The following is a 112,397-nucleotide window of genomic DNA, read 5'->3' as shown; positions in this document are numbered from 1 at the left end:
CGGCGAGGACGGCAAGGTCGTCGGCCTGCGCACCGAGCGCACGGCCCTGGACGGCACCGGCAACGTCAAGGGCACGGGCGAGTTCAAGGACTGGGACCTCGGTGCGGTCTACCGTGCGGTGGGCTACCTCTCCGACGAACTGCCCAAGCTGCCCTGGGACGTCGCGTCCGGCACGGTGCCCGACCAGGCGGGCCGCGTGATCGAGGACAGCGGCGAGCACCTGCAGTCGACGTACGTCACCGGGTGGATCCGGCGCGGCCCCGTCGGCCTCATCGGCCACACCAAGGGCGACGCCAACGAGACGGTCGCGAGCCTGCTCGACGACCGTGCCAACGGCCGCCTGCACACCCCGGCCTCGCCCGAGCCCGAGGCCGTCGACGCGTTCCTCGGCGAGCGCGACGTCCGCTTCACCACGTGGGACGGCTGGTACCGCCTCGACGCCGCGGAGAAGGCCCTGGGCGAGCCGCAGGGCCGCGAGCGCGTGAAGATCGTCGAGCGCGAGGACATGCTCCGGGCGAGCGAGGCGTAGATCTCCGACCCGGGTGGACGAGCGGCCGAGGCGGCATCAGCCGCCTCGGCCGCTCGTCCACCCGGGTCCTGCTCGTCACTGAGCCGGGTGACGCGACGGCTCGCGGCGCCGCTGGTACGGGGCCGGGGCGCCCGGCGGCCGCACCGCCCCTCACCTTCGCCTCCGCCGCTCCGTGCGCTGTCGCCGCCGACCTCGGCAGACCTCGCCACACGCTCTCGCCCCTGCTTTCGAGGCGCCTCAGACCTTTGCCCCCGGCGCTCGCCCCCCCCGGGAGGGCCCCGCCCCACCGAGCTGGCCTGATTCCCCTCGCCGCGGCGCGAGGTGAGGTCGCCGCGCCGTAGCATGACCAGTCGATCGGGGAGCGGGGGCGGTGCGGGGCAGGACCCATGGAGCTGGGCGTGGACACGGACATGCACTTCCACTTGCTCGGGCCGGTCGAGGCGTGGCGTGCGGGCCGGCGCCTCGCTCTCGGCGGGCCCAAGCCGCGGGCGCTGCTCGCCGCGCTGCTCCTGGAGCCGGGGCGGGTGGTCTCCGCGGAGGCGCTGGTCGACGTGCTCTGGGGGGAGAGCCCGCCGGACACGGCGAGGTCCCTGATCCAGTCGTACGTCTCCGCGCTGCGCCGCGCCCTGCCCCCCGACGTCATCGAGACAAGACCGCCGGGCTATCTGATCCACGCGGACGCCGACCTCGTCGACCGTGCCGCGTTCCTGCGGCTCTCCGCCGCGGGCCGGGACGCGGCGGCCGCCGGGGACCACGCCACGGCGGCCCGGCTGCTGAGCGAGGCCCTCGCGCTGTGGCGCGGCCCCGCCCTCGGCGGGATCGGCGAGACCCTGCGCGCGACGGCCGACCAGCTCGAAGAGGCCCGGCAGGCAGCCCTGGAGGAGCGGATCGCCGCGGACCTCGCGCGGTCGGGCCGCGAGACGGAGCTGGTCGGCGAGCTCACCGCCCTCGTCGCCACGCACCCGACCCGCGAGCGATTACGCGCCCAACTGATGCTCTGCCTGTACCGGTTGGGTCGGCAGGCCGACGCGCTCGCGGTCTACGCCGAGGGCCGCGACGTACTCGCCGAGGAGCTGGGACTCGACCCGGGGCCGGTCCTCAGATCGATGCACGAGGCGATCCTGCGGGCGGACGCGGCGCTGCTGCCCACCGCCCCGGAGGGCGCGTCGAGGGGCACGAACACCCCGGCCCCCACGGGATCCGTCGGCGAAGCGGGCACGACGCACACCCGCAGCACCGCCCCCTCATCCGAAGACCCCGGATCCCACGCCTTCGCGCACGACATCGGCCCGACGGCCGTCGACCGCCCACCCCCCGCCCTCCTGCCGCCCGCCATCGGGGACTTCACCGGCCGCGAGGCGCAGCTGCGCGAGGTGCGGGCCGCCCTCACCGGACCCGGACCCCGGCAGGCCGTTCCCGTCGTCGTCATCTCAGGGCCTGGCGGCATCGGCAAGTCCGTCCTCGGCGTCACGGCCGCACACCGGGTCGCCGACGCCTACCCCGACGGGCAGCTCTACGCCGAACTCCGGGGCGCCACCGACCCCGTGGCACCCGGCGAGGTGCTCGGACGGCTGCTGCGCGCCCTGGGGGCCGAACCCCCGGAGGGGGACGCCGAGCGCAGGGACCTCTTCCGCAGCCTCGTCGCGGGCCGCCGCGTCCTGCTCGTCCTCGACGACGCGGGCAGCGAGGCGCAGGTGCGGCCGGTGCTGCCGGGGAGCGCCACGTGCGGGGTGCTGATCACCGCACGCGCCCGCCTCGGCGCCCTGCCCTGCACGCACCGCACCGATCTCGACGTGTTCGACACGGAGCCGGGCATCGACCTGCTCGCCCGGGTCGCCGGCGAACGGCGCGTGAGCGACGACCCCGGCGCGGCCCGCCGCATCGTCAAGCTGTGCGGCGGCCTGCCCCTGGCGCTGCGCATCGCCGGAGCCCGCCTCGCGACCCGCAGCCACTGGTCGGCGCGCACGCTCGCCGACCGGCTCGCCGACGAGCGCCACCGCCTGGACGAGCTGTCCGTCGGCGACCTGGAGGTCCGGGCGGGCCTCGGCCTCAGCTACCGCGCCCTCGACGCCCCGGCCCGCACCGCCCTGCGCCGCCTCGGCCTGCTCGCCGCGCCCGATGTCGCGTCCTGGGTCGTCGCCGCGCTGCTGGACGCGCCGGAAGCCGAGGCGGAGGGCGTCGTGGAACAGCTCATCGACGCCCAACTGCTGCACTGCACGCTCGTGGACCGCGCGGGCCAGCCCCGCTACCGTCCGCACGACCTCGTGCGGGTGTACGCGGCCGAACGTGCCGAGGCCGAGGACACCCCCGCCGAACGCTCCGCCGCCGTCGGCCGGGCACTTGGTGCCGGGCTCTGGCTCACCGGCCGCGTCGCGTCCGCCATCCCGTCCGGCGCCGTCGAACTGCACCGGGGCTTCCTGGACTCGGGCGGCCCGGCGGGCGCGGGCTCCCCATCGCTGCGCCGTCTCGTGCGGCCGGTCGGTCCCGAGGCCACGCGGCGGGCGCTCGCCGATCCGGCGGCCTGGTTCGAGGCCGAGGCCGACGCGTTCGCCGCCGCTGTGGAACGGGCCGCGTCCTTCGATCTGCACACGCTGGCCTGCGAGGCGGCGGCTGCCCTCTGCTCATCCGCGTACGCGGTCGGCAACCGTTTCGAGGCCTGGTGGCGCAGCCACGATGCCGCCCTGGCCGCCGCCCGGCGGGCCGAGGACCGCTCCGGTGAAGCCCTGCTGCTCATCGGGCTCGGTCAACTCCGTTATGAACAGGACCGGTTCGACGAGTCACAGGAGTACTTCCGGCAGGCGGCGGGCATCTGCGCCGACCTCGGTGACGCCCGGGGCCGGGCCGCCGCCCTCGCCGGACTCGGCAGCGCGCTGCGCGAGGCCGGACGGCTGCGCGCCGCGCTGGACGTACTGACCCGGGCCGTGCACGGCTTCCGCGGGCTGGGCGACGACCCGGGGCTCGGCCTCTCCTGCCGTTTCGCGGGTACGGTCCACCTCGAACTCGGCGACCGCAAGGCGGCGTTCACCCTCCTCGACGAGTCGCTGCGGGCCTACCGCAGGCTCGGCAGCCGGCGCGGCGAGGCCCTCACGCTGCGGTCGCTGAGCCTGGTGCACCGCTCGCTCGGCGCCTATGCCGAGGCCGAGCAGCTCGCCGACCGGGCCGTGGCCCTCCTCGCCGCCATCGGGGACCGGCTGATGTCGGCGTACGCGGTGCAGGCGCGGGCCAAATGCCGGATGCGGCTGGGGCGTTCGGCCGAAGCGGCCGCCGAGCTGCGGGACGTCCTGGAGACCTGCCGCGCCCACCACGACCGCTTCGGTGAGGCGCTCGCCCTGCGCACGCTCGGCGAATGCGAGCTCGCCGACGGCCGCTTCGCCGCCGCCGAGCGGCGGCTCACCGCGGCGGCCGACCTCTGGGCGGCCCTGGACCTGCCCCTGGCCCGCGCCCGCACCCTGCGCGATCTCGCCGCGGCGCGGGAGGCGGCGGGCGAGCGGGCGCACGCGCTGGCGTTGCGGACGGAGGCGCGGGGCGTCTTCGCGGCGTACGAGGCGCGCGAGCTGACCGAGCCCGGCATCTGAACCGGCTGGGAAGACAGCAGAGTTGGCGCGGATTTGCAGAGGAATTACAGCGCGCTGCGGCAGTCTCTTCGTGTCGGCGGTTCAGCGGCCGACGGCAACAGCGGATCTAACGGGGGAGAGGCCACTGTTGCTCTCGCGGCCCATACGACCGATCAGTCGGCCGTATGGGCCGTCTGTCGCGTGGCGCCACCGCACAGGCGGGGACTCCGGGGGCGGGCAGCAGCCCGCCCCCGGTGCCGTGCCCGCCATGTCTGCCAGGACGACTTCCGCCTCGAAGGGGCCGAGCATGCCGCCGATCATCCTCATGAACGACCCCCGGGTCGTCGACATCCCCGTCCACGACTGCGGTGAACCCCTCATCGACCTGCGCCACCTGCCCTTCGTGGACGTCGACGACCGCCTCGCCGACCCGGCGGGCGCCTACGCCCAGCTGCGTGAGGGCGTCGCCTGGCGGCTCGCCCGCGCCGCCCGGCTGCTGCCCGAGGGCCTGCGCCTGCTGATCACCGAGGGCTACCGGCCGATCGACCTGCAGACCAAGTACTTCGAGGAGTACGCGGCCGAACTCAGACGCGCCCACCCCGACTGGACGGGGGCCCATCTCCACCGCCAGGCGAGCCGCTCGCTCTCGCCGCCGGAAGTGGCCCCGCACGTGGCGGGCGCCGCCGTCGACGTCACCCTGCGCACCACGAACGGCACCGAACTCGACCTCGGCACACCGGTGAACGCCAGCCCCGAGGACAGCGCCGGAGCCTGTTACACCGACGCCGACGGGATCTCCTCCACGGCCCGCCGCAATCGCCGCACCCTCACGGCCGCCCTGGCCACCGTGGGCCTCGTCAACTACCCCACGGAGTGGTGGCACTGGTCCTACGGCGACCGGTACTGGGCGCTGGCCACGAGCAGCCCCCGGGCCCACTACGGCGCGGTGACCTTCCACGCCTCGCACTGAGCACCGGTCAGGGCAGCTGCTTGAGCAGCTCCGCGGCGAGCGGGGCGGAGGAGGCCGGGTTCTGGCCGGTGACCAGGTTGCGGTCGACGACCACGTGCGGCGCCCACGGCTCCCCCTCCTGGAAGTCGGCGCCGCCCTGCACCAGGCGGTCCTGGAGCAGCCACTTCGCGCGGTCGGCGAGGCCCGCCTGGCTCTCCTCGGCGTTGGTGAAACCGGTGAGGCGGTAGCCCGCGAAGGAGGGAAGGCCGTCACCCGAGACGGCCGCCAGGAGCGCGGCCGGGGCGTGGCAGACGATCCCGAGCGGCTTGCCCGTCTCCAGAGCGCGGGTGAGCAGGGCGCCGGACTCCGCGTCGACGGCGAGGTCCTCCATGGGGCCGTGGCCGCCGGGGTAGAAGACGGCGGCGTAGTCGTCGAGCCGCACGTCCGCCAGCTTGACCGGGCCCTGGAGCTCGGTGAACGCCGCGAGCGAGGCCTCGACCCTGTCGGCGCCCTCCTGGCCGCCGTTGACCTCCGGGGCGAGGGAGCCGCGGTCGACGGTGGGGACGACACCGCCGGGGGTGGCGACGACGACCTCGTGGCCCGCGGCCTTGAACGCCTCGTACGGGGCGACGGCCTCCTCGGCCCAGAAACCGGTCGGGTGCCGGGTTCCGTCGGCCAGCGTCCAGTGGTCCGAGCCGGTGACTACGAACAGGATCTTCGACATGCGGTGCTCTCCGGGGGACGGGCCCGGTGGGGACCGGGCGGCGATCGGGGTGGACACACGCCGACGTTCTGGCACCCTGGCCTTCGGGCCGTTCGATCTTCCGGCCTTCCGGCGTTCCGAGGCCGGATCGTCCGCGCGGTGCTGCCCTCGAAGGTAGACCTATCGGGCATAACTATCCAATGAGGAAACGGGGGGGGGGAGGCATCGGCCATCGCGTGACGCCCGCGGGCGCCCCACATCAGCCCCCCTCGTCCGTCCCCCTGGTCGTCCGCGTCACCCAGCGGCTGCTCGCCCTCGACGCCGGGCGCGGCGCGCGGGCCGCCGCGCGGGCGATCCCCGGAGCCGTGCGGCGCGTCCCCGAACTCGGTGCCGCGCCCGCGAGCCCGCGTACCCACGACAGCGAACTAATCGCCGCCCTGGCCGAGTTGTGCGAGGTCATGGGGTGGATCTTGTTCGACGCCGGGTTTCCCCGGCGGGCCGGGCGCGCGAACGCGCGGGCGCTGGCCCTGGCGGATTTCTGCGGCGACCGGTGGACGGGGCGCCTCGTCCTGCTGAACCACAGCATGCTGCAGGCCCACGTCGGCCGCCCCCGGGCCGCCCTGGAGACCGCCTCGCGCGCGGCGGGAGTGCGGGCCCTCCCGGCCAGGGTCGGTGCGCTCGTCCTGATCCGGCAGGCCCACGCGACCGCCATGCTGGGCGCGGCCTCCGATTCCGTGCGACGGCTCTCCCGGGCCCGGAGCCTCTTCCTGGACGGCGTGTCCGCGAGCGACCCGTCCTGGGCCTGGTGGATCGACGAGACCGAACTCCTGGGGCACGAGGGGTGGGTCCTGGCGCGGCTGCACCGCTGGGATCGCGCCATCCCCCTGCTGCGGCAGGCCGCCGCCGCGCCCGGCGGGCCGTCCTACCGCGACCTGTTCACCGCGGAGCTGCTCGCTGCGCTCGCGGGCGCCGGGGCCTGGCGGGACGCCGAAGACCTCATCCGGGACGTCGCGCCCCGGGCGGCGCACATGGGGTCCGTCCGGGCGACGGAGTCGCTGGCGGCCACGGCGGCCCTGCTCAGGCTCCGTCCGGACGCGTCGCCCGCGGTGCGCGACGCGGCGGTCCACCTCCTGGAGCTGCTCGGCGCCCCGGCGCGCCGGCCCGCAGTCCGTCCATGACGAGGTCCATGAGGCGCCCGGCCCGGCTCTCCCAGTCGCTGTGCGGATCGATCTGCCAGAGTCCCGCGATGGCGAGCAGGAAGTCGTCGGGGGTCACGCCCGGCCGGATCGTCCCGGCCTCCTCGTTCGCCCTGAGCAGGAGCGCGATGGCCTCGGTCAGGGGTCCGGGGCCCACCCCGGCCAGGCTGGTGAGCGTGCTCGTGGCCTTGCGTATCGCGTCGGCGAGACCTGCCTTGGCCATGCCGAATTGGACGAGGCGGTCCATCCACTCCCGCAGGGCCCGGTCGGGGGCGCGGCTCGCCAGCAACTGGCAGGCCGCGTCGCAGACGTGCTGGACCTCGTAGCGGTACACCTCGAGGACGAGTGACTCGCGGTTGGGGAAGTTGCGGTAGAACGTGCCCTGCCCGACGCCCGCCTTCTTCGCGATCGCGCTGAGCGGTGCGTCGCTCGACCGCGTCAGCTCCGCGAGGGCCACGTCGAGGATCCGTTCCCGGTTGCGCTGCGCGTCCGAGCGCAGGGGCGCGTTCTTGTGCAGGCCCATCCGCTCTCCTTCCGCCGTCGCGCATCGCGGCCTGGTTGTGCCTTGCTGAGCGGACAACTGTCCGCTAAGTTCGACGACTAACGGACATCTGTCCGCTTAGGGTCACCATAGCGGCATCCGCGGCTGCTGGGGACCCCTGCCGCCGGAGCGGCCGCGTGCCCTCCTTCCTGTACAGCGCCACTTCCTCCCGAACTCCCCGCCGGGACCGCCTCGTTCGACGCGATTCGCGAAAGAAGGCTGCTCATGGCTCCATCGACGTCCAGTGCCGTCACCCTGAACATCAACGGTGAGAAGCACACACTGTCCGTCGACCACCGCACCACGCTGCTCGACGCCCTGCGCGAGCGGCTCGATCTGACCGGTACCAAGAAGGGCTGTGACCAAGGCCAGTGCGGGGCCTGCACAGTGCTCATCGACGGCCGCCGTGCCGTCTCCTGTCTGCAGCTCGCCGTCGCGGCCGAGGGGCGTGAGATCACCACGATCGAGGGGGTCGCGGACGGCGACCGGCTGCACCCCGTGCAGCAGGCCTTCCTCGACCTCGACGGCTACCAGTGCGGCTACTGCACGCCGGGGCAGATCTGTTCCGCCCTCGGCGCGCTCCAGGAACACGCCGACGGCTGGCCGAGCGCCGCCACCACCGACGTGCGTCCCGAGGCGGGCGTGCCCGAACTCACCGCCGACGAGATCCGCGAGCGGATGAGCGGCAACCTGTGCCGCTGCGGCGCGTACGTGTCGATCGTGCAGGCCGTCGCGAAGGCGGCGCGCGCCGAGGAGGAAGCGGTATGAGGGACTTCGGCTACCAGCGGGTGTACGACGTGCCGGGCGCGGTCGCCGTCCTCGGCGCCGACCCCGACGCCCGCTACCTCGGCGGCGGCACCAACCTCGTCGACCTGATGAAGACCGGCGTCGAGCGGCCCGCGCTCCTCGTCGACGTACGCGAACTGCCCCTGAACACCATCGAGATCACCGAGGACGACGGGCTGCGCATCGGCGCGACCGTCACCAACAGCGACCTCGCCGCCCACCCCGAAGTGCGCCGCCGCTACCCGGCGTTGGCGCAGGCGGTCCTCGCGGGCGCCTCCGGCCAGCTGCGCAACATGGCGACGGTGGGCGGAAACCTGCTCCAGCGCACCCGCTGCGGCTACTTCACCGATCTGACCAAGCCCTGCAACAAGCGCGAACCCGGCACCGGTTGCTCCGCCGTCGAGGGCGAACACCACAACCACGCGATCCTCGGCGCGACCGAGCACTGCGTGGCCGTCCACCCCTCGGACATGGGCGTGGCCCTCGCCGCCTTCGACGCCGTCGTCCACTACGAATCGGCGGCCGGCGCGGGCGAGTTGCCGCTCTCCGAGTTCTACCTGCCCGTGGGCGACACCCCGCATCTGGAGACCGCGCTGCCGTCCGGCGCGCTGATCACCGGCGTGACCCTGCCGCCCGCCCCGGTCGCCGCCCTCTCCCGCTACCGCAAGGTGCGCGAGCGCGCCTCCTACGCCTTCGCCATCGGCTCGATCGCCGCGGCCCTCGAGGTGCGCGACGGCGTCGTACGGGACGTGCGCATCGGGATCGGCGCGGTCGCGTCCCGGCCGTGGCGGGCCCGGACGGCCGAGGCGGCGCTGACCGGCGGCCCCGCGAGCGCCGACGCCTTCGCCGCCGCGGCCGACGCCGAACTGGCGGCCGCCCGTGCCCTGCCCCGCAACGGCTACAAGGTGACGCTCACCCGCAACCTCGTCGTGGCCCTGCTGACCGAACTCACCGAGGAGGCCGCACGATGACCACGACCACCGCAACCACCGCGGTGACGGGCGCCGTCGGCACCGCGCACACCCGCGTCGAAGGCCTCGACAAGGTCACCGGCGCCGCCCGTTACGCCGGCGAGATCCCCTTCGCCGACCTCGCCCACGGCTGGCTCGTGCCGTCCACGATCGCCCGCGGCCGGATCCGCTCGGTGGAGGCGGAGCCCGTACTGGCCATGCCCGGCGTCCTCGCCGTGCTGCACCACGGGAACGCGCCGCGGGTCGACGCGGACTACGTGGGCATGCTCGGGCTGCCCGACCCCGTCGTCGCGGTCTTCCAGCACGACCGGGTGCCCTTCGTGGGCTGGCCGGTGGCGCTCGTCGTCGCCGAGACGTCCGAACAGGCCAGGGAGGCCGCCGAGGCGCTGGTGGTCCACTACGACCAGGAGCCGCACGACGTCGCCTTCTCCGCCAACCGCCCGGGCACGTACACGCCGGACGGCGACGACAACCGTACGGAGAAGGGCGACCTGGACGCCCAGCTCGGCGCGTCCGCCCATGTCGTGGACGCCGAGTACACCACACCCGAGGAGCACCACAGCGCGATGGAGCCGCACGCGGCGACGGCGCGCTGGGACGGCGGGCGCCTGGAGGTCGTCGACTCCAACCAGGGCAGTACCTGGGTCGCGGACGAGCTGGCGAAACTGTTCTCGCTCGACCTGGCCTCGGTGCGGGTGCTGTCCGAACACGTCGGCGGCGCCTTCGGGTCCAAGGGGCTGCGGGTCCACCAGGTCCTCGCCGTGATGGCGGCCACCGTGCTCGACCGGCCCGTCCGCGTCGTACTGACCCGCCGTCAGCTCTTCTCGCTCGTCGGCTACCGCAGCCCCACCACGCAGCGCGTGCGGCTCGGCGCGGACCCGGACGGCCGGCTGCGCGCCTTCGACCACCAGGCGCAGAGCCTGTCGTCGAGCGTGTACGAGTTCGTCGAGGCGAGCGCCGGATACGGGCGTGCGATGTATCCCGCCGACGCGCACCACACCGTCAACCGTCTCGTACGCCTCGACGTGCCGACCCCGACCTATGTGCGTGCCCCGGGCGAGGCGCCCGGCTCCTTCGCGGTGGAGTCCGCGCTCGACGAGCTCGCGGAGAAGTGCGGCATGGACCCCATCGCGCTGCGGGTCCGCAACGAACCCGACGTGGGCCCCGTATCCGGCCTGCCGTTCAGCAGCCGCAACCTGCTGGCGTGTTACGAGGAGGGCGCCCGCAGGTTCGGCTGGGCGGACCGCGATCCGCGGCCCGGGCTGCGCCGCGAGGGGCGCTGGCTGCTCGGCACCGGCACGGCCGCCTCCACCTTCCCCGTACTCGTCGCCCCGAGCACGGCGGCGGTGACGGCGGAGGCCGACGGCGCCTTCACCGTGCGCATCACCGCGGCGGACGTCGGCACGGGCGCGCGGACCGCGCTCACTCTCATCGCCGCGGACGCTCTCGGCGTGGCGCCGGACCGCGTGCGCGTGCGGATCGCCGACAGCGACTTCGGCCCCGCCATGATCGCGGGCGGTTCCATGGGCACCCGCTCCTGGGGCTGGGCGGTCACCCTCGCGGCGCGCGAGCTGCGGGAGAAGCTGGTCCCCGGCGGGCACGTTCCGCCGGAGGGCATCACCGTGCGGTCGGACACCAGTGAGGCCATCGGCGCGCTCACCCAGAAGGAACGGCACTCCTTCGGCGCGCAGTTCGCCGAGGTCGCCGTGGACGTGACCAGCGGAGAGGTGCGGGTGCGGCGCATGCTCGGCATCTTCGCCGCCGGCCGGATCGTCAACCCGCTGACCGCGCGCAGCCAGCTGATCGGCGGCATGATCTGGGGCCTCTCGATGGCGCTGCACGAGGAGGCCGTCAGGGACGCGGCGTCCGGCGGGATCGTGGCACCCGACCTCGCGGGCTACCACATCGCGACCAACGCCGACGTGCCGCACATCGAGGCGGACTGGGTGGCCGACCCCGACGCGGACGACCCGGTGGGCATCAAGGGCATCGGCGAGATCGGGATCGTGGGCGCCGCGGCGGCGGTCGCCAACGCGGTCTGGCACGCGACGGGCGTCCGCCACCGGGCGCTCCCCATCCGCCCCGACCGCGTCCTGCGGCCGACGGCCGGACCAGGGGAAGCCACCCGTGCTTGACATCGCCGACGACCTGAACCGCTGGCTCGAGGAGGGCCGGGACTTCGCCGTCGCCACGGTCGTGAGTGTCGGGGGCAGCGCGCCGCGCGGCCCCGGCGCCGCGCTGGCCGTCGACGGCGAGGGCACCGTCATCGGCTCGGTCTCCGGCGGCTGCGTGGAGGCGGCGGTCTACGAGCTGTGCGTCCAGGCCCTCCAGGAGGGCCGAGCCGTCGTCGAGCGGTTCGGCTACAGCGACGAGGACGCCTTCGCCGTCGGGCTGACCTGCGGCGGGGTCATCGAGGTCCTGGTCGCCCCGGTGGCCGCGGACGCACCGGACAGGGCGGTGTTCGCCGCCGCCCTGTCCGCCGCCGCCCGCGGCGGGGCGGCGGCCCTGGCCCGGGTGTTCAGGGGCCCGCCCGAACTCCTCGGCAGGCCCCTCCTGGTGACCGGGTCGGACGAGCGGTCGGACAGCATGTACGAAGGAACCCTGGGCGGTCACCCCGAGCTGGACCGCACCGCGGTGGGGGAGAGCCGCGCCCTGCTTGCGGCGGGCCGCACCGGCGAGTTCGTCGTCTCCGAGAGCGGAGCGCACTGCGGGAGCGAGGTGACGGTCCTCGTCGAGTCGAGCACGCCGCCTCCCCGCATGATCGTCTTCGGGGCCGTGGACTTCGCGGCGGCGCTGGTCCGCGCGGGCAAGTTCCTCGGCTACCACGTGACGGTCTGCGACGCCCGGTCCGTCTTCGCCACCCGGGCCCGCTTCCCGGAGGCCGACGACATCGTGACCGAGTGGCCGCACCGCTACCTCAGGGACACCGCCACGGACAGCCGCACCGTCCTGTGCGTCCTCACCCACGACGCGAAGTTCGACGTGCCGCTCCTCTCGGCGGCGCTGCGGCTGCCCGTCGCGTTCGTCGGCGCGATGGGCTCGCGCCGCACGCACGAGGACCGCAACCGCCGCCTGCGCGAGGAGGGCGTCACCGAGGACGAACTGTCCCGGCTCCACTCGCCGATCGGCCTCGACCTCGGGGCCCGCACGCCCGAGGAGACGGCCCTGTCCATCGCGGCGGAGATCGTCGCGACGCGCCAGGGCGGCACGGGACGCCCCCTGACGGGAGCACGGACGCCGATCCACCGCAACACCCCCGATGGCTCGGCGCGGGCACGGGCGGTGGCCTGACCGAGCTGAGAGCCTGTCTTTGCACCCCCGCCTGCGCCCCGACGTCCGGCACGCCCTCCCCCAAGTTCTCAGCTGCGCTCGAGCAGGGGGGACCCCCATGGCGCACGGAGTCCAAGGACAGGTGGCTCCGCCACATGACCTCGGACTCCGCACACCGATCGCACGCACCGGACGCCGCTGCGCCCGCGCTCCGCGCGGACGACGGGGGTGCAAAGACAGGCTCTGAGAGGATCAGCCATGCAGATCAACGCCCTCATCATCGACGCCGCCGATCCCGAACGGCTCGCCGCGTTCTGGTCCGAACTGCTCGACAGGCCGGTCGTCGGCCGTACGGGACCGTACGTGTGGCTCCGGCGGGAGAACGGCCTCGGCATCGGGTTCCAGCGGACCGACGGGACCAAGTCGGGCAAGAACCGCCTGCACTTCGACGTCGAGGCCCCCGACCCGGCCGCCGAACAGCGACGCGTCGAGGCCCTCGGCGGAAGCAGACTGGAAGGGTACGAGGACGGCGGGTTCCTGGTGATGGCCGACCCGGAGGGCAATGAGTTCTGCGTCATTCCCGAGGGCCCCCTCGACCTCGACGACCAAGGACGCACGGACTACCTGGCCTGACAACTGACCTGAGCGCTCAGGCCAGTTCCAGCACCCCCACCGTCTGGTCCCCACTGGTCTCCCCGGTCGGCCGGAACCCGAGCCCCAGATAGAAGGCTTCCGGACCGTCCGGTCCGGGGTGCCAGGAGACCAGCAGGCGTGAGCCGCCCCGGCGCCTGATCTCGGCGGCCACGCACTCCACGGCGAAGCGTCCGTAGCCACGGCCCTGCCGGTCGGCCGCGATGTTGAGACGCCAGAGCCCGGAGCGGAAATCGGTGCCCTTCCCGGTCCAGTCGATCTCGAAGAAGGCCATGAGGAAGCCGACGATCTCGTCGCCGTCGCAGATGAGCCGGGGCCACGCGACGCCGGGGTGCACGTAGGCCTCGGCCAGAGACTTCACCACGGGTGCCACCAGGTGCTCCTGGTCGGGGCGGACCCGCAGGCCGATCGCGGACTCGAAGGTGTCGGGAGTGACTTCCCGCAGCTGCAGTGACGTTGACATGTTTGAACCCTAAAGAGGGCCGCAAGTGGTTTTTGCCGACCTGAACCGCCATGCTCTTCCCCGCCCGGCCCGACGCCGCTCACCGAGGCCGTTCCGGAGGGCATCGCGGGTGCGTAACGTGTAATCGTCCAGCCGCATCGGGTAGCGGTGCGGCGGGCGTCGGCGGAGGGGGTGCGTGAGAATGGACGTGGCTCCTGCCCTGCGGGCGGTGGGGCAGATGCGGCCAGGGGATCACCTCCTCCTCGGCTACGGGACGGACGAGGAACGCGCGGCGGTGCTGGGCGCCTTCCTCATGGACGGACTCGCGGGCGGTCAGCGCGGGCTGCTTCTGACGTCGGCCGACGAGCCGGCGGCCGCCCTGTTCGGATTCCTGCGCCGCGAGGGATGCGACGTGGCGGGCGCGCTCGACGCGGGCAGGCTGCGGGCGAGGCCGCGGCTGAGCGTGTGCGGGGGAGCCCGCGCCATCGGCGAACTCGTCTGCCGCGAGGCCGAGTCCGCGACCGCCGACGGATTCCTCGGGCTGCGGGTCGCCCTCGATGTGGCCTCGACCCGTACCGACCTGCCGTCCGAGGCGCTCTGCGAGGCCGAGCGGCTACTCGACCCCGCCTTCGCGACGCTGCCCGCACTCGGCCTGTGCCTGTACGACCGCCGCCTCTTCGACCCGCGCGAACTGGCCGCGCTCGACGCCCTCCACCACGGCCGAGCCGTCGCCGACAACGTATGGCAGGACGAACTGCTGCGCATCACCCGGACGTTCACGCCACCGGGCCTCGCCCTGTGCGGTGAGATCGACGACAGCAATGTCACCGCGGTGGCCCGCGCGCTGCACGCCGAGACCGTGCGCGCCACCGAGCGGACGGACGGCCCGCACCAGACCCGCCTCGACATGCGCGACCTCACCTTCATCGACGTGTGCGCGCTGCGCCTGTTCGTCTTCACCGGCGTCGGCCTGTACGCGCTGGGCGGCGGCCTGGTCCTCCATGGCGTCGCCCCGCATCTGCGCAGGGTCATGCGCGTCACCGGCTGGGACCGTATGCCCGGCCTGGACATGGGAAAGGGACGCGAAGAGACATGACGCGCACCGGCTTCGTCCATCAGGCGCTGTGCTACGCCTCGGACGAGGAGTTCCTGTCCGGCACGGTGGGCTTCGTCCGCGACGGCCTCACGGCGGGCGACGCGGTGCTCGCCGTAGTAGGCCGCGACAACATCACGCTGCTGCGGGACGCCCTCGGCCAAGCCGCGCGGGACGTCGACTTCGTCGACGCCCTGGACTGGTACCACTTCCCGTCCCGCACCCTCGGCCGCTACAACGCCTACTGCACCGAACGCGACGGGGGCGGCACGCGCCGCGTCCGCGTCATCGGCGAGCCGGTCTGGACGGGGCGTACGGACGTCGAGACCCGGGAATGGAAGCGCTACGAATCGCTGATCAACGTGGCGTTCGCCGACTCCGGCCACTGGATCGTGTGCCCCTACGACGCCCGCACGCTGCCCGGCGACGTGCTCGCGGCCGCCGCGAGCACCCACCCCGAAGTGACCGTCACCTCCGACGGCCCGGCCCCCGTCGGCCGGTACACCGTCCCGCCCGACTTCTACGCCGAGTGCGACGAACTGGCGCGCACCTCACCGGGGGTGGCCGAACCGTCCGCGTCGGTCCGCTCGGTCTCCTTCGCCCGGGGCGAGTCGGTGGCGGTGCGCCTCGCCGTCGCCGAGTACGCCCGACGCTGCCGGGTCTCCGAGGACCGCGCGCGCGACATGGTCGCCGCCGTGCACGAAGCCGTGGTCAACGCCGTCCGGTTCGGCGGCGGCCGGGGCGTGCTGCGCCTGTGGTGCGATACCGACTGGATCGTCTGCGAGGTGGCGGACGCCGGAAGCGGCAGGCCCGCGGGACCGGGACAGCGGGACACGGGCTATCCGGGGCACATCCCGCCCGCGCCGGGAGCCGCGAGCGGGCATGGCCTGTGGGTCGTACGGCAGTTGAGCGACCTGGTCACCGAGCGCTTCGACCCGGAAGGCGCGGTGGTGCGGATCCACTTCCGGCGCTGAGGGGCGGGGTGCGCGTCAGTGGCGCCGATCCGCTCGGTGGCGGAGACTTCGCCGAGCAGAGGTACGCGCCACGGAAGGTGGGCAAGGATGACCGACTCGACGACGCTCCCCACGGAAGTGGTCCGCACCGGGCCGATGCGTTACGCCACGGCGGAACGTTTCGCCCGACCACGCCCGGTGACGGAGGGCGACTCCCGCCCGTCCAGCGGGCAGATCGCCCCGCAGCCCCCCTCCCGGCTCGACGCGGTGATGGGATCGCCGCGCGACGGCCGCCCGCAGGGCGAGGACTGCCTGAACCTGTCGATCACCACCCCCGCGCGGGACTCGGGGGCGAGACCGGTGCTCGTGTGGCTGCACGGCGGCGGATTCAGCAGCGGCGCGGGCCTCCTGGACTGGTACGATGGAGGCGCTCTCGCCGCCGAGGGCGACGTGGTCGTGGTCGGCGTCAACTACCGTCTGGGCGCGCTCGGTTACCTCTGCCTCGACGGGGTGAGCGAGGGCAACCTCGGCCTGTACGACCAGGTGGAGGCGTTGCGCTGGGTGCGGACGCACATCGCCGCGTACGGCGGCGACCCGTCGAACGTCACGGTCATGGGCCAATCCGCCGGCGGCATCTCGGTGCACCTCCTGATGCAACTGCCCGAGGCGCGCGGCCTCTTCCGCCGCGCCATCCTGCAGAGCGCCCCGATCGACCTCACCGCACGCCCCCACGCGGAGTCCCTCGCACTCGGCAGGATCTTCGCCGACGCCCTCGGCCGCGACCCGCACGCGGCCGATGTCCCCGCGATCCTGGCGGCCCAGAACGAGACGGCGCTGACGCACCTGCGGACCTCGGGCCGGACGATGGAGCCCGCCTTCATGCCGGTCGACGGCCTCGCCCCGCTCCCCGGCCCGGGGGACGCGGCCGACGAGAACGTACGGGGCATCGACGTCCTGTACGGCTGGAACGCCGACGACATGATCGTGTTCTGCCGGGACGACGACGATCCGGTGAAGCGGACCCGCGAGGTGTACGAGGTGCCTCTCGCCCGCTTCGGCGCGCGGCTGGCCCGCGCCGGAGCCCGGGCGCACGCGTACCGCCTCGACTGGCGCCCGGCCGGATCCCCCCTCGGCGCCGCCCACTGCCTCGAACTGCCCCTGCTCCTCGGCACCCGCGACGCCTGGCGGTCGTCCCCGATGCTGGGGGACACCCCCTGGGAGGAGACCGACCGGCTCGGCAGGGCCATGCGCGCCGCGTGGGTCGCCTTCGCCCGCACAGGCGAGACCGGCGCCCTGCCCGCGCCGCTGGTCGACGTGCCGGTGCCCGGACCGTCCTGAGGCCTGTGTCATGAGCCGGGTCGCAGCGGCGGCGCGGCGAGCCGGGCCGCCGCGCCGCCGTCCGGGGTGCGGCGGTTCAGAGTCCGTCGCGCGGCAGGGTCTCGTTCCACGTGCGGGAGAAGACCCGGCGCTCGCCCTCGTAGCCGTCGAGTGTCGCGTCGACGAAGAAGCGGTCCTCGTCGCACTTCAGGACCGTGCGGGTCCGCACGCTCACGTCCCAGTCGCCACGCTGGAACCGCATCGTCCAGTCCGTCTCACCGCCCACGGAGGTGAAGTCGTCCCCGGTCGCGGTGTACCGCTCGTAGGCCCGGCAGCCGACGTCGAGGCCGATCTCCTCGTAGCGCACGGTGCCCCGGTCCTTGACGATCTCGAGCGCCCAGTCGTAGCCGATCAGGTCCCGCTTGACCTCCCAGCGCTGGGCCGGCTGCGTGAGCTGGGTGGTGGCGAGCGGCCGGGTGCCTTCCGGTTCGCCGAAGGGACGCTGGGACGCGCCGTCCGGCTCCGCGGCCGGGCGCACCGGCAGGCGCAGGGCGCTGGACCCCTCGTACACGCTGAGCAGCGCGGGCCGCGGCGGGGGCCAGGCCAGCGGCCAGTACGAGGTGGACAGGGAGAGCCGGATGCGGTGGCCGGGCGGGAACGCCTGGGCGACGCCGTTCAGCTGGAGGGTCGCCCGGTAGCGACGGCCCGGTTCGAGGAGCTCGGGTTCGCCGGTGCCGTCCCTGCGGGTCAGGTTGAGCACGCCGTAGGTGACCCGGGTGGCGCTCCCGTCGGGGGCGATGTCGGAGAGGCGTGCGGCGACCGTGGCCACCGGTTCGCTGACCGACAGGTCGAGCTCCACGGCCGGGGAGCCGAGGATCTCCACGGTCTCGGGCAGCTCGGGGGAGTCGAAGACCAGTGACCCGCCGTCCTCCTCGCGCTGGTCGTAGGGCAGGTCCGGTGGTGCGTTGTAGGACGCCCACTTGCCGGCGAACTGGCCGACGGACAACGGGGACTGCACGGTCATGGCCTCGCCCTCCGGCGTCCCGGCCTCCGCCGTGTCCTCCGCGCCCTCCGGGCCCTCCGCGCTCTTCGGCATCACGATGCGGTGCCGCAGCAGCGGGTGGCTGACCTGCTCGATCCGCGGCGAGGGCCACTCCGGCTCGGCGACCCACCGGCCGGGCCGCTCCTCGTACGACGTCGAAGGCGGCACGCTCTCCTGCATCCAGGCCTGCAGCATCGGCCCGTCCATCACGCCGTTGTCCTCGCCCTTGAGCCAGTGGTCCCACCAGCGCACCACCTCTTGCAGGTAGCCGATGGCGGGGCCGGGCTCGCCCAGGTGCGGATACTTGTGCGACCAGGGGCCGATGAGGCCCTTGCGGGGCACGTCGAGATGGCCGAGGAGTCGGGTCACGGCGTTGGAGTAGCCGTCCGCCCAGCCGCTGGAGGCGAGGACGGGGCAGCGTACGTCCTGGTAGTTCTCGCAGACCGAAGCGTGCCGCCAGTACGCGTCGCGGCGCTGGTGGCGCAGCCACTCCAGGACCCAGGGTTTGGCGTGGTCGAGCCGCTCCCGCCACATATCGCGCCAGCGGTCGCCGACGACCGCCGGGTCCGGGGGACAGGTGGCGTAGGCGAACATGGTGCCCGCCTCGGCGAGGTTGTCCGACAGCATGGCGCCGCCCATGTAGTGCATGTCGTCGGCGTACCGGTCGTCGGTGAACGAGGAGATGACCACGGCGCGCAGGCTCGGCGGCCGACGGGCCGCGACCTGCAGTGCGGCGAACGCGCCCCAGGAGATGCCCATCATGCCGGTCGCCCCGTCGCACCAGGGCTGTTCCGCCAGCCAGGCGAGCACCTCCTCGGCGTCGGTCTGTTCCTGCTCCAGATACTCGTCCGTGAGCAGGCCCTCCGACTCACCGGTCCCGCGCAGGTCCACCCGCACGCACGCGTACCCGTGCCCCGCGATGTAGGGGTGGTGCATCGAGTCGCGCTGAGAGCTCAGATCGCGTTTGCGGTACGGGATGTACTCCAGGACCGCCGGCACCGGAGCGTCGTCCGAGGACGTGGGACGCCAGATGCGGGCCGACAGCCGGATGCCGTCGGACATGGGGATGACGACGTGTTCTTCTTCTTTCGTCGCGTACGGGAGATTGTCCACGTAGCGCATGGGGCCGTGCCGTCCTCTCGGTTGCTTCCCCCGCCGGGCAGGCGGGTCCGTGCTGCTGGTTCCGTGGTCAGTCGTTGGTGAGGTGGCGTCCGCCGGGCTCGGTGGCGTCGAAGGCGAGTCCGAGGGCGGCGACGCAGCGGTCGTACTTGCGGCGCAGGTCCTCCTCGCTGTCGCCGCCGGTACTGATGTGGGCCAGCTCGAAGCTGTAGCTGTCCTGGTCGGTCGCGTCGGACAGTTTGCGGCCCTCCTCGACGCCGACCTCGATGCGGGAGCCCGGGATCTCGCGCTCGATCCGGTCGATCTCCGCGCGCTCGGGCACCTGGTGCGCGACGCCGTCGGCGAACCACCGGTAGTACCACTTGGCTGCCGCCTCGTACGGACCCTCCCGGTAGGGGAGCGCGGGGTCCTCGCCGAGGGCGAGGCTGACCATGCAGTGGTGGTTGGCCACGCCGTCGACGTAGGCGAAGAGCTCCGCGTGCGCCTGGGAGTGCCGGGGGTTGATCTCCAGGAGGTTGATGGCGTCGGTGCCCGGGTCGTAGAAGTACTCGATGCTGAAGGTCGCCGCGTCCATGCCGATCTGCCGTATCACCCGCTTCGACACGTCGTGCAGGCGCTGCTGCACGGGCTCCGGCAGGGTGGAGGGGTACTGGTGGCGCAGGAAGCAGGACGAGTCGGGGTAGTTGATCGAGTCGAGGACGCCGTAGACGGTGACCTCGCCCCCGTGGACGTACCCCTCGACGGCGACCTGGATGCCCGAGAGGGCCTCCTCGGCGAGACAGACCTCGCCGCCGACGCCCTCCATCTCGGGCGGCAGGTCCACCTGCTGGAGTATGTGCTCGAAGGGACGCCCGACCCGGCTGATCCCCTCCTTGATGCGGGCGCAGGCCTCGCGGAACTCGTCCTCGTCCTTGACGCCGTAGGCCAGCTCGGAGGAGTACGAGAGCGCGGGCTTGAGCCACATGGGGAACCGCACGCCCTCGGGCGGCTTCGGGTCGTCCGTGTCCAGATCGACCCGGCCGAAGCGCGGATGCTCGTCGATGACCTTCTGCTGCTCCAGCCTGCTCCAGTACTTGTGCTCGCACTTGACGATCGACTCAAGACTGGTGTGGTGCGTGCCGTAGCGGTCGCCCAGGATCGCCACGAGGGTGCTGACGGGGAAGTCCCAGTAGCCGACGATCGCATCGATGGTGCCGTCGAAGGAGTCGAGGATTCCCTGCGCCTTGTCGATGAGCTCCGGTACCGACACCTCGCCGCCCTGCAGCTCCTCGACGGTGAGCAGGGGGTGGAAGCGGTACTCCGCCGCGCGCGGGATGCTGCCCAGGGTGGGCAGGTTGGCCTCGTCCAGACCGATCACGAAGATGTTCTTGCGATGTGCAGCCACGTTTCTCCTTCAGCTCGTCGTCGCGGCCGGGTACCCGCAGGTCGGACAGGCACACGTCGGCTTGGCAAGGGGAGATCCAGTCATGCCGGAACGGCACGCCGACCGGCTCCGACCGGCCGGCGTGTCCCGGCCGGGGCGCCGATGCTGGGGCCATGAGCCAGGGCCCCGGAACGCCGATGACGCGCGCGACACGCCTCGCCACCTGGTGGACGGGGCTGACGCCCGCGGCCGGTTCCGCGGTCATGGCGACCGGCATCCTCTCCGTCGGCCTGCGACTCCTCGGCCACGGGACGCTCTCCCGCGCGGCGCTGGTGCTCGTCTGCGTCGCCTGGCTGGGCCTCGCGCTGTACGCGGCGGCCTTCGCCCGCTTTCGACCTCGCGATCTCGGCGCTCGCGGGCGCCAAGCTCGTCGCCGCTCCGGCGTTCACCGGCACCGGGCACGACGTCCTGCGGACCGTGACGCTGCTCGCCCTTGCCCTGGACCTCGCGTGGTACCTCGTCCTGCGCCGGGGGGGCCTTTCGGCTGGGGCGACCGTCTCGGCCCCACCATCGACGCGATCGTCCGGCTGCCGTCCCTCTCCGCCCGTACGGCTAACGGATGCCGTGCGCTCTTCCGGTGCTCTGGCCGGGGATGCGGCCGCAGACCAGGTTGCCGGGTTCTGCGGCGTCGTCACTGATCCAGAACTGGGTCCACAGGGTCGCGAACTCGGACCGGGTGAGGTAGCCGTCCCGGTCGAGGTCGAGAAGGGGGAAGACGGCCCGCGTGTCGAGTGGCTGTCCGTGCCACGTCTCGACGAGTCGATGGTGCTCATCCGGCGAGATGCGGCCGTCCCGGTCCGTGTCCACGGCGTCGAAGAGGGCGTCGGCCGTGGCCGCGACCTCCTCTCGCATGGTCGGCAACTCGTCGACCACCGAAAGGAGTTCGTCCATGTCCACCTTGCCGTCGCGGTCGGCGTCGGCGGCCGCGCGCAGAGTGCGCCACCAGCCCATGCAGACTTCTTCGACGCGAGCTCGCAACTCGGTGCCCGGCTCTACGCCGGGCAACCGTCCCCAGCGGACCGCGAGCGCCTCGAAATCGCCTTCTTGGAGGTAACCGTCGCCATCCGCGTCGAAGGCCGCGAACATCGCCTCGAGCTTGTCCCGCTGGAACTGGCTGGCCACAGCTGGGCCTCCTTGATGTCGTACCGGGTACCGGCCGGTGCACCATCTCTTTCCGCGTGGAGAGCACGCGGAACAACACGAACGGGTGGCTTCGAACCGGTATTGGGGAGGGAAGGGGCCGGGCTCCCCTCCCCCCCCATGTCGAGCGGTCAGCTCAGCGCCTGCAGGTCGCTCCAGGAGCCGGTGTCGACTGTGCGGGCGTCGCCCAGGCCCTTCGGGGTGAGCAGGGGGTGGAATCTCAGACCTGTGACTGGGCCGACGGTGGAGGACCACAGGTCGGGTCGGCCGTCATTGTCCGCGTCGCTTCCAGAGGTGAGTAGCGGGACGGCGGCCGGGGTCCAGCCGGTGGCCAAGCGGGTCCGCGCCGCGTGGTCACCAAATCCTGCGCCGTCGGGCCCTGTTCCCTGGCCGAGGAAGAGTTCGCCAGTGGACTTCTTACGGGCCAAGAGATCGACACGGCCGTTCCCGGTGACGTCGCCGGGGGCGGCGAGGTCGTAATCCGCCCAGTCGTCTTCGCCGATGAGGACGGGTTCGGCGTACTCGTCCAAGTAGCCGTACGGGTGGCCGTAGTAGAGCCAGAGGTGCTTGCCCTCCTTGACCAGCAGGTCGGGGAAGGAAGGCAGGTCCCACTCGCCGATCTCGCCGTCGCCGTCCAGGTCGGTCGGCCCGTCCACGTCGCCGACGGCGAGGATCTGGTCGGCGTTCTTGAAGTGGTCGTCGGCCTCGTCTGAGACGGTGAGGTCCAGCCGCTGGTCCTCGCAGGCGGCGTCCTGAGCGGCCTCACCGTGGTTGGTGCAGGCGTATCCGAAGCCGTTATTGGGATACATGTGCAACTGACGGGAGCCCTTGGCGCCGGTGGTGGCGATGAGGTCCTCATAACCGTCGCCGCTCCAGTCGCCGCGATGGGTGATGAGGGAGCCGTCGAAGGAACGACTGCTCGCGGGGGAGGCGGTGGCCGGGCGGCCGTCCCCGAGCCCCGGGTAGAGGGCGAGTTGACCGTTCGCGCGCAAGGCGAGGAGGTCCGGATTGCCGTCGCCGTTGAGGTCGCCGGGCTCGTCGGGCTGTCCGGGAGAGTCGGCGTAGAAGGAGTAGACAGCCGCATCCGAGCGGTTGTTCGCCCGGTCGAGGGAGCGGACGATCAGGCGGTGCGGGCCCGCAGAGGGCGGGGTGAGCTTCACCGTGGCGCTGCCGCCCACCTTGGCCGCGGAGGCGCTGCGGAGTGTGGGGTCCCAGTCGCTGCTGTACTCGTACTTCACCACGTCGCCGACGCCGCCCGCGAAGAAGGTGAAAGAGCCCTCCGTACGGGCGTTTGCGGTCTTCTCGGGCTTGCCGTCCTTCCCGTCGGGGAACTGCGCGGAGACCGCCGACGGCGGGCGGGAAGGCCGGTCGGGGTCGAACGCGAAGCGGCAGCCGGGGGCGCCGAGAGCGGGGCGCCAGTCAGAGGCGGCCTTGCCGTCGCGTGCCTGTACCTTCCAGGAGAAGTTGCCCTTCGCCGCGCCGGTGTGCTTGCCCAGCAGGCTCTTGGAGACGGTGGTGCGGGCGACGCCCTTGTTGGAGACCTTGATGTCGCGGTTGACGATGAGGCCGGGTTTCGCGTCGTGCTTGCCGGTGGGCCACAGGTGGAAGCGGGCGGTGAGGGTGCCGCCGTCCGGGTCGGACACCTTCGCGGTCAGCTGGACGTCGGTGTTGCCGAGCGTGACGTGGGTGCCGTTGTCGCCACAGCGGCCACCGACGGCGGTCGAGGGCACGGTGTCGACGGCGGTGGGCAGGTTCGGCTTGCTGTTGTATGTGGTGGAGAGCACCGCGGTCCGTGCGTCGAACTTCTTCCACGCGTTGACGTTCGACTCGTCGGCGCGCAGGCCGAGCGCCAGCTTGTTCCACTTGCCCGCGGCGGCCTTGGCGGTGACCTTGGCGGTGTCGAACTCAAGGTTGCCCGCGGGGCAGGAACTCGACCAGCCCTTGGCTCCGTTGACGGTCGCGTACTTTTCCCGCCATGCGGGCTGCTTGTTCCACGTCGTCGTCGAAGAGATCGCCGCGGTCAGCCACAGCTCGACCGGCTTCTTCGTGCACGACCACGAGTGCGTGTTCTTGATCCGCATCGTGGACTTGGTGATCTGCTTGCCGTGCAGTGAGCGCGGGTTGAACTGGATGAAGGACCGCCAGGTGCCCCCGGTCTCCGACTCGTGACCGACCCGCGCGACGTGCGAGGAGTGGTTCCAGTACGAAGTGCCCGGGTGCTTCTTGGAGACGGAGGTCCAGCCGAGGCGCGGGCTGGAGACAGATGGATCGATGTAGACCGGGTAGACCGTCCCCGGGTGCGTCAGCAGGTCCCGGTCGGGGGTGAGGACCATCTCGTCGCCGTCCACGCGGATCGGCATCCGGGACTCGCCCGCGCCTTCGCGAGGCTCGAAAACGGGCTCGTCGGCGCGCGGCGCCGTCCTCCCGGTGGACCTGGCGAGAGCCTTGCCGACCCGGCCGGCCTCAGGCGCGTCGGCGGTGTCGCCGCCGGAGGAGTCCCACATGGTCGGGGTCGGCGCGGTGAAGACGACCTTCCCCGCGGGGTTGCGTGCGGTGAGGTTCCCTTCCCCGTCGGTCCGCACGTCGACACCGTCGCTCGCCAAGGCGAAGCGCAGCGACTTGAGTGCTGGATCGCGGGCCGCGTCGGCGTTCCTGACGACAAGCACCTGCTGAAAGCCGTTCACCGAAGCCCGCAACATCAGGTCCACGCCAGGGAGTACGTCGGGGTACGTGGCAGTTGCCCCGTCGACCTGTGGCGTGGGCAGCTCGCCCGGCCAGCCCACGCTCATGGAGCGACCGTCCCGCACGATGATGGCCAGCGGGTTCTTCTTTCCGCCCCCGGAGAACCGCACGCCCACCGAGGCGGCCCGCGGAGCAAGCGTGCCGTCGGACCGCTGCACCAGGGTCTCGTCGACGTCGACGAGCTTGCCGTCCACCTTCGTCCGGACAGGCACGGTCGAGGTGTCCTGCGTGAAGGTGCCGTCGGGGTTGGCGTGGACCGTGGCGTATTCGGTGCGCCGGGATACGACTTCGACCCGGTCCCCGCTGCGCGCGGCCTGTCGTGACGCGGTGGCCTCCTCGTTCGGTTCCGTGGCCGATCGCTCACCGCCTTGCGGCTGCGGGTCGGCCACGGCGGTGGGAACGGACGTCACCCCGAGCCCTGCTGACAGAGCGCCAACAACCAGGGCCGCAAGCCCAATTCGCCATCTGGAGTGCGGACGACAAGGCATGCGTCTTCCTCTTCATTCAATCCTCGGGAACCCGGGCAAGTAAAGCATGCGTCAAAAGGGGTTGTGTTTCCGGTATCGGAGAAAGTCATTAACGGGGTCGGCTACTTGAGGAAGGCAGTCCAGGTCAAGAGGCTTCGGTCGGCAACTCTCACGTCGAAGGTCATGGCAATGGAGTGCGTTGATGTCCGTGTCATGAATGGGTAAAGGGCGTGCTAGGTTCTCCGGCGTCCATCGGTCTTTGATGCGGGAGTCTGAACAAAATGCGAGTGCCTTCTCGAATAAACTCCGGGCCCAGGCCCGGGCGTTCGGACCGAAGAAGGCGCCGCACCCGACGTGTGGTCACCACATTGACGGCCACGGCCCTGCTGAGCGGACTGCTGACCGCCGAGACGTTGGCGATGACCAGACTGTCCCTGCGTGAACTGCAGAGTACAAAGCCGGTACCCGTCACGCCGGTTGAGGGGGGCGAGGCCACCTCGAAAGACGAAGCAGGCAAGAAGACCTGGCGGAGCGTGCCCGACGCCGCTTGGCCCGCCCCCGGCTCGGCCAAGGCTGAGATCCCGGCTTCCGGCGCGAAGGACGCGAGGAAGCAGCTGACAGCAGGCTCGCTGCCTGTGGATATCGCTCCGGTCAAGAATTCCGTCCCCGGTGAAGTCTCCGTCGAGGTCCTCGATCGCAAGAGCACCGAAAAGGCGGGAGTCTCCGGAGTTCTGCTGTCCGTCGAGTCCGGCGGCGGTGACGCCGAACTCGGTGTCGACTACTCGTCGTTCCGCAACGCCCTGGGAGCCGACTGGGCATTGCGGCTGACGCTGGCGAAGGTCCCGGAGTGCGCGCTGACCGGCTCCCGCCACGGTGACTGCGCGGCCGTTCCGGTCGAGTCGGCCCGTAACGACGCGGACAAGCAGATGCTCAGAGCGCGGGTCGACCTGGGGGAGGCGGCCGAGGCCCGCGACGTTCGCAAACCCAGCGCGAAGGCGTCGGCAGCAGTGAAGTCCGGCGCTCAAGCGCCCGTCCGCCGGGCCCGTTCCTTGTTCGCCGTGCAGGCCGCCCCGGCCGGCGCGAGCGGGGGTGGCGGGGACTTCCGGGCCACGCCCCTGTCCTCGTCCGGATCGTGGGAGGCCGGTGATTCATCCGGCGGCTTCTCCTGGTCATACGACCTGAACACCCCGGAAGTGCCGGGTGACCTGGGCCCCGAGCTCTCCCTCGGCTACTCCTCCTCCTCGGTCGACGGCCGTACCGCAGCCACCAACAACCAGGCGAACAACGTCGGTGACGGCTGGAGCCTGGAGCCCGGCTTCATCGAGCGCCGCTACAAGTCCTGCAACGCGGACATGAAGGACGGCAACAACAAGGCCAAGAACGGGGACCTTTGCTGGGGCGGCGCCAACGCCGTGCTGTCCCTGGGGGGTTCCACCAACGAGCTCGTCCGCGACGACGCCACCGGTACCTGGAAGCCGCAGCACGACGACGGCAGCAAGGTCGAGCTCGTCAAGGACGCGGCGCGGGGGAACGGCGACAACGACGGGGAGTACTGGAAGGTCACCGACACCGCGGGCGTCCAGTACTTCTTCGGTTACCACAAGCTGCCCGGCTGGAATGCGGGCAAGACCACCACGAATTCCACCTGGACCGTGCCCGTTCACGGCAACCACGAGGGCGAACCGTGCCACAAGGACGCCTTCGCCGACTCGTGGTGTCAGCAGGGCTGGCGCTGGAACCTCGACTACGTCGTCACCCCGCACGGCGATGCGATGGCCTACTACTGGGGCAAGGAACAGAACCGCTACGGGCGCAACGTCAGCCTGGCCGACGGCACGTCGACGGCCACGCCCTACACTCGCGGCGGCTACCTGAAGAAGATCGAGTACGGGCTGCGCAGCGACGACCTGTACACCGGCACCCCCGCCGCGAAAGTCACCTTCACCGCCGCCGAACGCTGCCTCGATACCTCTTCGTTCGACTGCACGGCGGGCAAGTTCACGGCGGCCAACGCCAAGCACTGGCCCGACGTCCCCTTCGACCAGTACTGCAAGGCCAAGGAGGCGTGCAAAGACCGCTACAGCCCCTCCTTCTGGTCCCGCAAACGCATCCGTGGCATCACCACCGAAATCCGGGCCGGTTCCGGTTACCAGAAGGTCGACTCCTGGAAGCTGACGCACTCCTTCCCCTCCACCGGTGACGGCTCATCACCCGCCCTGTGGCTCAAGAGCGTGCAGCGCACCGGCTACACCGGCGGCGTCGACGAGACGCTGCCCGCCGTCACCTTCCGCGGCACCCAGCTGTCCAACCGCGTCGACAAGACCGGCGACGGCATCCCGCCGCTCATCCGCTATCGCGTCCACGCCATCGACACCGAGTCCGGCGGCACCATCGGCGTCACCTACTCCGCCCCCGAATGCTCGGCCAAGAGCCTGCCCGCCGAGCAGACCAACACCAAGCGTTGCTACCCCGTCTACTGGACCTCACCGGACTCGCCGGGAGCCGACTACAAGCCACTCAAGGACTGGTTCCACACCTATGTGGTCACCCAGGTCCGCGAAGAGGACAACGTCGGCGGCGCGCCCGCCAAGCAGACCGACTACACCTACCTCGGCGGCGCCGCCTGGGCGAAGTCGCAGGACGAGTTCACCGAGGCCAAGTACCGCACCCACGCCGACTACCGCGGATACGGACAGGTCAGGACGGAGACGGGAACGGGCGCCGACGGACCGAAGCTGCGTACCGAGACCCGCTATTTCCGGGGCCTCGACGGCGCCGGGGTCAAGGACTCCGAAGGCGTCGAGGCCACCGACCATCCCGTGTTCGCGGGGATGACCCGCGACGAGGCCACCTTCGAGGGCGGCAAGGTCGTCGAGGCGTCCGCCTCGGTCCCCTGGAAGTCGGCGGCCACGGCGACCCGCAAACGCGAGGGCCTTCCGGCGCTCCAGTCGTTCATGGCCGACGACGGTGGGACAGAGACGGACCGCACGGCAGTGGGGGACGGCTGGCGCCGCACCAAGGTCGAGCGCACCTTCGACGCTCACGGCCGGCTCGCCACCGAGTCCGACCACGGCGACACCGCCAAGTCCGGCGACGAAACCTGCACCACCACGACGTACGCCCGCAACACCGACAAGAACATGGTCGAGTTCGCGGCCTCCGTGAAGACGGTTGCCAAGGCCTGCGGCACCGCGCCGAACCTGCCGAAGGACCTGGTCTCCGAGAAGCGCACCTACTTCGACAACTCCACGACCCTGGGAGCCGCCCCCACCAGAGGCGACGTCACCCGGGCTGACGAACAGAACGCGGCCGGCACCGGGTTCCTCACCGTGGAGCGGAACAAGACCGACCGGCACGGCAGGACCACGGTGTCCACCGACGCCGCCGGCGCGAAGACCACCACCGAGTACACCCCCGCCACTGGCCACGCGCCGACCAGGACCGCCGTCACCAATGCCCTCGGCCACACCGAAATCACCGAGTCCGACCCCGGCCGGGGGCTGCCCACCGCAAAGGCGGACGCCAACGGCAAGCGCACCGACTCCACCTACGACGGCATGGGGCGGGTGACGAAGGTGTGGGAGCCGGGCTGGACGAAGGCCGACCACGCGGATACGCCGAGCAAGCAGTTCACGTACACGGTATCCAGGACGAAGCCGACCGTGGTCACCACCAGGACACTGCGACACGGCGGCGACTACCGCACCGAGTACGCCTTCCACGACGGCCTGCTGCGCGAGCGCGAGACCCAGGCGCCCTCCGCCAACGGGGTCGGCCGCGTCATCGGCGAGAAGAAGTACGACTCCCGCGGCCTGGAGTGGAAGACCTACGACGCCTACTACGCCACCGGTGATCCCTCCGGCCAGCTGGTGACCGGCGACGACACCAAGGCTCCCGACGCGACCCGCACGACCTTCGACGGCGCAGGGCGCCCGACCGCGCAGATCAGCGAGAAGTACGGCGACGAGGTCACCCGCACCACCACCCTGTATGGCGGCGACCGCACCACCGTCATTCCGCCGAAGGGCGACACGGCGACCACCACGGTCACCGACGCCCAGGACCGGACCACCGAACTGATCCAGTACACCGACGCCGACCGCACCGCATCCCAGTCGACGACGTACACCTACACGCCCTCGGGCAAGCAGAAGACGGTCACCGATCCGACCGGCGCCAAGTGGACGTACACCTACGACCACCGCGACCGGACCACGAAGACCTACGACCCGGACAAGGGCGTCACCAGCGCGACCTACGACGCCGCGGACCGCCCGCTCACCACGACCGACGCCCGCGGCACCACGCTGTTCACCACCTACGACGCCCTCGGCCGTAAGACCGCCGTGCGGGAGGGGAAGACGGTCCTGTCCTCGTGGACCTGGGACACGGTCGCCAAGGGGCAGCTCGCCAAGTCCACCCGGCACACCGGCGGCCAGGAATACGTGACCGAGACCACCGGCCTCGACGACCGCTACCAGCCCACCGCCACCAAAGTGAGCGTCCCCGCGCGGGAAGGCGCCCTCGCGGCCAGTTACCAGTGGACGTATGGCTACAACGCACGCACCGGACTCCTCGACTGGACCCGCCAGCCCGCGCTGCCCGGGCAGGCCGCCGAACGCGTCACCAACCGCTACGGCAGCAGCCTCCCCTACGACCAGCTCGTCATGACGGGACCCACCGCGCCCGTCCTCGTCAACAACATCACCTACGACCCCTTCGGCCGCCCGCTGCGCACCGAGTACGGCCCCAAGGGGCGTCATGTGTGGGACACGAAAGAATACGACGAGCACACGGGCAACCTGATCCGCACCACCACGGACCGCGAGACCGGACCCGCCCGCATCGACGACGTCCGCTACGGCTTCGACGTGGCGGGCAACATCAACAGGCTCGTCACCGCGTCCGGCCAGGACGAGCAGCGCTCCGTGGACACCCAGTGCTTCACGACCGACGCCCTGCGTCGCGTCACCAACGCCTGGACGGCGACCGACAGTTGCGCGGCCAAGCCCGACGCCGACGGCAACGAAGGCGGCACGTCTCCGAAGGTGGGCGGACCGGAAGCGTACTGGCACACCTTCACGTACGACGCCATCGGCAACCGCAGGACGGAGACCCAGCACAGGATCGACGGTGACCCGCTGGCCACCCACGACGTCAAGCGCACCTACTCCTACGGAGAGAAGGGGGCGGCAAGCCGCGCGCTGACCTCTGTCACCAGTACCGTGGCGGGCAAGAGCTCCACGGACAGCTACGCCTACGACGCGGCGGGAAACACCACGAGCCGGGACGCGGGAGGCCGTGAGCAGGACCTGTCCTGGGACGCCGAGGGCCACCTGGCAAAAGCGGTCGAGGCGGGCAGGACCACGGAGTACCTCTACAGCGCGGACGGCGACCGAATCCTGTCCAAGACGCCCGACGCCACAACCCTCTACCTGCCGGGCGGCAACGAACTCACCCTCAACAAGGACGGCACCAAGAGCAGCGCCCGCTACTACACCGCGGGCGACGAGACGGTCGCGGTCAAGACCGGCGGTCAGGTCAGCGTCCTGCTCTCCGACCACCTGGGCACGGCCACCACGGCCGTTCTCCTCGGCGTGGGCCAGGCCGTCACCCGCCGCAAGACGCACATCTTCGGTGGACAGCGCACCGCGCAGTCGGTCAACTGGCCCGGAAACAGGGGCTTCGTGGGCGGCACCACGGACACCACGGGCCTCACGCACCTCGGCGCCCGCGAGTACGACCCTTCGCTCGGCCGCTTCATCTCGGTCGACCCGGTCATGGACACGGCCGACCCGCAACAGATGCACGGCTACACTTATGGGAACAACAACCCGGTCATCCATGCCGACCCCGACGGCAAGTTCTTCGGCAGCTTCGTCAAGAGGCTCAAGAAGGCGATCAAGACGATGGTCAAGACGGTGGTCAGGGCGGTCAAGCGTTACACGAGGTGGTACGGCCGCCTCAAGCCGTACCAGAAGCAGCAGGTGCGCATCGCCAACGCGTCGCGGGGCGTCAGCAACAAGTTCTACGACGGAATCGACAAGGCCAGAGCCAAGGCCAAGGCGGATGCCGCCGCGCGGGAGGCACAAAAACGGCAGGACGCTGAACGGCGTCGCAAGGACAGCCTCTGGGGCAACATCAAGAAGGGGCAGTTCGGCGAGGCGTGGAACAAGAGCGGTGGCAAGGTGGTCAGCCATGTGCGTGACCATTGGCGAGGGTACGCCGAAGGCGCAGGCTTCCTGGTGTGCGTCGCGGGCACCCTCGGAGCCTGTGCGGTGGCCGGAGGGGTCGTCGTTGCGGCCAAGTTCGGAGCGGACTATTACACGCACGACCTCAGCTATGCCTGGGATCGGGGCAAGGGAAATACCCGCGGATATCTGATCGGCATGGGGCTCGGTGCAGCGGGCGGCAAGGCACTGACGCACTTCGGTAAAATGAACGGCGTCGGCCGCTTTCTCCCCGCCGGACGTCATGCAGCCGGCGTCCCACAGCACGCCCTGCGCGTGGACCGCTGGTACCAGGGGGCCACATACGGTGTGAACACCGGCCTTGGGCAGGCCGGATGCGGAACGACGATAAACGCACCGGGATGGTGTTGATCATGTCTGCCGAAGTCGGGCTGTGCAGGAAATGGCGCGTGGCCATGCCGGTCAGAGTCGTCGCCTCCTGCTTGTCCTTGGGGTTTCTCTTCCTCAGCGGAAGCGCCATCTGGCCGTGGTTCACAGGGGCGCCCGCGGCCGAATACATGCTCGCCTGCCCGATCTTCCTCGGTGGTGCGATCGCCGGTTTCCTGTATTCCTTCGGGACGTCCGTCGTGGTGACCGAGGACCGGCTGATCGTTCGCAATTTGGGTCTCGTCGATTCGATTCCGCTCCAGGAGATCCGGTCCGTCGAGGCCGGCTACAGCGGGCTGACGATCACAGCGAGCAGCGGGAGGGTGCTGCGCGGGCGCGCCGTGGAGAAGCCGAACTACGCGCGATGGCTGGGACGGCGTACGCGCGCGGACCGGGTCGTGCAGGACATCCGGTTCGCGTCCGGCCTGACGGCGGGCAGACCCCGTCGCGGGCGCGCCCCGGGGTGACGAGCACGGAGAAGACGAGCCCCAGGGAAGGCGAGCACAGGGAAGGCGATTCCGTGCCGCCCGGAAAGCGACGGGTCCCGCTGCCACCACCTCTTCCTGCTGGGTCTCATCGTGAGACTCGCGCACGCGGGCACGGCGAGTTCGTATGCTGACATCATGAGGCGTACTTCCTTCGCGAACTGGCCGTGCTCCATCGCCCGCACGATGGACCTGCTCGGCGACTGGTGGACGCCGCTCGTGCTGCGCGAGGCGTTCTACGGCATCAAGCGGTTCGACGCCTTCCAGCGCGAGCTCGGCATCGCCAGGAACACCCTCACCGACCGGCTTCGCCGCCTCGTCGACGAGGGGCTCCTGGAGAAGCGGGCCTACCAGCAGGACCCGGTGCGCCACGACTACGTCCTCACCGAGAAGGGCCGTGACTTCTTCGGCGTGCTCGCCGCCATGAACAGCTGGGGCGATCGCTGGCTCAGCGGCGAGGAGGGCGCGCCGGTCGTCTTCCACCACGACCGCTGCGGCCACGACAGCCAGGCCGAGGTCGTGTGCGCCGACTGCAAGGAGCCGATGACGGCCGCGAACACGACCCCGCGCATGGGCCCCGGCTACCCGCCCCGCCTCGCCGAACGCCCGGACGTCCAGGCGCGGTTCAACCGCTGACGACACCGCGACCCCGGTGCGCACTCCGCCCGGGGCCGACTCTTGACGAGTGAGTCTATCTACGCAACTCTCAAGGCCAGGGAGCCGGTAGCCGGTAGCCCCGAGCTCAGGCGAGCACGACATGGAGGGTGATCGACAGTGGAGTGGACAGGCGCGCGTTACGCGGACGGACCGACGGTCGAGGTGGGCGAGCGGATCGCCGCTTCGCCGGAACGGGTGTGGGAACTGGTCTCGGACATCGGCCTGATGCCCGCGCTGAGCGGCGAGTTGCAGTCGGTCGCCTGGCTGGACGGCGCGACGGGCCCCGCGCCCGGCGCGCGGTTCACCGGGCGCAGCCGGCACGCGTCACTGGGGGAGTGGGAGACCACGTCGCGCATCGTGGCGTGTCGGGCGCCGCGCGAGTTCTCCTGGGCGGTGGGCGATCCGGAACGGCCCAGCGCCCTCTGGCGGTTCGGGCTCGCGGCGCGGCAGGACGGCGGCACGCTCCTGACGCAGTGGGTGCGGCTGGGCCCGGGGCGCTCGGGGCTCTCCCTCGCGATCGAGCGGATGCCGGACAAGGAGCAGAAGATCGTGTTCGTGCGGCTGAGGGAGTTCGAGCAGGGCATGACCGCCACGGTCGGCGCGATCAAGGCGCTGGCCGAGGGTACGGAGTCCGTGGAAGGGGTGCGTGCGTGATGCGTACGTCGACGACGGTCGAGGCGTCCGGGGCGAACTGGCGGGAGACGGTCGACTTCGTCACCGAGGCCGAGAAGCTCGGTATGGACATCTGCTGGGTGGCGGAGGCGTGGGGCTCCGAGGCGCCGTCCCCGCTCGGCTACCTGGCGGCCCGCACCGAGCGGATGCTGCTCGGCTCCGGCATCATCCAGCTCGCCACCCGCAGCCCCGTCGCCATCGCCCGGGCCGCCCTCACGCTCTCGCAGATCTCGGAGGGGCGCTTCCTGCTGGGTCTCGGCCCATCGGGGCCGCAGGTGATCGAGGGGCTGCACGGTGTGCCGTTCGCGCGCCCGCTCTCCCGGATGGGGGAGACCGTGGAGATCGTCCGGCAGGCGGTGTCGGGCGAGAAGATCGCTTACGAAGGGCGGGAGTTCACCGTTCCGCTGCCGGGCGGTGAGGCCCGGCCGATGCGCCTGTCGCTGCGCGCCGAGCACGACCTGCCGGTCTATCTCGCCACCCTCTCCCCGAAGATGCTCCGGCTGACGGGGGAGGTCGCGGACGGCTGGCTCGGCACCAGTTTCGTGCCGGAGGGTGCCAAGGAGGCGTACTTCGATCACCTGGACGAGGGGCTCACCGCGTCCGGGCGCACCCGCGCCGACCTGGATATCTGTCAGGGCGCCGAAGTGGCGTTCGCGGACGACGAGGAGGCCCTCGGCGCGATGGTCGCCGGACGCAAGAAAGAACTCGCCTTCAGCCTCGGCGGGATGGGCTCCGCGACGACCAACTTCTACAACAGCGCCTACAGCAGGCAGGGCTGGGCCGAGGTGGCCGCCGAGGTCCGCGAGCGCTGGCAGGCGGGCGACCGCGACGGCGCGGCCGGTCTCGTCACCGACGAGATGGTCCTCGCGACCACGCTGATCGGCACCGAGGAGATGGTGCGCGAGCGGCTGAGGGTCTGGCGCGCGGCCGGCGTGGACACGGTGCGGTTCTACCCGGCGGGCGACACGCTCGGCGCGCGCCTCGACATCCTGGGCCGGGCCATCGATCTCGTGCGCGAGCTGGATGCCGGGTGATCCAGCTCACCGAAGCCGACAGAGGTAAAAGGGTTACGCTTCTTTCATAGTCCTCGTGCTCGAGAAGCAGAGGAACCTGTGATGGAGGCTGTGGAGATGACTGTGGAGACGGCGCTACCCGCCACGGCGGGCACCCGGAGCGACACCCGGCGGGACCAGGCGTCGCGCGCCGCACACCTGTTGGGGCGGCCCTTCGCCCTCGGCGACCTGACGCTGCGCAACCGCATCGCGATGGCGGCGGTGACCCGGCGCTTCTCGCCGGACGGCGTGCCCGGTGAGGACGTCGCCGCGTACTACGCGCGGCGCGCGGCCGGGGGCGCGGGCCTGATCGTCACGGAGGGCACCTACGTACGACGGGACGCGGCCGCCGCGTACGACAGGGTGCCGCACTTCCACGGCGAGCGGGCGCTGGCCGGCTGGGCGCGGGTGGCGGAGCGGGTGCACGAGGCGGGCGGGCGGATCATGCCCCAGCTCTGGCACACGGGCGTGCTGCGGACCGACGCCGGACCGTGGCCCGGCGTCCCCGCGGAAGGCCCCTCCGGCCTCGACCTCGACGGGCACGAACACGGCAGGGCCATGACCCTCGACGACATCGACGCGGTCGTGCAGGCCTTCGCCGAGGCCGCGGCCGCCGCCGAACGCCTCGGCTTCGACGGCGTCGAACTGCACGGCGCCCACGGCTATTTGATCGACAACTTCCTGTGGCGCGGCACCAACACCCGCACCGACGCCTACGGTGGCGACCCGGCGTCCCGCGCCCGGTTTGCCGCCGAGATCGTGGCCGCCGTGCGGGGCGCGGTCTCGCCCGGATTCCCGGTCCTGTTCCGGCTCTCGCAGTGGAAGACCGACCACTACGACGCGCGGATCGCCGAGCGCCCCCAGGACCTGGGGGCGCTGCTCGCCCCGCTGGCCGAGGCGGGAGCGGACGCCTTCCACGCCTCGACGCGCCGCTACTGGCTCCCGGAGTTCGACGGCAGCGACCTGAACCTCGCGGGCTGGACGAAGAAGCTCACCGGCAAGCCGTCGATCACGGTCGGCTCCGTCGGCCTCGACCAGCAGTTCGCGGGCGCGCCGGGGCGGACCCAGCGCTCAGGGGTCACCGGCATCGGACCGCTCCTCGACCGCCTGGAGCGCGAGGAGTTCGACCTCGTCGCCGTCGCCCGCGCGCTCATCGCCGACCCCGAATGGCCCGCGAAGGCCCTCACCGGCCGCCTCGACGAGGCCGTGCCCTACGACGCCGCACGGCTGAGCGACCTGGTGTGAGGACGTGACAGAGTGAAACGCCCTCGTACGAATCCTGGAGAGAGTGATCCGCGATGACCTGGTCGGCGACCGAGCGCTACCGCCTGGAGGCCGCGCCCGGCGGCCTCGGACTCGTCCAGGACCTGCTCAACACCGTCGCCGCCGGGCCCGAGCACCGTGACCTGCTCGCCGACGTGGCCGACGCGCAGGTCTGGGCGGACGCCGCGGCGGCCGCGTGGGCCGACGCCACCGGCCGGTCCGCGCCCCGAGTGACCCTGGACGCCGAAGGGCTGCGCGAGCTGCGTGCTTGCCGCGACGGTCTGCGGGAGGCCGCGGCGCGGGGTGACGGGACCGGGGAGTCCGCGCCGATCCCGGGGCTCTCCGCCGCGGCCGCGCTGCGACTCGGCGAGGACGGAGTCGTGCGCCTGGAACCCCGCGGTGGCGGTCGGCACCACCTGGTCGCGGTGATCCTCGCGGAGCTGTACGAGGGGCAGCGGGCGGACACCGCACGGCGGCTGAAATCCTGCCGCAATCCGCTCTGCCGCGTCGCCTTCTACGACCGGTCCCGCAACAACAGCGGCGTCTGGCACGACGTCAGGACGTGCGGCAACACGGCGAACCTGCGGGCCTACCGCGCCCGGCAGCGGGAACGGTAGGCCCGTGGGGCACGGCGTTCAGGACTCGATCGGGCTCAGGACGAAGAGCGGGATCTCGCGGGACGTCTTCTTCTGGTACTCGGCGTAGTCCGGCCAGACCGCCACCGCCCGTTCCCACCAGAGCTCCCGCTCCTCGCCGGTGGCGACCCGCGCGCGGTAGTCCCGCTTCACCGTGCCGTCCTGCAGCTCCACGTGCGGCTGGGAGATCAGGTTGTGGTACCAGGACGGGTTGGCGGGATCACCGCCCTTCGACGCCACCACGGCGTACTCCCCGGCGTGTTCGACGCGCATCAAAGGGTTCTTGCGGAGCTTCCCGCTCTTGGCGCCGATCGAGGTGAGCACGACGACCGGCTTTCCCTTCATGGTCGTCCCCTCCGTACCGCCGGAGCGCTCGTACACATCGACCTGCTTGCTCGCCCAGTCCCAGGTACCGGGCTCGTATTCACCAGTCAGAGGCATACCTTCCACATCGGCCCGCGCTTGCGTGCTGTTACGCACCGGTGACGGTCGGTTCACGCCATCCTCCGCTCAGGAACTACGCGCCCCCTGCCGACAGACTTCGGTCCCTTGTGCGTTAGAAAGACCCCAAATGATTCGGTCGACAGCGGGGGCGGACGTGACGGGGCTCGACATACCCGAGGGGTACCTCGACGGTTATGCAGGCATCCTGGCCGCCGCCGCGGCGACCGGGCGCCGCCTGACCCGCGAGGAGCTGGAGTCGCGGCGCGCACTCGGGGAGCGGGCCGCCGACGCCGGGCTCGGGCTGCGGGCGCTGGTGCGCGCGCACCTGGCGGCGACGCGGGCGCACTGGCCGGCCGCCGGGGCGGCCTCGGTGGACAGCGTGCTGGCCGCGGCCGAACAGGCCGTGGACGCCCTCGCCGAGGGCTACGAACGGGCCCAGCGTCTCGCGGTCCGTCAGGAGGAGGCCGCCCGGCGGGAATTCATCGACGACCTGCTGCACGGCCGCAGCGATCTGGGCCGCCTCGCCGAGCGCGCCGAGCGCTTCGGGCTGCGCCTCTCCTACGAACACGCGGTCGCCGTCGCCCAGGGCACCAGAGGTTACGAGGAGGGGGACACCGTCGCCCGCGAGGTCGAACGCGCGCTGATCGGCCGGTTCGGCGGCCGCAACGTCCTGGTCACCACCAAGGACGGCAGACTCGTGTGCATCGCCCCCGGCGACCAGGGCGAGGTCCTCACGTTCTTCGCCAAGCGCGCGTACGCGGCCACCGACGGCGGGTGCGTCGTCATCGGCCGCCCGCAGCCCGGCCCCGGCGGCGTCGTCCAGTCGTACGAGGAGGCGCTCAACGGCCTGGACCTGGCCGCCCGCCTGGAGCTCGACGGGCCGGTGCTGCACGCCGCCGACCTGCTCGTCTACCCCGTGCTGACCCGCGACCGGCAGGCCATGGCCGATCTGGTGGTCCATACGCTCGGGCCGCTGCGGCAGGCCCGCGGCGGGGCGCAGCCCCTCATCGACACCCTCGCCGCGTTCTTCGACGCGGGGTGTGTCGCGGCGGAGGCCGCGCGCCGCCTGTCGCTCAGCGTGCGCGCACTGACCTACCGCCTCGACCGCATCCACAAGCTCACCGGGGCCAGCCCGGCCGATCCCGTGCACCGCTACACGCTGCAGACCGCGGTGATCGGCGCACGGCTGCTCGACTGGCCCGGCGAACAGTTCTGATCGCGTCGGAACGCCGGGCGGTCACCGGCTAGTCCAGCTGCGGGATCTCGATGGCGGGGCAGCGGTTCATGACCATCTCCAAGCCCGCCGCGCGGGTCCTGTCGTACGCCGCCTCGTCGACCACGCCCAGCTGGAACCAGACCGCCCGCGCGCCCGCGGCGACCGCCTCGTCGGCGACCGGGCCCGCCAGCGCGCTGTTGACGAACACGTCGACCACGTCGACCGGGAACGGCACGGCGGACAGGGACGGATATCCCTGTTCGCCGTGGACCGTCTCGGCCTTGGGGTGGACCGGCACGACCCGCTTGCCGTAGCGCTGCAGGACGGCCGCGACACCGTACGCGGCCCGGTCCTGGTTGTTGGACAGGCCCACGACGGCCCAGGTGTCGCCGAGCTCCGTCAGGATCTTGCGCACCGTTTCCTGGTCGCCGTACATGGTCTGTCTCCTCTGGGTCGCGGCCGGATGTCGTCAGGGACGCGCGCTGGTCAGACGTTCACACCGAAGTCCGACGCGATGCCGCGCAGCCCACTGGCGTAACCCTGGCCGACCGCGCGGAATTTCCACTCCGCCCCGTGCCGGTAGAGCTCGCCGAAGACCATGGCGGTCTCCGTCGAGGCGTCCTCGGACAGGTCGTAGCGGGCGATCTCGACGCCGTCCGCCTGGTTCACCACGCGGATGAACGCGTTGCGGACCTGGCCGAAGCTCTGGCCGCGGTTCTCGGCGTCGTGGATCGATACCGGGAAGACGATCTTCGAGATGTCCGTGGGCACCTGCGCGAGGTTCACCTTCACGGCCTCGTCGTCGCCCTCGCCCTCACCGGTGAGGTTGTCGCCGGTGTGCTCGACCGAGCCGTCCGGGCTCGTCAGGTTGTTGTAGAAGACGAAGTGCTGGTCGGAGACGACCTTGCCGGAGTCGTCGCAGAGCAGCGCGCTGGCGTCGAGGTCGTAGTCGGTGCCGGTCGTGGTGCGCACGTCCCATCCCAGGCCGACCAGGACTGCGGTGAGGCCCGGGGCCTCCTTGCTGAGCGAGACGTTGCCGCCCTTGGCCAGGGAAACTCCCACGATGTCCTCCTGAGGTCCGTGTTCTGGGTACTGGATTCTGGCTTCCCGAAATCTACAGGAATGTAGAAGTGGGTCGTGCGGCGGTGCCCCGTTACGATAGGGCGCTCCCCGTCCGCCGTGGAGTACGCAGAGGCTGGAGGGTTTCCGGGCATGACGCACCACGACGAGCACGACGAGCGGCCGCCGCGGCTGCGCCGTCGCGCGCAGGGCGAGCTGGAGTCGCAGGTGCTCGCCGCGCTGCACGCCGCACGCGGGCCCGTCAGCGCGGCCTGGGTGCAGCAGCGCATCGGCGGCGACCTCGCGTACACGACCGTCATGACGATCCTCACCCGCCTCCTCGCGAAGGACGCGGTCACCCGCGAGCGCGCCGGCCGGTCCTTCGCGTGGCTGCCCGCCTCCGACGAGGCGGGGCTCGCGGCCTTCCGCATGCGCAAAGTGCTCGACGGCGAGAGCGACCGCGGAGCCGTGCTCGCCAGCTTCGTCACGACTCTCACGCCCGACGACGAGCAGCTCCTGCGCGGACTGCTCGGCCAGGCGGGCGCCGAGGCCGACGACTGACACCCGACGGGGGTTCTCCACTGATGGGCGTCTTCGTCTTCCTGCCGCTGGTGCTGCCGCTGACCGCGTGGCCGATCGCCCGGCTCGCCGAGCAGCACCTCCACCCGCGCACCGCGACCCGGCTGCTCACCGCCGTCGCCGGGGTGATGGCCCTGTGCAGCACGCTCTGCCTGGCGCTCCTGATGGTCGTCGGCACCGCCCAACTGCCGGGCAACCCCCTGCCGGACGGCTGGTCCGACCCCGAGGTGCGCGCCGCCGTCCCCTATGACGAGGTCGCAGGGAAGGTCGCGATCCCCGCCCTGCTCGCGGTCTGCGCCGCCTGCGCGCACACCCTGGGGCGGCACGCGCGCGTACGGGTGCGCGGGCGCCGCGCCCTCGACGGGCTGCGCGGCCACTCCGTCGCCGTGCTCGCCGACGACGCGTCGTACGCCTACGCCCTGCCGTCGCGCACAGGCGGCCGTGTCGTCGTCACCACCGGCATGCTCTCCCGGCTCGCCGCCCCGGAGCGCCGCGCGCTGTTCGCCCACGAGCGGGCCCATCTGTCCGCGCGCCATCACCGGCACCTGGTCGTGACGCAGCTGGCGGCCCGCGCCAATCCCTTCCTGCGGCCGCTGCGCACCTCCGTCGCCTACGCCGCGGAGCGCTGGGCCGACGAGGCGGCCGCCCGCGAGGTACGGGACCGCCGCGTCGTCGCCCGCGCGATCGGCAAGGCGGCCCTGGTCGCGCGCGGCGTGCCGGCGCCGACCCTCGCGGGACTCGCGGCCCCGGGACCCGTACCGCGCCGGGTCGCCGCGCTGCTCGCCCCCGCGCCGGCGGTGCGCACCCGTCCGTCCGTGTTCACGGCGGTGGGGCTCGCCCTGTGGTCCGCGGCCTTCGGCACCGCCGTCTCCGCGATGTCCTCGGCGAACTCCGCCGTCACGATGGTCCTCATCCTGCGCGCGGCCACGCCACTGTGAACGCGTGGCCGCGGCCCGGAAGCGGCGTCCGCCCCTAGAGGTCGAACTCGTGCGGCGGCAGGTCGAGCGCGAAGCACGCCTCCCGCACCACGGCCTGCTCGTCCTTGTCGAAGTCGCCGTCGGCGCCGCCGATGACGATGCCGATCTGGATGACCGCACGGGCCTCCGCGGGCTTCTTCTTCGCCTTGGCGACCTCCTGGAGAACGCTGACCTTGCCGAAGGCGAAGTCGGCGGTCAGCTTGTCCACGTACTCGTCGAAGCGGCGGCGCAGGTCGTCCGCGGGGAAGTTCTGCAGGACCTCGTTCGTGCCGATGAGCTGGGCCACGCGCTGGCGCTCGGACGGGTCGACGGTGCCGTCCGCGGCCGCCACCAGGGCACACATCGCCATGCTCGCGTCGCGGAAGGCGCCGCTCTTGAGGTCGTTCTTCTTCGCCATCAACTGAGTCTGCATCGTCGATGCGGATTCCTTGACGCGGTCCCACAGGGCCATGGGGAAAACTCCGTAAACGTATCGGTGTATCAGGGATGTTGGACGAGGGGCCCGGTACGCTGCGCGCAGGTCCGGGTCCTCGCCTATTTCTACAGCAGAGTAGAAACTAGCAGTCGGGCCGAGAAGTTCCCGCCCGGTTCCCGCCCAGCGGAAGGTGCGTGCGATGACTCCGACGGCACAGGAGCTCCTGCGGACCACGGCCGCCCGCCTCGCCCCCGACCCCGACACGAACCCCCTCGTCCCGCGCATCGCCGACGGCTCGGCGCGTGTGCGGACGCTCGCCGTCCTCGCGCTGGAGCAGCGGCACGTGATCCCGGCCGACCGGCGCTCCTTCCAGCACCTGGCGCGGCGCGCGGCCGAGGCCGGGGACCTGGAGTCCGCCGCGTTCTTCGAGACCCTCGCCGACGGCGAGAGCCTGGCCGGGGAATGGCTCACCCCGTTGCTCGAGGCCTGCGCGGTGAGCAAGGACGAGGCGGCGACGTACGAACCGCAGGCGGGCTGCCAGGCCTACCCGGCGTACGTGGCCTGGCTCGCCCTGAACGGCGAACCGGCCGACGTCGTCCTCGCCCTCACCGCGAACTTCGCGGTCTGGGGCCGCAGTTGCGCGACCATCGCCCGGGCGCTGCGCGACCACTACGGCTTCGCGGACGAGGCCTGCGGATTCTTCGACCTCTTCGCCGAGCCCGCACCGGACCTCGACCGGCAGGCGCTCGCCGCGGTGCGGGCCGGTCTCGGCCGGGGCAGTGTGACGACGGCGCACCTGCGCTTCGGCACGCTGGTGGGGCGCTACGAAGAGATGTTCTGGGAGACGCTCGCGAGCAATGAGCACACGCTCGCGAGCACCGAGGACGAGGGGAAGGTCAAGGGCTGACCTGCGGCGAACCGGTCCCGGCGGCAGGGCGGACCGGCCGTCACCCGACCGGCAGCGTCGACGTCACCGGCAGGACGATGGCCGTCGCCGCGATCCCGTCCCGTACGACCCACTGACCGGAGAACCCCGTCAGTTCGACGCCCTCCACCACGGGCCCCTCGACCAGGAGCCGTGCGGTGAACGTGCCCTCCGGGGTCAGCTCCACCCGGGCGTCCTCGAAGCCGAGCCAGCGACCGGTGAGGGGGAACCACGTCTTGTAGACGGACTCCTTGGCGCTGAACAGCAGCCGGTCCCAGGGCGTCGCCGGATACCGGGCGCCGAGCGCGGCGAGCGCGGCGCGCTCCACCTCGTCGGCCACCAGGTTCAGGACGTCGGGGTCGCGCAGCGGCTCGCCCGGCTCCGCGTCGATGCCGAGCGAGGTCACCTCGCCCGCGCGGGCCACGACCGCCGCGCGGTACCCGGCGCAGTGCGTCATGCTGCCGACGACACCGGTGGGCCAGCCCGGCGCCCCGCGCTGCCCCGGCAGGATCGGCGCGGGCGGCACGCCGATGCGGGCCAGCGCCGTACGGGCGCAGTGCCGCACGGTGGTGAACTCGTTGCGCCGCTTGGCCACCGCGTTCGCGACGACCGCCTCCTCCTCGGGGAAGAGGACGGCGTCGGCCGGATCGTGGTGGGTCTCGACGACCGTGACGGGCACGCCGGCGAGCAGGGTTGCCAAGGGCCCGGCGGGGCCCGGGTCTTGGCGCACGGGTATGGAAGGAGACGTCACGAGAGATCACGGTACCGGGCTGGCCCCGGACACGGGCCTCCTGTGGCCCACGCCACCTCGGCCGCCCTCCCGGGTGCGGCAGTCCGCCGACGAGCGCATACGCTGGCGTGATGCAGGACGAGTACCGCACAGTGGCCCGCGAGGGCGTGCACGAGACCGAGATCAACCGCTCGCGCTTCCTGTGTGCCCTGGCGCCCGCGGCCACCGAACGGGAGGCCCAGGACTTCGTCGCCCGCATCCGCAAGGAACACCCCACCGCCAGCCACAACTGCTTCGCCTACGTCATCGGGGCCGATGCCGCCGTACAGAAGGCGAGCGACGACGGCGAGCCCGGCGGCACCGCGGGCGTCCCGATGCTGCAGATGCTGATGCGCCGCGACATGCGGTACGTCGCCGCCGTCGTGACCCGCTACTACGGAGGCGTCAAACTCGGCGCGGGCGGTCTCATCCGCGCCTATGGAGGAGCGGTCGGTGAGGCTCTTGACACACTCGGCACCGTCACCCGCCGCCGCTTCCGGCTCGCCACCGTCACGGTCGACCACCAGCGTGCGGGCAAGATGCAGAACGACTTGCGGACGGCCGGGCGCGAGGTGCGGGACGTGCGCTACGGCGACGCGGTCACGATCGAGATCGGCCTGCCCGACGCCGACGTGGCGGCCTTCCGGAGCTGGCTGGCCGACGCCACCGCGGGCAGCGCGGCGTTCGAGCTCGGGGGAGAGGCGTACGGGGACGCCTGACGCGCGCGGGACGGCGGGACCCGGACGAGCGTTCACCGGGGGACCCCGTGGGGGAGCGGTTGCGGGAGGGGCCGCCCGTGATGTCCGACCCGCCCGTTAGTCTCGTGAATCATGAGGCTGCTGCACACGTCCGACTGGCATCTGGGGCGATCGTTCCACCGCGTGAACATGCTCGACGCCCAGGCCGCGTTCATCGCCCACCTGGTGGCGACCGTGCGCGAGCGCGACGTGGACGCCGTCGTGGTGGCCGGTGACGTGTACGACAGGGCGGTGCCGCCGCTCGCGGCCGTCGAGCTCTTCGACGACGCCCTGCACCGGCTGGCCGACCTCGGCGTGCCGACCGTCATGATCTCCGGGAACCACGACTCGGCACGCCGCCTCGGGGTCGGCGCGGGCCTCATCGACCGCGCAGGCATCCACCTGCGCACCGACCCCGCCGCCTGCGCGGAGCCCGTGGTCCTCGCTGACGCCCACGGGGACGTGGCCTTCTACGGTCTGCCCTACCTCGAACCGGCCCTGGTCAAGGACGAGTTCGCGGTGGAGAAGGCGGGACACGAGGCGGTCATCGGCGCCGCCATGGACCGGGTGCGCGCCGACCTGGCCGCCCGCGCGCCCGGCACCCGCTCCGTCGTCCTCGCCCACGCCTTCGTCACCGGTGGCCGGGCCAGCGACAGCGAGCGGGACATCACCGTCGGCGGTGTCGCCGCCGTGCCGTCAGCGGTCTTCGACGGCGTCGACTACACGGCACTCGGCCACCTGCACGGCAGTCAGACCCTCGGCGCCCGCGTGCGCTACTCCGGCTCCCCGCTGCCGTACTCCTTCTCCGAGGCCGACCACCGCAAGAGCATGTGGCTCATCGACCTCGGCCCCGAGGGGGAGATCGACGCCGAGCGCCTCGACTGCCCCGTGCCGCGCCCGCTGGCCCGTCTCAGGGGCGCCCTCGACGATCTCCTCGCCGACCCGGACCTCACCGTCCACGAAGAGGCGTGGGTCGAGGCCACCCTCACCGACGCGGTGCGCCCGGACGACCCCATGGCGCGGCTCTGCGGGCGCTTCCCGCACACCCTCAGCCTCGTCTTCGACCCGGACCGGGCCCCCGACGACCCGGACGTCTCCTATGCCCAGCGGCTCCAGGGCCGCAGCGACCAGCAGATCGCCGAGGACTTCGTGACGCACGTGCGCGGCGCCGGGCCCGATGAGCACGAGCGGGACGTGCTGCGGTCCGCGTTCGACGCCGTCCGGACCGACGACACCCTGCGCGAGGTCGCCCGATGAGGCTCCACCGGCTCCGCATCACCGCCTTCGGGCCCTTCGGCACCACCCAGGACATCGACTTCGACTACCTCAGCGCCGCCGGACTCTTCCTGCTGCACGGCCCGACCGGCGCCGGCAAGACCTCCGTCCTGGACGCCGTGTGCTTCGCCCTCTACGGCTCGGTGCCGGGCGCCCGGCAGGGCAGCGGACAGGGCATGACGCTGCGCAGCGACCACGCGCGGCAGGGCACGCGCACGGAGGTGTGCCTCGAACTCACCGTTGCCGGGCGGCGCTTGGAGATCACCCGCCAGCCTCCGTGGGCGCGCCCGAAGAAGCGCGGCACGGGCACCACCACGGAGAAGGCGCAGAGCTGGCTGCGCGAGTACGACGCCGGGGCGGCACAGGACGCGGAGCCCGGCGGCACGGGCGGCTGGAAGGACCTCAGCCGGTCCCACCAGGAGATCGGCGAAGAGGTCAGCCAACTGCTCGGCATGAGCAAGGAGCAGTTCTGCCAGGTCGTGCTGTTGCCCCAGGGAGACTTCGCCCGGTTCCTGCGGGCGGACGCGGAAGCGCGCGGCAAGCTCCTGGGACGGCTCTTCGACACGCGGCGGTTCGCCGCCGTCGAGCAGCGGCTCGCCGAACAGCGGCGCGCCGCCGAGGCCGAGGTCAAGGACGGGGACGCGGCACTCCTCGCCGACGCGCACCGCATGCAGCAGGCCGCGGGCGACGACGGCCGAGGCGCCGAACTGCTTCTGCCCGACGCCGCCCCCGGCGACCCGGGCCTCGCCGACGCGGTCCTCACCTGGGCCGCCGTCGCCCGCGCGGGCGCCCGTGAACGCCTCACCGTCGCGCAGTGTGCGCTCTCGGCCGCCGAATCCGCCCAGGCCGCCGCGGAGCGCCGGCTCGGAGACGTACGCGAACTGGACAGGCTGCAGGGCAGGTTCGCCGAAGCGCGGGCCCGGGCCGCGGCCCTCCACGCGCGCGAGGACGAGCAGCGCGAGCTCGCGGAGCGGCTGGAACGGGCCCGCAAGGCCGAGACGGTCGCCCCCGCGCTCGGCCTGCGCGACAGCGCCGACGCGGAGCACCGCCAGGCCACGGAGGCGGAAGCACACGCGCGTGGCCGACTGCCCGGGACGTTCGCGGGCTCCGGGGCTGCGGGTCTCGCCGCCGCCGCGCGCACGGCGGCCGAGGAGCTGGGCGGCCTCGCGTCCGCCCGGCGCGCCGAGCGGCGGATCGCCGAGATCACCGCCGAGCGGGCGACGCTGGACCGCCAGGAGCGCGCCGACGACGAACTGCTCCAGGACGCGGCGGGCTGGCTCGACGGCTGGGAGGCGACCCGGGCCACGCTCCAGGAGCGCATCGAGTCCGCCCAGGAGGCCGCGACCCGCGCCGAGCGGCTGGCGGGACGGCTCGAACCGGCCCGGGCCCGCCTGGCCGCGGCCCGCCGCCGCGACCGCCTCGCCGAGGACGCCGCGGCGGCACAGGAGCGCGCCCTCACCGCCCGCGAGTCCGCCACCGCCGCGCACGAACACTGGCTCGCGCTCAAGGAACAGCGTCTCACCGGCATCGCCGCCGAACTGGCCGCGCATCTGACCGAGGGCGAGCCCTGCGCCGTGTGCGGCGCGACGGAACACCCCGCCCCCACCCGCAAGGTCGCCGGGCACGTGGACCGCCGGACCGAAGAGGCCGCGCTCGCCGCCCACCGCGAGGCCGACGAGGCGCGGGAGACCGCAGAGCGTGCCCTCGGGGACGTACGCGAATCCCTCGCGGCGGCGACGGCGGCCGCCCGCGGCGGTCCGCTTTCGGACGGCGCGCTGCCGGACGGCGCGCTCCCGGACGGTGTCGAGGCCGAGGGCGTCGACGGCCACACCGAGACGGACCCCACCACCGACGAACTCGCCTACGCCGTCGACGCGTTGCTGCACGCGCACGCAGAGGCCCGCGACCGCGCCTCCGGGCTGCACGCCGCCAGGGAGGCGCTGGCCCGGGCCGAGGGCGAGTACGACCGACGGCTCGCCGGACAGCAGGAGGCCGCGCGGCGCGCCGCGTCCCGCGCCACCCTGCGCGACGCCCTGGTGCGCGAACAGGAGGCACTGGACGCCGAGTTGACCAGGGCCCGGGGCGCCAGCGGCAGCGTCGCGGACCGTGCCGACCAACTGGAGCGGCAGGCCGCGCTGCTCACCGAGGCCGCGGACGCCGCACGCGCCGCCGCCGACACCGCCGAGCGGCTCAAGGCCGCGGACGCCCGCCTCGCCGACGCGGCCTACCGCGCCGGGTTCGACACGCCGGAGGCCGCGGCCGCGGCGCTCCTCGACGACGCCCGGTACCGCGAGACCCAGCACCGCATCGACGCCTGGCGCACCGAAGAAGCCGCGGTCCGCGCCGTCCTCGCCGAACCGGACACGGCCGCCGCCGCGCAGCGGCCCCCCGCCGACCCGACCGCCGCACGCGAGGCCGCGGAAGCTGCGGGCCTGCGCCTGCGGAAGGCCGCCTCCGCACGGGACGCGGCCGAGCGGCGCTGCGCCGAACTGGACCGCCTCTCCGCCCGCTCGCTCGCCGCGATGCGCAGGCTGGCACCCCTGCGGGCCGAGTACGACAGGGTGGCGCGGCTCGCCGGTCTCGCCGCGGGCACCTCGGCGGACAACGAACGCCGGATGCGCCTGGAGTCGTACGTGCTCGCCGCCCGTCTGGAACAGGTCGCCGCCGCCGCGACCGCCCGGCTGCGGAGCATGTCATCGGGCCGCTACACCCTCGTGCACTCCGACGACCGCACGGGGCGCGGCCGTTCGGGCCTCGGCCTGCACGTGGTGGACGCCTGGACGGGCCGCGAACGCGACACGTCGACGCTGTCGGGCGGCGAAACGTTCTTCGCCTCCCTGGCCCTAGCCCTGGGCCTCGCCGACGTGGTCACCGACGAGGCGGGCGGCGTCCGCCTGGACACGCTCTTCATCGACGAGGGCTTCGGCAGCCTCGACGACCAAACCCTCGACGAGGTGCTCGACGTCCTGGACTCCCTGCGCGAACGTGACCGCAGCGTCGGCATCGTGAGCCACGTCGCGGACCTGCGGCGGCGGGTGCACGCGCAGTTGGAGGTCGTGAAGGGACGGGAAGGGTCGTCCGTGCGGCAGCGGGGCGGGGGCTGAGGGCGCAGGCCTCGGTTTCGAGTTCGGTCGTCCAGCAGCGTCCGTTCAGTGAGGGTCCGACGCCGCCTTCGACTGCTTCGTAGTACGGCACGGCTTTGTGTTCGGTGTGAAGGGTGTCGGGTGGTGTCCCGCAGTACAAGGCCTCCGGACCAGTCGGCGCCAGTAGTTACTCGGCCGCAGGGGCCTTTGCCTACGACTGCTTGGCTCGTCTGAAGTCTGACCGACTGGAATCGGACGGTGCGCCCACCATTCGCGGGCAGATCCCCGCCGGGGCTCAGGGCCTCCCGTTCCGCCAGTACGACGGTGCAGTGATGGACGCCGGCCTGGTCTCCTTGACGAGGCCAAGCTCAGCGGGGCCGCTTGTGCGTGGTGCGGCTGCGGCGGCGGCGCGCCGGGAACCGCCCGCGGCCCCCGTTGCGATGGTCGTGCCGATCGGCCGGGGAGACCGGCGGGGGCGGCTGATGAGGCGGCGTGTCCCCGTTCTTCGGTTCGGCGGGGGCGTGACTGCCGGGCAGTGTGCGGCTGCAGGTGCGCAAGGCGATCCTCTCGGCGTGCTGTGCGTTGAGGCGGTGGATTACGTACGCCTCGATGGCGATCAGAGGCAGGAAGGTGGCTGCGGTGAGCGCGGTGTCGACGGTGGTCACTGCCCCGCGGCTGTGGGGCCGACGCGGGCGGAGGCAGCGCCGCCCTCGCACTCCCCTGCCTCCCGTGCGTTCTGCGGGAGGCCGCCGTTCACGGCGTCGTGGTGGCGCGCGATCTCGGTGGCGACGAGCGCGGTGGCGGTCAGTGGAGGTCCGTCCGGGTCGGCTGCGGCGGTCATGAGCCGGGTGGCGCTCGCGGAATCCGTTTCGGGCGGGATCACCAGAAGGTCCCAGCGGTCGGTTCCGTGAGACAGCAACAGCACCTTGTGAGGGTCCAGTTCGGGGGTGAACCAACCGATCTTGAGCACGCGGTCGCGGAGGGTCACCTTACGCGGGACGACGGGCCAGAGCATCGGGTTGACGGCGATGCGGGTGATGCGGCCCCACAGCGGGTCGAGTACGTCCGCCAGGGCAGGGAGTTCGGCGATCAGGTCCCGCGAACGGGGCCACCAGGCGCCGTCGAGCAGCCCGCGGCCCGTCGGGGACCGCAGCGTCACCCGAGCAGCGAGAGGTGAAGGAGGGCGGGTGGTAGGGGTGATGGTCGCGATCATGACGCGAACCCGTCTTCGGAGCGACTCTGTGGTCGTCCCCGATGCCGTTGTTCACCGAGGACGAGACCCGCGTGGATGCCGGAGTACGAAGTGCCCCTGGTGCATCCACAGTACTCCTGCGCCGGAGGCCGGTGGCCGGTCCGGCGCCACCCGTCCTGCCCAGCTCGTGATTCGCGTGGCCGGATTGTTTGACGGAAAGCGCCCGGCTGAGAAATCTCAGCCGGGCGCTTTCCGGGCTTCGGCACTCCGTTGACTGCCTGACAGTACTCAGCAGTGATGGGGTGTGATGTTCCGGGCCGGGGTTTCTCCTCTTGCTGCTGCGCCCCGCTCACCGGGATGTTCAGCAGGGGAGAGTGGTCTTGCCAGCAGCGCCTGTGGCGCCGGTGGTGCCGTTCGCGACTGTCGTGGCCGCGGTTCCGTCGCCGCCGGGCTTACCCGGACACACCGGGCTGGCCGCGCCACCGGCGCCGCCCGTGCCGCCCGTGTGGCCGCCACTGACGACGGCGGCGCCGCCGTTGCCGCCCTTGCCACCGTTGATACCGGTACCGTCATTGCCGACGCCGCCCACGCCGCCCTTGCCGCCCGTGCCGCCGAGCTTGGCCTCGCCACCGAAGCCGCCGTTGCCGCCGTTGCCGTTGGCGCCGCCGGCTCCGCCCGTGCCGCCGAGTCCGCCGACACTTGCGATACCGCTGGCATTGCCTCCGGTACCTCCGTTGCCGCCATTGCCGTTGGCGCCTGCGGCGCCACCCGTGCCGCCGAGGCCACCGATACCACCGAGGACCCCAACGCCGTTGGCTCCGTTACTGCCGGGGGCCCCGGCGGCGCTGTGAGCCCGGGCGGTGTCCGAACCCGGCTGGGCGGAGGCGAGAGCGGGCGTCACGGTAAGGCCGGCTACGGCGATCGTGGCGATCAGGAAGGTCCTGGCAGTGGTCGTGCGCATGGTGCGCATGGTGTTACTTCCTTCGATTGTTCAGGCGGAGAGATACTCCGCCTGACAGTCCCCAACGTAGAGAGATGGAACGTGCTACACACCCCAAATGCTGATCAAATGTCTCCAAATAGACTGAAGTAGCAAACTTTGGCTTAAAATTGCCATTTCTGGTCACGTTATCGACAATGGCCCCGTCGTCGGCTCCTGCCCGCGACACCGGGGAGTGGCTCAGTTCCTGGCCCTACCGCTTTGTGGAATACGGGTATTCATCGCCCCCGGGACGCAGAAGACCGGCACCCGCACCTCGAAGGAATCGTCAGCCATGTCGAGGTCGTGAAGGGATGGGAGGCGTCGTCCGTGCGGCAGCGGGGCGACTGGGTGCGGAGACCGGCGGAGGGGCAGACACCAGACGGTCCCGTGCCCGAAGTCAGCGTCCGAGCGGGCGGCGTGGCAGGGGAGAGGAGTAGACGACGCTCGTCGTCACCGAACCCAGCGCGCCGATCTTTCCCGAGACCTCTTCGAGGTGCTGCATCGAGCGTGCGGTGACCTTGATGACGAAGCAGTCGTCGCCCGTGACGTGGTGCGCCTCCAGGATCTCGGGGGTCGCGTCGACCAGGTCGTGGAAGGGCTTGTAGTTGCCGTTGGGGTATCTCAGGCGAACGAAGGCCAGGATGGGGAGGCCGAGCCGCTCCGGGTCGATCACGGCCGCGTACCCCTGAATGACGCCCGCCTCCTCCAGGCGCCGCACGCGCTCGGTGACGGCGCTCGCGGACATCGAGACGGCGCGCGCCAGTTCGGCGTAGCTGGCGCGGCCCTCGCGCTGGAGGACATCGAGTATGCGCCAGTCGGTGGCGTCCGTGGAATAACCGGTCATGACCGAGAGGTAACAGGGAAATCCCCGGCCGATCAAGAGGGGGGCCGGGGACGATCGCGCGAGGATGCGGGAGATCCGGCCGTCGGCGGCGCGCCGGGAGGTGCGCGTACTCGCACGTACTCGTCGGTGACGACCTGTCCCGACGAGTACGCGCGGGCCGAGCGGGCCGTCCTGCCCGGACGGCCCGGACGCCCCGTCAGACGCCGGCGATGCTCTGGATCCAGGAGCGGTACGCCGTCACGTTCGTATACGCGGTGGTGGTCTGGCGGTCACTGGTGGAGGCGACGCCGACCTGCGCGCCGTTGCCCATCATCGGACCGCCCGAGTCGCCGCCCGCGGTGATGCCGTCGCCGCGCCGGGCACAGATGGCCTGGCCCTGGTAGGCGTCGCGGCAGCCGCCGGTGACGACGACGTTGGCGACCTTGAGGAGCCGGGACTGGCAGTTGATCTCCTGACCGCACTGGGACGTCGCGCCCCAGCCGTACACCTGTACGGTCTGGCCCACGGTCACGGAGCCCGGCGAGCCGAGGCGTGCGTAGGTGCCCGGGACGGAGCGGTCGAGGCGGACGAGGGAGAGGTCGGCGCTCGGGTGGCTCTGGACGCCGACGCCGTTGGCCGTGGTGCCGCCGGACGTCTGGTCGAGACTGCCGATGCGGAACGAGAGGCCACCGCCGCTGACGCAGTGCTTCGCGGTGAGGATCCAGGTCGGGGCGATGATCGTGGCGCTGCAGGTCTGCCGGCCGTTGGAGAAGAGCCGGGCCGCCCAGGGGGCGTTGCTGGCGTAGCCGCCGCCGATGATGGGCCGGGGGGAGTTGACGGACGCCACCGTGGGCGCGTCCGCCCGCGCCGCGCTCTGGGCCGCTGCCGTGGGGGCGAGCCCCAGAACGGCGACGGCGGTGGCCGCGAGCGCGGGGAGAAGTCTGGTTATTCGCACGTTCGTCTCCATTATGTGGGGAATGGAACGTCCTGGATGAGGACGAGGCTGCATAGGTATGCAGCAGTGCACGGACCGGAAGCGGGTATCTCCTGTCGCGGGCATGCCATCTCTGGCTGGGGCGAATCTGGCAGAGGTGGCATCGGTGGCGCAAGGGGTCGGCTGCCGATTCGTCCGCCAACTCAAGGATGCGCAGCGGTGGTTCGGTGTCCGAATGGCGCCGTTCCGGATGCTGTGCGGGGTGGGCGGGAGTTGGCAGCTCGCGGTACGGAACGCCGGTGTCGGCCTGCGGGCCATCTGCGTGGGATTGCTGGTGGCTGCATGATGAAACGGCTCCGGTCTGGACCAGTACCGTCTCCGCTCATTACCTGCCTTCTGCCGCCGACCACCGGGAATTCGACGGTGAGGTCAACGGGACGCCGGGGATCGGCCCTTCAGGCTTCAGGCCGCCACCCGTAGATTTTTCGCCATGAACAACATCACCGACGTGAAGAGCGCGAACACGCAGCCGGCCGTGAGCCCCGTCCTGCGGGTCCCGCCTGCCTCGCCCGCCGCGGCCGCCGCGTACTTCGGGGCGAGTCTCGCCTTCCACGCCGACGTCTCCGACGTGGCGCCCGCGCTCGCCGCCGATGGCGACCCCGGCTTCGTCGTGGTCGACACCCGCTCCACCGCGTCCTGGGACCAGGGCCACATCCCCGGCGCGATCCACCTGCCCACCGCCCTGATCCCCGAACAGGCCGAAGCACTGCTGGACAAGGCGGTGCCGGTGGTCACCTACTGCTGGGGCCCCGGCTGCAACGGCGCGACCCGCGCGGCGCTCGCCTTTGCCCAACTCGGCTTCCAGGTCAAGGAGATGCTCGGCGGATTCGAGTACTGGGCGCGCGAGGGCTTCGAGTTCGATACGTGGGAGGGCAGCGAGCGGCGCACTCCCGACGCGCTCACGGCTCCGGTCGACGGGGAGGACTGCGGGTGCTGACGGGGTGCGGCTGAGCGGCACCGCACCCCTTACGCGGCGCTCGACGAGGCGAGGGGGCGAACGGCCCGTCCTCGGCGACCGCGCTCTCAGAGCTTCGACAGCTCGTCCACCAGGTCGTCCAGGCCCAGCGAGCCTTGGGACAGTGCGGCCATGTGCCACGCCTTGGCGTCGAAGTCGGCGCCGTGACGTCGCCGCGCGTTCTCCCGGCCGAGCAGCCAGGCGCGCTCCCCGAGCTTGTAGCCGATGGCCTGGCCGGGGATGGTCAGATAGCGCGTCATCTCGCTGGCCACGTAATCCGTGGGCCTGCTGCAGTGCGCGTCGTAGAACTCCTGGGCGAGGTCCGGTGTCCAGCGCTCGCCCGGGTGGAAGGGGGAGTCCGCGGGGATCTCCAGCTCCAGGTGCATGCCGATGTCGATGATGACGCGCAGCGCGCGCATCATCTGGGCGTCGAGGTAGCCGAGCCTGCGCTCCGGGTCCGTGAGGAAGCCGAGCTCGTCCATGAGCCGCTCCGCGTACAGCGCCCAGCCCTCGACGTTGGCGTTGACGAGGCCGACGGTCGCCTGGTAGCGGGAGAGGTTCTCCGCGACGTGCGCCCACTGGGCGAGCTGCAGGTGATGGCCCGGCACGCCCTCGTGGTACCAGGTGGAGACGAGGTCGTAGACCGGGAAGCGGGTGTCGCCCATCGTCGGCAGCCAGGTGCGGCCGGGGCGTGAGAAGTCCTCCGAGGGGCCCGTGTAGTAGGGGGCGGCCGCGGTGCCGGGCGGCGCGATGTGCGACTCCACCTTCCGTACCCGCTCGGCGAGTTCGAAGTGCGTGCCGTGCAGCGCGTCGATCGCCTCGTCCATCAGCTCCTGCAGCCAGCCGCGGACCTCGTCCACGCCCTCGATGTGGGCCCCGTGCTCGTCCAGGTGCGCGAGCGCCACCCACGGCGTGGCCGCGCCGGGCAGGATCTTCTCGGCCTCGTCCTTCATCTCGGCGAGCAGCCGGTGGAACTCCGACCAGCCGTACGCGTACGCCTCGTCCAGGTCCAGGTCGGCGCCGTTGCACTCGCGGGAGAGGCGGGCGTAGCGCTCGCGGCCCACGACGTCGGGGGCGCCCTCGACCGTCGGCGCGTAGACGTCCCGCATCCAGTCGCGCAGTGCGACCACGGACGCGGTGGCGCCCTGTGCCGCGGCGTCCAGTTCGGCCCGCAGCGCGTCCGGTCCCGCGGACGCGAACTCCTCGAACCAACCGCACCCGCTCTCCTCGCCCGCCCACTCGCCGAGCTGGCCGATGAACGTGGCCGTCGGACGCGGCGGCCCGAACAGCTTGCGCTCCAGGCCGAGTTCGAGCGACGCGCGGTAGCCCTCCAGTGAGGCCGGTACGGCGCGCAGCCGCTCGGCGATCGCCGCCCAGTCCTCGTCGGTCTCCATCGGGGTCACGTTGAAGACTCCCCGTACCTGATGCGGGATCGTGCGCAGATTGCCGACGGCGCGCAGCCCTTCGCCGGCCTCGTGCACGGCGAGGCGCGCGGTGAGCCGCTCCCGCAGCAGCCGTCCGCAGCGACGCTCCATCTCGCTGTCCGCGCCGGGCCTGCGTTCCGCCTCGTCCAGCCGGGCCAGTGTCGTGCGTGCCAGCCGCGCCAGGGCTTCCTGGCCCTCGGGGGAGGCGTCGGGAAGCTTGCTGTTGCTCTCCTTCACGCCGAGGTAGGTGCCCGTGACGGGGTTGAGGGCGACGAGCTCGTCGACGAAGGCGTCGGCGACGTCACGGGGCAGGGGGCCGGTGTTCGGCTGCGGGTTCTTCGTGGCTGACATGCGGACATCCTCGTACGGGGGAGCGGTCGGCGTCACCAGGATTCCTCGGCCGCGTCCAGGGGTCCCCCGGCCGCCGCGTCGGGTGGCAGCAGCGGGCCGCACGCCCACTGCTGGAAGATCAACCGGGTCTCCACGCGCGCCACTTCACGTCGCGCGGTGAACTCGTCGAGGACGAGCCGCTGAAGATCCGCCGGTCCCGCGACCGCCACGTGCACCAGGAAGTCCTCGGGTCCCGTGAGGTGGAAGAGGGACAGGGACTCGGGGAGCGCCCTGACGCGTTCCACGAAGGGACCCACGAGATCCCGCCGGTGCGGCCGGACCTGCACGGAGAGAAGCGCTTCGAGCCCCCGGCCGAGCTTCGCCGGGTCCAGCCGCAGCTGATGTCCGAGAATCACTCCCGACCGCCGCAGCCGCGTCACCCGGTCGAGACACGTCGACGGCGCGACGCCGACCTGCGCCGCGAGGTCGCGGTAGGTGGTCCGGGCGTCGTTCTGCAGCAGACGCAATATGTGGAGGTCCACCGGGTCCAGAGCGACGGAATCGGCCATCGGCCGAACGTAGCACGGCATTCGGGGACGGGTCCCCGGCGGATGTTCAGCCTGTGGTGCATGGAAGCGAACACCGGGACAGCCCCCCACGAACCCGCCGCCGGGACCGTGTCACCCCAGCGTGCCCTGGCCACCGAGGCCGTGCACGCGGGACGGGACGATCTGGCTGAAATGGGCCTGCACGCCCCGCCGATCGACCTCTCCACGACGTACCCCTGCCGTGACAGCCGGGCCGAGGCCGCCCGCATTGGCGCCTTCGCCGCCGAGGGCGTCGTCGACGACGGTCCGCCGGTCTACGGGCGCCTCGGCAACCCGACCGTCGCCCGCTTCGAGACCGCGCTGGCCAAGCTCGAAGGGACCGAGAGCGCGGTCGCGTTCGCGAGCGGCATGGCGGCGCTGACCGCGGTGCTCCTCATGCGGGGCGCGGCCCGCCTGCGCCACGTCGTCGCCGTCCGGCCGCTGTACGGCTGCAGCGACCACCTGCTCACCGCGGGCCTGGTCGGCACCGAGGTGACCTGGGTGGATCCCGACGGCATCGCCGGTGCCATCCGGCCGGAGACCGGCCTGGTGATGGTCGAGACGCCCGCCAACCCCACCCTCGCCGAGCTCGACCTGGCCGAGGTCGCCCGCGCCTGCGGCACGGTGCCACTGCTCGCGGACAACACGTTCGCGACCCCTGTGCTGCAGCGGCCCGCCGAGAGCGGTGCCCGTCTGGTGCTTCACAGCGCCACGAAGTACCTGGGCGGGCACGGCGACGTCCTCGGCGGAGTCGTCGCGTGCGACGAGGAGTTCGCGCGCGGCCTGCGCCAGGTGCGGTTCGCCACCGGCGGCGTGCTGCATCCGCTCGCCGGATACCTGCTGCTGCGCGGCCTCGCGACGCTGCCGGTCCGGGTGCGGGCGGCCTCGGCCACCGCGGCGGAACTGGCGCGCCGCCTCACCGGCGACCCGCGGATCGAGCGCGTGCACTACCCGCGCCTGGGCGGTGCCATGGTCGCCTTCGAGGTGCACGGCGACCCGCACGAGGTGATCGCCCGCGTACGCCTCATCACCCCCGCGGTGAGCCTCGGCAGCGTCGACTCGCTCATCCAGCACCCGGCGTCCATCAGTCACCGCGTGGTGGACACCGAGGACCGGCGCTCGTCCGGCGTCGGCGACCGACTGCTGCGCATGTCGTGCGGCCTCGAGGACATCGAGGACCTGTGGCACGACCTGGACCGGGCCCTCGGCCCGGTCCGGGACGCCGCCCTCGCCGAGCCCGTCGCGGAAACGCTCAGTGCCCCGCCCGCTGGTGGTGCTCGGCACGGCCGTCGGGGCGCTGCGCGTGGTCGTACGGCAGCCGCGAGCTGACCGGTGTCGCCTCCAGGCGGGCCGTGATCACCAGCGTGCCCTCCTCGATCTGGTAGTCGAGGGGCAGGCCGAGCCCGCGCATCGCGGCCACCATGCCGGTGTTGGACGCCTGCGTCACCGCGTACACGCTCTCGCAGCCCGCCTCGACCGCCATCGACACCAGGCGGCCGAGCAACTGGCCGCCAATGCCGCGGCGCTGCCACTCGTCCTCGACGAGCAGCGCGATCTCGGTCTCGTCGCCGTCCCAGAGGAGATGGCCGAGGCCGACGATCCGCCCGGACGCGGTCCGTACCGCGAGCGTGCGGCCGAACCGGGGGCTGAGCAGGTGGTTGAGGTACCGGTCGGCGTCGTGCACGGGGCCGTGGTAGCGCATGTCCAGGGTGCGGGTGGAGCACCGCTCGTGCATGGCCTTGGCGGCGTCGATGTCGGCCGTGCCGGCCCGCCGGACGGTGATGGAGTTGCCCTCCGGGAGCGTCAGGACGTCCTGGCTGCGCGGGAGGCGCGGGCCCAGTCGCGTGTCCAGCTCCACGAGGGCCCGTGCGCGGGCGAACTCCGTGGGCGTGAACGGCAGATAGGGCCGCTCCACGGTGATCACCTCGCCCTCGGGCCCCTCCAGACGCAGCACCGTCCCTTCGAGTACGCCCTCGACCGGAGCGCCCTCCGTGGCCGCGGCCCCGCGCGATCCGGACCGCGAGGGCGCGGGCAGCGAACGGATGGTGCAGCGCCCCAGCAACTGCCGCAGCGCCAGCGGGAGTTCGGCGGCGTCGAGCGCGGTGCGAGTGGCCAGGCCGAGGATACGGGTGGGGGCGTCGACCAGGTCGTGGGCGTCGGCGCGTTCGATCCACGTCCCGGAGCCACCGGACCGGGCGATCGACCGGCTGATCTCGGCACCGGCGAGGTCGGCGGGCGCGCGCAGCAGGAACTCGTCGACGGTGCCCTCGGCCAGCGGGTGCGCCTGCAGGCTGAGGATGTCCACACTGTGCTCGGCGAGCGTCACGCACAGCGCGGCGAGCGACCCCGGCTCGTCCCGCACCGTCGTCCGCATCCGCCAGAGCGTGGTCCCGCCCGTCTCCGGGGTGCGGTCGGGGGTGACGGCCGCCGCGGGCCCGGCCTGCTCCGCGTCCGCGGGCGGCCGGGCGCCGGTATGGCGCCCCGTCGGTGGAGCGTGGTTGTGGCGCCGCGCCCACCACGTGTGGAAGCCGACCGTGGCGACGAGCACCACGGCCGACACCGCGAGGAGGACCGGCCCGTCCGGGCCGTGTCCCACCATGTTCGCCACCGCGTCGGCCACCGCCACGGCGGTGAACAGGGCCGCCAGTTCCACCACGTCGCGCCGCCACTGATGGACGGGGCGGCCGTGCTTGGTCCGTGTCACATGAGATGCGTCAGCTTTCATACGGCCACTGTGCTGGACCGGTGTTGCGTGATCGAGAACGCCCTGTGACTGATGGGTAAAGAGGCCATCTGAACCTTTGGCGGCGATTTGCCCGCGCTACTGTCCCAGCCGGCCCGGCTGCAGCACCTGGGTGAACAGCACTCCGCCGCCCTCCTGCCGCAGCCGCACCGTCAACTCGCCGCTGCCGCCGTCGATGTCGATCTCGCCGAAGTACTGCGGGGTCTCGGCCGGTGAGGTGTTCGCCCGGGCCGGAGCCTTGATGAACTTCTGCTCGGGACCGAACGTCCCGTCGAGCTTCGTCGCGGGGAAGCCACCGGCGGCCAGCGGCCCGGAGACGAACTCCCAGAACGGCGCGAAGTCCTTGAACGCCGCACGCGAGGGGTCGTAGTGCTGCGCCGAGGTGTAGTGGACATCGGCGGTCAGCCACAGCGTGCCGGTGATCCTGGCGTGCTTGATGTGCCGCAGGAGCTCGGCGATCTGCAGCTCGCGGCCCAGCGGGGCCCCGGGGTCGCCCTGCGCGACGGCCTCGAAGTTCACCCTGCCGTCCGGGACCACGATGCCCAGCGGCATGTCGGAGGCGATGACCTTCCACACCGCCCGCGAGCGGGACAGTTCCCGCTTGAGCCAGGCCAGTTGGCGGGCTCCGAGGATGCCGGTGGCGTCGTCGGTCTGTCTGCCCGGCGAGTTGGCGTTGCGGTACGAGCGCATGTCGAGGACGAACACGTCCAGGAGCGGGCCGTGCCGCAGCACCCGGTACACCCGGCCGTCCTCGTCGCCCGGCGCCAGTGTGGAGACGGGGAAGTACTCGCTGAACGCGCGCAGCGAGCGGCCCGCGAGGACGTCCGTGTTCTTCTCCGTGTACCGCGCGTCGTCCAGGATCTGCCCCGGGTACCAGTTGTTGTGCACCTCGTGGTCGTCCCACTGGACGATCGAGGGGACCTGCGCGTTGAAGCGCCGCAGGTTCTCGTCGAGCAGGTTGTAGCGGAACGCGCCGCGGAACTCCGCCAGGGACTCGGCGACCTTGGACTTCTCCTCGGTCGTCACGTTCCGCCACACGGTGCCGTCGGGCAGCGTGACGCTGGGCAGGATGGGGCCGTCGGCGTAGATGTTGTCGCCGCTGCACAGGAAGAAGTCCGGGTCCCGTCGGCGCATCTCCTCGAAGACGCGGTAGCCGCCGCGGTCGGGGTTGATGCCCCAGCCCTGGCCCGCGATGTCGCCCGACCACAGGAAGCGCACGTCCTCCTTGCGGCCCCGCGGCGTCGTACGGAAGGTCCCGCCGACCGGCTTGCCCGTCCGCCGCGGGTCGTCGGGGTCGGCGAGCAGCACCCGGTAGTGGATCTGCTCCCCGGCGGGCAGGCCGCGCAGCCGGGTCGTCCCCGTGAAGTCCGTGTCCGGTCCGAGCAACGGGCCGTGCCAGCGCCGGGGGTTGCGGAACGACTCGGTGGCCGACGTCTCCACGACCATCCGGGCGGGCCGGTCCGACCGGACCCACACGAGCCCCGAGTGCGCGGTCACGTCCCCCGCCTGCACGCCCCACCCCGCCTTCGGGCGTCCCGAAAGGGCGAGCGAAGGAGCGGCCCCGGCCAGCGCGGGCACGGCGAGCGCCGCCGGTACGGCGAGCGATCCCCGCAGCACGCTGCGGCGGCGGGGGGACGGGCTCGGCTGACGTTGCGACATGAATGCGCCTCCAGTTGACGGGTGCGACCAGTGTGCGGGCGCCCGGCCGGTACCGCGCCACAGCGCCCACGCGAAGCACAAGTGAACAACTCGTTGCGGGTGCGGGGGAACAGCCGCGCGGGGACCGTCACCTGCCCGCGCCGGGAGCGGGGCCGGGCCCCAGGTCGTACGGCTTCGGGACCGGTGGCCGGGGACCTGCGCGCCGGACTCGGCCTGGGCGTGCGGAACGAATGGGGTGTCGCCGTCGCAGATCCGGACGGTTACCGGCTGGTGCTCTGCAAGCGCGCGTGGTTCAACTCCTGACTGTCTGTCGGCGTCAGCCCGCGGGGAAGGGCTCAGCTCAGGGTGCCGACTCTGGATTCGGTGCCGCGCAGCAGGTCCGCGGCACGTTCGGCCACGGCGTACACCGTGGCGACCGTGTTCGCCGACGGAATGGACGGGAACACCGAGGCGTCGGCGACCCTCAGTCCATCGATGCCGTGGACCCGCAGATCGGGCCCGGTGACAGAGCGGGGATCGGCCCCCATCCGGCAGGTGCCCACCGGGTGGCAGTACGAGACGAGGGTCCGGCGCACGAACTCGCGCAGGGCGGCGTCGTCGTCCGCGTCCGGCCCGGGAACCACCTCCCGGCCACGCCACGGCGCGAGCGCCTGGGCTCCGCCGATCTCCCGGACGAGCCGCACACCGGCGACGACCGTTGCCAGGTCACGCTCGTCGGTGAGGTAACCCGGATCGAGCACTGGCGCCGCACCGGGATCGGCGCTCGCCAGGCGCAGTGTGCCGCGGCTGTACGGGCGGATCGCGGAGACAGCGATGGTGTAGCCGTCCTCGGGGTCCTTGGCGGAGGTCTGATGGGAGGGGAGGTCGACGAAGACGACCTGGAGGTCCGGCTCTTCGACGGCGGGGCCGCTGCGCAGGAGACCGATGGCTTCGCCGTGGTTGTTGCGCCTCGGCGGCAGCGGGCGGGCCGCGCTCGACGTGAGGCTGACGATCGGATGGTCGTGGAGCCCGGCGCCGACGCCCGGCAGGTCGAGGACGGTCCCGACGCCCACGTCGGCCAGTTGGGCGTGCGGGCCGATCCCCGACAGGAGCAGCAGCTGCGCGGAGCCGATGGCACCGGCGGTCAGGACGACCTCACCCGCGCAGGCGAGGGTCACTTCGTCGGTGCCGGTGCGGTACTCCACGCCGACACAGCGCCCGCCGCTGATGCGCAGCCGCTGCACCAGGGCGTTGGTCACGACGGTCAGGTTGGGCCGCTTCAGGGCCGGCGCGAGATAGGCGTCGGCGGCGCTCTGCCGCCTGCCGTCGACGATGTTGAGGTCCGTCAGTCCGAAGCCTTCCTCCAGGCCGCCGCTGATGTCGGCGGCCCTGGCGTACCCCGTCTCGGTGGCCGCTTCCAGGCACGCTTCGATGACCGGATGCGGCGGGTCGGCGGGACTCACGGTGAGGGGGCCGTCGATCCCGCGCAGTGCCGGGTCGCGGCCCACCGCGTTCTCGCTGCGCCGGAAGTACGGCAGCAGATCGCCGAAGCCCCAGCCCTTGGCGCCCTGGCTGGGCCACTGGTCGTAGCCGGAATGGTGGCCTCGGGCGAAGACCATGCCGTTGATCGCCGAGGATCCGCCGAGCCCGCGTCCTCGCGGGAGTTGTGTGGATGTGCCGGTGGCCGACTGCTCGACGGTGCGGTCTCCCCAGTTCGCGGGGGTCTGGAACAGGGTCGGCCATGCGGGAGGAGAGGCCTGCGCGGGCAGCACCTCCGAGCCGCCTGCCTCGATCAGCAGGACGTGCGTGTTCACGTCCTGCGACAGCCTCGCCGCCAGCACACAGCCGGCCGTCCCCGCGCCCACGATGACGAAGTCGAATTCCGGCACGCGGACCTCCTTCGGAGCGTTGTCCCTCGGAGCGTCGTCACTCCTGCAGGGCTTCGCCTAGCTGCCCATAGGTAGCGAAGCATCGCGGTCGCACGGCGGGGAGTCGTTTACGCGCTCTTTGCTTCCGCCCCGGTGATGGTCAACCGACCGGGCCAGCAGACGCACCCCCTCGGAGATCCGGGCCGGTGGCAGATGTGCGTAACCGAGGACCAAACAGACCCCGTCTCCGGCCGCGACACGTCGGCCCGCGGCTGTCCCGGGGTGCCGTGACGCCCCGTAGGCGCTCAGCGGCCGGACCGCGACGCCCGCCGCCGAGGCCCTCGCCAGGAAGGCATCCTGCGGCCCCCAGCGGTCGGGCAGCTGGGCGATGACGTGCAGACCGGCCGCGATCCCGGTGACGCGCACGCCGGGGAAATGCTCGTCCAGGGCTGCCACCAGGGCGTCCCTGCGCTCTCGGTAGGCGCGCTGGCAGCGGCGCAACTGCCGGTCGTAGTCGCCGCGTTCGACGAAGTGGGCCAGGAGCTCCTGGTCCAGGGCCGGATTTCCCAGGTCCATCACGCGCTTGCGTTCGACGACCTCCTCGGCGAGGCCCTCCGGAACGAGCAGCCAGCCCAGGCGCAGCCCCGGAGCGAGCGATTTGCTGACCGAGCCGGTGTACGCGACGTGTTCGGGATCGAGCCCCTGCAGGGCGCCCACCGGGGCGCGGTCGTAGCGGAAGTCCCCGTCGTAGTCGTCCTCGACGACCAGGCCGCCGACGGACCGGGCCCAGTCCAGGAGTTCCGTGCGCCGCCGCGCCGAGTAGGCGATTCCCGAGGGGAATTGGTGAGCGGGCGTGGTGACGACAGCGCGCACCTCCCGGTCCCGCAGCGCACCGGGGTCCGCGCCTTCGTCGTCCACCGCGATGCCCACCGGGGCGATCCCCGCGGCGGCGAGCAGCGTCGCGTGCTCGGGGCTCCCGGGATCCTCGACCCCGATCGCGGTGTGCCCCCGCGCGCGGAGCACCAGCGCCAGCAGTGTCATCGCCTGGGCCACGCCGGAACACACGATCACGCGTTCCGGATCGGCGACCACTCCGCGGCGCCGCGCCAGCAGGTCGGCGAGGGCCGTACGCAGCCTCGGCAGCCCGCGCGGGTCCGGGTAGCCCAGCATGTGGTGCGGCAGCTCGGCGAGCACCTTGCGGTGAGCGGCGGCCCACGCGGAGCGGGGGAACAGCGACAGGTCGGGGACGCCGGGAAGGAAGTCCACGCGCGCGTGGCCGTCGCGGGGCGCGAGATCACGCACCACAGGGACCGCAGCCCGCGCCGCGTCCCCCACCCAGGTCCCCGAGCCGCGGTCGCTGCGCAGATACCCCTCCGCCGTCAGCTGCTCGTACGTCTCCATGACCAGACCGCGCGAGACACCGAGGTCGGCGGCGAGTTCGCGGCTGGAGGGCAGCCGGGTGCCCGCCGTGAGCCGGCCCGACCTGACGGCCTCGCGCAGGGCCGACCGCAGGCCGCGGCCACGGCTGCGCGCGGGCGCGGCCGCGGCCGGCAGGAGCAGTTCCCAGGCGGCGGTCCACCCCGCGCGGTCGGCGGCGCTCTGTGGCGTCAGGGCGATGCACCTCTTCGATCGGTTGCGGGCTGGCTGGCGGGCGGCCGGGCGGGGCGGCGGTGGTGGACCGGACGCGGGCCGTCGGTGAAGTGGTCCCCGAACAGGCCGCGGAAGTGGACCTTAATGGGGACCGCCCGGCTTCATAGCGTCGGGGCATGAACACGGACTCCTCACGCGGAGCGCTCCTCGCGGCTCTCGCCTGTCTCCTCGTCGGCGGCTCCTTCACCGCCAACAGCCTGCTGGGCGACTACCCGTACACGGGTGGCCAGTTCGTCCGCTACGGATTGGCCTGTCTGCTCCTCCTGCCCTGGCTCGGCAAGGGCGGCACCGCGGCGCTGCGCAGGCTGCGACCACGTCAGTGGGGACGGCTCGCGCTGCTCGCGGCCGTGGGGATGGTCGGCTTCAACATGGCGATCCTCGCCGCGGAGCGGTCAGCGGAACCTGCCGTACCGGGTGTCTTCGTAGGATGCGCCCCGGTCGCCGTCGCTCTCCTTGTGCCGCTGCTCGAAGGGCGCACTCCCCAGCGGGGCGTCCTGCACGGCGCGCTCCTGGTGGCCGCCGGGGCGTTCGTCGTGCAGGGCTGGGGCCGCACGGACGTACCCGGTCTGCTCTTCTCGGTGGGCGCGCTCGCGGGTGAGGTCGGCTTCGCGGTGCTCGCCGTGCCCGTGCTGCGCCCCCTCGGCCCCCGGTTGCTCGCCGCCGCCGTGTGCGCCGTGGCTGCCGTCGAATCGGCGGTCCTCGGGATCGCCCTCGACGGCGGCGGGTTCGTGCGGTGGCCCGACCGCGCCGAAGGCGCCGCCCTGTTGTGGCAGACGGTCGTCGTCACCGTGGTCGGTTTCGTGCTCTGGTACACGGGGCTCCAGCGCATCAGCGCCGAGCGGGCCACGCTCTTCTCCGGCCTCATCCCGGTCGCGGCGGCCTGCACCGCTCCGCTGGCCGGGACGGGCACGTACGGAGCACCCCAGGCCGTCGGCAGCGCGCTCGTCGGCGCCGGGGTGGCGCTGGGGTCCGGCGTCCTCGTCCGGCGCCGGTCAGCGGCAGGTGTCGAGGATGACGCGGGCGACGAGCGCGGGGTCGTCGTGCATCGGGACGTGGCCGCAGCCGGGGAGCCGGACCAGGCGTGCGCCGGGGATGGTGTGTTTGGCGCGGATCCCCTGGCGGCGCAGGAGCAGTCGGTCGCGCGTGCCCCAGGCGACGGTGACCGGAAGGTCCGGCACGTCGTCATGGAAGGCGAGGCCGCGCCCGGCGGCCAGTGTCGCGTCGAAGGCCGTGGCGTTCCGCAGCGCGAGCGTCTCGGCGACGACGGCCTCCGGTGAACGGCGCCACGGGCGGGCGTAGATCGTGCTCGTGAGCGCGAAGCGGCCGGCCGCGCTGGCCGACAGCCGGTCTATCGCGGGCAGCGGCAGCAGCCGCGCGCCCCGACGCATCGCGAGGAGGGTGGCGAACGCGTACCGCTGCTCCGCGGGCGACCAGAAGCCGGCGGGGGACAGTGCGGTGACCGAGCGGACCAGCTTCTCGCGGCCCATTTCCAGGGCGAGCAGCCCGCCCAGGGAGTTGCCCGCCACGTGCGGGCGCTCCGTCCCCAGCGCCTCGCAGAGCGCGCCCAGGACCGGGGCGACCGTGGCGATGTCGTGCCGCAGTCCGTCCGGCAGTGCGGGCGAGCGGCCGAAGCCCGGCAGGTCGACGGCGATCACTTCGTGTTCGGCGGCCAGGATCTCGAGCACCGGGTCCCACGCCTGCCGGTGGTGGCCGATGCCGTGCAGCAGCAGCAACGGCTCGCCGGACCCCACCCGTTCGTAGGAGATCGTCACGGTGCCGGGGCCGCCGGGTGACGGCACGCTGAAGGACACCTCTGCGGCCATGACTGCTCCTGTCCTGCCGTCGGGAGACGGCCTCTCTCACTGCACGGGACGCGTGCGACGGGGCACATGCGTTAGACACGTTGTCAGCAACAATTACCGTTCAGTAGGCCTCAGTTCAAGAGGGCGGAACGGCCTGGACACGCGCTGCCCGGTGGGCTGGGATAAGAGGGTGGCTACCGACAGCGTGACCGACGTCTTCGAAGAGCACCGTTCAGTCCTGATGGGCGTCGCCTACCGCATGCTCGGCCGCCTGGCCGACGCGGAGGACGTCGTCCAGGAGGCCTGGCTGCGCTGGTCGGCGTCCGACCACGCCCAAGTACGCGAACCCCGCGCCTACTTGGTGCGCGTCACCACCAGGCTCGCCATCGACCGCCTGCGCCATCTGCAGTCCCGCCGCGAGGCGTACGTGGGGCCCTGGCTCCCCGAGCCCTGCGTCACCGAGTTCGGGCCGACCGTCCCGGACACCGCGGAGCGGGCCGTCCTCGCCGAGTCGGTCTCCCTCGCGGTCCTCGTGGTCCTTGAGTCCCTCTCGCCCCTGGAGCGCGCCGTGTTCGTGCTCCGCGAGGCCTTCGGCTTCCCCTACGCCGAGATCGCGCTCACCCTCGACCGCGGCGAGGCCGCCGTGCGCCAGCTCGCCGGGCGGGCCCGCAAGCACGTCGACGCGGGCCGGCCCCGCTACCGGGTGGACCCGGCCGAGCGGCGCGACCTCACCGAGCGGTTCCTTGCCGCGGCGACCGAGGGCGATCTCGACGGACTGATGTCGCTCCTCGCGCCGGACGTCCGGCTGGTCGGCGACGCCGGCGGCAAGACGAAGGCGCCGCTGCGCGTCCTGGAGAGCGCCGACAAGGTGGGCCGCTTCCTGTACAGCACGGCCGCCACCGTGGTGAGGGCCGCGTGCGAGGTCGAGATCCGCTACGTGGAACTGAACGGCGCCGATTCCGCGTACATCCTCATCGACGGCAAGCCCGACAGCGTCTTCCAGCTGGACGCCGTCGACGGCCGTGTCCAGAACATCTACATCGTCCGCAACCCGGACAAGCTCGCGGCGCTCGCCCGGTAGAGATCCGGCCTCATCTCGCACGCGGCGGCGCGTTAGCGCGGTGCTGAGCCCCCGTCCGGCAGGGCGGGGGCTCCGTCGTGCGATCTTTGTCGGCCGTTCACGTACGCATGGCCGATTACGCCTGCTTGGCCCCGCGCGAACTCCGCATGAATGCTCTGTGGCATCGTCCCTGTGCGGGCTGTAACGGAACGAGGATTGGTCTTGACCAAGGTTGAGCGCAGGCCTATGGTCGCAGAGATAGTGCAGGAACCTTTAATAAACAAGGGCGCTTAAACGCCGTCGGTCACGGCGATTGCGGAGGACAGGGTGGGGACCACGCAGCTCGAAACGGTGCCGGAGCCGAAGTACTGGCATCTGAAGACCGTGCTCAGTGAGGCGCTCGACTCCGAATTCGCGGTGGGGGAGATCCTGCCGAACGAGCGCGATCTCGCCGCCCGGTTCGGTGTCGCCCGTGCCACGCTCCGGCAGGCGCTGGAGCAACTCGAACTCGAAGGCAGGCTGCACCGCCGCCGCGGAGTGGGCACCACCGTCGCCCCGCCGCGGATGGGTGTGGCCGTCGGCTCCGCGCAGGGCACCTGGCCCGGCGAGGCCGGCGATGCCTGGCAGCCCGCGGACTGCGCGCCGGCGGTCCCGCCGGCGGACGTGGCCCGCATGCTGGAAACCGTCGCGGACGAGCAGGTGCACGTGGTGCGCCGCACCCGCGTCTCACAGGGGCAGCCCGTCGCCGCCGAGCTGCTGTACGTCCCCACGTCGTCGGTCGCCGAGCTGACCGGCATGGACGAGCCCTCCGGCGCGGCCCGCGCGCGCGTGGTCCTGCGCGAGCTGGGCGCCCTCGGCCTCGAAGGGCAGGACAGGGCGGTCGAGCTCGGCTCCGCACGCGCCGACGACGCCAGGGCCCTCGACCGGCTCCCGGGCGCACCGGTACTCGTCGTGACGACCCGCTTCTTCGCCGAGGGCCGCACGGCCGCGGTGTCCGTGGCCACCTACCGCGCCGACACCTGCAGGCTCACCTTCGGCGACTCCGGTGGTGTGGAGATACACCACGAGTCGGAGCGCCGCGCCTCCTGACAGCGAAGGACAACGAAGGACAGCGGACCGGCACCGCCCGCGGGCCGGACCACCGCGCGCCCGGCACGCCACGTGCCGGGCGCGTCCCGTTTCCCGGCCCTGGAGGCCGCCGCTCCTCAACTCCGCGCGGTGACGGTGCCCTCGACGGCGAACAACTGCTCTTCGACGTGGTCGAGCGCCAGCCGCAGTGCCCCTGTCGGAACCGCCGCCTCGCCGAGCACCGACAGCGCGACCCGCGGCGGCCGCAGGCAGTACCGGGCCAGCTCCCGGTGCAGCGGTTCGAGGACGCCGTCCAGGCCCGCCGCCCAGCCGCCCACGACGACCAGTTCGGGATCGAGGGCGAGGACGAGGGCGGCCACGTCGTGCACGAGCCGCTGGATGAACCGCTCGACGGCCGCCTGCGCCCGCGCGTCGCCCTCCCGGGCGTGGGCGAAGACCTCGGCGACGGCCTGCTCGTCCAGCGGGTGCAGCGGCTGGTCCGTGGTGGAGAGCAACGTCTCCGGAGTGACCTCCCGGCCCAGCAGATGCAGCGCGCCGATCTCACCGGCCGCCCCGCCGTACCCCCGGTGGAGCCGCCCGCCGATCAGCGACCCGGCCCCCGGGCTCAGCCCCGCGAGGACGAACACCAGGTCGTCGGTGTCGGCCGCCACACCCTTCCAGTGCTCGGCCACGGCGGCGGCGTTGGCGTCGTTCTCCACCAGGACCGGGCACTTGAACGACCGGCGCAACCGCTCACCCAGCTGCAGCCCCGTCCACTCGGGCAGCGCCGTGCTGAGCCGCACCGTGCCGTCCGCCTCCAGGATGCCGGGGCTGCCCACTCCCACGGCGCGCAGGGAGCTGCGGGCGATCCCGGCGCGGCGCAGCAGATCGGCGACCACGGTGCGCAGGCGCTCGAGGCGGTCGTCCGCGGACGCCTCTTCGGAGACGCCCTTCGACGCCGTGCCGAGCACCTTGCCGTCCAGGTCCGAAAGCATCGCCGCCACCCGGTGCGGACCGATCTCCAGTCCCAGCAGATGGCCCGCCTCCGCCCGGAAGCGGAACTTCCGAGCGGGTCGTCCCTGGCGGCGGGCGCCGCCGTCCTCGGCCGCGGACTCCACCACGAGCCCGGCCTCTATGAGCCCCTCGACGACCCCCTCGACGGTGGGCCGGGAGAGCCCGGTCACGCGGGTGATCTCCGTGAGCGTCGCCAAGTCCGCGGCACGGAGCGCGTGCAGCACCACCGCGGAGTTGATACGTCGCAACAGAGACGGGTCCCCGCCGGTCAGCCGCCCCAACGTCCGTCCTCCCAGCTCGTGCGCATGATGGCCGGATCGTACTCGCCGCACGGTACGGCGGCGAGTGCCGGGCCCGCATCCGCCCTGCGTACGGCCGTCATCCGGGCGAGACGAAGCCGGACTCGTACGCGACGATGACCGCCTGCGTCCGGTCCCGCGACCCGAGTTTGGCCAGCACGGCGCTCACGTGCGACTTGACGGTCTCCGTGCCGACGACCAGACGGGCCGCGATCTCCGCGTTCGACAGGCCGCGCGCCATCAGCCGCAGCACCGCCGCCTCGCGTTCGGTCAGCGCCGCCCGGCCCAGCACCGCCCGCGCCTGCGCGTTGCCCCGCTCCTTGCCGTGCTCGCCCGCCAGCTGCCGTACCGCCGCGGGGAAGAGGAGCGACTCGCCCTCGGCCACGAGGCGGACGGCGTGCACGATCTCCGCGGGCCTGGCGCGCTTCAACAGGAAGCCGTCGGCGCCCGCGCGCAGCGCCTCGTACACGTACTCGTCGTTCTCGAAGGTCGTCACCACCAGGATCTTCGGCGGGTCCTGCACCGTGCGCAGCACCGCGCGGGTGGCCTCGATGCCGTCGAGCAGCGGCATCCGGACGTCCATCGCGACGACATCCGGCCGCAGTTCGCGGACGAGGGGGATCACCGCGGCGCCGTCCGCGGCCTCGCCGACGACGTGGATGTCGGGCTGTGCCTCCAGGACGGCACGCAGCCCCGCGCGTACGAGGGGTTCGTCGTCGACGAGGAGTACGGTGACCGGCATCCGGCCAGCGTAGATCACCCGAATGGCAGCTCGACGTGCACCTGCCATTCACCGGCGTCCGGGCCCGTGGTGGCGTGTCCGCCGAGCAGTGTGGCCCGCTCCCTGATGCCGCGCAGGCCGCTGCCGCCGCGCCCGGTCACACCCGCCGACGCCAGGGGCAGCGCGTTGCGCACGCTCATCACGAGCCGGGCGTCGTCCACGGCTATGCGCAGCCGCACCGGCACCGGGCCCGAGTGGCGCAGCACGTTGGTGAGGGCCTCCTGGAGCATGCGGTAGCCCTCGCGGGAGACCGCGCCGGGCACCCGTTCCACCGGGCCCCTCACGTCGATGTCGACCTGCGCGCCCGAGGCGCGCGCGGAGTCCAGGAGGCGTTCGGCGTCCGCGAGCGTGGGCCGTCCGCTCGCCGGCCGGCCGTCCTCCCGCAGCACGCGCAGGACCCGCTCCAAGTCCTCCAGCGCGGCCCGTCCCGTCTCCTCGACGGCCTCCAGGGCGCGGTCGGTGAACTCGGGGTCGGCGGCGGCGCGCGCGGCACCGGCCTGGACGACGGCGACGGTCAGCGCGTGGCCGATCGAGTCGTGCAGCTCGCGTGCGATGCGGTTGCGCTCCAGGAGCTGCTCGGTGCGCTCCTCCAGGACGGCGAGCCGCTCGGCGGGGGAGGGGCCGAGGAAGCGGCGGGCCGTGACGGCCATCAGGTGCCCCGCGCCGACGATCACCGCCAGCTCCGCGAGGACGAGGAGGAGACTCAGCGGCAGGGCGAGCCAGTCGGCGGAGGGGGCGGGCAGGACCAGTCCGTCGCTCTCCGGGGGCTCGTCGGTCGCTCCGAGCACCAGGAAGACCATGCCGATGAGTTGCCCCGTCGCCAGCACCATGGCGCAGCCGATCTCCAGCCGCAGCACGAGCCAGAGCGCGGTTCTGCCCCGGTCCCGCCACGAGGACGACGGCGTCACGGAGATGACCGCGTCCTCCTCGGCGCCCTCCACGCGCGCGTGGGCACCGGGAAACAGCATCATCCGGGCCTGCAGGCCTTCGGCCCGACGCACGGAGGGCACCAGGGCGGCCGCGACCAGCAAGGGGACGGGGATGACCAGGACGAGGAGCCAGTCGGTGCGCGTCGGGCTGGAGAGCCCCGGATAGATGGCGGCGCAGACCCAGGCGATGCCGGAGCCCAGGAGCGCGTGCAGACACCGCGTGTAGGTGACGGCGCGCGTGAGGGGGCTCAGGAAGGCGGGCATGATGTTCATCGTGCCAGGCACACCGCACCGCACGGCTCCCCCATGAGAGGGAGAAGCCCTCCCCGTGCGGGGGAAGACCCGAGGTGCGGTCGGCGGCGAGGCTGATGCCCATGACCAGCATCGACGTCCAAGACCTCACCAAGGAGTACGGCACGACACGGGCCGTGGACGCCCTCACCTTCAGCGTCCGCCCCGGCCGGGTCACCGGCTTCCTCGGCCCCAACGGCGCGGGCAAGTCCACCACCATGCGGCTCGTACTCGGCCTGGACCGCCCCACCTCCGGCACCGCCACGGTGGGGGGCCGCCCCTATGCCGCGCTCCAGGACCCCCTGCGCCATGTCGGGGCGCTCCTCGACGCCCAGGCGGCCCATGGTTCGCGCACCGCCCGCCACCACCTCCTCGCCCTGGCGGTCAGCAACCGCCTCCCGGTGCGCCGTGTCGACGAGGTGCTCGACGAGACCGGGCTCAGCTCGGTCGGGGACAAGCGGATCAAGACGTTCTCACTCGGCATGCGGCAGCGCCTCGGCATCGCGGCGGCTCTCCTCGGAGACCCCGGCGTCGTGATGCTCGACGAGCCCTCCAACGGCCTCGACCCCGAAGGCATCATCTGGATACGGGAGTTGCTGCGACGCCTGGCACGGGAGGGCCGGACCGTCCTCGTCTCCAGCCACCTCATGAACGAGACGGCCACCTTCGCCGACCACCTCGTGGTCCTCGGGCGCGGCAGGCTCCTCGCGGACACCCCCATGCCGGAGTTCATCGAGGGACACAGCCGGGCCCGGGTCCGGGTGCGCACGACGGACCCCGACCGGCTCCGTGGTGTCCTGTCGGACAAGGGCTATGTCCTCGGTGCGGCGGTGGACGGCCGGTGGACCGTGGACGGGGCCAGGGCCGAGGAGATCGGGGCCATCGCCGCGAGCGCCGGGATCCCGGTCCTCGAACTCGCCGACGAGCAGGCCTCCCTGGAGCAGGCCTACCTCGCCCTGACGGCCGACGCGACCCAGTTCGCGGCCGCCGCCCCCACGTTCCGCCAGGAGGCCTGACCGTGCTGAACGCCCCCGTACTGCCCGTCGCCCACTCCGAGTGGATCAAACTCAAGTCGCTTCGGTCGAGCCTGGTCTCGCTGATCGTCGTCTTCGCGGCGACCGTCGCCATCACCGCGCTGGTCTTCGCGACGGTCGGCCGGGCGGAGGCGGACAGCGCGGACACCGAGCCGCTGTTCGACGCCTTCTACGCCCTCAACTTCGGTCAGATCGCCGCGATCAGCTTCGGCACGACCGCCGTCTCGTCCGAGTACACGAGCGGCGCCCTGCGGATCTCGCTGGCCGCCGTGCCGCGCCGCGGGCTCTTCTACGCCGCCAAGATGGCCGTGGTCGGCGGCCTGGCCCTGCTCGTCGGGCTCGCCACCAGCTTCGGCACGTTCCTCATCGGCCAGGCCTTCCTGGGGGAGTACGCCATCGGACTCGGGCACTCCGGGGCCGTGCGGGCCTGCGTCGGCGACGGCGTCTACCTGGCCCTCATGGCTCTCCTCGCCGCGGGCCTGACCGCGGTGCTGCGCAGCGGAGTCGCCGTCCTGAGCATCCTCATCCCCTTCACCCTGATCGTGTCCTTCGTGGTCGGCGACGTGGCGAGCGGTGTCGCGGGCTTCCTGCCGGACCAGGCGGGTCAACAGGTGCTGCACGAGGCTCCGACCGGGACACTCGGCCCGTGGGGCGGACTCGCGGTGTGCGCCGCGTGGGCCGTCGCGGCGCTCGGCGCCGGGTGGTGGGCGGTGCGGCGCCGCGACGCGTGACGCTTTGTCAGTGGCGGCCGCTTTACTGGAGACCATGAGCACCGCACAGCATCTCGCCGTGATCGACCTGCTGCGCTCCCGGGAGTTCCCCGCGGAGCACGGCAGGTCGGAGCGCGGCAGTGAGGGCCCTGGCTATCACATGGCCGAGTTACTGACGAGCGACGCGTTCTGGGAGGACGACGGCACGCTCTGGCAGGCCACCGAGGAACAGTACGAGGCAGAGCGCGACGCCCTGACCGTGCTCCTGTCCGAGCGCTGGGGCCCGCCCCAGAGGTTCAGCCTGGCCGGTCTCTTCGAGCGCGCCGTACACGCGGAGGAGGGCGGCGAAGGCGAGAAGATACCGGAGCCGTGGGCGCAGCTGAGCTCGACGGTGCCCGACCTCCACCTGTGGCGTGCGGACGGCCGCTGGATAGCCCTCGGAGTCGCGCAGTGGGACAAGGAACTGCCCTTCCAACTGCTCGCCGTGGTCACGGAGACGGACCCGCCGTAGGACTCGCTCCGCGGCCGACCGGCAGCGTCCGGTCGCGACCGGGACCGTTTTTCGGCCCCGCGGCTCCCTGGGCTACCGCTTCCCCTCGCTGACCCGACTCTTCGCCCTGCGCCCGGCGGCGGCGCCCCGTACCCCGGAACGGCACCCGGCCTGATCCGGACCAAAGGCCCTAGCGGAAGCCGAGACCGCCCCGGCCCGTCGGCTCGAAGAAGCGGGCCACGTCGGCGTCGGTCACCTGTGCCAGCTCCGCGGGTGACCAGCGCGGTTCGCGGTCCTTGTCGACCACCTGGGCGCGCACGCCCTCCACCAGGTCGGGGGAGGCGAGCGCGGCGCACGAGACGCGGTACTCCTGCTCCAGGACGGCCTCCAGGGAGGGCAGTTCCCGGGCCCGGCGCAGCGCGGCGAGCGTGACCTTCAGGGAGGTCGGGGACTTCGACAGGATCGTCTCGGCGGCCTGCTTCGCGTGCCGGTCCCCGGACGCGTGCAGCCGGTCCACGATCTCCTCGACGGAGTCCGCGGCGTAGCAGTGGTCGATCCACTCCCGGTGCGCGGCGAGCTCGCCCTCCGGCGCCTCGGTCGCGAACTCCCTTACCGCGTCGGCCGCGTCGGCGTCGGCGAGCGCCGCGGTGAACTCCGCGAGCCGCCCCGACGGTACGTGGTGGTCGGCGAGGCCGCACAGCAGCGCGTCGCCCGCGCCCACCGCGGAGCCCGTCAGCGCGAGGTGGGTGCCCAGCTCGCCCGGCGTGCGGGTGAGCAGATAGGTGCCGCCGACGTCGGGCACGAAGCCGATGCCGGTCTCCGGCATCGCCACCCGGGAGCGTTCGGTGACCACCCGCACGCTGCCGTGCGCCGACACGCCCACGCCGCCGCCCATCACGATGCCGTCCATGACGGCGACGTACGGCTTCGGGCAGCGGGCGATCCGGGCGTTGAGGCAGTACTCGTCGTGCCAGAAGGAGGCTGCCCGCGCCACGCGCCCCGCCCGGACGTCGTCGTGGACCGAACGGATGTCACCGCCCGCGCAGAGCCCGCGCTCCCCGGCACCGGTGAGCACCACCGTCGCCACCGCCTCGTCGCGCTCCCACGCGTCGAGGGCGTCCTCGATGATCCGGATCATCGCGTGGTTCAGGGCGTTGATGGTGCGGGGCCGGTTCAGGACGAGGTGACCGGCACGGCCTTCGCGGCGCAGCAGGACGGGGGCGTCGTCGGGGGTGGCGCTCATGGTGCGAGTGGCTCCGTTCACGTGGGACGCGTCGCGGGCCGGTCGCCCTGGAACGCGTCGAGGATCTGCTCGGCGGCCGAGGTGGCCGTCAACGTACCCTCCCGCACCCGCTGCTCCAGCCCAGGGGTGGCGCTTCGCACGCCGGGGCTGTCCCGGAGCCGGTCCAGCAACGCGTCCCGCACCATCGCCCACGTCCAGTCGATCTGCTGGTCGCGGCGCTTGGCGGCGAGCCGGTCGGTCGACTCCAGCAGCGTCCTGTGCTGCTCGATCCGCTCCCACAGGGTGTCGAGACCGCTGGACTCGCGGGCACTGCACGTGAGCACCGGCGGGGTCCACGCGGAGTCGGCCGGATGCATCAGGCGCAGCGCGCCGGCCAGTTCGCGCGCGGCCGAGCGCGCGTCGCGTTCGTGCGGGCCGTCCGCCTTGTTCACGGCGATCACGTCCGCGAGCTCCAGGACGCCCTTCTTGATGCCCTGCAGTTGGTCGCCGGTGCGGGCGAGGGTCAGCAGCAGGAACGTGTCGACCATGTTCGCGACCGCAGTCTCCGACTGTCCGACCCCCACGGTCTCCACGAGGACCACGTCGTACCCCGCGGCCTCCATCACCACGATCGACTCCCGGGTCGCCTTGGCCACCCCGCCGAGGGTCCCGGCGGAGGGAGACGGCCGCACGAAGGCCGCGGGATCCAGCGAGAGCCGCTCCATCCTGGTCTTGTCGCCCAGGATGGAGCCGCCCGTCCGCGTGGACGACGGGTCGACGGCGAGCACCGCGACGCGGTGCCCGAGCGAGGTGAGCATCGTGCCGAGCGCGTCGATGAACGTGGACTTGCCGACGCCGGGCACCCCGCTGATGCCGACCCGCCGCGCCCGCCCGCTGTGCGGAAGCAGCTCGGTCAGCAACTCCTGCGCGAGCGCCCGGTGCTGCGGCCTGGTCGATTCGACGAGGGTGATGGCGCGCGCGATGAACGCGCGCTTCCCGTCGAGGACGCCCTTCGCGTACGTGTCGATGTCGATCGTCACAGGCATGGCTCGGCGCTCACCGGCTCACAGTTCGTGGCCGAGGTCGGCCGCAAGTCGGTTCACCAGGTCGTACGCCGCGTCCGGGATCACCGTGCCGGGCGGGAAGACCGCGGTGGCGCCCGCCTCGTGCAGCGCCTCGACGTCCTGCGGCGGGATCACCCCGCCCACCACGATCATGATGTCCTCGCGCCCCTCGGCGGCCAGCTCCTCGCGCAGCGCCGGTACGAGGGTGAGGTGCCCCGCGGCCAGCGAGGAGACGCCGACGATGTGCACGTCCGCCTCGACGGCCTGGCGCGCGACCTCCGCCGGGGTCTGGAACAGCGGGCCGACATCGACGTCGAAGCCCAGGTCGGCGAAGGCCGACGCGATGACCTTCTGGCCGCGGTCGTGGCCGTCCTGGCCCATCTTGGCGACCAGGATGCGCGGCCTGCGCCCCTCGGCCTCGTCGAACGCGTCCACCAGCGTGCGGGTCCGCTCGACGGACGGGGACTGGCCTGCTTCGGTGCGGTACACACCGGAGATCGTACGGATCTGGCCCGCGTGCCGCCCGTACACGCTCTCCAGTGCGTCGGAGATCTCACCGACCGTGGCCTTCGCGCGGGCCGCGTCCACCGCGAGCGCGAGCAGGTTGCCCTCCAGGCCCCGGCCGGGGCCTCGCTGGGCGGCCGCGGTCAGCGTGCGGAGCGCGTCCTGGCAGGCCGCCTCGTCGCGCTCTTCGCGCAGCCGCCGCAACTTGGCGATCTGCTGGGTGCGCACCGAGGAGTTGTCGACCTTGAGGACCTCGATCTGTTCGTCGCTGTCCACCCGGTACTTGTTGACGCCGATGACCGGCTGGCGCCCCGAGTCGATGCGGGCCTGCGTACGCGCCGCGGCCTCCTCGACGCGCAGCTTCGGGATGCCGGCGTCGATGGCCTGCGCCATGCCGCCCGCCGCCTCGACCTCCTCGATGTGCTGCCAGGCACGGCGCGCCAGGTCGTACGTGAGCTTCTCGACGTAGGCGCTGCCGCCCCACGGGTCGATCGTGCGCGTCGTGCCCGACTCCTGCTGGATGAGCAGCTGGGTGTTGCGGGCGATGCGCGCGGAGAAGTCGGTCGGCAGGGCGAGCGCCTCGTCCAGGGCGTTCGTGTGCAGCGACTGGGTGTGGCCCTGGGTCGCCGCCATCGCCTCGACGCAGGTGCGCGTGACGTTGTTGAACACGTCCTGCGCGGTCAGCGACCAGCCCGAGGTCTGCGAATGGGTGCGCAGCGAGAGCGACTTGGCGTTCTTCGGGTCGAACTGCTTGACCAGCTTCGCCCACAGGAGGCGCGCCGCGCGGAGCTTGGCGACCTCCATGAAGAAGTTCATGCCGATCGCCCAGAAGAAGGAGAGCCGCGGCGCGAACGCGTCCACGTCCAGGCCCGCTTCCTGGCCCGCCCTCAGGTACTCCACACCGTCGGCGAGGGTGTACGCGAGCTCCAGGTCGGCCGTCGCACCCGCTTCCTGGATGTGGTAGCCGGAGATCGAGATGGAGTTGTAGCGCGGCATCTTCTGCGAGGTGTACGCGAAGATGTCGGAGATGATCCGCATCGAGGGCTTGGGCGGATAGATGTAGGTGTTGCGGACCATGAACTCTTTGAGGATGTCGTTCTGGATGGTCCCGGCCAGCTTCTCGGGCGGTACGCCCTGCTCCTCGGCGGCCACGATGTAGAGCGCGAGCACCGGAAGCACCGCGCCATTCATCGTCATCGACACGGTCATCCTGTCCAGCGGAATGCCGTCGAAGAGCTGACGCATGTCGTAGATCGAGTCGATGGCGACGCCCGCCATGCCGACGTCGCCCGTCACGCGCGGGTGGTCGCTGTCGTAACCGCGGTGCGTGGGCAGGTCGAAGGCGACCGAGAGGCCCTTCTGCCCTGCCGCGAGATTGCGGCGGTAGAAGGCGTTGGACTCCTCCGCGGTGGAGAATCCCGCGTACTGGCGGATCGTCCAGGGCTGGTTCACGTACATCGTCGGGTAGGGGCCGCGTAGGTACGGCGCGACACCCGGGTACGTGCCGAGGAAGTCGAGGCCCTCCACATCGGCGCCGGTGTACAGCGGCTTGACCGCGATGCCCTCGGGCGTCTCCCACAGCAGATCGCTCTCGGACCGGCCGGTGGATTCCTTCACCGCCGTGCGCCACTGCTCGGGCGAGCCCTCGGCGCCCGCGCCGGGGCCGAGGTCGATGGAGGAGAAGTCGGGGATCCGCATTACGCCACTCCCATGCGGTCGAGGGTGGAGGAGAGCACGGCGACGGCGTCACAGCCCGCGAAGACGTACGCGTCGACACCGGCGTACTCCCCGCGCCCGGCCAGGAAGACCCGCTCCGCGCCCGCCGCCTTGAGGGCCTGCGCGACCGTGTCGGCCTGTTCGGCGTAGAGCGCGTCGCTGGAGCACAGACACGCGACGCTCGCGCCGCTGGCCCGGAAGGCGTCGGCGGCCGTCCCGGGATCCACCGACGCCGGTTCGTGCACGGCCTCGATGCCGCCCGCCTGGAAGAGGTTCGAGGCGAAGGTGGCCCGTGCGGTGTGCGCGGCGGCGGGGCCGAGCGCGGCGAGGAACACCCGCGGCCGCGCGCCGGTCCGCGCCAGGTGCGCGTCCGAGCGGGCGCGCAGGGCTTCGTACGCCTCGTCGCGGCGCACCCGGGGCAGACCGCCGAGGGGCAAGGACGGCGCTGGGTCGCGCTCCACGGGGCGCTCGGCGAGCTGGGGGAACTCGCTGACGCCGGTGATGGGTTCGCGGCGCGAGCCGAGCTTCTTGCTGCGCTCGGCCCAGGTGGCCGCGAGGCGTTCGCCGATCATCCCGGACCGCAGGGCCGCCGCCTGGCCGCCCGCTCGCTCGATCGCCTGGAAGAACTCCCAGCCCGCTTGGGCGAGTTCGTCCGTGAGGCGCTCCACGTACCAGGAGCCACCCGCCGGGTCGATGACGCGCGCGAGGTGCGACTCCTCGATGAGGATCGTCGACGTGTTGCGGGCGATCCGGCGCGCGAAGGCGTCGGGCAGACCGAGCGAGTGGTCGAACGGCAGCACGGTGACGGAGTCGGCGCCCCCGACGCCCGCGCCCAGGCAGGCGACCGTCGTGCGCAGCATGTTCACCCACGGGTCACGCCGGGTCATCATCACCGACGACGTCACCGCGTGCTGACGCTGCGCGCCCGCCGCGGGGGCCCCGCACACCTCGGCCACGCGGGCCCAGAGGCGCCGTGCCGCGCGGAGCTTGGCGATGGTCAGGAACTGGTCAGCGGTCGCCGCGTAGCGGAACTCCAGCTGGGCGCAGGCCTCTTCGAGAGGGAGCCCGGCGGCGGAGAGCTCGCGCAGGTAGGCGACGCCGGTGGCGAGCGAGGCGCCCAGCTCCTGTGCCGCCGAGCCGCCTGCCTCGTGGTAGGGCAGCGCGTCCACCGTGAGCGCCCGGAGGCCGGGGTAGCGCCGCGCGCACAGCTGTGCGAGCTCCACGGCCGCGGCCGGGTCCAACGCCTCGCCGGTGCGGGCCTCGTGGGCCAGGATGTCCGCGCCGAGCGTGCCGCGCGCCGACGCGTCGGGCACGCCCGCCGCCTCGTACAGGCCGAGCAACGCGTGGGCGGCGGGGGCGAATTCGGCGCCCGCGTCGAGGGCCACGGGTGCGAGGTCGAGATAGACGCCCTTCAGCGCCGACGCCAGCGCGGACACCGGGACGCCGTTCGCGCCGACGCCGAGCCACACCGACGTGACGCCGTGCTCCAGGTCCGCGAGGACGGCCTCGTTCGTCCGGGCGGGGTCGGTGCTCGCGTGGCGCTGCCGCACGTCCCAGCCCGTGGCCGCGTTGCCGCCGGCCGTGCCACCTCGCACGAAGGGGGCAAAGCCGGGATGTCCGACATCGGACGCGGCGTCGCGGGCGGTGTACAGGGGGCGGGTGGTGAGCCCGTCCTCGAGAGCGGTGGACAGTGCTTCTTCGGCGGCCGGGCCCGATACGTCTTTACCCGACTTGCGCAGCACGCCTTCCACAAGGCGCTGCCACTGCTCATGGGTTGCATCAGGGAACTCGGCGGCCAGCGAAAGCCCGTCGTCAGGCAGGACCGTCATGCCCCGATGCTAGGGCGCAACCCATGGCACGCGGTGCCACCAGGGGCTGTGACCTTGCCCTCTTCTGATCGCTCTTGATCTCGAACGAGCGGGCGACTATTGATTGCCGCGGGCATGGAGCCGTCCGCCGGCGGCCCCAGCGCCTCCCGTGTGTCAGGCCGAGGCGCGCGTGGTGTGCCGCGGGCGGGCGACGGGCTTGCCCGTGACGTACTGGACGTACTCCCGGTGCAGTCGGAAACCCGCCGTCCAGGCAAGCAGCCGACTGGGCCGGTTGTCGCGGGCGCAGGACCAGCTCGCCGTGCGGCCGCGCGCGGTGACGTCCGCGCACAGGGCGGTCACACAGGCCAGCGCGAGGCGCTCGCGCCGACGCTCCGGCGCGGTGAGCACCGCCACGTCCTCGTACACCTCGCCGGTGAAGTAGCTGCACGCCACGGCGGCGATCTGACCGCCTCGGTCGACGGCGCCCCAGCTGTGCCCGGAGGCGGCAAGACCCTCGGGCCCGCCCCAACTGTCGTGGATCCAGGACGCGTCGGGGGAGAGGGCGGCGAGCGCGGGGGCGTCGGCGGACGTCAGCCGGCGGACGGTCACGCCCCGGGGCGTCCGGGGCGCCTCGGCCTGCTCACGGTGGACGTACACCATCCGCTCGGCCGGTACGAGCCGGTCGAAGGCGGCGCCGAGCACCGGCAGGAAACGGTCGGGGGCCTCGACGTGGCTGTGCGCGAAAGGGGCGAGCAGGTCGGGGGCGACACTGCGCGCGTCGCCGCGCAGCAGCACGTGGCCCGCGCAGGAGACCGCGACGGCCCGGGGGTCGAGCGGGCGGTCGGCCCACCAGCGCCCGGTGCCGACGGCCGCGACGTGCTCGGGCAGGGAGCCGGGGCCGGGCGTGCCGGGAGTGAACCAGCGGGGCACGGCGGGCAGGTGGTGCGGGGAAAGCTCGATCATCAGCGGCTCCTGCGGAGTGAGGCCTACGGGTGAAACGGGTGCGCCGGTCGGCGGGGCCGTGACCGGCGGTCGGCTGCCTCGGCGCCGCTTTCCCGCTCCGCCCGCCATCCAACTGTCCCGCGCCCGCGGACTCAAGAGCACCCCATCGACTTTGACTCGACCCGAACGAGTGGACACTCCGTGCGTCGGCATTGCGTCAGAGGAGGGCGTCGACGCGTCAACGTCGCGTCATGGAGGGTCGGTTGGCACCCTGTGCCGGGCATAACGTCACCGTATGCCGCGGCACTCCACGGATCCGCGGTGCAGTTCCCCGCTTTCCGAATTCCCGGCTTCCCAGCCGTCCCCTCTGGAGGAACCCCATGGCAGAGCTCCCGTGCGGCGAGGACCCCGAGCCCTGTGAACCCTTCCCGGCCGGGCCGCTGTTCGTCCCCGTCCGGCCGGGACCCGCGGGCTGGGTGGCCCGCTTGTTCCGCACCCCCGTCGGCGGACGCACCGCCGTCGCCTTCACCAGCGCGGAGCTCCTGAGCACCGCGCTCGGCCCCCGGCAGCCGTGGATCAGGCTCTCCGAACCGGCGCTCCGCTCGCTCGTCGAGCCGCTCGGCGTCTCCGGGGTCACCGTCGACCCGCGGCTCGCCGCACACCCCGTCGGCCCGCGGCCGCCGCGCCCCGGCGAGCGGTACGACGCCGTCCGGCGGCTCCGAGGTCCGCGGCCGGCGGACGCCCTGCGGGTCACCGGCACGGCGGCCCTGGCGGGCGCCCTGGCCCTGTGGATCGGCTGAGGCCGAGTGGACCGGCTCAGGCCGAGCCGAAGAGAGAAGCGAACATGACCACACTGCGCGTACCCCCGCTCCCGGCCGTGACGGCCCCCGCGGCCGCCCCTGCCGAGGCCCTCACCGGACACGACGACGACCTGTCCGTCTGGCCCGCCTCCACCACCCGGCTCGCCCGCGGCGACCTCGCCGTCGGCGGCGTGCCGCTCACCGGCCTCGCGGAGCGCTTCGGCACCCCCGCCTACCTCGTCGACGAAGGCGACATACGCGCCCGCTGCCGCGCCTACCTGCGCGCCTTCCCGGACGGCGAAGTGCTCTACGCCGCCAAGGCGTTCCTGTGCCGCGCCATGGCGCACTGGATGCACGAGGAGGGCCTCGGCCTCGACGTGTGCTCGGCGGGTGAGCTGGAGCTCGCCGTCACGACGGGCTTCCCCGCGGACCGCATCGTGCTGCACGGCAACGCCAAGAGCCCCCAGGACCTGCAGGCGGCCCTACGACTCGGGGTCGGCCGGATCGTCATCGACAGCGCCTCGGAGATCGCCCGCCTGGCCGCGGCCGTGCCCCCGGGCAGCCGTCAGAAGGTGCTGGTCAGGGTGGTGCCGGGCATCGCGGCCGGTGGGCACGCCAAGATCCGCACGGGCACCGACGACCAGAAGTTCGGCCTGTCCCTCACGGACGGTTCCGCCCAGCACGCCGTCGCCCGCATCCTCGGCCAGCCGACGCTCGAACTGGTGGGCCTGCACTGCCACCTGGGCTCGCAGATCACCACGGAGAAGCCGTTCCTCGCCGCGGTGCGGCGCATGGTCGGGCTGATGGCGCGGATCGAGGACCAGCACGGCGTCACCCTCCCCGAGCTGGACCTCGGGGGCGGCCACGGCATCGCCTACCGCCCCGGCGACGAGGCACTCGACATCGCCACGCTCGGCCGCAAGGTGCGGGCCGAGCTGACCGAGGCCTGCGCGGCGGCCGGTCTTCCGGTGCCGCGTCTGATCGTGGAGCCGGGGCGGGCCGTCGCGGGCCCTGCCGGAGTGGCGCTCTACCGGGTCCTCGCCGTCAAGCGGACCAGCGGCCGGACGTTCGTCGCCGTGGACGGCGGGATGAGCGACAACCCGCGCCCGGCGCTCTACGGCGTGCGGTACGTGCCCCGCCTGGTCGGGCGGTGCTCCACGGCCGGGCCCGCGCCGGTGACGGTCGTCGGCCGGCACTGCGAGGCGGGCGACATCCTGGCCTCGGACGTACCGCTGCCCGGCGACGTACGGCCCGGGGACCTGCTCGCCGTCCCGGTCGCCGGGGCGTACCACCTGTCGATGGCCTCCGGCTACAACCTCGTCGGCCGCCCGCCCGTGGTCGCCGTCTCCGGCGGGCACGCCAGGCTGCTGGTCCGCCGCGAGTCCCTGGAGGACTTCCGCAGCCGGGACGTGGGCCTGTAGCGGGACGCGCGACGGCCCCGGGCGTCGTGCCCGGGGCCGTCGCGTCGTGCGTGCCAGTCGTGTGTGCCAGCCGTCAGAGAATCGCGCCCGGCGTGTAGGCGGCGGCCTCGGGGTGCTCCTTCAGGAGGGCCTCGATCCGCGCGACGACCGTGCCCACCTGGTCACCGGCGGCACCGGTGAAGGACAGCTTGTCGGCCATCAGCTCGTCCAGCTCGGCGCGGTCCAGCGGGATGCGGGAGTCGGCGGCGAGCTTGTCGAGCAGTTCGTTGCGCTCGGCGCCCTGCTCCCGCATGGCGAGCGCCGAGGCGACCGCGTTCTCCTTGATGGCCTCGTGCGCCTCCTCGCGGCCGACGCCCGCGCGCACCGAGGCCATCAGGACCTTGGTGGTGGCGAGGAAGGGGAGGTAGCGGTCGAGCTCGCGCGCCACGACGGCGGGGAACGCCCCGAACTCGTCGAGCACGGTCAGGAAGGTCTCCAGGAGCCCGTCGAGCGCGAAGAACGCGTCGGGCAGGGCGACGCGGCGCACGACGGAGCAGGAGACGTCGCCCTCGTTCCACTGGTCGCCCGCGAGCTCGCCGGTCATCGAGGCGTAGCCGCGCAGGATGACGGTGAGGCCGTTGACGCGCTCGCAGGAGCGGGTGTTCATCTTGTGCGGCATCGCGGACGAGCCGACCTGGCCCGGCTTGAAGCCCTCGGTGACCAGCTCGTGCCCGGCCATCAGGCGGACCGTCTTGGCGATCGAGGACGGTGCGGCGGCGACCTGCACGAGCGCGGTGACGACGTCGTAGTCGAGGGAGCGCGGGTAGACCTGGCCGACCGAGGTGAAGGCCGTCTCGAAGCCCAGGTGCGAGGCGATGCGCTGCTCCAGGTCGGCCAGCTTCGCGGCGTCGCCGCCGAGCAGGTCGAGCATGTCCTGGGCGGTGCCGACCGGGCCCTTGATGCCGCGCAGCGGATAGCGGTCGATGAGCTCGTCGAGGCGGCGATAGGCGACGAGCAACTCGTCGGCGCCGGTCGCGAAGCGCTTGCCCAGCGTCGTCGCCTGGGCGGCGACGTTGTGGGATCGGCCCGCCATGACCAGCTCCGCGTACTCGCCGGCGAGCTTGCCGAGCCGGGCGAGGACGGCGACGGTGCGGGAGCGGATCAGCTCCAGGGAGAGCCGGATCTGCAGCTGCTCGACGTTCTCGGTGAGGTCGCGGGAGGTCATGCCCTTGTGGACGTGCTCGTGCCCGGCGAGGGCGTTGAACTCCTCGATACGGGCCTTCACGTCGTGACGCGTGACCTTCTCGCGCTCGGCGATGGAGGCCAGGTCGACCTGGTCGAGCACGCGCTCGTAGTCGGCGATGGCGGCGTCGGGAACCTCGATCCCGAGGTCCTTCTGCGCACGCAGCACGGCAAGCCAGAGCTGACGCTCGAGCTTCACCTTCTGCTCGGGCGACCAGAGGGTGGCGAGCTCGGCGGAGGCATAACGTCCGGCGAGGACGTTCGGGATACGGGGCTTTGCGGGCGCGGCAGTCACGTAAAGGGATTCTACTGGGCGTTCATGCAGGCCAGCGCCACGCCCCCGTTCGTTCGAAGCTACGAGAGCGGGTGCCGAGTGCCGCTACGCGGACGGGTCCTCGTAGGGCAGCAGTTCAGGGCGTTTGGGGGAGCGGCCGTCGCCGGAGGAGCGGCCGGTGAGGCGGCGGCCTATCCACGGGCCGAGGTGCTGCCTGGCGAAGCGGGCGTCGGCGACGCGGCGCATGGCCCAGCCCGGCGGCACGGCGGCGGGCAGCGGGCTCTGCCAGTCGTCCTCCGGGTCGTAGCCGAGCGCCTGCCACACGGCCTCGGCGATCCTGCGGTGGCCCTCGGCCGTGGGGTGCAGCCGGTCCACGTCCCACAGGCGCTGGTCGCCGAGGACCGCCGCGCCGTAGAGGTCCACGACGAGCGCGCCGTGCCGTTCGGCCAGGTCCTCGACGTGGGAGTAGAGCTCCTCCATGCGCGGCCGGAACCGCTGCAGCACCGGACCGTTCCGTCCCGGGCTGCGCATCAGGACGAGCTGCTTGCAGGAGGGGGCGAGCCGCTCGACGGCCTCTTCGAGCAGGCCGCGCACGCGCCCCATGTCGCACTTGGGGCGCAGTGTGTCGTTGAGCCCGCCCACCAGGGTGACCACGTCGGCCTGCATCGCGGCCGCGACGTCCACCTGCTCGTCGACGATCTGGCCGATGAGCTTGCCCCGCACCGCGAGGTTCGCGTAGCGGAAGCCGGGGCTGTGCGCCGCCATCCGGGCGGCCAGGAGGTCGGCCCACCCGCGGTAGCTGCCGTCGGGCAGCAGGTCCGACATTCCCTCGGTGAAGGAGTCGCCCACCGCGACGAGACTGGTGTAATCGGCATTCATCTGCATGGCGGAAGTGATGTTATCCCGCCGGAGCCGACCGCACCCGGCGTCACCGGGGCCCGGTTCCGGTGAGGCGGGCCACCACCGTCTCCCCGACGTCGGCGAACGCCTCGATCTGTTCGGTCGTCAGCAGATCCATGAAGTGCCTGCGGACCGACTCGACGTGCAGCGGAGCGGCCGCGTCGACCGTGCGCAGCCCCTCCTCCGTGAGGACGACCACCGCACCCCGGCCGTCCGTCTCGCACTCCTCGCGCACCACGAGGCCGCGCTGCTGCATGCGGGCCAGGTGGTGGGAGAGGCGACTGCGGGACCAGAGCATGCGGTCCGCGAGCTCGCTGACGCGGCAGCGGTGGCCGGGGGCGGTGCCCAGGTTGGACAGCACGTCGTAATCGGGTTCGGAGAGCCCGCTCTGCTGGTTGAGATCACGGGACAGCTGAGCGTTGAGCAGAAGGAACATGCGGCGGTACGCCTGCCATGCGCGCTGCTCGTGGTCGGTCAGCCAGCGAGGTTCCTGGGTCACGTGGTCCACCGTAACGGAGAGGTGGTTGACGTGTCAGTCACCGAAGTGGTTGACATGTCACGCACCCCGCTTCTAGCGTCATGGGTGACACGTCAACCACCAGGGAGATGACATGCGGTCCCACCCTCGGCAGGCGCACGTGCTCTCCCGGTCGACGCGCCTGATCTGCGGACTCCTCCTGTTCGGTGCCAGCATCGCGCTCATGGTCGCCGCGGACCTCGGCCTCCCCTCGTGGGACGCCCTGCACCAGGGCGTGGCGCGGACCACCGGGCTGCCGTTCGGCTGGGTGGTGAACCTCGTGGGCGCGCTGGTGCTCCTGGCCTGGATACCGCTGCGGGTGCGCCCCGGCATCGGCACGATCTGCAACATCCTGGTGGTGGGCCTCGCCGCCGACGCGGCCCTCGCCCTGCTGCCCGAGCCCCGCGCCCTGGCCGCCCGCGCGGCGCTGCTCGTCGTGGGCATCGCGCTGAATGCCCTGGCCACCGGCCTCTACATCGGAGCCGGGCTCGGCCCGGGACCGCGCGACGGTCTCATGACCGGTCTCGCACGGCGCGGCATCTCGATCCGGCTCGCACGCACCGTGATCGAGCTGTGCGTCCTGGCGGTGGGCTGGCTGCTCGGTGGGACGGTCGGCGTGGGCACGGTGCTGTTCGCCGCCGCGATAGGACCCCTCGCTCAGCCGGCCATCCGCCGCCTCTCCATCCCGCCCGTCGCGGTCACCCGCGACGCCACCCCTACCTGAAGGATTGCCGCGATGTTCCGTTTGCACGTCGTCTCGGCCAGTACCCGGCCCACCTCCGCGGGGCGCCCGCTGGCAACTTGGGTGGCGGAACTCGCCGCCGCCCGCGAGGAGTTCGACACCACCTTGATCGACCTCGCGGAGGTGGACCTGCCGTTCTTCGACGAGCCCGAGCACCCGGAGGAGGGGCGGTACGTCCACCAGCACACCAAGGACTGGAGTGCGACCGTCGCGGCCGCCGACTGCTTTGTCTTCGTGATGCCGATGTACAACGGCGGCTTCAGCGCGCCCCTCAAGAACGCCATCGACTATCTGCAGCGGGAGTGGCAGGGCAAGCCGGTGGGGCTGATCAGTTACAGTGCGGGCCGCTCCGGCGGAGCTCCCGCCGCAGAGATGATCCGGCCGGTCCTGCGCCGGGTCGGGCTGCGGGCCGCGGAACACACCCTGTCGATCCCCGGCATCGAGGACCGGACCGGGCCGTACGGGTCCTTCACGGCCACGCCCGAACTCGCCGCGCGGACGGCCGCCGTGCTCGACGAGGTCGCGCTCCTGGCCGCCCCGGAGACGGCTGCGGCCTGAGCTCCCGCAGGGCGCGAGGGATCTGGGCAGTGCGGTCCGGTGGCGGTATGCCATAGGCACGCCGTCGTCACGAGAGAGCGAGCCCGCCATGTGGACCGCAGCCTTCTGGAAGGCCACCACCGAACGCGCCATCCGGACCTTCGCGCAGGCGCTGGCCGCCGTGCTGGTGGCCGGGGCGACCAGCCTGCTCGACGTCCCGTGGGGCGCGGCCTTCGCGACGGCGGGGCTGGCCGCGGTCCTCGCGGTCCTCACGGCCATCGGGGCCTCGGAGGCCGGGGCGGCGGGCCCCGGCCTCACCGAGCAGCCGACGCGGCCTGCCACGAAGGCGGGCGCGGGCGAACCCGCCGTGTGACGCGGTCGACGAAGCTCCCGTCGGCCGCGGCGCGCCGCGCTCGTCGGCGGGGGTCACACGGGCTGGCCGAAGAGCTCCCGCAGCACGTCCTCCATCGTGACCATGCCGGCGAGCCGGCCGTCCGCGCCGAGCACCGCGGCCACATGGGTACGGCTGCCGCGCATGGCGGTCAGCACGTCGTCCAGCGGCGTGGTCTCGCGCACCTGGGCGATCTTGCGCATCTCCGGCACCCGGAACGGCAGGTCGCGCGGTGCCCGGTCAAGGGCGTCCTTGACGTGCAGGTAGCCGACGATGCGACGGCCGTCGTCGACGACGGGGAAGCGGGAGAACCCGGACTCGGCCGAGAGCTCCTCCAGCTTCTCCGGAGTGACGCCCACGCGCGCGTAGACCACGTCCTCCAGCGGCAGGACGACGTCCCTGACGGGGCGGCGGCCCAGTTCCAGCGCGTCGCGCAGCCGCTCCTGCGCACGGTCGTCGATCAGACCCGCGTCACTGGAGTCCTTGACCATGCGGGCGAGATCCTCGTCGGAGAAGCTCGCCGACACCTCGTCCTTGGCCTCCACGCGCAGCAGTTTGAGCAGCCCGTTGGCGAACGCGTTGATTGCGAAGATCACCGGACGCAGCGCCCGCGCGAGCGCCACCAGCGGCGGACCGAGAAGCAGCGCCGAGCGCACCGGCTCGGCGAGCGCGATGTTCTTGGGGATCATCTCGCCGAGCAGCATGTGCAGATAGGTCGCCACGACCAGCGCGATGACGAACGAGACCGGGTGGATCAGACCGTGCGGCACCCCGACCGCGTCGAACACCGGCTCCAGCAGGTGCGCGATGGCCGGCTCCGCCACGATGCCGAGGACCAGGGTGCACAGCGTGATGCCCAGCTGCGCGGCCGCGAGCAGCGCCGAGACGTGCTTCAGGCCCCACATCACGCTCTTGGCGCGCCGGTCCCCCTCCTCCGCGTACGGCTCGATCTGGCTGCGGCGTACGGAGATGAGAGCGAACTCGGCGCCCACGAAGAAGGCGTTGACGACGAGCGTCGCCAGGGCGATCAGCAGCTGGATGGCGATCATCGGGCATCCTCCTCGTGGTCGTCGGTGGCCGACGGGGCGTGCAGCATGACGCGGGCGGCGCGGCGCCCGGCGGCGTCGACGACGTCCAGTCGCCAGCCGCCGACCTCGACGCCGTCACCGACGGCGGGGATGCGGCCGAGCTCCGTCGCGACGAGCCCGGCGAGCGTTTCGTACGGCCCGTCCGGCACTCGCAGCCCCACGCGCGCGAGCTGGTCGGTGCGTGCCGCGCCGTCGGCGGCGTACAGCGTCCTGCCGTCGTCGTCGGTGCCCGCGGGGGCGATGTCGGGCGTCTCGTGCGGGTCGTGCTCGTCCCGCACCTCGCCGACGACCTCCTCGACGATGTCCTCCAGGGTGGCGACACCGGCGGTGCCGCCGTATTCGTCGATGACCACGGCCATGGTGCGCTTGCCCGAGAGCCGGTCGAGGAGCCGGTCGACGGTCAGCGTCTCCGGTACGAGCAGGGGCTCCCGCATCCGTTCCGCGACGGAGACGCGGTGCCTGCGCTCGGCGGGCACGGCGAGCATGTCCTTGATGTGGGCGACACCGACGACCGTGTCGAGGTTGCCGCGGTACACGGGGAAGCGGGAGAGGCCGGTGGCGCGCGTGGCGTTCGCGACGTCCTCGCAGGTCGCGTGCACGTCCAGGGCCATGACCTGGACCCGGGGCGTCATCACGTTCTCCGCGGTGAGGTCGGCGAGGTTCAGCGTGCGCATGAACAGCTCGGCGGTGTCCGCCTCCAGGGCGCCCTCCTTGGCGGAGTGCCGCGCGAGCGCGACCAGCTCCTTGGGGCCGCGCGCGGAGGCGAGCTCCTCGGTGGGCTCCAGGCCGAAGCGGCGGACGGACCGGTTCGCGGTGTTGTTCAGGTGCGCGATGAACGGCCGGAAGGCCGCGCTGAACAGGCGCTGGGGCGTCGCGACCCGCTTGGCCACGGCCAGCGGCGAGGAGATCGCCCAGTTCTTGGGGACCAGCTCGCCGATGACCATCAGGAAGATCGTCGACAGGGCCGTGCCGAGGACCAGGGCGATGGAGGAGGCGGCCGACGCGGGGATGCCGAGGCCGCGCAGCGGTCCCGCGATGAGTTTGGCGATGGAGGGCTCGGAGAGCATGCCGACCACCAGGTTGGTGACGGTGATGCCGAGCTGGGCGCCGGAGAGCTGGAACGTGAGGTTCTTGACGGCTTTGAGGGCGCCGGGGGCGCCGCGCTCGCCGCGCTCGGCGGCCCGTTCGAGCTCGCTGCGCTCGACCGTCGTGAGGGAGAACTCCGCGGCGACGAACACGCCGCACGCCAGGCAGAGCAGCAGCGCCACGAGGAGCAGGAGCACTTCGGTCATCGGGTCACCTCCGTCCCATGATCGGGCAGGGGCGGGAGGAATGCGCGATGTCGGGTACTGGGAGGCTCGCCCATGGGCGGACGCTCACACCTTTCAGTCGATACGAGTAATGGGTCCATGGTAAAGGATGAGCAAAGGGGCCCGTACCCGAGGCGGGCACGAGGCCCCGCACCTCAGCCCGTGAGGGGCTTCACCCAGCGGCTCCACTGCGGCTCGGGAGCGTAACCCGCCGCGCGCCAGGCGTGGTGGGCGAGAGCGTTGCGGTCCAGGACCATCGCGTCGCCGCGGCGGCCGCCGAGCCGCACGAAGCGCTCCTCCGCGGCCGCGAGCAGCGCCGAGCCCACGCCGCGGCGGCGGTGGTCCGGGTGCACGGCGAGCCGGTAGAGATGGCAGCGCCAGCCGTCGAAACCGGCGATGACCGTGCCCGCGAGCGCACCGCCGTACTCGGCGAGGATCAGCGCCTCGGGATCGCGCGAGACGAGCCGTTCCACCCCGGAGCGGTCGTCGCTGATGCTCGTGCCCTCCGCGGCGTCCTTCCAGAAGGCCAGCACCGCGTCGAGGTCGCCGGGCCCTGCCGTCCGTATACGAAGATCGTTCATGGGACCATCCCATCACCGGCGGCCCTGTGGCGCCTGGGAATTCCAGCATGCGGGCCAGGGCCCGCGTCGGCCGTTCACTCGTGCGCGATGGCCGCCAGTACGTTCATGCGGGAGGCGCGGAGTGCGGGCAGCAGCGCCGCCGCGAGGCCGACGACCACCGAACCGATCACCACCGCGACGATGGTCGTCCAGGGGAACGCCAGCTCCTTCATCCCCTGCAGCGCTAGGACCTGCTGCACGGCGACACCCCAGACCAGACCGAGCGCGAGCCCGAGCAGCGCGCCGAACACCGCGATCACCACCGACTCCAGGCGGATCATCCGGCGCAGCTGACGCCGGCCGAGACCGATGGCGCGCAGCAGCCCGATTTCCCGCGTGCGCTCGACGACCGACAGGGCGAGGGTGTTGACCACGCCGAGCACCGCGATGACGATCGCGAGGCCGAGGAGCGCGTAGACGAGGTAGAGCATCACGGCGATCTGCTGCCGGATCAGCTCCTTGTAGTCGGCCTGGTCACGCACCTGCACCTGCGGATACGGGTCGAGGGTCCTGTCCAGGCGCGCGCGCAGGGTGTCCGCGTCCGTGCCCGGCGCGGCGTTGACGAACAGTGCGGAGTCCTGGCCGCCCGGCACGTACTTCTCGACCGTGCCGAACCCGAGGAACAGCCCGCCCTCCACCCCGAACCCCTCGGGGGAGTCCTGGTCGGTGAGCGCGCCGACCGTCAGCTTCGCCGCGCGCTCGCCGGGGAACCGCACGGGCAGCGTGTCGCCGACGCGCACCTCGTGCTTCGCCGCGAAGTCCTTGTCCATGCCGATCCGGCCGGCCGCGAGCGCGGCGCGTGAACTCCCTCGCGCGTACGTGACCTTGGCGACGTCGTCGAGCCGCGGATCGTAACCCGCGGCGGTCGTCTCGACCTTCTTGCCGTCGGGCAGCGCCAGCTCGATGGGGGTGAAGCGCTGGCGCACGACGAGGCCCGCGCCGTCCGTGCGCTCGACCTTCCCGGTGATCTCCGGCGAGAACGGCATGAAGTTGCTGTTCTGCACCACGAAGTCGGCGCCGAGCGTCTTGTCTATCTGCCGGTCGAACGACTTCGTCATCGAGGCGCTGGCCACCGAGAGGCCACCGACCAGCGCGAGCCCCACCATCAGCGCGGCCGCCGTGGCACCCGTGCGGCGCGGGTTGCGCAGCGCGTTGCGCTGGCTCATCCGGCCGACCGAACCGAAGACCGCTGGGAACACGCCACCGAGGACCCGGATCACCGGACGGACCAGGAGAGGGCCCGCGATGACCGTGGCGATCAGGGTCAGGACGATGCCGAGCCCGAGCAGGGACGCCGCCGACGAGGTCTTCTCCGCCCGCGCGCAGCCCACCAGGGCGGCGGCGCCGGCCGCCCCGACGACGGAGCCCGCGGCGGCCCGCACCTTCAACGGCCGCCCCACGCCCGCGATCTCGGCGTCGGCGAGCGCCGCCATCGGCGAGACGTGCGCGGCCCGCCGGGCCGGGAGGTACGCGGCGACGAACGTGACGCCGACCCCGACGACGTACGCGGCGACGGGCGTCGCCCAGCCGACGACCATCTCCGTGGACTTCAGGTTCATCCCGAACAGGCCCATCAGCTCGATCAGGCCGAGGGCGAGGCCGATGCCCGCGGCGAGCCCCAGCGTCGAGCCGACCAGGCCGAGCAGCAGCGCCTCGACGAGCACGGAGCGGCGCACCTGCCTGCGGTCGGCGCCGAGCGCGCGCAGCAGCCCCAGCTCGCGGGTGCGCTGCGCGATGAGCATGGAGAAGGTGTTGACGATCAGGAAAATGCCGACGAGCACGGCGACACCGGCGAAGCCGAGCATCACGTACTTGATGACGTCCAGGAAGCCGCCGAGCTCGGACGCGGCGGATTCGGCCTGTTCGTCGGCCGTCTCCAGGTCGTAGCCGGAGCCCAGTTCGGCGGCGATGCGGTGCTTGAGGGTGGTGTCGGAGACGCCCTTGGCGGCCGTCACCGAGATGCCTGTCGCCACGTCCGTCGAGCCCAGGAGCTCGCGCTGGGCGGTCGAGGTGTCCAGGAAGACGAGGGCGGCCCCGGGATTCGTCGTGGTGAACGTGGCGATGCCGACGACCTCGACCTTGAACGAGCCGGGGCGCGCGAGGACGGTCAGCCTGTCGCCGATCTCCACGTGCTTCTTGTCGGCCGTGTCCGCGTCGATCATCGCCTGACCGGCGCCGCGCGGGGCATGGCCCGAGGTGAGCTCCACGGGGCTGCGGTCGGAGGGGTACCAGTTGGTGGCGATGGTGGGGGCGCCGGTCGTCGGGCCCACGGATTCGTTGTCGCGGTCGACGATGGTGATGTTCTCCACCTTCGCGTCGACGTGCGCGTCCGCGACCCCGGCGACCTCGGTGACCCGCTCCTTGAGGCGCGCGGGCACCGTCGCCGTCCGTCCGGACGGCACCGCCTCGTCGAGGTCGTCCTTCGGCTCGACCGTCACATCGGCCGACGTGGAGGCGAACAGCCGGTCGAAGGTGCGGGTCACCGTGTCCGAGAAGATCAGGCTGCCCGCGACGAACGCCACCGAGAGGATCACGGCGAGCGCGGAGAGCATGAGCCGGCCCTTGTGCGCGAGGAAGCTCCTCAGCGTCGCCTTCAGCACCGCGGCAACCTCAGCTCTGTTCGGACGGACGGTCGGTGGGCGCGGGCGTGCCCGGTGGTGCCATCGCCTGCAGGGCGTCGAACCGTTTCATGCGTTCGAGGACGGCGTCGGCCGTCGGGCGTTCCATGTCGTCCACGATCCGCCCGTCGCCGAGGAAGAGGACCAGGTCGGAGTGGGCGGCCGCGCCGGGGTCGTGGGTCACCATCACGACCGTCTGGCCGAGCTGGTCCACCGCGTCCCGCAGGAACCCGAGCACTTCGAGCCCGGCCCGCGAGTCGAGGTTGCCCGTCGGCTCGTCGGCGAAGATGAGCTCGGGCTCGGCGGCGAGGGCCCGCGCGCAGGCCACCCGCTGCTGCTGGCCGCCGGACAACTGCGCGGGGCGGTGCTTGAGACGGTCCCGCAGGCCCAGCGTGTCGATGACGTGCTCCAGCCAGTCCTGGTCGGGCCGCTGCCCCGCGATGTCCATCGGGAGCGTCATGTTCTCCAGCGCGTTGAGCGTGGGGATGAGGTTGAACGACTGGAACATGAACCCGATCCGGTCCCGCCGCAGCCGGGTCAGCTCGCGCTCCTTGAGGCCCGTGATCTCCGTGTCCCCGAGCCACACCTGGCCCGCCGAGACGCTGTCGAGCCCGGCCAGGCAGTGCATCAGCGTGGATTTTCCCGAACCGGAAGGGCCCATGACCGCCGTGAAGCGCTCGCGCGCGATGTCCACGTCGACCGCGTCGAGGGCGAGGACGGTCGTCTCGCCCGAGCCGTACGCCTTGGTGAGACCGCGGGCGCGGGCGGCGGCGGTTGCGGTCCCCGGACGGCCTGCGAACGGCGCCGAAGCAGGTGTGGACAAGGCGGCCTCCTGGGTTGTGGCCGGGCCAACTCCCGTGACCCCGCCGAGAGTAGTGGGCCACCTGGGCGTCCGGTATCCCTCCGAGGTCCCGCCCCCGAGACGTATGTAAGGGGCACGGTCTGCGCCCTTGTCGTGCTAGCACCTGGGCGCTAGCTTGACGGTATGGCGAAGACCCAGTTGAACGTGCGGGTGGACGAGGACACCGCCCGGGCCGCGCGGGAGCGCGCCCTGGCCCGGGGCATGAGCGTCAACCGCTACATCGAAGAACTCGTCAAACAGGACTCGGGCGAAGTGGGACACACCTTCGTCGAGGCCGCCGCCGACTTCATGAAGCAGTACGAGTCCGTCTTCGCCGAGGAGTTCGGCGTCGAGCGCGAGGGCCGCCGCCCGATGCGTGAAGGTCGTCGCTGAGCCGTTGGACCTCAGAATCGACCTTGCCTGGCTCTTGATGATCGCCGAACACAAGACGCCCGGTGACCCGCAGGTCACCGACTGGGGCGCGCTCGTCGCCGCCGTCAGCCGCCACGAGGCGGAGATATTCGGCCTGCCCGTCTACGAGACCCCGCACGACCGCGCGGCGGCACTCCTCCAGCTCCTGCTCCACATCCCCGCGCTCGAACGCTCCAACGCGCTCTTCGCCGCCTCCGTCGCGTACGCCTACCTCGTCTCCAGCGGCCTGAAGGTCGTCACCTCGCCCGAGCAGGTGCGTGACCTCGCCCGCCTGGTGAAGGAGGACGGCGTGAGCGTGCACTCCATCGCGGAGGAACTGCGTCAGTGGAGCCTGTGATCCGACGAAGTCCTGAACGCCGTACCGATCACGCAGTACGACGTGGGCAGGCGCGGCCCCTTCGCGGGTACGAGGAGACGACGGTGCTCGCCGATCTCGAAACCGGCCGCGCGCAGCGCCCCCAGCGTGTCCCGCCCGACGTGGCAGCCGCCGAACAGCGGCGGCCACACCGTGCGGTCCAGGACGCGCTGGGTGGCGGCCATCAACGTGCCCGGCGCGCGGCCGTGCTCGAAGAACCGCAGCTCACCGCCGGGCCGTAGCACCCGCCGCAACTCGCCCAGGGCGCGCAGCACGTCGCGCACGCTGCACAGCACCAGGGATACGACGGCCGCGTCGAACGCCTCGCTCTTGACGGGCAGGGCTTCGGCGGCGCCCGGCACGACGTCGACGGGCACGTCCGCACGCAGGGCCGCGGACACCGCCAGCCGCCGCAGGATCCGCTCCGGTTCGATCGCCACGACCTCGGAGACCGCGCCCGGACAGTGCGCGAAGTTGAGGCCGTTGCCCGCCCCCACCTCGATGACCCGACCGGAGAGCCCGGCGAGCAGTTCCCGCCGGTACGCGCCGATCACGGGCTCGGCGGCCACGCTCCGACGTGCGTAGAAGCGGGCGAAGACGGGGTGGTGCACGGCGTCCCGGGACGCGGACCTGGTGGAGCGAGGTGACATGGGCCCTCCTCGGCGGAGCGAGCGGATACCGCCATGGTGCGCCCGATGGGGCCGTTCTCCGCCGCATCGGCCGGAGATGTCGTCACCGGGCGCGGGAGATCGCGCACAGTACTCCGTATGACGACACCCGCAGAGTCCCTCCGCTCACTCGCCCGCACCCGGGCCTCACTGGACGGCGAGGAGGTCACGTACTGGTGGTCGGGAGATGTGTACTCCTGGGCGCCCGACGAGCCGTACCAGCGCCTCTTCGGCTTCGAGGGGCTCAACGTCGCCCGCCTCGTCCAGGACCCCGAGGACGGCCCGGACACCTACCAACTGCTCACCCGCGAGGCCGCGTTCTACCTGGACCCCACCACCCGCGAGATCCTGGAGACCTGGCAGGGCCTGCCGGTGGTGCACATATGGAACGACCCCGCGAACCAGAAATGGCGCCCTTTCCCGGTCCCGACGACCGAACTGGGCGACCAGGTCTGCTTCAGTCTGGAGATCCCGCTGGCCTACCCCTCGCCGCTGCCGGTGGCCCAGTACCCGCTCCACTCGGCCGGTGACACGTACCGGGCCCTGGAGCTCTTCCAGTTCTTCGTGGACCGCGCCGAGCTGGCCGGAACGGCGCCCGGCGTCCCGGCCACCATGTCCTGGACCCGGATGTCGCAGTGGCTCCCGTGGATGGCGCGCGGTCAGCGGCCCGGCGGCCTCACCTATCACTGCCGGGGCCGCAAGCTCGGCTCGTACGCCGAGGTCCCCGAGCGCACGCGCGCCTACGTGGCCGACCGGCATCCGGAGTTCGCCCACGCCCCGGAGAAGTGGAGCGAGCCGAACGAGACCAGCTGGACGTACTTCCGCAAGCTCAACCCGCCGAAGTAAGCGCCTGGCGCCTGACGCCTGCAGTCCACCGGAGCGGGCGGGGCGGGTGGCGCGGCCACGACCGCCCCGCCCGCCCCGCGCCCGGGGAGTGCAGTGGCTCAGTGCTCCCGCGCGTCCCCGGCGGACCACGCCGCGGGCGCTTCCCGCTCCGTGAACGCCGCTCCGTTCCACGTGCCGCCCAGCTCCGGTCCCAGCCAACTCCCGGCCCGCGTACGGAAGTCGGGGCCTTCGAGGGTTCCCGAGCCCTCCGGGATCGCGCCGAGCAGACTTCTGCCGGACGCCTCCGGGAGGTCGGCGAGGTTGCACCGGGAGGCCAGGTCCGGCGCCGCGGGCCAGCTGCCGACGACGACGCCGAACTGCTCGATCCCGCGCGCCCGCAGCGCCTCCGTGGTCAGCGTTGTCGCGTTGAGCGTGCCGAGCCCCGCGGTCGCGACCACGAGGACCGGGGCGCCGAGCAGCCGGGCCGTGTCGGCCAGCGTGCCGCCCTCGTCGTCGAGACGGACGAGCAGGCCGCCCGCGCCCTCGACGAGGACCAGGTCGTGCTCGGTCGCCAGCTTCGCCGCCGCGTCGGCCACGTCGGCGGGACGTACGGGGGCCAGGCCGGCCCGGCGCGCGGCGGTGTTCGGCGCGAGCGGCTCGGGGAACCGGGCGAGTTCCAGCGTCGTGACGGCGTCGCCCGCCAGCCGCGCGACCTCCTGCGCGTCGCCCGGCTCGCCTGGCGCGACGCCGGTCTGGGTGCCCTTGAGGACGGCGACGCTGCGGCCCGCCGCGAGCGCGACGGCGGCCACCGCGGCCGTCGTCACCGTCTTGCCGATCTCCGTGCCCGTTCCGGACACCACGATCACGGTCATGTCAGCCCTCCTTCGCCGCGGCGCACACCGCACGCGCGATCCGCGCCACGTCGTCGTCCCCCGTGATGAACGGCGGCATCGTGTAGATCAGGTCGCGGAACGGCCGCACCCATACGCCCTCGCGCACCGCGGCCCGCGTCGCCGCCGCCATGTCCACCGGATGGTCCAGCTGGACGACCCCGATGGCGCCGAGGACGCGGACCTCCCGTACGGAGGGCAGCTCCGCCGCCTCGGCCAGGCCCTCGCGCAGGCCCGACTCGATGCGTTTGACCTCGCTCTGCCAGTCCTGCCCGACGAGCAGGTCGATCGAGGCCCCGGCCACCGCGGTGGCCAGCGGATTGCCCATGAACGTCGGACCGTGCGCGAGTACCGGCACCTCCCCCTGGGAGATGCCGTCCGCGACCCGCGGCGTGCACAGGGTCGCGGCCAGCGTCAGATAGCCGCCGGTCAGCGACTTGCCCAGGCACATCACGTCGGGCGTGACGCCCGCGTGGTCCGCCGCGAACATCGCCCCGGTGCGGCCGAAGCCCGTCGCGATCTCGTCGAGGACGAGCAGCACGTCGTGCGCGTCGCACGCCTCGCGCAGCACCCGCAGATAGGCGGGGGAGTGGAAGCGCATGCCGCCCGCGCCCTGCACCACCGGCTCGACGATCACGGCTGCGAGCTCGTGGGCGTGGCGCCCGACGATGTCGTGCAGATGGGCCGCGTACGCCTCCTCGTACTCCACGGGCGGGGCGTCGGCGAACACCTGGCGCGGCAGGACGCCCTGCCAGAGTTCGTGCATGCCGCCCTCGGGGTCGCAGACGGACATCGGCTGCCAGGTGTCCCCGTGGTAGCCGCCGCGCCAGGTCAGCACCCGCTGCTTCGCCGGCCGGCCGAGCGAGCGCCAGTACTGGAGGCACATCTTGAGGGCGACCTCGACCGAGACGGAGCCGGAGTCGGCGAGGAAGACGTGCTCGAGACCTTCGGGCGACATGTCGACGAGGCGCTTCGCGAGCCGGACGGCGGGCTCGTGCGTGAGCCCGCCGAACATGACGTGGCTCATCCGGTCCAACTGGCCGCGCACCGCGTCGTTGAGCACGGGGTGGTTGTAGCCGTGGATCGCCGACCACCAGGACGACATGCCGTCGATCAGCTCGGGACCGCCGTCCGCGAGGCGCAGCCGGACGCCGTTCGCCGACTCGACGACCAGGGGCTCCTGGCGGCCCGGCATCGGCCCGTAGGGGTGCCAGACGTGCTGCCGGTCGAGCGCGAGGAGCTCGGAGGTGGAGAGGTCAGGCATTGGGCGCGAGATCCGTTCCCGCACCCCGGCGCCGCACCGCCACCAGGTCCGTCCGTGCCTCGGAGGGCTCGGCGACCGGCTCCGCGACGGGCCCGGCCGTCCCGCAGGGGCCGCAGCCGCCGCCCGCGTGCGAGCCGCAGCCGCCCTCGTCGGGCGAGCCGCAGCCCGCCTCCGCGTGCGAGCCGCAGCCCCCCGCGGCGGCCGCCGCGTCCACGCGGTGCCGCGGCAGCGTCACCTGATCCGCGCCCTCGACCTCGAAACCGGCGTCGGCGATCATCTCCAGGTCCGTCTTGCCCGCCTGGCCCTCACTGGTCAGGTAGTCGCCCAGGAAGATGGAGTTGGCGAGGTTCAGGGCGAGCGGCTGCATCGAGCGGAGATGGACCTCGCGGCCGCCCGCGATGCGCACCTCGACGTCCGGGCAGACGAAGCGGACCATCGCGAGGATCCGCAGACACCGCTGCGGCGTGAGGTTCCACTCCTTGGCCAGCGGAGTCCCCTCGAACGGGATCAGGAAGTTCACCGGCACGGAATCCGCGTCGAGCTCGCGCAGCGCGTAGACGACGTCGACGAGGTCCTCGTCGCTCTCGCCCATGCCCGCGATCAGCCCCGAGCAGGCCGAAAGGCCCGCAGAGTGCGCCTTCTGGACGGTGTCGACGCGGTCGGCGTACGTGTGCGTCTTGGTGATGTCCGCGTACGTCGCCTCGGACGTGTTGAGGTTGTGGTTGTAGGCGTCCGCGCCCGCGCCGCGCAGGCGCTCCGCCTGGCCGTCGGAGAGCAGACCGAGGCAGGCGCACACCTCGACGCCCTCGTTCTGCTCCTTGACCGCCGCGATGGTCTGCGCCACCCGGTCGACGTCGCGGTCCGTCGGGCCGCGGCCGCTGGCCACCAGGCAGACCCGCTTGGCGCCGCCCGCGACCCCGGCCGCCGCGGCCTGCGAGGCCTCGTCCGGCTTCAGCCAGGTGTACTTCAGGATCTCGGCCTTGGAGCCGAGGCGCTGCGAACAGTAGGAGCAGTCCTCGGGGCACAGGCCCGACTTGAGATTGACCAGATAGTTGAGCTTCACCCGTCGTCCGAACCACTGCCGCCGCACCTTTCCGGCGGCGGCCACTACGTCCAGGAGATCGTCGTCGGAGGTAGCCAGTACGGCCAGCGCCTCTTCACGGGTCGGCAGTTCGCGCCGAAGCCCCTTTTCCACCAGCGTGTTCAGCAGGTCCATGGCGCTGATCCTTACGCACGGCAGCCTGCCGGGCCAAGGAGAGTTCGCACAACAGAAGCGGTTTGAGGTGTAAGTATTGCCACACCCTGGCCGGGTGGCACGGCGGCTAAGGTCTGTGCAATGTCTACAAACAGGCACCCTGTGACGAGCGCGTCCACCGCGCCGGGCCACGCGCCGGGCGGCGCACCCGGCGCCGAGCCGGACGAGGCGTTCGGCTGGCTCGACGAGCAGGCGCGGCGGCGCGCCGACGCCGGCCTCGTACGCACCCTGCGCCCGCGCCCGGCCGACGCGGGCGCTCTCCTCGATCTGGCGGGAAACGACTACCTCGGCCTGACCCGGCACCCGGAGGTCACCGAGGGCGCGGCCGCCGCGGCCCGGCGCTGGGGCGGCGGCGCCACCGGATCCCGGCTCGTCACGGGCTCCACGGAGCTGCACGCGGAGCTGGAGCGCGAGCTCGCCGCGTTCTGCGGCTTCGAGGCGGCGCTCGTCTTCTCCTCCGGCTACGCGGCGAACCTCGCCGCCGTCACCGCGCTCGCCCCCGGCGGCTCACTGATCGTCTCCGACGCGGGCAACCACGCGTCCCTGATCGACGGCTGCCGCCTCGCCCGCGCGGCGACGCAGGTGGTGCCGCACGCCGACCCCGAAGCGGTGCGCAAGACGCTCGACGCCCACGACGGCCCCGCCGTCCTGGTGTCGGACTCGGTGTTCTCGGTCGACGGGGACATGGCGCCGCTGGCCGAACTCGCCGCCGCCTGCCGCGCGTCCGGGGCCGGGCTGATCATCGACGACGCGCACGGTCTCGGGGTGCTCGGCGACGGCGGCCGGGGCGCACCGTACGCCGTGGGGCTCGCGGGCGCGCCCGACACCGTGGTCACGCTCACCCTCTCCAAGTCCCTCGGCAGCCAGGGCGGAGCCGTCCTCGGCCCGGCCAGGGTCGTCGAGCACCTGGTGAACGCGGCCCGCACCTTCATCTTCGACACGGGCCTCGCGCCCGCCGCGGCCGGCGCCGCGCTCGCCGCCCTGCGCCTGCTGCGCCGTGAGCCCGAACGCGCGGCCCGCGCCCGCGAGGTCGCGGCCGAGCTGCACCGGCGCCTCACGGCCGAGGGTCTCTCGGCGGTACGCCCCGACGCCGCTGTCGTCTCCGTGCGCGCCCCGTCGCCGGAGCAGGCGGTCCGCTGGGCGGCCGACTGCCGGGCCGAGGGCCTGGCCGTGGGCTGTTTCCGTCCGCCGTCGGTGCCGGACGGCATCTCACGGCTGCGGCTGACCGCCCGCGCGGATCTCACCGACGAGCAGATCGCCGGTGCCGTACGGGTGATCAGCCGCTGCGCACCTCGATGAGCCGCTCCGGGCCCGCGTGGGGCCGAGGCTCGCTCAGCGGAGGCTGTTGACGAACGTCTCCCAGGGGCCGGGGGAGATGAGCAGGGCGGGACCTGCGATGTTCTTCGAGTCGCGCACGGCCCGCAGGCCGGTCGGCGAACCCGGGTCGAGGGTGGCGGTCTCGACACAGTTGTTCATTCCGTTGCTGTAGCTGCTGCGCTGCCACCGCGCACCTTGAAGTGTCGTGCTGGAAGGTACGTACCGAGGCATTGCGGTCATGGTGCCTCCTTACGCGCCGTCGCCTAGCCCGGCGATGAATACCGTTGATTCCTCGGGTGAAAGCGCCTGTTCCTGAAGGGAGTTGAAGGCCTCCGTGTACGCCTGGAGGTCTTCTTTCCGTTCGAGGTAGAGGCTACTCGTCAAATGGTCGAGAACAACCACATCCAGATCAGCAATGTCCGGAAATGAAAAGATAACGAAAGAACCGATCAGGCCCGCGTGCTCACCCGCGGCGAACGGCAGCACCTGAAGTCGGACATGAGGCAGGAGTGACACCTCCCGCAACCGTGTCAACTGCCCCGCGAGAACCCGCGCCCCGCCCACCGGCCGCCGCAGCACCGCCTCGTCCATGACCACCTCAAGCCGTACCGGCGGATCCGCGCGCAGCACGTCCTGGCGGGCCAGACGCACCTCCACGAGGGCGTCGACCTGCTCCTCCGGCAGCCCGCCGAGTGCCGCCCGGGTCACCGCGCGCGCGTACTCGGGGGTCTGCAGCAGGCCCGGGACCACGGTGGTTTCGAGTGTGCGCACCCAACACGCCTGCGACTCCAGGCTGATGAAGTCCCGGTAGGTGGCGGGCAACAGGTCGCGGTACGCCCGCCACCAGTGATGACGCCCCGCACCGGGATCGTCGGCCCCCGCGAACGCGATGAGCAGCTCGCTGCGCCGGGAGTCCCGCACCTCGTACGCCGCGAGCAGCCGCCGCACGTCGGAGGCCTTCACGCCGCTGCGGCCCGTCTCGATCCGGCTCACTTTCGACTGGTGCCAGCCGAGCCTGGCGGCGGCCTCACTGCTGGTGAGACCCGCTTCGCTGCGCAGTGCGCGCAGTTCGGCGCCGAGCTGGCGGCGGCGCACCGCGGGGCCGTACTGCATGCCCGTCTCCTTCCGGCCGGAGCCGTCGGATCTCCCGGCGGCGAGGCGGGGCAGTAGGCGAGATTAGAGGAAGTGCGAGTCCCTCGCCCAAATACGCTCTGCCGTAGCAGAGTTCACCGCATCGAGCGACAGATATATGCACATCTCGGTGGATCGCCACGCGTGCCCGGCCAAGGAGTGGCAGTCTGGCGCGAAGCACCAGTCCGGGACGGTCCTCGAGTCATCCGCCGCGATTCGGGGACCGGTCCCGGTGGGAAAGGGACAACGTCGCCATGGCAGATCACCAGGAAGCTTCCGTCACCCTGCCGAGCGAACCCGCCTCGGTCCCCGCCGCCCGGAAATACGTCTCGCGTGTGCTCTCCGAATGGGGCCTGCCCGGCGACGCCGAGGTGACCGACACGATCCGGCTCATCGTCTCCGAACTCGCCACGAACGCCGTGCAGCACACCCTGGGGCAGTCGCCCACCTTCACCGTCGACATGGAGCTTGACCGGGACGAGCAACTGCGGATCGGCGTCACGGACAGCCACCCGCGCTACCCGAAACGTCTGCCCGCGGCCGTCCAGCAGGACAACGGCCGCGGCCTGGTCATCATCCGCTGGCTGACCGCCGAGTGCGGCGGCAAGCTCTCGGTCAGCCCCACCGAGGAAGGAGGCAAGACCGTGTGGATCGCGCTGCCCTGGCGGGCGCCGGTCCAGCGCCGACACCGCGACGCCGCCCACGGACCCGGGTGACGGAGCGGGTCAGTGGGCGGCCGGGCGCCCGTGGGCGCCGCGTGGCAGGGTCAGCGCACCCTCCCGTACCAGACACTCTTGGACCAGATCTTCTCCAGGCGCACGACGGTGCCCGTCTTGGGGGCGTGCCAGATGCGGTTGCCGCCCGCGTAGATCCCCACGTGGTAGACGTTCCGCCCGGAGTGGAAGAACACCAGGTCGCCGCGGGTCCGCTGGGACCTGGAGACGTGCTTGGTCTTGTTGTACTGCGCGGCGGCGGTGCGCGGCAGCTTCTTGCCCGTCCGCTTGAACGAGTAGAGCGTCAGGCCCGAGCAGTCGAACCGGTGGGGGCCGACCGCCCCGTAGCCGTACGGGGAGCCCTTCTTGGACGCCGCGATTTTGAGCGCCTTCGTCCCATGGGTGGCTGCCTGGGCCTCCGACGTGAGCCCGGGGGCAACGACGGTGCCGCCTACGACGGCGAGCGTGAGGACCGATGCGGCACCGGTCCTGCTGAGCAGCGACGGAACATGATTCAGCGCGGTCATGCGCAACCCTTCGTCAGCCGCCTGTGAAAGATGACCTGTCGGGTTCGGGCAGGCGAAGATGCCCGGCCGCGTCGTGCTCTGCGGCTTCACCCCAAGGGCGTCGTCCGGGCTGTCCGGACGGGCCCGTCGTACCTGGGTCCTCCACTCCTGCCGTTGCACAGATGTCGACCGGTCATCCGGGTGGCGGCAGGACTCGGCGTCCGCCCGGACCGCCCCACCGCTGTGGCGGGGGCTTGTCGTCGAAAGGGATCTTGACCCGACATGGGTCCGAAAACCGAGCCGAAACGGCCTTTTGTGAGGCTCCTCACGACTGATCTGTTCAGGTGGACACGGGCGGATCGGACCTCTCGGCGGGTGATCCGACGACGGCTCGACCAGCAACGGAATGTCAAATTCCAGCCCTGCTGTACTCGCTGGACGCAAGTGGAGAACGTGCGACGAAGGATGTTCGAATACGCCGTCCGTGGTAGCCCGACTGGTCCGTTTCGGAGCGGGCCGGGACGATGCGGCCTCTGGGGGCGGCCGGTTGACGGGTGCTCAGCCGCCCGGTGAAGGCGGCAGGGCGATCCGTCCGGCGCGCCGTTCGCCGTCCAGGACGCGCAGCGCCCGGGCGAGCGTGGGCGCGTGCACCTCAGTCTCGCCCCGCTGGTGCATGACGGCGAGCGCGTCCCGCAGGGCGGTCGCACGGCCGACCAGCGCCTGAGCGGCGCGCAGGCCGCCGTAGGTGTGCTCGGCGCGGGCCGGGTTGATCCGGCCGAGCAGATCGACGACTTCGAGATAGCGGTCGATCAACTCCGCCTCGGCGCGCGTCAGGGCGGGCAGGGGCGGAAGTTCCGGCGGCAGCATCGGCAGGTCACCTCGCGTCGCGCTCGGCGAGCGAGCTCTTGCGGTTCGGAATGATCCGGTCCACGAGCCCGTACTCCACGGCGGACCGGGCGTCGAAAATCGTGTCCCGCTCGATGTCCGCGCTGATCCGGTCCGGAGCCTGCCCCGTGTGCCGTACGAGCAACTGCTCCAACAGCCGCCGGGTGCGCAGGATTTCGTCGGCCTGGATCGCCAGATCGGTCGTCTGGCCCTGGATCGGTTCGGAGAGCGCGGGCTGGTGGATCAGCACCCGCGCGCCGGGCAGCGCGAACCGTTTGCCGGGTGTGCCGGCGGCGAGCAGGACGGCGGCGTCCGCCGCGGCCTGCCCCAGACACGTCGTCTCCACGTCGCAGCTGACGAACCGCATCGTGTCGTAGATGGCGGTCATCGCGGTGAAGGAGCCGCCGGGGGAGTTGATGTACAGCGAGATGTCGCGATCCGGCGCCTGGTGCTCGAGGTGCATGAACTGCGCCATCACGTCGTTCGCCGAGGTGGCGTCGACGGGGGTGCCGAGAAAGACGATCCGCTCCTCCAGGAGCTTGGAGTACGGGTCCATGGCCCGCGTCCCCGAGCTGGTGCGTTCGGTGAATTCGGGCAGGACGTGGCGGGCGGACGGACAGTTCATGGCGCGCCTCTCTTCCTCCGGTCGCGATGCGCTCCGGGCTCCGTACAAAATGTACAGGACGTACGGAAGATGCGGGAGGGTGACGGCTCGGTGCCCACGGTCGCGGGGACCTCCCGGCGCCTTGTGATCGCACGCACCGACGACGCCCGCTGGTCCGGCCGGGGGTGTGGCGCAGGCTCTAAGCTGGAGACATGGCCTACGAGATTCCGGTGACGCAAGCCCGCGCAGAGCTCGCCGAGCTGATCAACCGCGTCGTCTACGGCGGCGAGCGGGTCGTCGTCACCCGGCACGGCAAGCCGCTCGTGGCGCTCGTCTCCGCCGAGGACCTGGAGCGTCTCGAAGGGCTCGCGGACGCGCCGGAGGAGCGAACGGTCAGCACCGTCACGTCCGTCGGTTCCGTGTCGGCCACTCCGTCCGAGCGGCAGCGGTTCGGCATCGCGGCCGAGCACCGGGGGCCCGACGCGACGTAACGGAGCTGTTGCGTCGTCGCTGTCCGGCCGCGCGATCGGCATGTCCTCGTCGCTGGGCCTCCTTCGCCGATGAAGGCCGCGGACGAGCGGCCGCGCAGTGTGTTCCTTTCAACAACGCCCCTGTCGAGACGCCTCGGCAGGGGCGTTGTGCCGTGACGGGTATGGCGCAGCCCTGCTGACGGTCATGAGTCGGTCAATGACTGGTTAACCTCGTTGAAACTCCTCTCAACTACCTTCCCGTGCCACGCCACCAGCGGATTTTCTATCCGGGGTGCGCAAGATCGCGCGCCTTCGCTGTGTGTTACATCTATATCCGTCGCGGTGGCCGCGGCAGCCGGACCCCGCACGGTTCGGAGTGAGAACTTTGAGGTGGGACGCGTGCAACTGACCCCGCACGAGCAGGAGAGACTGCTCATCCATGTGGCCGCGGACGTGGCCGAGAAGCGAAAGGCGCGGGGGCTGCTGCTCAACCACCCCGAGGCGATCGCCCTCATCACCTCGCACATCCTCGAAGGGGCCCGCGACGGCCGCTCCGTCGCTGAGCTCATGTCCTCCGGACGCAAGGTCCTCACCCGTGACGACGTCATGGAGGGCATCCCGGAGATGATCCACGACGTCCAGGTCGAGGCCACCTTCCCGGACGGCACCAAGCTCGTCACCGTTCACGAGCCGATCGTCTGACGGGAGTTCGCGCCTCATGCACGCCGCACCGCACGGCACCGGCCACGGGATGGTTCCCGGAGAGATCCTCTTCGCGGACGACCCCGTCCCCTTCAACGCAGGCCGCGAGGTCACCCGCCTCACCGTCCTCAACGCCGCCGACCGCCCCGTCCAGGTCGGCTCCCACTACCACTTCGCCGAGGCCAACCCGGGGCTGGACTTCGACCGCGGCGCCGCACACGGGAAGCGGCTCAACATCGCCGCCGGAACCGCGGTGCGCTTCGAGCCCGGAATCCCCGTCGACGTCGAACTCGTCCCGCTGGCCGGCAGGCGCGTCGTGCCCGGTCTGCGCGGCGAGACCGGAGGTGCCCTCGATGCCTGAACTGTCCCGCGCCGCGTACGCCGATCTCTTCGGCCCCACGACCGGTGACCGGATCCGGCTCGCCGACACCGACCTGCTCATCGAGATCGAGGAGGACCGCTCGGGCGGCCCCGGCCGGTCCGGCGACGAGTCGGTGTTCGGCGGCGGCAAGGTCATCCGCGAGTCCATGGGCCAGTCCCGCACCACCCGCGCCGAAGGCGCCCCGGACACCGTCATCACCGGCGCGGTGGTCATCGACCACTGGGGGATCGTCAAGGCCGACATCGGTATCCGCGACGGCCGGATCACCGGCGTCGGCAAGTCCGGCAACCCGGACACGATGGACGGCGTCCACCCCGACCTCGTCATCGGCCCCGAGACCGAGGTCATCGCGGGCAACGGCAAGATCCTCACCGCGGGTGGCATCGACACCCACATCCACTTCATCTCGCCGACCATCGTCGACGAGGCGCTGGCCTCCGGCGTCACCACACTCTTCGGCGGCGGCACCGGCCCCGCCGAGGGCAGCAAGGCGACCACGATCACACCCGGCGCCTGGCACCTCGCCCGGATGTTCGCGGCGCTCGAGTCGAGCCCGGTCAACATCGGCTTCCTCGGCAAGGGCAACACCGTCAACGCCGAGTCGATGCACGCCCAGCTCCGCGCCGGCGCCGTCAGCTTCAAGATCCACGAGGACTGGGGCGCGACGCCCGCCAGCATCGACGCCTGCCTGAACGTCTGTGAGGAGACCGGCGCCCAGCTCGCCGTCCACACCGACACGTTGAACGAAGCGGGCTTCATCGACGCGACGTTCGACGCGGTCGCGGGCCGGACCCTGCACGCCTTCCACGTGGAGGGCGCGGGCGGCGGACACGCCCCCGACATGATCACGGCGGTCTCGCTCCCCAACATGCTGCCGAGCTCCACCAACCCGACCCGGCCGCACACCGTCAACACCGTCGAGGAGCACCTCGACATGCTGATGGTCTGTCACCACCTCAACCCGGCCGTTCCCGAGGACCTCGCCTTCGCGGAGTCCCGCATCCGGCCCACCACGATCGGCGCGGAGGACATCCTCCACGACCTCGGCGCCATCTCGATCATGTCCTCGGACTCCCAGGCCATGGGCCGCATCGGCGAGGTCATCATGCGGACCTGGCAGACCGCCCACGTGATGAAGCGGCGCCGCGGCTTCCTGCCCGGGGACACCCGCGCCGACAACCGTCGCGCACGTCGCTATGTCGCCAAATACACGATCAACGCGGCCGTCGCCCAGGGCATCGACCACGAGATCGGCTCGGTCGAGAGCGGCAAGCTCGCCGACCTCGTCCTGTGGGAGCCGGCGTTCTTCGGCGTCAAGCCGCAGGTCGTCATCAAGGGCGGCCAGATCGCGTACGCGCAGATGGGCGACGCCAACGCCTCCATCCCGACCCCGCAGCCGGTCCTGCCGCGCCGCATGTACGGGGCGCACGGCAGGGCGCCGGGCCTCAACTCGATCAACTTCGTGACGCAGTCGGCCCTGGACGACGGGCTCCCGGAACGCCTCGGCCTGGACAAGCCGTTCGCCGCGATCCACTCCACCCGCGGCCGCAGCAAGGCCGACATGCGCGAGAACGACGCGCTGCCCCGGGTCGAGGTCGCCCCGGACAGCTTCGCCGTCACCATCGACGGTGAACTCGTCGAGCCGTCCCCCGCGTCCGAACTGCCGCTCGCTCAGCGGTACTTCCTCTTCTGACGGCCCCGAAGCGCACAGGCGACGATTCCCATGTCACGAGCAGCATTCCTCGTCCTCGCGGACGGCCGCTTCCCCGCCGGAGGGCACGCCCACTCCGGCGGGGCGGAGGCCGCCGTCAAGGCGGGACGCATCACCGGCGCCGCAAGCCTGGAGGACTTCTGCCGAGGCCGGCTGCACACCTCCGGGCTCGTGTCGGCGGCCTTGGCCGCGGCCGCCGCCCTCGGCGTCGACCCCGGCACCCTGGACGAGGCCGCGGACGCGCGGACGCCCTCGCCCGCCCTGCGCGCAGCGGCGCGGCGGCTCGGCCGCCAGATGATGCGGGCCGCCCGTGCCACCTGGCCGCACCCCGAACTCGACGCGCTGGCACGGCAGTTCCCCAAGGGCGCCCACCAGCCCGTCGTCCTCGGCCTCGCCGCCCGGTCCGCCGGGCTCGGCCCCGACGACGCCGCGTACTGCTCCGCGTACGAGGGGATCAGCGGCCCGGCGACCGCCACCGTGCGGCTGCTCAGCCTGGACCCCTTCGACGCCACGGCGGTCCTGGCCCGGCTCGCTCCTGACCTCGACCACGTCGCGCGGCAGGCGGCCGACGCGGCGAGACGCGTCGTCGAGGAGGGCGTCGACGCGCTGCCCGCGGCGTCGGCGCCGCTGCTGGAGATCGGCGCGGAGGTGCACGCGGCCTGGCCCGTGCGGTTGTTCGCCTCGTAGCGGCATCCCGGCGCCGGACCATCCGGCCGCCCAGGGGGGCTCGCCTCCCCTCCAAACCCCCGTCGGCCCCCACGGGCCGCGATCCGCACCACCGCTCGGGCCGCAGCTCCTGCCCGAGCCGAACCATTGGAGTCGCACATGCACCTCGACCACTCCCACGACGGTCCCGCCGCGGTTAGCGCCGACGCCCACCGCCCCGACGGAAGCCGCCGCGCGCTGCGCATCGGGCTCGGCGGCCCGGTCGGCTCGGGGAAGACCGCGACCGTCGCCGCGCTCTGCCGCGAGCTGCGCGACCAGCTCTCCCTCGCCGTCGTCACCAACGACATCTACACCCGGGAGGACGCCGAGTTCCTGCTGCGCGAGGCCGTTCTGCCGCCCGAGCGCATCACCGCCGTCGAGACCGGCGCCTGCCCGCACACCGCGATCCGCGACGACATCTCCGCCAACCTGGAGGCCGTGGAGGACCTGGAAGACGAGGTCGGACCGCTCGACCTGATCCTGGTCGAGTCCGGCGGTGACAACCTCACGGCCACCTTCTCCAAGGGCCTCGTCGACGCGCAGATCTTCGTGATCGACGTCGCGGGCGGGGACGACATCCCGCGCAAGGGCGGCCCCGGCGTCTCCACGGCGGACCTGCTCGTCGTCAACAAGACCGACCTCGCCCCGCACGTCGGCTCCGACCTCGCCCGGATGGCCGCCGACGCCAAGGACCAGCGAGCCGAACTGCCCGTGATCTTCCAGTCGTTGCGGTCGGGCGACGGCGTCGGACCGGTCGCCGCCTGGGTGCGCGAGCAGTACGCCGCATGGACCGCGTCGGCGTGACGGTGGACCTCGCCCCCCGGGGCGCACGGGAATCGGACCGGCCCACACCGTCCGCGCCTCCGGCGTCGGCCGGGGCAGGGGCGAGGCCCGGTGGCGCGGGCATCCGGGCCACCGCCCGCGTCGAGGCGCGGGCCGACGGGCGGGGCGGCACCTCCCTGCCCGTCCTCGACGGCGAGGGCCCGCTCGCCCTGCGCCGCACCCGTTCCACCGGCGCCGCGGCGCAGGTCACGCTCGTCGGCGCGATGAGCGGCCCCCTGGGCGGCGACCACCTCACCGTCGAGGCGGCCGCCCACCCGGGAGCGGCGCTGCACATCGCCTCGGCGGCGGCCACCATCGCCCTGCCCGGCCAGACCGAGACATCGGCCCGCTACGACGTGCGGCTCTCGGTGTCCGAGGGCGCCGAACTGCACTGGCTGCCCGAGCAGTTGATCTCCGTGTGCGGCAGCGACCTGCGCGTCGCGACCTGTGCCGAGCTCGCCCCGGGCGCCCGCCTGGTCCTGCGCGAGGAGCAGGTCCTCGGCCGCACCGGCGAAGCCCCGGGGCGCCTCACCAGCCGCCTCACCGTCCGCCGTGCCGGGCGGCTCCTCCTGGACCAGGAACTGGCCTGCGGCCCCGGGGCTCCCGGCGGCTGGGACGGTCCCGCTGTTCTCGCCGGACAGCGCGCGGTCGGGCAACTCATCGTCGTGAGGCCCGAGTTCGAGCAGGAGAAGCCGCAGGCCGCGCCGCTGGGGGAGTGGGCCGCCCTCACCCCGCTGGCGGGCCCCGGCGTCCTGGTCACGGCCGTCGCCCCGGACGCCCTCCTGGTGCGGAAGGCGATGGACGAGGCCTTGCGCCTGCTGGGCTGAACCGGAGCGTCCCGGGCAGGCCGTCGGTACTCTCGTCCACCGGGAACAAGGTGCTGGACGCCGGGTGCCGCGCGCCGCGAACTCGGCGTCCAGGCAGCCACGTTGCGGCACCGCCCGACTCCGCGTCTCCTGATACGGAAGGTGCCCCGTGGACAACAGCGCCCCGCCCCTACGCCTCGACGCGCACGCAGGCGACCTGCACGGCGAGATCGAGCGACTGCGTGCGATCGGCCCCGCCGTACGGGTGGAACTCACCGACGAGGTGTACGCCTGGGTCATCACCCGGCACGCACTGCTGCAGGACCTGCTCGGCGACCCCCGCGTGGTCAAGGACCCGGCGCACTGGCACGCGCTGCGCGACGGGCAGGTGCCCGAGGGATGGCCGCTGATCGACTTCGTCACCAACCCCGGCATGACCACCGCGGACGGCGACGATCACCGGCGCTTGCGGGGCCTGGTCTCCCAGGCGTTCACGCCGCGGCGGGTCCAGGCGATGCGGCCCGGCATCGAGGCGAACGTCCACCGGCTCCTCGACGCACTCGCCGAGCACGCCCCCGGCCCCGTCGACCTGCGCCGCCACTTCGCCTTCCCGCTGCCCATGAACACGATCGGCAGCCTCATGGGAATACCCGCGGAGCGGTTCGCCGAGTTCCGCGACCTGTCCGCCAGTCTCGTCAGCAGCACCACGACGGCGGAGCAGACGCTCCGGACGCGGCAGCGGATGCACGCCCTGCTCTCCGGTCTCGTCGCCGCCCGCCGTGAACAGCCCGGCGAAGACCTCACCAGCTACCTGATCGCCGCGCACGACGACGGCGAACGGCTCGCCGACCGCGAACTGATCGGCACCCTGATCCTGCTGATCGTCGCCGGTCACGGCACGACGCTCAACCTGATCACCAACGCGGTCAAGGCGCTGCTGACCCACCCCGAACAGCGGTACGCGCTCGGAGAGGGGCGTTACGACTGGAGCGCGGTGATCGAGGAGACCTTGCGCTGGGACTCGCCCGTCGGACACTTTCCGCTGCGCTACGCCACCGAGGACATCCCCGCGGACGGCGCCGTGATCCCGAAGGGCGAGGCGATCCTGGCCTCGTACGCGGCGGCCGGCCGGGACCCCGACCGGTACGGCGCCGACGCGGCCGCGTTCGACATCGCCCGGCAGCCGGTCAGGCATCTGTCTCTGGGGCACGGCTCGCACTACTGCATCGGCGCCGCGCTGGCCCGGCTCGAAACGGGCATCGCGCTTCCGGCCCTCTTCGACCGCTTCCCGCGGCTGCGACTGGCCGTCGCACCGGGCGAGTTGACGCCCCTGCCGTCGCTCGTCAGCAACAGTGTCCGAACCCTGCCGGTCGTCCTCCGGACCCGCGATTGACCGGTGTGCGACGTCAGTCCCCCGCCGTGTCCTTCAGTACGTCGCAGGTGTTCTGGAACTCCTCCATCAGGCGGGTGGCCTCGACGACGAGGACCCCGTACGGCCGGGAGGCGTTGGCCAGCGGCAACTCGTTCTCGCGGGCCGCGTTGAGCACCTTCTGCAGATGATCCTGCGCGACACCGGCCAGCTCGCACATCTCCCCGGCCTGCTCGGTGAGCGTGTCGCTGTCGAGTTCCGCGATGACGTGCGCGATGTCGCGCAGTCGCAGGGCGAAGTCGGCGTACGCCTCGAGGACCGGGGCGTAGTTGTACGTGTCCTCCGTCTCGCGCCACCGGCCGAGGCTGCGGGTGAGCGAGGCCAGCTGGTAGACCGCACGCTCCATGGCGTCCAGCGCCTGGCGGTAGCGGCCGAACGTCAGGTAGCCGCGGTGCGCGGGCAGCAGCCGCCGGGGATTGAAGGGCAGGCTGTTCTCCGCCGCGGTGAGCCCGTCACGGGCCTGCCCCACGGCGCTCTGCGCGCGTTCGCCCGCCGCCCGCCACTGCTCGGCGCGCTCCGCGTCGACGTCACCGCTGCACAGGCCGTCGGCCATGTCGTCGAGCAGGGACTCCATCTCGGCGGCCAGGATCTGCAGGCCCTGCTCGGCGCTGCGGTAGCGCAACGGGGGAGCGATGCACAGGTTCACGATCAGCCCGATGCCGCAGCCGATGAGGACGAGCAGAATGATCTGGCCGAGCTGCAGCGCCCGGTCGGAGTTCGTGGATGCCGCCGCGTAGGTGGAGAACGCGAAGAACGCCGCCGTGGCGATCTGGTTGCGCTGCTCGCCCAGGGCCGACCACTGTCCCAGCGCCAGCGCGATGACGGCGACCACGACGAACGCGAACAGGTCGGGCCCCGCCGTGAAACCGATGGCCGACTGCACCGCCACGCCGAGGATGACAGCGGCGATGTAGCGCAGCGTCTGCCACACGGACCGGTAGATCGTGATGTTCATGGTCAGCACCGCGGAGAACGGTGCGAACGCCGGTGACGTCGCATTCAGCACATCGTGTGCGACCCACCAGGCCAGCGTCGCCGCCAGCACGCTCTTCGCCACCAGAAGACAGGTGTGGCGCTCGTGCCCGGATGAATTCCACGCGCGAGACAACCACGCCCAACCACTTCGTACCCGGCCCACCACGCGCTCTTTTTCCCTCTCTGCGACCGGTCCCGCGAGTCGAGGACCGGAACAGGACACGTAACCACAGTGGGCCCGGTGAAACAGGGATGAACCTCTGAGCCGTTCTGGTGGTGCGGCGGCCACGGAAACTGCCCCCGTGCCTGTTTCCGCACGGGGGCAGCGAAGTGCCGGTGAAGCCGATATGAAAGCCGGTGAAAGGGCGGCGGTGATTATTCGGTCGTCAGCAGGCCGGCGCGGAGCTTGGCCACGACGCGGCTGATCAGCCGGGACACGTGCATCTGAGAGCAACCCAGCGTTTCGGCGATGCTCTGCTGGGTCTGCTCCTCGACGAAGCGGAGGTGGATGAGGGTGCGATCCCTTTCGTCGAGTTCCGCGATGAGCGGAGCGAGGGAGTGGAAGTTCTCGACGAGTTCGAAGGAGTGCTCGTCGACACCGA

Annotated in this window: 102 protein-coding genes, 2 pseudogenes and 1 riboswitch (2 of these 105 only partly in view); of the genes and pseudogenes, 53 read left to right on the top strand and 51 right to left on the bottom strand. The window is 72.2% G+C overall.

The window, feature by feature from the left end; translation table 11 throughout:
• From ACZ69I_RS29770 to ACZ69I_RS29760, 3 genes are all read left to right on the top strand, one after another.
• On the top strand, nt 1-529 hold the final stretch of the coding sequence (locus ACZ69I_RS29770) for an FAD-dependent oxidoreductase (protein WP_467681394.1). It extends 836 nt beyond the left edge of the window; 529 of the gene's 1,365 nt are visible here — the last part of the coding sequence; the start codon falls outside the window, past its left edge; it ends in the stop codon at nt 527-529.
• A gap of 398 nt (nt 530-927) precedes the next feature.
• The gene (locus ACZ69I_RS29765; protein ID WP_470835685.1) at nt 928-4,104 is read left to right on the top strand and encodes an AfsR/SARP family transcriptional regulator; all 3,177 of its coding nucleotides are present in this window, start codon (nt 928-930) and stop codon (nt 4,102-4,104) included.
• Nucleotides 4,105-4,390: 286 nt separating this feature from the next.
• On the top strand, nt 4,391-5,053 hold the full coding sequence (locus ACZ69I_RS29760) for a M15 family metallopeptidase (protein WP_470835684.1): 663 nt from the start codon (nt 4,391-4,393) through the stop codon (nt 5,051-5,053).
• Between the two features lie 7 nt (nt 5,054-5,060).
• Here the strand turns inward: ACZ69I_RS29760 and ACZ69I_RS29755 are convergent, their stop codons facing one another.
• Nucleotides 5,061-5,756: a type 1 glutamine amidotransferase domain-containing protein gene (locus tag ACZ69I_RS29755; RefSeq protein WP_470835683.1), complete on the bottom strand. Its 696-nt coding sequence runs from the start codon at nt 5,754-5,756 to the stop codon at nt 5,061-5,063.
• A 215-nt stretch (nt 5,757-5,971) separates the two neighbouring features.
• On the opposite strand from ACZ69I_RS29755, the gene ACZ69I_RS29750 reads away from it, so the two are divergent.
• Nucleotides 5,972-6,913: a DNA-binding protein gene (locus tag ACZ69I_RS29750; RefSeq protein WP_470835681.1), complete on the top strand. Its 942-nt coding sequence runs from the start codon at nt 5,972-5,974 to the stop codon at nt 6,911-6,913.
• Here the strand turns inward: ACZ69I_RS29750 and ACZ69I_RS29745 are convergent.
• A complete protein-coding gene (locus tag ACZ69I_RS29745; RefSeq protein WP_470835680.1) occupies nt 6,813-7,454 on the bottom strand; it encodes a TetR/AcrR family transcriptional regulator in 642 nt (213 codons plus the stop codon). The two genes, ACZ69I_RS29750 and ACZ69I_RS29745, sit on opposite strands and share 101 nt — an antisense overlap.
• Nucleotides 7,455-7,697: 243 nt before the next feature.
• Between ACZ69I_RS29745 and ACZ69I_RS29740 the strand changes: the two genes are divergently transcribed.
• The 5 genes from ACZ69I_RS29740 to ACZ69I_RS29720 all read left to right on the top strand — a co-directional run bounded on the left by ACZ69I_RS29740 (nt 7,698) and on the right by ACZ69I_RS29720 (nt 13,132).
• Nucleotides 7,698-8,240 (top strand): 2Fe-2S iron-sulfur cluster-binding protein, encoded by a 543-nt coding sequence (locus ACZ69I_RS29740; protein ID WP_389720430.1) that lies wholly within the window; start codon nt 7,698-7,700, stop codon nt 8,238-8,240.
• Nucleotides 8,237-9,229, top strand: a complete 993-nt coding sequence (locus ACZ69I_RS29735) for an FAD binding domain-containing protein (RefSeq protein ID WP_470835679.1) — start codon at nt 8,237-8,239, stop codon at nt 9,227-9,229. Before ACZ69I_RS29740 ends, ACZ69I_RS29735 begins: the two co-directional genes overlap by 4 nt.
• Nucleotides 9,226-11,364: a xanthine dehydrogenase family protein molybdopterin-binding subunit gene (locus tag ACZ69I_RS29730; RefSeq protein WP_467681380.1), complete on the top strand. Its 2,139-nt coding sequence runs from the start codon at nt 9,226-9,228 to the stop codon at nt 11,362-11,364. The genes ACZ69I_RS29735 and ACZ69I_RS29730 overlap by 4 nt, the downstream gene beginning before the upstream one ends.
• Nucleotides 11,357-12,520, top strand: coding sequence for an XdhC family protein (locus ACZ69I_RS29725; protein ID WP_470835678.1), 1,164 nt, complete (start codon nt 11,357-11,359; stop codon nt 12,518-12,520). The genes ACZ69I_RS29730 and ACZ69I_RS29725 overlap by 8 nt, the downstream gene beginning before the upstream one ends.
• Before the next feature lie 237 nt (nt 12,521-12,757).
• Nucleotides 12,758-13,132: a VOC family protein gene (locus tag ACZ69I_RS29720; protein ID WP_470835676.1), complete on the top strand. Its 375-nt coding sequence runs from the start codon at nt 12,758-12,760 to the stop codon at nt 13,130-13,132.
• Nucleotides 13,133-13,148: 16 nt separating this feature from the next.
• Here the strand turns inward: ACZ69I_RS29720 and ACZ69I_RS29715 are convergent, their stop codons facing one another.
• A complete protein-coding gene (locus ACZ69I_RS29715; protein WP_470835675.1) occupies nt 13,149-13,613 on the bottom strand; it encodes a GNAT family N-acetyltransferase in 465 nt (154 codons plus the stop codon).
• A 181-nt stretch (nt 13,614-13,794) separates the two neighbouring features.
• On the opposite strand from ACZ69I_RS29715, the gene ACZ69I_RS29710 reads away from it, so the two are divergent.
• The 3 genes from ACZ69I_RS29710 to ACZ69I_RS29700 all read left to right on the top strand — a co-directional run bounded on the left by ACZ69I_RS29710 (nt 13,795) and on the right by ACZ69I_RS29700 (nt 16,976).
• A complete protein-coding gene (locus ACZ69I_RS29710) occupies nt 13,795-14,688 on the top strand; it encodes an MEDS domain-containing protein (RefSeq protein WP_470835674.1) in 894 nt (297 codons plus the stop codon).
• Complete coding sequence (locus ACZ69I_RS29705; RefSeq protein WP_470835673.1) at nt 14,685-15,659, top strand: anti-sigma factor RsbA family regulatory protein; 975 nt, start codon at nt 14,685-14,687, stop codon at nt 15,657-15,659. The genes ACZ69I_RS29710 and ACZ69I_RS29705 overlap by 4 nt, the downstream gene beginning before the upstream one ends.
• Nucleotides 15,660-15,746: 87 nt before the next feature.
• The gene (locus ACZ69I_RS29700) at nt 15,747-16,976 is read left to right on the top strand and encodes a carboxylesterase family protein (RefSeq protein ID WP_470835672.1); all 1,230 of its coding nucleotides are present in this window, start codon (nt 15,747-15,749) and stop codon (nt 16,974-16,976) included.
• Nucleotides 16,977-17,052: 76 nt separating this feature from the next.
• On the opposite strand, the gene ACZ69I_RS29695 is transcribed toward ACZ69I_RS29700, so the two are convergent.
• The 4 genes from ACZ69I_RS29695 to ACZ69I_RS29680 all read right to left on the bottom strand — a co-directional run bounded on the left by ACZ69I_RS29695 (nt 17,053) and on the right by ACZ69I_RS29680 (nt 24,831).
• Entirely contained in the window at nt 17,053-19,119 is a 2,067-nt protein-coding gene (locus ACZ69I_RS29695) for a CocE/NonD family hydrolase (protein ID WP_470835670.1), read from the bottom strand.
• 67 nt (nt 19,120-19,186) lie between these two features.
• On the bottom strand, nt 19,187-20,500 hold the full coding sequence (locus tag ACZ69I_RS29690; RefSeq protein ID WP_470835669.1) for an ATP-grasp domain-containing protein: 1,314 nt from the start codon (nt 20,498-20,500) through the stop codon (nt 19,187-19,189).
• Between the two features lie 591 nt (nt 20,501-21,091).
• A complete protein-coding gene (locus tag ACZ69I_RS29685; RefSeq protein WP_470835667.1) occupies nt 21,092-21,661 on the bottom strand; it encodes an EF-hand domain-containing protein in 570 nt (189 codons plus the stop codon).
• A gap of 149 nt (nt 21,662-21,810) precedes the next feature.
• The gene (locus tag ACZ69I_RS29680) at nt 21,811-24,831 is read right to left on the bottom strand and encodes an FG-GAP-like repeat-containing protein (protein ID WP_470835666.1); all 3,021 of its coding nucleotides are present in this window, start codon (nt 24,829-24,831) and stop codon (nt 21,811-21,813) included.
• 413 nt (nt 24,832-25,244) lie between these two features.
• On the opposite strand from ACZ69I_RS29680, the gene ACZ69I_RS29675 reads away from it, so the two are divergent.
• From ACZ69I_RS29675 to ACZ69I_RS29645, 7 genes are all read left to right on the top strand, one after another.
• The gene (locus tag ACZ69I_RS29675) at nt 25,245-31,490 is read left to right on the top strand and encodes an RHS repeat domain-containing protein (RefSeq protein WP_470835665.1); all 6,246 of its coding nucleotides are present in this window, start codon (nt 25,245-25,247) and stop codon (nt 31,488-31,490) included.
• A 2-nt stretch (nt 31,491-31,492) separates the two neighbouring features.
• Nucleotides 31,493-31,972, top strand: coding sequence for a hypothetical protein (locus tag ACZ69I_RS29670; RefSeq protein ID WP_470835664.1), 480 nt, complete (start codon nt 31,493-31,495; stop codon nt 31,970-31,972).
• Between the two features lie 156 nt (nt 31,973-32,128).
• Nucleotides 32,129-32,626, top strand: a complete 498-nt coding sequence (locus tag ACZ69I_RS29665) for a winged helix-turn-helix transcriptional regulator (RefSeq protein WP_470835662.1) — start codon at nt 32,129-32,131, stop codon at nt 32,624-32,626.
• A gap of 138 nt (nt 32,627-32,764) precedes the next feature.
• Nucleotides 32,765-33,301: an SRPBCC family protein gene (locus ACZ69I_RS29660; protein ID WP_470835661.1), complete on the top strand. Its 537-nt coding sequence runs from the start codon at nt 32,765-32,767 to the stop codon at nt 33,299-33,301.
• The gene (locus ACZ69I_RS29655; protein WP_470835660.1) at nt 33,301-34,353 is read left to right on the top strand and encodes an LLM class flavin-dependent oxidoreductase; all 1,053 of its coding nucleotides are present in this window, start codon (nt 33,301-33,303) and stop codon (nt 34,351-34,353) included. The genes ACZ69I_RS29660 and ACZ69I_RS29655 overlap by 1 nt, the downstream gene beginning before the upstream one ends.
• A gap of 96 nt (nt 34,354-34,449) precedes the next feature.
• The gene (locus ACZ69I_RS29650) at nt 34,450-35,616 is read left to right on the top strand and encodes an oxidoreductase (RefSeq protein WP_470835659.1); all 1,167 of its coding nucleotides are present in this window, start codon (nt 34,450-34,452) and stop codon (nt 35,614-35,616) included.
• 53 nt (nt 35,617-35,669) lie between these two features.
• A complete protein-coding gene (locus tag ACZ69I_RS29645; protein WP_470835657.1) occupies nt 35,670-36,251 on the top strand; it encodes a CGNR zinc finger domain-containing protein in 582 nt (193 codons plus the stop codon).
• Nucleotides 36,252-36,269: 18 nt separating this feature from the next.
• On the opposite strand, the gene ACZ69I_RS29640 is transcribed toward ACZ69I_RS29645, so the two are convergent.
• Nucleotides 36,270-36,710, bottom strand: a complete 441-nt coding sequence (locus ACZ69I_RS29640; RefSeq protein ID WP_467681346.1) for a nitroreductase family deazaflavin-dependent oxidoreductase — start codon at nt 36,708-36,710, stop codon at nt 36,270-36,272.
• A gap of 130 nt (nt 36,711-36,840) precedes the next feature.
• Here ACZ69I_RS29640 and ACZ69I_RS29635 point away from each other — a divergent pair, with 130 nt between their 5' ends.
• Nucleotides 36,841-37,929: a PucR family transcriptional regulator gene (locus tag ACZ69I_RS29635; RefSeq protein WP_470835656.1), complete on the top strand. Its 1,089-nt coding sequence runs from the start codon at nt 36,841-36,843 to the stop codon at nt 37,927-37,929.
• 28 nt (nt 37,930-37,957) lie between these two features.
• Here ACZ69I_RS29635 and ACZ69I_RS29630 read toward each other — a convergent pair whose 3' ends face one another.
• Both ACZ69I_RS29630 and ACZ69I_RS29625 read right to left on the bottom strand, forming a co-directional pair.
• Nucleotides 37,958-38,365 carry a CoA-binding protein gene (locus ACZ69I_RS29630; RefSeq protein WP_467681342.1) on the bottom strand — a complete coding sequence of 136 codons (408 nt, stop codon included), beginning with the start codon at nt 38,363-38,365 and terminating at the stop codon, nt 37,958-37,960.
• A 50-nt stretch (nt 38,366-38,415) separates the two neighbouring features.
• Nucleotides 38,416-38,991, bottom strand: a complete 576-nt coding sequence (locus ACZ69I_RS29625; protein ID WP_389720496.1) for a TerD family protein — start codon at nt 38,989-38,991, stop codon at nt 38,416-38,418.
• A gap of 150 nt (nt 38,992-39,141) precedes the next feature.
• Between ACZ69I_RS29625 and ACZ69I_RS29620 the strand changes: the two genes are divergently transcribed.
• Both ACZ69I_RS29620 and ACZ69I_RS29615 read left to right on the top strand, forming a co-directional pair.
• Nucleotides 39,142-39,549 carry a BlaI/MecI/CopY family transcriptional regulator gene (locus ACZ69I_RS29620; RefSeq protein WP_467681339.1) on the top strand — a complete coding sequence of 136 codons (408 nt, stop codon included), beginning with the start codon at nt 39,142-39,144 and terminating at the stop codon, nt 39,547-39,549.
• Nucleotides 39,550-39,572: 23 nt separating this feature from the next.
• A complete protein-coding gene (locus tag ACZ69I_RS29615; RefSeq protein ID WP_470835655.1) occupies nt 39,573-40,505 on the top strand; it encodes a M56 family metallopeptidase in 933 nt (310 codons plus the stop codon).
• A 34-nt stretch (nt 40,506-40,539) separates the two neighbouring features.
• Here ACZ69I_RS29615 and ACZ69I_RS29610 read toward each other — a convergent pair whose 3' ends face one another.
• Nucleotides 40,540-40,995 (bottom strand): tellurite resistance TerB family protein, encoded by a 456-nt coding sequence (locus tag ACZ69I_RS29610; RefSeq protein WP_150164242.1) that lies wholly within the window; start codon nt 40,993-40,995, stop codon nt 40,540-40,542.
• Between the two features lie 163 nt (nt 40,996-41,158).
• On the opposite strand from ACZ69I_RS29610, the gene ACZ69I_RS29605 reads away from it, so the two are divergent.
• Nucleotides 41,159-41,866, top strand: coding sequence for a thiaminase II/PqqC family protein (locus tag ACZ69I_RS29605; RefSeq protein ID WP_470835654.1), 708 nt, complete (start codon nt 41,159-41,161; stop codon nt 41,864-41,866).
• A gap of 40 nt (nt 41,867-41,906) precedes the next feature.
• Here the strand turns inward: ACZ69I_RS29605 and ACZ69I_RS29600 are convergent, their stop codons facing one another.
• Nucleotides 41,907-42,584, bottom strand: a complete 678-nt coding sequence (locus tag ACZ69I_RS29600; RefSeq protein WP_470835692.1) for a 4'-phosphopantetheinyl transferase family protein — start codon at nt 42,582-42,584, stop codon at nt 41,907-41,909.
• A 161-nt stretch (nt 42,585-42,745) separates the two neighbouring features.
• Here ACZ69I_RS29600 and ACZ69I_RS29595 point away from each other — a divergent pair, with 161 nt between their 5' ends.
• The 3 genes from ACZ69I_RS29595 (at nt 42,746) to ACZ69I_RS29585 (ending at nt 47,769) form a co-directional block, all read left to right on the top strand.
• Nucleotides 42,746-43,372 (top strand): YigZ family protein, encoded by a 627-nt coding sequence (locus ACZ69I_RS29595; RefSeq protein WP_470835653.1) that lies wholly within the window; start codon nt 42,746-42,748, stop codon nt 43,370-43,372.
• A 111-nt stretch (nt 43,373-43,483) separates the two neighbouring features.
• A complete protein-coding gene (locus ACZ69I_RS29590; protein ID WP_470835651.1) occupies nt 43,484-44,647 on the top strand; it encodes an exonuclease SbcCD subunit D in 1,164 nt (387 codons plus the stop codon).
• Nucleotides 44,644-47,769, top strand: coding sequence for an AAA family ATPase (locus tag ACZ69I_RS29585; RefSeq protein ID WP_470835649.1), 3,126 nt, complete (start codon nt 44,644-44,646; stop codon nt 47,767-47,769). Before ACZ69I_RS29590 ends, ACZ69I_RS29585 begins: the two co-directional genes overlap by 4 nt.
• A gap of 347 nt (nt 47,770-48,116) precedes the next feature.
• Here ACZ69I_RS29585 and ACZ69I_RS29580 read toward each other — a convergent pair whose 3' ends face one another.
• The 5 genes from ACZ69I_RS29580 to ACZ69I_RS29560 form a co-directional block, all read right to left on the bottom strand.
• On the bottom strand, nt 48,117-48,413 hold the full coding sequence (locus ACZ69I_RS29580) for a hypothetical protein (RefSeq protein ID WP_470835647.1): 297 nt from the start codon (nt 48,411-48,413) through the stop codon (nt 48,117-48,119).
• Nucleotides 48,410-48,907, bottom strand: a complete 498-nt coding sequence (locus ACZ69I_RS29575) for a DUF5994 family protein (protein ID WP_470835646.1) — start codon at nt 48,905-48,907, stop codon at nt 48,410-48,412. The genes ACZ69I_RS29580 and ACZ69I_RS29575 overlap by 4 nt, the downstream gene beginning before the upstream one ends.
• Before the next feature lie 394 nt (nt 48,908-49,301).
• Nucleotides 49,302-49,910: a hypothetical protein gene (locus tag ACZ69I_RS29570; RefSeq protein ID WP_470835645.1), complete on the bottom strand. Its 609-nt coding sequence runs from the start codon at nt 49,908-49,910 to the stop codon at nt 49,302-49,304.
• Nucleotides 49,911-50,319: 409 nt separating this feature from the next.
• Nucleotides 50,320-50,766, bottom strand: a complete 447-nt coding sequence (locus tag ACZ69I_RS29565) for an Lrp/AsnC family transcriptional regulator (protein WP_389720531.1) — start codon at nt 50,764-50,766, stop codon at nt 50,320-50,322.
• A 196-nt stretch (nt 50,767-50,962) separates the two neighbouring features.
• A complete protein-coding gene (locus ACZ69I_RS29560) occupies nt 50,963-51,700 on the bottom strand; it encodes a S1 family peptidase (RefSeq protein WP_470835644.1) in 738 nt (245 codons plus the stop codon).
• 469 nt (nt 51,701-52,169) lie between these two features.
• Between ACZ69I_RS29560 and ACZ69I_RS29555 the strand changes: the two genes are divergently transcribed.
• Nucleotides 52,170-52,676 carry a rhodanese-like domain-containing protein gene (locus tag ACZ69I_RS29555; protein ID WP_470835643.1) on the top strand — a complete coding sequence of 169 codons (507 nt, stop codon included), beginning with the start codon at nt 52,170-52,172 and terminating at the stop codon, nt 52,674-52,676.
• 86 nt (nt 52,677-52,762) lie between these two features.
• On the opposite strand, the gene ACZ69I_RS29550 is transcribed toward ACZ69I_RS29555, so the two are convergent.
• Complete coding sequence (locus ACZ69I_RS29550) at nt 52,763-54,469, bottom strand: DUF885 domain-containing protein (RefSeq protein WP_470835642.1); 1,707 nt, start codon at nt 54,467-54,469, stop codon at nt 52,763-52,765.
• 32 nt (nt 54,470-54,501) lie between these two features.
• Nucleotides 54,502-55,017 (bottom strand): Lrp/AsnC family transcriptional regulator, encoded by a 516-nt coding sequence (locus tag ACZ69I_RS29545; protein WP_470835641.1) that lies wholly within the window; start codon nt 55,015-55,017, stop codon nt 54,502-54,504.
• A gap of 60 nt (nt 55,018-55,077) precedes the next feature.
• Here ACZ69I_RS29545 and ACZ69I_RS29540 point away from each other — a divergent pair, with 60 nt between their 5' ends.
• The gene (locus tag ACZ69I_RS29540) at nt 55,078-56,364 is read left to right on the top strand and encodes a trans-sulfuration enzyme family protein (protein WP_470835640.1); all 1,287 of its coding nucleotides are present in this window, start codon (nt 55,078-55,080) and stop codon (nt 56,362-56,364) included.
• Here the strand turns inward: ACZ69I_RS29540 and ACZ69I_RS29535 are convergent.
• Both ACZ69I_RS29535 and ACZ69I_RS29530 read right to left on the bottom strand, forming a co-directional pair.
• Nucleotides 56,288-57,760, bottom strand: a complete 1,473-nt coding sequence (locus ACZ69I_RS29535; protein WP_470835639.1) for a GNAT family N-acetyltransferase — start codon at nt 57,758-57,760, stop codon at nt 56,288-56,290. The two genes, ACZ69I_RS29540 and ACZ69I_RS29535, sit on opposite strands and share 77 nt — an antisense overlap.
• A 96-nt stretch (nt 57,761-57,856) precedes the next feature.
• Nucleotides 57,857-59,437, bottom strand: coding sequence for an alkaline phosphatase D family protein (locus ACZ69I_RS29530; RefSeq protein ID WP_470835637.1), 1,581 nt, complete (start codon nt 59,435-59,437; stop codon nt 57,857-57,859).
• A 189-nt stretch (nt 59,438-59,626) separates the two neighbouring features.
• Here ACZ69I_RS29530 and ACZ69I_RS29525 point away from each other — a divergent pair.
• A pseudogene (locus tag ACZ69I_RS29525) lies at nt 59,627-59,740 on the top strand (VOC family protein); the annotation flags it as partial.
• A 32-nt stretch (nt 59,741-59,772) separates the two neighbouring features.
• On the opposite strand, the gene ACZ69I_RS29520 reads toward ACZ69I_RS29525, so the two are convergent.
• Both ACZ69I_RS29520 and pdxR read right to left on the bottom strand, forming a co-directional pair.
• Entirely contained in the window at nt 59,773-61,305 is a 1,533-nt protein-coding gene (locus ACZ69I_RS29520) for a GMC family oxidoreductase (RefSeq protein WP_470835636.1), read from the bottom strand.
• A gap of 57 nt (nt 61,306-61,362) precedes the next feature.
• Nucleotides 61,363-62,895 carry a MocR-like pyridoxine biosynthesis transcription factor PdxR gene (gene pdxR / locus ACZ69I_RS29515; protein ID WP_470835691.1) on the bottom strand — a complete coding sequence of 511 codons (1,533 nt, stop codon included), beginning with the start codon at nt 62,893-62,895 and terminating at the stop codon, nt 61,363-61,365.
• Between the two features lie 155 nt (nt 62,896-63,050).
• Here pdxR and ACZ69I_RS29510 point away from each other — a divergent pair.
• Nucleotides 63,051-63,458 (top strand): annotated as a pseudogene (locus ACZ69I_RS29510) (EamA family transporter); the annotation flags it as partial.
• Between the two features lie 468 nt (nt 63,459-63,926).
• Here the strand turns inward: ACZ69I_RS29510 and ACZ69I_RS29505 are convergent.
• Nucleotides 63,927-64,757, bottom strand: coding sequence for an alpha/beta fold hydrolase (locus tag ACZ69I_RS29505; protein ID WP_470835635.1), 831 nt, complete (start codon nt 64,755-64,757; stop codon nt 63,927-63,929).
• A gap of 169 nt (nt 64,758-64,926) precedes the next feature.
• On the opposite strand from ACZ69I_RS29505, the gene ACZ69I_RS29500 reads away from it, so the two are divergent.
• A complete protein-coding gene (locus tag ACZ69I_RS29500) occupies nt 64,927-65,817 on the top strand; it encodes an RNA polymerase sigma-70 factor (RefSeq protein ID WP_470835634.1) in 891 nt (296 codons plus the stop codon).
• A gap of 306 nt (nt 65,818-66,123) precedes the next feature.
• Nucleotides 66,124-66,885 (top strand): GntR family transcriptional regulator, encoded by a 762-nt coding sequence (locus ACZ69I_RS29495; RefSeq protein ID WP_470835633.1) that lies wholly within the window; start codon nt 66,124-66,126, stop codon nt 66,883-66,885.
• A gap of 116 nt (nt 66,886-67,001) precedes the next feature.
• On the opposite strand, the gene ACZ69I_RS29490 is transcribed toward ACZ69I_RS29495, so the two are convergent.
• The 3 genes from ACZ69I_RS29490 to ACZ69I_RS29480 form a co-directional block, all read right to left on the bottom strand.
• Nucleotides 67,002-68,159, bottom strand: a complete 1,158-nt coding sequence (locus ACZ69I_RS29490; RefSeq protein ID WP_470835632.1) for an ROK family transcriptional regulator — start codon at nt 68,157-68,159, stop codon at nt 67,002-67,004.
• A 97-nt stretch (nt 68,160-68,256) separates the two neighbouring features.
• On the bottom strand, nt 68,257-68,919 hold the full coding sequence (locus ACZ69I_RS29485) for a response regulator transcription factor (RefSeq protein WP_470835631.1): 663 nt from the start codon (nt 68,917-68,919) through the stop codon (nt 68,257-68,259).
• 14 nt (nt 68,920-68,933) lie between these two features.
• The gene (locus tag ACZ69I_RS29480; protein ID WP_470835630.1) at nt 68,934-70,151 is read right to left on the bottom strand and encodes a sensor histidine kinase; all 1,218 of its coding nucleotides are present in this window, start codon (nt 70,149-70,151) and stop codon (nt 68,934-68,936) included.
• A gap of 110 nt (nt 70,152-70,261) precedes the next feature.
• On the opposite strand from ACZ69I_RS29480, the gene ACZ69I_RS29475 reads away from it, so the two are divergent.
• Genes ACZ69I_RS29475 through ACZ69I_RS29465 form a run of 3 tightly spaced genes read left to right on the top strand, consistent with a single transcriptional unit; the run spans nt 70,262 to nt 72,433 of the window.
• On the top strand, nt 70,262-71,194 hold the full coding sequence (locus tag ACZ69I_RS29475) for an ATP-binding cassette domain-containing protein (protein ID WP_470835629.1): 933 nt from the start codon (nt 70,262-70,264) through the stop codon (nt 71,192-71,194).
• 5 nt (nt 71,195-71,199) lie between these two features.
• Nucleotides 71,200-71,943 carry an ABC transporter permease gene (locus tag ACZ69I_RS29470; protein WP_470835689.1) on the top strand — a complete coding sequence of 248 codons (744 nt, stop codon included), beginning with the start codon at nt 71,200-71,202 and terminating at the stop codon, nt 71,941-71,943.
• Between the two features lie 34 nt (nt 71,944-71,977).
• On the top strand, nt 71,978-72,433 hold the full coding sequence (locus tag ACZ69I_RS29465) for a hypothetical protein (RefSeq protein WP_470835627.1): 456 nt from the start codon (nt 71,978-71,980) through the stop codon (nt 72,431-72,433).
• Between the two features lie 169 nt (nt 72,434-72,602).
• Here the strand turns inward: ACZ69I_RS29465 and ACZ69I_RS29460 are convergent, their stop codons facing one another.
• The 5 genes from ACZ69I_RS29460 to ACZ69I_RS29440 all read right to left on the bottom strand — a co-directional run bounded on the left by ACZ69I_RS29460 (nt 72,603) and on the right by ACZ69I_RS29440 (nt 79,689).
• Complete coding sequence (locus tag ACZ69I_RS29460) at nt 72,603-73,655, bottom strand: enoyl-CoA hydratase/isomerase family protein (protein WP_470835624.1); 1,053 nt, start codon at nt 73,653-73,655, stop codon at nt 72,603-72,605.
• A gap of 17 nt (nt 73,656-73,672) precedes the next feature.
• Nucleotides 73,673-74,680 carry a methylmalonyl Co-A mutase-associated GTPase MeaB gene (meaB, locus tag ACZ69I_RS29455; RefSeq protein WP_470835622.1) on the bottom strand — a complete coding sequence of 336 codons (1,008 nt, stop codon included), beginning with the start codon at nt 74,678-74,680 and terminating at the stop codon, nt 73,673-73,675.
• Nucleotides 74,681-74,698: 18 nt separating this feature from the next.
• Entirely contained in the window at nt 74,699-76,900 is a 2,202-nt protein-coding gene (scpA, locus tag ACZ69I_RS29450; RefSeq protein ID WP_470835620.1) for a methylmalonyl-CoA mutase, read from the bottom strand.
• Nucleotides 76,900-78,747, bottom strand: coding sequence for a methylmalonyl-CoA mutase small subunit (mutA, locus tag ACZ69I_RS29445; protein WP_470835618.1), 1,848 nt, complete (start codon nt 78,745-78,747; stop codon nt 76,900-76,902). The genes scpA and mutA overlap by 1 nt, the downstream gene beginning before the upstream one ends.
• Before the next feature lie 153 nt (nt 78,748-78,900).
• Complete coding sequence (locus ACZ69I_RS29440; protein ID WP_470835617.1) at nt 78,901-79,689, bottom strand: GNAT family N-acetyltransferase; 789 nt, start codon at nt 79,687-79,689, stop codon at nt 78,901-78,903.
• 359 nt (nt 79,690-80,048) lie between these two features.
• Here ACZ69I_RS29440 and ACZ69I_RS29435 point away from each other — a divergent pair, with 359 nt between their 5' ends.
• Nucleotides 80,049-80,468 (top strand): SAV_915 family protein, encoded by a 420-nt coding sequence (locus ACZ69I_RS29435; protein WP_470835616.1) that lies wholly within the window; start codon nt 80,049-80,051, stop codon nt 80,466-80,468.
• 44 nt (nt 80,469-80,512) lie between these two features.
• The gene (gene lysA, locus ACZ69I_RS29430) at nt 80,513-81,889 is read left to right on the top strand and encodes a diaminopimelate decarboxylase (protein WP_470835614.1); all 1,377 of its coding nucleotides are present in this window, start codon (nt 80,513-80,515) and stop codon (nt 81,887-81,889) included.
• 73 nt (nt 81,890-81,962) lie between these two features.
• Here lysA and purB read toward each other — a convergent pair whose 3' ends face one another.
• The 3 genes from purB to ACZ69I_RS29415 all read right to left on the bottom strand — a co-directional run bounded on the left by purB (nt 81,963) and on the right by ACZ69I_RS29415 (nt 84,783).
• Nucleotides 81,963-83,405, bottom strand: coding sequence for an adenylosuccinate lyase (gene purB / locus ACZ69I_RS29425; protein WP_470835612.1), 1,443 nt, complete (start codon nt 83,403-83,405; stop codon nt 81,963-81,965).
• A gap of 84 nt (nt 83,406-83,489) precedes the next feature.
• Nucleotides 83,490-84,269, bottom strand: coding sequence for an SGNH/GDSL hydrolase family protein (locus ACZ69I_RS29420; RefSeq protein ID WP_470835611.1), 780 nt, complete (start codon nt 84,267-84,269; stop codon nt 83,490-83,492).
• Nucleotides 84,270-84,312: 43 nt separating this feature from the next.
• A complete protein-coding gene (locus tag ACZ69I_RS29415; RefSeq protein WP_470835609.1) occupies nt 84,313-84,783 on the bottom strand; it encodes a MarR family winged helix-turn-helix transcriptional regulator in 471 nt (156 codons plus the stop codon).
• Nucleotides 84,784-84,895: 112 nt separating this feature from the next.
• On the opposite strand from ACZ69I_RS29415, the gene yczE reads away from it, so the two are divergent.
• The 3 genes from yczE (at nt 84,896) to ACZ69I_RS29400 (ending at nt 86,453) form a co-directional block, all read left to right on the top strand.
• Nucleotides 84,896-85,525, top strand: a complete 630-nt coding sequence (gene yczE / locus ACZ69I_RS29410; protein WP_470835608.1) for a membrane protein YczE — start codon at nt 84,896-84,898, stop codon at nt 85,523-85,525.
• A 12-nt stretch (nt 85,526-85,537) separates the two neighbouring features.
• On the top strand, nt 85,538-86,101 hold the full coding sequence (locus tag ACZ69I_RS29405) for an NADPH-dependent FMN reductase (protein ID WP_467681259.1): 564 nt from the start codon (nt 85,538-85,540) through the stop codon (nt 86,099-86,101).
• Between the two features lie 88 nt (nt 86,102-86,189).
• Nucleotides 86,190-86,453 carry a holin gene (locus tag ACZ69I_RS29400; protein WP_467681257.1) on the top strand — a complete coding sequence of 88 codons (264 nt, stop codon included), beginning with the start codon at nt 86,190-86,192 and terminating at the stop codon, nt 86,451-86,453.
• Between the two features lie 53 nt (nt 86,454-86,506).
• Here ACZ69I_RS29400 and ACZ69I_RS29395 read toward each other — a convergent pair whose 3' ends face one another.
• The 5 genes from ACZ69I_RS29395 to ACZ69I_RS29375 form a co-directional block, all read right to left on the bottom strand.
• Nucleotides 86,507-87,520, bottom strand: a complete 1,014-nt coding sequence (locus ACZ69I_RS29395; RefSeq protein ID WP_467681255.1) for a hemolysin family protein — start codon at nt 87,518-87,520, stop codon at nt 86,507-86,509.
• Complete coding sequence (locus tag ACZ69I_RS29390) at nt 87,517-88,851, bottom strand: hemolysin family protein (protein ID WP_470835607.1); 1,335 nt, start codon at nt 88,849-88,851, stop codon at nt 87,517-87,519. The genes ACZ69I_RS29395 and ACZ69I_RS29390 overlap by 4 nt, the downstream gene beginning before the upstream one ends.
• A 173-nt stretch (nt 88,852-89,024) precedes the next feature.
• A complete protein-coding gene (locus ACZ69I_RS29385) occupies nt 89,025-89,450 on the bottom strand; it encodes a GNAT family N-acetyltransferase (RefSeq protein WP_470835606.1) in 426 nt (141 codons plus the stop codon).
• A 74-nt stretch (nt 89,451-89,524) separates the two neighbouring features.
• Nucleotides 89,525-92,089: an ABC transporter permease gene (locus ACZ69I_RS29380; RefSeq protein ID WP_470835605.1), complete on the bottom strand. Its 2,565-nt coding sequence runs from the start codon at nt 92,087-92,089 to the stop codon at nt 89,525-89,527.
• Between the two features lie 10 nt (nt 92,090-92,099).
• Nucleotides 92,100-92,930, bottom strand: coding sequence for an ABC transporter ATP-binding protein (locus tag ACZ69I_RS29375; RefSeq protein WP_470835604.1), 831 nt, complete (start codon nt 92,928-92,930; stop codon nt 92,100-92,102).
• 162 nt (nt 92,931-93,092) lie between these two features.
• Here ACZ69I_RS29375 and ACZ69I_RS29370 point away from each other — a divergent pair, with 162 nt between their 5' ends.
• Together ACZ69I_RS29370 and ACZ69I_RS29365 are read left to right on the top strand one after the other, a co-directional pair.
• Complete coding sequence (locus ACZ69I_RS29370) at nt 93,093-93,341, top strand: antitoxin (protein ID WP_467681245.1); 249 nt, start codon at nt 93,093-93,095, stop codon at nt 93,339-93,341.
• Nucleotides 93,342-93,345: 4 nt separating this feature from the next.
• Nucleotides 93,346-93,717, top strand: coding sequence for a fic family toxin-antitoxin system, toxin component (locus tag ACZ69I_RS29365; protein ID WP_467681243.1), 372 nt, complete (start codon nt 93,346-93,348; stop codon nt 93,715-93,717).
• Here the strand turns inward: ACZ69I_RS29365 and ACZ69I_RS29360 are convergent.
• Nucleotides 93,702-94,385 carry a class I SAM-dependent methyltransferase gene (locus ACZ69I_RS29360; protein WP_470835603.1) on the bottom strand — a complete coding sequence of 228 codons (684 nt, stop codon included), beginning with the start codon at nt 94,383-94,385 and terminating at the stop codon, nt 93,702-93,704. The genes ACZ69I_RS29365 and ACZ69I_RS29360 overlap by 16 nt on opposite strands.
• Before the next feature lie 117 nt (nt 94,386-94,502).
• Here ACZ69I_RS29360 and ACZ69I_RS29355 point away from each other — a divergent pair, with 117 nt between their 5' ends.
• Nucleotides 94,503-95,249 carry a DUF1838 family protein gene (locus ACZ69I_RS29355; protein WP_470835601.1) on the top strand — a complete coding sequence of 249 codons (747 nt, stop codon included), beginning with the start codon at nt 94,503-94,505 and terminating at the stop codon, nt 95,247-95,249.
• 98 nt (nt 95,250-95,347) lie between these two features.
• Here the strand turns inward: ACZ69I_RS29355 and bioD are convergent, their stop codons facing one another.
• Genes bioD through bioB form a run of 3 tightly spaced genes read right to left on the bottom strand, consistent with a single transcriptional unit; the run spans nt 95,348 to nt 98,598 of the window.
• A complete protein-coding gene (gene bioD, locus ACZ69I_RS29350; protein ID WP_470835599.1) occupies nt 95,348-96,100 on the bottom strand; it encodes a dethiobiotin synthase in 753 nt (250 codons plus the stop codon).
• A gap of 1 nt (nt 96,101) precedes the next feature.
• Entirely contained in the window at nt 96,102-97,382 is a 1,281-nt protein-coding gene (locus tag ACZ69I_RS29345) for an adenosylmethionine--8-amino-7-oxononanoate transaminase (RefSeq protein ID WP_470835598.1), read from the bottom strand.
• A complete protein-coding gene (gene bioB, locus ACZ69I_RS29340) occupies nt 97,375-98,598 on the bottom strand; it encodes a biotin synthase BioB (RefSeq protein ID WP_470835597.1) in 1,224 nt (407 codons plus the stop codon). The genes ACZ69I_RS29345 and bioB overlap by 8 nt, the downstream gene beginning before the upstream one ends.
• A 120-nt stretch (nt 98,599-98,718) precedes the next feature.
• Here bioB and ACZ69I_RS29335 point away from each other — a divergent pair, with 120 nt between their 5' ends.
• Nucleotides 98,719-99,936, top strand: a complete 1,218-nt coding sequence (locus ACZ69I_RS29335; protein WP_470835595.1) for an 8-amino-7-oxononanoate synthase — start codon at nt 98,719-98,721, stop codon at nt 99,934-99,936.
• Between the two features lie 33 nt (nt 99,937-99,969).
• On the opposite strand, the gene ACZ69I_RS29330 is transcribed toward ACZ69I_RS29335, so the two are convergent.
• Both ACZ69I_RS29330 and ACZ69I_RS29325 read right to left on the bottom strand, forming a co-directional pair.
• The gene (locus tag ACZ69I_RS29330; protein WP_467681229.1) at nt 99,970-100,194 is read right to left on the bottom strand and encodes a DUF397 domain-containing protein; all 225 of its coding nucleotides are present in this window, start codon (nt 100,192-100,194) and stop codon (nt 99,970-99,972) included.
• 9 nt (nt 100,195-100,203) lie between these two features.
• Nucleotides 100,204-101,067 (bottom strand): helix-turn-helix domain-containing protein, encoded by an 864-nt coding sequence (locus ACZ69I_RS29325; RefSeq protein ID WP_470835593.1) that lies wholly within the window; start codon nt 101,065-101,067, stop codon nt 100,204-100,206.
• Nucleotides 101,068-101,339: 272 nt separating this feature from the next.
• Here ACZ69I_RS29325 and ACZ69I_RS29320 point away from each other — a divergent pair, with 272 nt between their 5' ends.
• Nucleotides 101,340-101,801, top strand: a complete 462-nt coding sequence (locus tag ACZ69I_RS29320; RefSeq protein WP_470835592.1) for an ATP-binding protein — start codon at nt 101,340-101,342, stop codon at nt 101,799-101,801.
• Between the two features lie 50 nt (nt 101,802-101,851).
• Here ACZ69I_RS29320 and ACZ69I_RS29315 read toward each other — a convergent pair whose 3' ends face one another.
• The 3 genes from ACZ69I_RS29315 to ACZ69I_RS29305 all read right to left on the bottom strand — a co-directional run bounded on the left by ACZ69I_RS29315 (nt 101,852) and on the right by ACZ69I_RS29305 (nt 103,814).
• Entirely contained in the window at nt 101,852-102,325 is a 474-nt protein-coding gene (locus tag ACZ69I_RS29315; RefSeq protein WP_467681223.1) for a C40 family peptidase, read from the bottom strand.
• Nucleotides 102,326-102,328: 3 nt separating this feature from the next.
• Nucleotides 102,329-102,505: riboswitch (cyclic di-AMP (ydaO/yuaA leader) on the bottom strand.
• A 357-nt stretch (nt 102,506-102,862) separates the two neighbouring features.
• Nucleotides 102,863-103,171: a hypothetical protein gene (locus tag ACZ69I_RS29310; RefSeq protein ID WP_467681221.1), complete on the bottom strand. Its 309-nt coding sequence runs from the start codon at nt 103,169-103,171 to the stop codon at nt 102,863-102,865.
• A 7-nt stretch (nt 103,172-103,178) separates the two neighbouring features.
• Nucleotides 103,179-103,814: an ATP-dependent Clp protease proteolytic subunit gene (locus ACZ69I_RS29305; protein ID WP_467681219.1), complete on the bottom strand. Its 636-nt coding sequence runs from the start codon at nt 103,812-103,814 to the stop codon at nt 103,179-103,181.
• Between the two features lie 191 nt (nt 103,815-104,005).
• Here ACZ69I_RS29305 and ACZ69I_RS29300 point away from each other — a divergent pair, with 191 nt between their 5' ends.
• From ACZ69I_RS29300 to ACZ69I_RS29265, 8 genes are all read left to right on the top strand, one after another.
• Nucleotides 104,006-104,284 (top strand): type II toxin-antitoxin system Phd/YefM family antitoxin, encoded by a 279-nt coding sequence (locus tag ACZ69I_RS29300; protein WP_467681217.1) that lies wholly within the window; start codon nt 104,006-104,008, stop codon nt 104,282-104,284.
• A gap of 378 nt (nt 104,285-104,662) precedes the next feature.
• Nucleotides 104,663-104,965 carry an urease subunit gamma gene (locus ACZ69I_RS29295; protein WP_467681215.1) on the top strand — a complete coding sequence of 101 codons (303 nt, stop codon included), beginning with the start codon at nt 104,663-104,665 and terminating at the stop codon, nt 104,963-104,965.
• A gap of 49 nt (nt 104,966-105,014) precedes the next feature.
• Complete coding sequence (locus ACZ69I_RS29290) at nt 105,015-105,326, top strand: urease subunit beta (RefSeq protein ID WP_467681408.1); 312 nt, start codon at nt 105,015-105,017, stop codon at nt 105,324-105,326.
• Nucleotides 105,319-107,040, top strand: a complete 1,722-nt coding sequence (locus ACZ69I_RS29285) for an urease subunit alpha (RefSeq protein WP_470835590.1) — start codon at nt 105,319-105,321, stop codon at nt 107,038-107,040. The genes ACZ69I_RS29290 and ACZ69I_RS29285 overlap by 8 nt, the downstream gene beginning before the upstream one ends.
• Nucleotides 107,041-107,070: 30 nt before the next feature.
• A complete protein-coding gene (locus tag ACZ69I_RS29280) occupies nt 107,071-107,745 on the top strand; it encodes an urease accessory protein UreF (RefSeq protein WP_467681211.1) in 675 nt (224 codons plus the stop codon).
• Nucleotides 107,746-107,883: 138 nt separating this feature from the next.
• The gene (gene ureG / locus ACZ69I_RS29275; RefSeq protein WP_467681209.1) at nt 107,884-108,567 is read left to right on the top strand and encodes an urease accessory protein UreG; all 684 of its coding nucleotides are present in this window, start codon (nt 107,884-107,886) and stop codon (nt 108,565-108,567) included.
• On the top strand, nt 108,549-109,412 hold the full coding sequence (locus ACZ69I_RS29270; RefSeq protein WP_467681207.1) for an urease accessory protein UreD: 864 nt from the start codon (nt 108,549-108,551) through the stop codon (nt 109,410-109,412). The genes ureG and ACZ69I_RS29270 overlap by 19 nt, the downstream gene beginning before the upstream one ends.
• A gap of 148 nt (nt 109,413-109,560) precedes the next feature.
• Nucleotides 109,561-110,784, top strand: coding sequence for a cytochrome P450 family protein (locus ACZ69I_RS29265; protein WP_467681205.1), 1,224 nt, complete (start codon nt 109,561-109,563; stop codon nt 110,782-110,784).
• A gap of 13 nt (nt 110,785-110,797) precedes the next feature.
• On the opposite strand, the gene ACZ69I_RS29260 is transcribed toward ACZ69I_RS29265, so the two are convergent.
• Nucleotides 110,798-111,877 carry an FUSC family protein gene (locus ACZ69I_RS29260; RefSeq protein WP_467681203.1) on the bottom strand — a complete coding sequence of 360 codons (1,080 nt, stop codon included), beginning with the start codon at nt 111,875-111,877 and terminating at the stop codon, nt 110,798-110,800.
• Nucleotides 111,878-112,170: 293 nt separating this feature from the next.
• Nucleotides 112,171-112,397 carry the 3' portion of a SigB/SigF/SigG family RNA polymerase sigma factor gene (locus ACZ69I_RS29255; RefSeq protein WP_467681201.1) on the bottom strand. It continues 637 nt past the right edge of the window, so 227 of the gene's 864 nt are visible here — the last part of the coding sequence; its start codon lies beyond the right edge, outside the window; its stop codon occupies nt 112,171-112,173.

It is taken from the genome of Streptomyces sp. NPDC036815, from assembly GCF_055609205.1.
This window is presented reverse-complemented; position numbering and strand designations above follow the sequence as displayed.

Bases quoted from the DNA above. Each gene is read 5' to 3' on its own strand.
- ACZ69I_RS29615 (WP_470835655.1), top strand. From the start codon at position 39,573: ATGGGCGTCTTCGTCTTCCTGCCGCTGGTGCTGCCGCTGACCGCGTGG.
- ACZ69I_RS29595 (WP_470835653.1), top strand. From the start codon at position 42,746: ATGCAGGACGAGTACCGCACAGTGGCCCGCGAGGGCGTGCACGAGACC.
- ACZ69I_RS29370 (WP_467681245.1), top strand. From the start codon at position 93,093: ATGGCGAAGACCCAGTTGAACGTGCGGGTGGACGAGGACACCGCCCGG.
- ACZ69I_RS29530 (WP_470835637.1), bottom strand. From the start codon at position 59,437: ATGTCGCAACGTCAGCCGAGCCCGTCCCCCCGCCGCCGCAGCGTGCTG.
- ACZ69I_RS29320 (WP_470835592.1), top strand. From the start codon at position 101,340: ATGGCAGATCACCAGGAAGCTTCCGTCACCCTGCCGAGCGAACCCGCC.
- ACZ69I_RS29730 (WP_467681380.1), top strand. From the start codon at position 9,226: ATGACCACGACCACCGCAACCACCGCGGTGACGGGCGCCGTCGGCACC.
- ACZ69I_RS29555 (WP_470835643.1), top strand. From the start codon at position 52,170: ATGAACAACATCACCGACGTGAAGAGCGCGAACACGCAGCCGGCCGTG.
- ACZ69I_RS29610 (WP_150164242.1), bottom strand. From the start codon at position 40,995: ATGGCCCTGTGGGACCGCGTCAAGGAATCCGCATCGACGATGCAGACT.
- ACZ69I_RS29605 (WP_470835654.1), top strand. From the start codon at position 41,159: ATGACTCCGACGGCACAGGAGCTCCTGCGGACCACGGCCGCCCGCCTC.
- ACZ69I_RS29345 (WP_470835598.1), bottom strand. From the start codon at position 97,382: ATGCCTGACCTCTCCACCTCCGAGCTCCTCGCGCTCGACCGGCAGCAC.
- bioB (WP_470835597.1), bottom strand. From the start codon at position 98,598: ATGGACCTGCTGAACACGCTGGTGGAAAAGGGGCTTCGGCGCGAACTG.
- ACZ69I_RS29505 (WP_470835635.1), bottom strand. From the start codon at position 64,757: ATGGCCGCAGAGGTGTCCTTCAGCGTGCCGTCACCCGGCGGCCCCGGC.
- ACZ69I_RS29700 (WP_470835672.1), top strand. From the start codon at position 15,747: ATGACCGACTCGACGACGCTCCCCACGGAAGTGGTCCGCACCGGGCCG.
- ACZ69I_RS29435 (WP_470835616.1), top strand. From the start codon at position 80,049: ATGGCAGAGCTCCCGTGCGGCGAGGACCCCGAGCCCTGTGAACCCTTC.
- ACZ69I_RS29390 (WP_470835607.1), bottom strand. From the start codon at position 88,851: ATGACCGAAGTGCTCCTGCTCCTCGTGGCGCTGCTGCTCTGCCTGGCG.
- ACZ69I_RS29545 (WP_470835641.1), bottom strand. From the start codon at position 55,017: ATGGCCGATTCCGTCGCTCTGGACCCGGTGGACCTCCACATATTGCGT.
- ACZ69I_RS29485 (WP_470835631.1), bottom strand. From the start codon at position 68,919: ATGCCGGTCACCGTACTCCTCGTCGACGACGAACCCCTCGTACGCGCG.
- ACZ69I_RS29745 (WP_470835680.1), bottom strand. From the start codon at position 7,454: ATGGGCCTGCACAAGAACGCGCCCCTGCGCTCGGACGCGCAGCGCAAC.
- ACZ69I_RS29620 (WP_467681339.1), top strand. From the start codon at position 39,142: ATGACGCACCACGACGAGCACGACGAGCGGCCGCCGCGGCTGCGCCGT.
- ACZ69I_RS29420 (WP_470835611.1), bottom strand. From the start codon at position 84,269: ATGCAGATGAATGCCGATTACACCAGTCTCGTCGCGGTGGGCGACTCC.
- ACZ69I_RS29670 (WP_470835664.1), top strand. From the start codon at position 31,493: ATGTCTGCCGAAGTCGGGCTGTGCAGGAAATGGCGCGTGGCCATGCCG.
- ACZ69I_RS29665 (WP_470835662.1), top strand. From the start codon at position 32,129: ATGAGGCGTACTTCCTTCGCGAACTGGCCGTGCTCCATCGCCCGCACG.
- ACZ69I_RS29735 (WP_470835679.1), top strand. From the start codon at position 8,237: ATGAGGGACTTCGGCTACCAGCGGGTGTACGACGTGCCGGGCGCGGTC.
- ACZ69I_RS29570 (WP_470835645.1), bottom strand. From the start codon at position 49,910: ATGCGCACCATGCGCACGACCACTGCCAGGACCTTCCTGATCGCCACG.
- ACZ69I_RS29540 (WP_470835640.1), top strand. From the start codon at position 55,078: ATGGAAGCGAACACCGGGACAGCCCCCCACGAACCCGCCGCCGGGACC.
- ACZ69I_RS29330 (WP_467681229.1), bottom strand. From the start codon at position 100,194: ATGACCGCAATGCCTCGGTACGTACCTTCCAGCACGACACTTCAAGGT.
- ACZ69I_RS29565 (WP_389720531.1), bottom strand. From the start codon at position 50,766: ATGACCGGTTATTCCACGGACGCCACCGACTGGCGCATACTCGATGTC.
- ACZ69I_RS29590 (WP_470835651.1), top strand. From the start codon at position 43,484: ATGAGGCTGCTGCACACGTCCGACTGGCATCTGGGGCGATCGTTCCAC.
- ACZ69I_RS29460 (WP_470835624.1), bottom strand. From the start codon at position 73,655: ATGAGCGCCACCCCCGACGACGCCCCCGTCCTGCTGCGCCGCGAAGGC.
- ACZ69I_RS29480 (WP_470835630.1), bottom strand. From the start codon at position 70,151: ATGCCCGCCTTCCTGAGCCCCCTCACGCGCGCCGTCACCTACACGCGG.
- ACZ69I_RS29720 (WP_470835676.1), top strand. From the start codon at position 12,758: ATGCAGATCAACGCCCTCATCATCGACGCCGCCGATCCCGAACGGCTC.
- ACZ69I_RS29310 (WP_467681221.1), bottom strand. From the start codon at position 103,171: ATGCTGCCGCCGGAACTTCCGCCCCTGCCCGCCCTGACGCGCGCCGAG.
- ACZ69I_RS29635 (WP_470835656.1), top strand. From the start codon at position 36,841: ATGATTCGGTCGACAGCGGGGGCGGACGTGACGGGGCTCGACATACCC.
- ACZ69I_RS29695 (WP_470835670.1), bottom strand. From the start codon at position 19,119: ATGCGCTACGTGGACAATCTCCCGTACGCGACGAAAGAAGAAGAACAC.
- ACZ69I_RS29710 (WP_470835674.1), top strand. From the start codon at position 13,795: ATGGACGTGGCTCCTGCCCTGCGGGCGGTGGGGCAGATGCGGCCAGGG.
- ACZ69I_RS29385 (WP_470835606.1), bottom strand. From the start codon at position 89,450: ATGAACGATCTTCGTATACGGACGGCAGGGCCCGGCGACCTCGACGCG.
- mutA (WP_470835618.1), bottom strand. From the start codon at position 78,747: ATGACGGTCCTGCCTGACGACGGGCTTTCGCTGGCCGCCGAGTTCCCT.
- ACZ69I_RS29285 (WP_470835590.1), top strand. From the start codon at position 105,319: ATGCCTGAACTGTCCCGCGCCGCGTACGCCGATCTCTTCGGCCCCACG.
- ACZ69I_RS29325 (WP_470835593.1), bottom strand. From the start codon at position 101,067: ATGCAGTACGGCCCCGCGGTGCGCCGCCGCCAGCTCGGCGCCGAACTG.
- ACZ69I_RS29335 (WP_470835595.1), top strand. From the start codon at position 98,719: ATGTCTACAAACAGGCACCCTGTGACGAGCGCGTCCACCGCGCCGGGC.
- ACZ69I_RS29315 (WP_467681223.1), bottom strand. From the start codon at position 102,325: ATGACCGCGCTGAATCATGTTCCGTCGCTGCTCAGCAGGACCGGTGCC.
- yczE (WP_470835608.1), top strand. From the start codon at position 84,896: ATGCGGTCCCACCCTCGGCAGGCGCACGTGCTCTCCCGGTCGACGCGC.
- ACZ69I_RS29650 (WP_470835659.1), top strand. From the start codon at position 34,450: ATGACTGTGGAGACGGCGCTACCCGCCACGGCGGGCACCCGGAGCGAC.
- ACZ69I_RS29400 (WP_467681257.1), top strand. From the start codon at position 86,190: ATGTGGACCGCAGCCTTCTGGAAGGCCACCACCGAACGCGCCATCCGG.
- meaB (WP_470835622.1), bottom strand. From the start codon at position 74,680: ATGCCTGTGACGATCGACATCGACACGTACGCGAAGGGCGTCCTCGAC.
- ACZ69I_RS29645 (WP_470835657.1), top strand. From the start codon at position 35,670: ATGACCTGGTCGGCGACCGAGCGCTACCGCCTGGAGGCCGCGCCCGGC.
- ACZ69I_RS29535 (WP_470835639.1), bottom strand. From the start codon at position 57,760: ATGAAAGCTGACGCATCTCATGTGACACGGACCAAGCACGGCCGCCCC.
- ACZ69I_RS29655 (WP_470835660.1), top strand. From the start codon at position 33,301: ATGCGTACGTCGACGACGGTCGAGGCGTCCGGGGCGAACTGGCGGGAG.
- ACZ69I_RS29715 (WP_470835675.1), bottom strand. From the start codon at position 13,613: ATGTCAACGTCACTGCAGCTGCGGGAAGTCACTCCCGACACCTTCGAG.
- ACZ69I_RS29630 (WP_467681342.1), bottom strand. From the start codon at position 38,365: ATGTACGGCGACCAGGAAACGGTGCGCAAGATCCTGACGGAGCTCGGC.
- ACZ69I_RS29440 (WP_470835617.1), bottom strand. From the start codon at position 79,689: ATGATCGAGCTTTCCCCGCACCACCTGCCCGCCGTGCCCCGCTGGTTC.
- ACZ69I_RS29550 (WP_470835642.1), bottom strand. From the start codon at position 54,469: ATGTCAGCCACGAAGAACCCGCAGCCGAACACCGGCCCCCTGCCCCGT.
- ACZ69I_RS29305 (WP_467681219.1), bottom strand. From the start codon at position 103,814: ATGAACTGTCCGTCCGCCCGCCACGTCCTGCCCGAATTCACCGAACGC.
- ACZ69I_RS29475 (WP_470835629.1), top strand. From the start codon at position 70,262: ATGACCAGCATCGACGTCCAAGACCTCACCAAGGAGTACGGCACGACA.
- ACZ69I_RS29755 (WP_470835683.1), bottom strand. From the start codon at position 5,756: ATGTCGAAGATCCTGTTCGTAGTCACCGGCTCGGACCACTGGACGCTG.
- ACZ69I_RS29280 (WP_467681211.1), top strand. From the start codon at position 107,071: ATGTCACGAGCAGCATTCCTCGTCCTCGCGGACGGCCGCTTCCCCGCC.
- ACZ69I_RS29360 (WP_470835603.1), bottom strand. From the start codon at position 94,385: ATGTCACCTCGCTCCACCAGGTCCGCGTCCCGGGACGCCGTGCACCAC.
- ureG (WP_467681209.1), top strand. From the start codon at position 107,884: ATGCACCTCGACCACTCCCACGACGGTCCCGCCGCGGTTAGCGCCGAC.
- ACZ69I_RS29270 (WP_467681207.1), top strand. From the start codon at position 108,549: ATGGACCGCGTCGGCGTGACGGTGGACCTCGCCCCCCGGGGCGCACGG.
- ACZ69I_RS29395 (WP_467681255.1), bottom strand. From the start codon at position 87,520: ATGATCGCCATCCAGCTGCTGATCGCCCTGGCGACGCTCGTCGTCAAC.
- lysA (WP_470835614.1), top strand. From the start codon at position 80,513: ATGACCACACTGCGCGTACCCCCGCTCCCGGCCGTGACGGCCCCCGCG.
- bioD (WP_470835599.1), bottom strand. From the start codon at position 96,100: ATGACCGTGATCGTGGTGTCCGGAACGGGCACGGAGATCGGCAAGACG.
- ACZ69I_RS29760 (WP_470835684.1), top strand. From the start codon at position 4,391: ATGCCGCCGATCATCCTCATGAACGACCCCCGGGTCGTCGACATCCCC.
- ACZ69I_RS29640 (WP_467681346.1), bottom strand. From the start codon at position 36,710: ATGCCTCTGACTGGTGAATACGAGCCCGGTACCTGGGACTGGGCGAGC.
- ACZ69I_RS29405 (WP_467681259.1), top strand. From the start codon at position 85,538: ATGTTCCGTTTGCACGTCGTCTCGGCCAGTACCCGGCCCACCTCCGCG.
- scpA (WP_470835620.1), bottom strand. From the start codon at position 76,900: ATGCGGATCCCCGACTTCTCCTCCATCGACCTCGGCCCCGGCGCGGGC.
- ACZ69I_RS29705 (WP_470835673.1), top strand. From the start codon at position 14,685: ATGACGCGCACCGGCTTCGTCCATCAGGCGCTGTGCTACGCCTCGGAC.
- ACZ69I_RS29355 (WP_470835601.1), top strand. From the start codon at position 94,503: ATGACGACACCCGCAGAGTCCCTCCGCTCACTCGCCCGCACCCGGGCC.
- ACZ69I_RS29740 (WP_389720430.1), top strand. From the start codon at position 7,698: ATGGCTCCATCGACGTCCAGTGCCGTCACCCTGAACATCAACGGTGAG.
- ACZ69I_RS29290 (WP_467681408.1), top strand. From the start codon at position 105,015: ATGGTTCCCGGAGAGATCCTCTTCGCGGACGACCCCGTCCCCTTCAAC.
- ACZ69I_RS29465 (WP_470835627.1), top strand. From the start codon at position 71,978: ATGAGCACCGCACAGCATCTCGCCGTGATCGACCTGCTGCGCTCCCGG.
- ACZ69I_RS29585 (WP_470835649.1), top strand. From the start codon at position 44,644: ATGAGGCTCCACCGGCTCCGCATCACCGCCTTCGGGCCCTTCGGCACC.
- ACZ69I_RS29300 (WP_467681217.1), top strand. From the start codon at position 104,006: ATGGCCTACGAGATTCCGGTGACGCAAGCCCGCGCAGAGCTCGCCGAG.